This window comes from Pseudomonas hamedanensis, assembly GCF_014268595.2.
GTDB lineage: Bacteria > Pseudomonadota > Gammaproteobacteria > Pseudomonadales > Pseudomonadaceae > Aquipseudomonas > Aquipseudomonas hamedanensis.
This window is the reverse complement of record NZ_CP077091.1, coordinates 1288962-1404304: the sequence shown is the minus strand read 5'-3', so window position 1 is coordinate 1404304 and position 115343 is coordinate 1288962. Positions and strand designations below refer to the sequence as shown.

Here is a 115343-nt window from a genome sequence, read left to right as displayed (position 1 = left end):
TCCGTTGTAGCGCTGAAGCACGCCGTTGCAGCGCACGCACAGGGTTTTCTGATGTTTGGCGAGTGCGACTTTTTCGTACACGCAGTCACAGTGCTCGCAGATGATCAGGTGTTCGGTGTTGACCATGGACAACGCTCGACTGCTGGCCACAAGGGCAGGGGGACTTGATCACTATAGAAGCCTGACGCTATTGGGCAACTCGGAAACGCCGCCGGGTCGAGCATTTTTCTGAGAATTACTCTCGATTCAGCGCTTGTATTGTTATAAGGTAACGCAAATTTTTTGCCGGGCCTTTGTTTGGAAGCCTGGCTTTTCCCTTCGATTGCGAAATGCCCATGACGATTGCGCTCCCCCGTTCTGCCCCGTTGACGACTGGCCGGCTGTTATCCATCGATGCCCTCAGAGGCTTGGTCATCCTGTTCATGCTGCTTGATCACGTCCGCGAAACCTTTTTGCTGCACCGTCAGGTCAGCGATCCGATGGACATCGCCAGCACCGAGCCAGCGTTGTTTTTCAGCCGCACGCTCGCGCATTTGTGTGCGCCGGTGTTTGTACTTCTGACCGGGTTGTCTGCGTGGTTGTATGGAGAAAAATACGCCGGCAGAACCGATGTCAGCGCGTTTCTGTTCAAGCGCGGATTGTTCCTGGTGGTGTTGGAATTCACTCTGGTCAATTTCGCCTGGACGTTTCAGTTGCCACCGAGCGTGATCTACCTGCAAGTGATTTGGGCCATCGGCCTGAGCATGATCGCTTTGGCGCTGCTGGTCTGGTTGCCGCGCGCCGTACTGCTCGCTTTGAGCGTGGCGATCATCGCCGGGCACAACCTGCTCGACGCAGTGCATTTCCCGGTCGAATCAGCCATGCACGTGCCTTGGGCAATTCTGCATGACCGTGGCTGGATCGAGATCAGCGAAACCCTTCGGCTGCGCACCTCCTATCCGCTGTTGCCGTGGATTGGCGTGATCGGTCTGGGCTATGCGCTGGGGCCGTGGTTTGCCCGGGGAATGGACGCGGCTGTGCGCCAGCAACGTTTGCTGGTTGCCGGCGTGGGTGGACTGCTGGGGTTTGTGGGGCTGCGCTTGCTCAATGGCTACGGCGAAAAACCCTGGACCGTCAGCGATTCGCTGGTACAGACCCTGATGAGTTTTTTCAACATCACCAAATACCCGCCGTCGCTGCTGTTTCTAGCGCTGACCGTCAGCCTCGGGCTGTTGCTGCTACTGGCTTTCGAGCGTGTTCAGGATCGCCGCTGGATCCGTTGGCTGACCGTTTTTGGTTCGGCGCCGATGTTCTTTTACCTGTTGCATCTGTATGTGCTGAAAGTCTTGTACCTGATTGCCGTGGCGTTGTTCGGGCTGAATCAGGGCAGCTATTTCGGCTTTTCGACGGTGGCGGCGGTGTGGCTGGCGGCAGTAGTTCTGGCCGTAGTGCTGTTCCCGGCGGTGCGCTGGTTCTCGGCACTGAAATCGCGGCGCCGGGACATCAGCTGGCTGAAATATCTGTAAATTGCGGGGACTTGTGGGAGTGAGCCTGCTCACGAAGGCGTCGGGTCAACTGATTTGTCTGTAGCTGACACACCGCTTTCGCGAGCAGGCTCGCTCCCACAGTGGACAGGTGTTGTGCCCCCGAATCGAATGCGCCGGCATCCCCTGTGGGAGTGAGCTTGCTCACGAAGGCGTCGGGTCAACTGATTTGTCTGTAGCTGACACACCGCTTTCGCGAGCAGGCTCGCTCCCACAATGGACAGGTGTTGTGCCGCCGAATCGCACGCGCCGGCATTCCCTGTGGGAGTGAGCTTGCTCATGAAGGCGTCGGGTCAGTTGATTTGTCTGTAGCTGACACACCGCTTTCGCGAGCAGGCGCGCTTCCACAGGTTTCACACTGCCTGGATTATTTGCGATCCAGCCACACGGTTTGCGCATTGCAGAATTCACGCACGCCGAAGTGCGACAGTTCGCGGCCGAAACCGCTTTTCTTCACACCGCCGAAGGTCACCCGTGGATCGCTGGCGGAGTAGCCGTTGATGAACACGCCGCCGGTTTCCAGTTCGCTGGTGAGTTGCTGGGCCAATGGCACGTTGGCGGTGTAGATCGTGGCGGTCAGGCCGAATTCGCTGTCGTTCGCCAGCGCCACGGCATGCGCGCAATCGCGGGCGGTGATGATCGAGGCGACCGGCCCGAACAGTTCCTGTTTGAACGAGGTCATGCGGTCGGTGACGTTGGCCAGCACGGTCGGCTCGTAGTAGTTACCCGCTCCTTCAACCTTGCCGCCACCTAGCAGCAGCGTCGCGCCTTCTTCAAGGGTGTCGCGCACTTGCTGATCGAGTTCGTCACGCAGATCGAATCGTGCCATCGGCCCGATATAAGTGTCGGCGTTCAGTGGATCGCCCATCTTCAGTTGACGTGTCGCTTCAACGAATTTGCGGGTGAATTCCTCGACCACGCCCTGTTCGATGATCAGACGTTTGGCGGCCGCGCAGACCTGGCCGGAATTCTGATAGCGGCCGATCACTGCCGCTTGCACGGCCTCATCCAGATCGGCGTCGTTGAGCACAATGAACGGATCGGAGCCGCCCAGTTCCAGCACGCACTTCTTCAAGGCTGCACCGGCCTGCGCACCGATAGCCATGCCGGCACGGACACTGCCAGTCAGTGTCACGGCGGCGATGCGCGGGTCGGCGATGGCTGTGGATACGCCTTCGGGGGTGACGTTGATCACTTCAAACACACCATCGGCGAAACCGGCACGGGTGAAGGCATCGCGCAGCAGATAGGCGCTGCCCATGACGTTAGGCGCATGCTTGAGCACGTAGGTGTTGCCGGCGATCAGGGTCGGGACGGCGCCGCGCAGCACTTGCCAGATCGGGAAGTTCCACGGCATCACGGCGAGGATCGGCCCGAGCGGACGGTATTCGATGCGCGCCTTGCCGCCTTCGACCTGAGTGGTTTCGGCATCAAGCATGGCCGGACCGTGTTCGGCGTACCACTCGCAGAGCCGGGCGCATTTTTCGACTTCGCCACGGGCCTGAGCAATCGGCTTGCCCATTTCCTGAGTGATCATCGTTGCCATGGCTTCAGCGCCGTCGCGCAGGGCACCCGCCAGCGCGGTCAACAAGCGGGAGCGATCCTGCAGCGGCTGGCGTTTCCATTTGCCGAAACCGAAGGCCGCGCGAGTCAGCGCCGCGTCGAGGTCGGCGGCGGATTCAAAAGCGTAGTGGCCGATCTGCTCGCCGGTGGCGGGGTTGATCGAAATAGCGTGGGTCTGGCTGGAAATCTGGCTCATGGCGTCGTCCTGCTGTTCGATGGATGGGCCTAGAGTAGGGTGGCGTTTGTTTTATGGAAACTGAATAATACAGAGCGTTTCTTTCACGATTGGAGAATGGCTGTGGATCTCGTGCAACTGGAAATGTTCAAAGCCGTGGCCGAACACGGCAGCATCAGCGCCGCCGCCGCGCAGATTCACCGCGTGCCGTCGAACCTGACCACGCGGATCAAGCAGCTCGAACAGGACCTCGGCGTCGATCTGTTCATTCGCGAGAAAAGCCGTTTGCGTCTGTCGCCGGCGGGGTGGAGTTTTCTTGAGTACGCGCGACGTATTCTCGATCTGGTGCAGGAAGCCCGCGCCACCGTCGCGGGTGAGGAGCCGCAAGGTGCATTTCCCTTGGGGTCGCTGGAAAGTACCGCGGCGGTGCGCATTCCCGAATTGCTGGCTGCGTACAACCAGCAGCATCCCAAGGTCGACCTGGACCTGTCCACCGGGCCTTCGGGGACGATGATCGACGGTGTGCTCTCCGGGCGTCTGGCCGCGGCGTTTGTCGACGGCCCGGTGCTGCATCCGGCGCTGGAAGGCGTGCCGGCGTTCGAAGAGGAAATGGTCATCATCGCACCGCTCAATCACGCGTCGGTCGAGCGTGCGGCGGATGTGAACGGCGAGAATATCTATGCCTTTCGTTCCAACTGTTCCTACCGTCACCATTTCGAAAAATGGTTCAGCACTGACGCCGCCGTCCCGGGCAAGATCTTCGAAATGGAGTCGTACCACGGCATGCTCGCTTGCGTCAGCGCCGGTGCCGGTCTGGCACTGATGCCGCGCAAAATGCTGCAAAGCATGCCCGGCAGCGCGACCGTCAGCGTCTGGCCGCTGGCCGCGGATTTCCGCTATTTGACCACCTGGCTGGTGTGGCGGCGGGGCACGGTGTCGCGCAGTTTGAGCATGTTTGTACGGTTGCTCGAGGAGCGCGGCGTGGTGCGTGCGGAAGCCGAGTCTGCCGCAAACGGATCTACGCGACAGGTTGCCGGTTGAGGCTGTCGATCAACTCCTGTGTGCTGACAATGGCATGCGCAAAGGTCGGTCCGTTGAGTTCATGGGCCGCGTGCATCATTTCCGCCTTGAAGGCGGCCGTCGCATCGCGTACCAGGGTGACGTGGTAGCCCAGTTCCGAGGCGTAGCGGGCGGTGGCTTCGATGCAGGTATTGGCGAGCAGACCGACGATGATCACATGGGTGATGCCTTGCTGCTTCAAACGAAAATCCAGATCAGTGTTGGCGAACCCGCTGGAACCCCAGTGCTCCTGCACCACGATGTCGCCCTCTTGCGGGGCAAAGTCCGGATGCCAGTCGCCGCCCCATTCACCCCGGGCGAAATGGTGCATGTGCATGATCTTGCACTGAGTGGGCGTGGGATGATCCCAGCCTTCGTAGTCGCCTTTTTCCCAACGGTGATGGGGTACGATCACTACCGGAATTTTCAGGCTGCGCACGGCGCGATCGAGTTTGCGCAGGTTGTCGAGCAAGCCGTTCTGCTCAGCCATCGGTTGGATCATCGGGAAAACCTTGCCGCCCTCGGAAAGGAAATCGTTGTACGGGTCGACGAGCAGATAGGCGGTTCTGTCCAGCGGATAAAGGGGCTTCGACATCACGTTAACTCCGGTCAGGAAATGGAATCGTTGTGCAGGGCTTGTCCTGCAAACTTGTTAATATGATAATCATAGCAACTACAGAAGAGGCAAGTGTTGATGGCTGTAAACGATAGTTCTGCGAAGACCTTATGTCCGATTTCCCGGGCCGAGGAGGTCGTTGGCGATCGCTGGACAGTGCTGGTGCTACGCGAGTTGTTTATGGGTAGCCATCGTTATGACGAGATTCAGGCGCAGACCGGCGGTACGCCGCAAATGATCGCGACCCGTCTCAAAACCCTGGAGGCCGATGGACTGGTCGAGCGTCGTTTGTACAACGAGCGACCGAAGCGCTACGAATACCACCTCACGGCAAAGGGCCAGGCGTTCTATCCGGTGATCATGGCTTTGCGGGCATGGGGCGAAACCTGGTGCAAGGCGCCTGAGGAAGGTCTGGCGGTGGTCCTCACGCACAAACGCTGTAACCATGCGGCCGGCCTCGGGCCGCTGTGCGAGCACTGCGGCGAACCGTTGCGCCGCGAGGACTTGAGCAGCCACCCACAAGAGGCTTACGCAGCCGAACGACGTGCGCGGCACGAAGCCTTCCGGAGCAAGTGAGTCATGGCGTGCCGTTGCGCCCGTACAGACGATAACCGTCGCGCTGATCCAAGCGATCATAGTAGGCGCGCACCGCAGCAAAATTCGCATGATCGAGCGGCGTTTCGAACCAGCGATTCACCGACAGCCCGATGGGGATGTCCGCCAGCGAAAACTGCTCACCACTGACGTAAGCACCGGTCTTGTCCAACTGCCGGTCGAGAATTTCCATGTTCCGCGCCCAGTCGCGGCAACCCTGCGCGAGGGCGTCGCGGTCCTGGTAATCCGGCGATTTGCGCACCAGCGCCATCAACGGATACGACCACGATCGGTTCAGCTCCGAAGCCTGCCAGTCGATCCACTGATCGACCCGCGCCCGGGCGATCGGCTCAGGTGGGTACAGATGGACGCCCGCGTAACGCGTCGCCAGATAACGGATGATCGTGTTGGATTCCCAGAGAGTGAAATCGCCGTCCTGAATCACCGGCACCATGGCGCAGGGATTGAGCGCGAGAAATTCCGGGGTGTTGGGTGATTTGAAGCCGGAACCCCAGTCTTCGCGCGTAAATGGAATGTCCAGCTCAGCACAGGTCCACAGCACTTTGCGCACGTTGATCGACGAGGCTTTTCCGAGTATTCGCAGCATGGGGTCTCCCTGTCTTGGTGGTCTCGAACGCAGAGAAATACCATAGCGCAAAACACAAGGCCCGCATTGCGCGGGCCTTGGTGCATCGGCATTTAAAGACGGCTGGTGCGCAATTTATCGATTAAGAAACGCCAAGAGATCTTCGTTCAGCGCCTGCGCGTGGGTCACGGCAAACCCGTGCGGCGCGCCCGCGTAAACCTTCAACTCGGCGCCCTTGATTTGCGCGGCCGCCTGCTTGCCAGTGGTTTCGAACGGCACGATCTGGTCGCCGTCGCCGTGAATCACCAGCGTCGGTACATCAATCACGGCCATGTCGGGACGGAAGTCGGTTTCCGAGAACGCAGTGACGCAATCGACGGTGCCCTTGAGCGAGGCCAGCAGCGCAATGTTGAGGGTTTGCGTGAGTACGCCGTCAGAGACTTTCTGGCCCTGATTGATACCGAAGAACGGCGTATTGAAGTCAGCGATAAACTGCGCGCGATCTTTCAGCAGACCGGCCTTGATCCCGTCGAACACCGACTTGTCGACGCCTTCGGCAAAATCGGCTTGCTTGCCGAATACCGGCGTCACCGCGCCCAGCAATACCAGACCGGCAACACGCTCGCTACCATGGCGGGCGATGTAGCGGCTGACGTCACCGCCACCCATGGAAAAGCCGACCAGGGTCACGTCGCGCAGGTCCAGGTGGTTGATCAGCCCGGCGATGTCGTCGGCAAAGGTGTCGTAATCGTAACCGGTCCATGGCTGATCCGAGCGGCCGAAACCACGGCGGTCGAACGCGATGGTGCGGTAGCCGCGGCTGCTCAGATATTCCATCTGGTATTCCCACATGTCGGCATCCAGCGGCCAGCCATGGCTGAACAGCACGGGTTTGCCACTGCCCCAGTCCTTGTAATAGATCTCGGTGCCGTCTTGGGTTTTGAAGGTGCTCATGAAAACTCCTTGTGATCGCTGGTGGGATGCATGAATGCCGAATGGGCAACGGCCACTATCCGCGCAAACCGCGCAGGGCACTTGTACGCAAGTGCTGGCTCAACGGAAGAAAATTGTCGCTCGATTCGCCTGTTGTCGTACCGGCCGCTATCGGCACAACGAAAAAAGGGCGATTTCCCAACGGAAATCACCCTTTTTCAGCGGTCAAGGATCGTCGGATTATTATCGAAACGCCGGCACCACCTGCTGGATAAACAGCTCCAGCGACTTCTTCTTCTCCTCATGCGGCAAGCTGTTATCACACCAGAAACTGAACTCATCCACGCCCAGTTCCTGGTAGTACTTGATCCGCGGAATGATCTCTTCCGGCGTACCAATCATCGCGGTCTTGTGCAGGCTCTCCAGCTCAAACTCAGGACGCCCGGCAAATTTCTCTTCAGGACTCGGCGCAAGAAAGCCATTGACCGGCGTTTGCTTGTTACCAAACCACGCGTCGAACGTGCGATAGAAACGCGAAATGGCTTTGGCGCCGACCTTCCAGCCATCCGGATCGTCGGCGGTGTGCACATGCGTATGACGCAGCACCATCAATTGCGGGCGCGGTACATCCGGGTTGTTATCCAGCGCGGTCTGGAATTTGTTCTTCAGGTCGACGACTTCTTCGTCGCCTTTCATCAATGGCGTGACCATCACGTTGCAGCCGTTGGCCACGGCGAAGTTGTGCGAGTCGGGGTCGCGGGCGGCGATCCACATCGGTGGGTTGGGCTTCTGGATCGGTTTTGGCACGCTGGTGGAGGTGGGGAATTTCCAGATGTCGCCGTCGTGGGCGTAGTCGCCTTGCCACAGGGCGCGGACCACCGGGACCATTTCGCGCAGGGCCTGGCCGCCGCTGGAGGCGGGCATGCCGCCGGCCATGCGGTCGAATTCCACTTGGTAGGCGCCACGGGCGAGGCCGACTTCCATGCGGCCGTTGCTGATCACGTCGAGCAGGGCGCATTCACCGGCGACGCGCAGCGGGTGCCAGAACGGCGCGATGATGGTGCCGGCGCCGAGGTGAATGGTGGTGGTTTTCGCCGCGAGATAGGCCAGCAGTGGCATCGGGCTTGGGGAAATGGTGTATTCCATGGCGTGGTGTTCGCCGATCCACACGGTGCTGAAACCGCCAGCCTCGGCCATCAGGGTCAGTTCGGTGAGGTCTTCGAACAGTTGGCGGTGGCTGACGCTTTCGTCCCAGCGTTCCATGTGAATGAACAGGGAAAATTTCATGACGCTTCCTCGGATCTTTTGTTGTTGTGGCTACAAAACTTGTAGGAGCGAGCCTGCTCGCGATGGCGGTGTGTCAGAAAACACATCGACATCGGATAAATCGCTATCGCGAGCAGGCTCACTCCTACAGTTGATTTGTGCGGATCTGACGATCAGGCCGGAACGGGCAGGGCGCCCATCTTGCCGTGGCAGTACACCAGCGGTCCGGCGACTTGCTCGGGGACGATCAGGTTCTTTACGGCGCCGACCATGATGGCGTGGTCGCCGCCTTCGTATTCGCGCCACAGTTCACATTCGATGATAGCCGTCGCGTTGGCGAGGATCGGGTTGCCCCGTTCGCTCAAGGTCCATTCGATGCCCTGCGCCTTGTCCTTGCCTTTTCGGGCGAAGGCATAGGCTTCGCTTTGCTGGCCGCTGGACAACAGATGAATCGCAAAGCGTTTGTTCTTGATCAGAACGGGGTAGGAATCAGAGCTGTAGTTGGGGCAGAACAGCACCAAGGCCGGATCCATCGACAGCGAACTGAACGCGCTGGCGGTCAGGCCGACGATCTGGCCGTCGTCATCCAGGGTGGTAATGACGGTAACGCCAGACGGGAACGAGCCCATGACTTGTTTGTAGAGGGTGGCATCGATCATTGGACGGTCCTCGGGTGTTGTGACGCTGTTTTTATGTGATTGTTGGTCTGATGGTATACCAGTATTCAATCTTTGCAAGGGCTTTTAAGCTGAACCGATAAACGTGCTGCGTTCGTCGGAAACTCAGCATTTACGGGGCTTACGGCTGGTCCAGCAGCCGCACTATCAGCGAGGATGGCGTATCAGATAGCGCTGCAAACAACGGATCAGCCTTGTGAAAAGTTTGGAATACCATAATATGGTCTGCATCTGAGGGGCGACCAGAGAGTCCCCCCGGTTTGGCTTCATACAACGATAAAAACAGACCAACTCGAGTTCATGCATATGTCCCAGATGTCCCGGCAAGATCCGTTGATCGAGAATCATACGGTCGACTACGTCCCACTCGCGGAACGCCACGGGAAGGCCCGCGACCTGTTTACCCTTTGGTTCAGCACTAACATCGCGCCACTGCCCATTGTCACCGGCGCCATGGTGGTTCAGGTGTTCCATCTCGATCTGTTTTGGGGGCTGCTGGCGATTGCGCTGGGGCACATGATCGGCGGCGTGGTGATCGCGCTGGCCTCGGCCCAGGGGCCGCGCATGGGCATTCCGCAAATGGTCCAGAGTCGCGGACAATTCGGCCGCTACGGCGCGCTGCTGATCGTGTTCTTCGCCGCGATCATCTACATCGGTTTCTTCATTTCCAACATCGTGCTGGCGGGTAAATCCATCGTCGGCATTGCGCCGTCGGTGCCGGCGCCGCTGAGCATTCTGATCGGCGCCCTGGCGGCCACGGCGATTGGCGTGATCGGCTACAACTTCATCCACACGCTCAACCGCATTGGCACCTGGGTGATGGGCGGCGCGCTGCTTGCCGGCTTCCTATACATCTTCGCCCATGACTTGCCGGCGGACTTCTTCACTCGCGGCAGTTTCAATCTGTCCGGATGGCTGGCGACGGTGTCGCTGGGGATCATCTGGCAGATCAGCTTTTCGCCGTACGTGTCCGATTATTCGCGCTACCTGCCGGCCGATATTGGCATTGCCAAGCCGTTCTGGGCGACTTACCTGGGCGCGACGCTGGGGACAATTCTGTCGTTCACCTTCGGCGCCGTTGCGGTGCTGGCAACTCCGGAAGGCACCGAAGCGATGGCGGCGGTCAAGCAATCCACTGGCTGGCTGGGGCCGATTCTGATGGTGCTGTTTCTGCTCAATATCATCAGCCACAACGCGCTGAATCTGTATGGCGCGGTGCTGTCGATCATCACCTCGATCCAGACCTTCGCCAGCCAATGGACGCCGAGCATCAAAGTGCGCGTGGTGTTGTCGAGCGTGATCCTGGCGGGTTGCTGCGTGGTGGCGCTCGGCGCGTCGGAGGACTTCATTGCCGAGTTCATCGGCCTGATTCTTGCGTTGTTGTTGGTGCTGGTGCCGTGGGCCTCGATCAACTTGATCGACTTTTACCTGATCAAGCGCGGCCACTACGACATCACCTCGATCTTCCGCGCCGATGGCGGTATCTACGGGCGCTTCAACCTGCACGCGATCGTTGCCTACTTTATTGGCATCATCGTGCAGTTGCCGTTTGCCAACACCTCGCTGTACGTCGGGCCTTACGCCAATCTGGTGGAGGGAGCCGATTTGTCATGGCTGGTGGGCCTGGTGGTAACGGTTCCGCTGTATTACTGCCTGGCGACCCGCGGGCAGGTGCAGCAGAGCAGGGCGGCAAAACTGAGCTATCGCTCATAACCGATTACTGTGGCGAGGGAGCTTGCTCCCGCTGGACTGCGCAGCGGGCCCCCGCTTTTTCAAGCGAAGAGAGGGGGCCGCTGCGCGCCTCAGCGGGAGCAAGCTCCCTCGCCACACTTGATTTTGTGATTCTGCGTATCTCAGCGGTCACTCAAATTGGCCATATCGATCCCCTTTTGGCCGATCCGCCACTGTGATCCCGCTACGCTGTCAGCAAGAATCGGAGCCATAACAACACGCTCGACCTTTTTTGCCCTTGGCTATCGTTACAGCCACTGCCGTGTACAGAACATAAAAACCATCGATCTCACGTCGCATTCGGGGAAACAACCATGGTCACGATCAAACGCATTCTGGGCGCCACCGTGTGTGGGCTGACGCTGCTGGCCAGCGCCGTCCAGGCCGAGCAGCGCGAACTGCGGGTGTATAACTGGGCGGATTACATCCTGCCTGCGGTGCCCAAGGACTTCGCTGAGCAAAGCAAGATCAAAGTGACCTGGGACACCTTCGACACCAACGAGTCGCTGGAAGCCAAACTGCTCACCGGCAACTCCGGTTACGACCTGGTGGTGCCATCCAACCAGTTCCTCGAAACCCAGATCAAGGCGGGTGTGTTCCAGAAACTCGACAAATCGAAACTGCCGAACTGGCAGCATCAGGATCCGGCCTTGCTCAAGCTGCTTGATGCCAACGACCCCGGCAATCAGTACGGCATGCCTTACATGTACGGCACGGTGCTGATCGGCTTCAACCCGGCCAAGGTCAAGGCAGCACTGGGTGACAACGCGCCGGTGGACAGTTGGGATCTGGTGTTCAAGCCCGAGAACATGGAAAAGCTCAAGGCCTGTGGCGTGGCGATGCTCGATTCGCCTTCGGAGATTCTGCCGCTGGCCCTGCATTACCTGGGCCTCGATCCGAACAGCCAGAACCCGGCGGACTATGAAAAGGCCAAGGCCTTGATGATGAAGATCCGCCCTTACGTGACCTACTTCAACTCGGCCAAGTACATGACCGACATCGCCAACGGCGACATCTGCGTGGCCATCGGTTACTCCGGCAGCTTCTACCAATTCGGCAATCGCGCCAAAGAGGCGGGCAACGGCGTGGTGGTCGACTGGCGCTTGCCGAAGGAGGGCGCGCCGATCTGGTTCGATACGTTCGCCATCCCAAAGAGCGCGAAGAACGTCGCCGAAGCCCACGAATTTCTCAACCATCTGCTTGAGCCGAAAGTGATTGCGCCGATCAGCGATTTTCTCGGTTACCCGAATGCCAACAAGGACTCGATGCCGCTGGTCAACAAGGAGATTACTGATAACCCCAATCTGACGCCGACCAGCGAGGCGCTGAAAACCCTTTACGTCGTCCAGCCATTACCGCAGAAAATGGAGCGGGTGCGCACGCGGGTGTGGACCAGTATCAAATCCGACAAATAAGAACACCGCATATCCAATGTGGGAGCGAGCCTGCTCCCACAGTTGGGTTGTGTGGTGTCATTCAGGGCTGCGTTCAGCCTCGCGCGTCGTCACCAGACTCAACAACACCGACCCCAGAATCACTGACCCGACTATCACCAGTGACCACTCCACCGGCATGTGGAACCACGGCATCGCGACCATCTTGCCGCCGATAAACACCAGCACAATCGCCAAACCGTACTTGAGCAGGTGGAAGCGGTCGGCCATGTCCGCCAGCAGGAAGTACAGCGCCCGCAGGCCCATGATCGCGAAGATGTTCGAGGTGAACACAATAAACGGGTCGGTGGTCACGGCGAAGATCGCCGGGATGCTGTCGACCGCGAACATCAAGTCGCTGGCCTCGATCAGCACCAGCACCAGGAACATCGGCGTCGCCCAGCGCACGCCGTTCTGCAGGATGAAAAACTTCTCGCCATGAAAACCGCTGGTAATCCGCAGATGCCCGCGCACCCAACGCAGCAACGGGTTGTTGTCGAGATCAGGTTGCTGATCGGCGAACACCAGCATTTTGATCCCGGTGAAGATCAGGAACACCCCGAACGCATACAGTAGCCACTCGAACTGCGACACCAGCCACACGCCGGCGAAGATCATCACCGCGCGCATCACGATCGCCCCGAGTACACCGTACAACAGCACCCGGCGCTGCAATTCTGGCGGCACGGCGAAGTAGCTGAAGATCATGACGAAGACGAACATGTTGTCGATCGACAGCGACTGCTCGATCAGATAACCGGTGAGGAATTCCAGGGATTTCTGCCGGGCGATCTCGCCGCCGAATTCGCCGTGCAGATACCACCAGAGCAAACCGGCGAAGCTCAGGGCCAACAGACACCAGGCAATCACCCAGGCCAGGGCCTCACGCACTGATACCCGATGCGCCTTGCGGCCGCCGAAGACAAACAAGTCCAGAGCCAGCATGGCCAGAACAAAGACGATGAAGGCGCCCCACATCCAGGGTTCGCCGATATTGAGGTTCGTGGCAGGCATGGCACGCTCCCTGTCTTGGTGGCTGCGTTATCGCTGATCCAACGGCAAGCACATTCCCCTGTGGGAGCGGGCTTGCTCGCGAATGCGGTGGAACAGTGACGTTGAGGCTGCCTGACACACCGCGTTCGCGAGCAAGCTCGCTCCCACAGGGATCACCGTTGCCTCTGGATCAAGTCAGACAGGGCCATGCTAACGACGGATTTACAGGTAAGAAAAATCGTTTATTTCTGACTGTTAGTTCGACAAAACCGAAGTTTCAGCGGAAAAATTCCCCCGGTGTTTCGCCAAATTGCTGGCGAAACGCGGCGATAAACGCCGAAGTCGAGTCGTAACCGCAGGCGAGCGCGACGTCGGTCACGCGCTCGCCATTCTCCAACGGCGTCAGCGCGCCGAGCAGGCGCAAACGCTGGCGCCAGGCGCGAAAGGTCAGGCCGGTTTCGCGCAGAAACAGGCGGGTGAGGGTCTTTTCGGTGACGCCGAATCGGTCGCTCCAGTGGCTCAGCGTGGTTTGTTGTTCCGGATGCTGTTCGAGACTCTGATAGATCTGCCGCAGGCGCGGGTCCTGCGGCAGCGGCAGCATCAGGTTGATGTGCGGGGCCTCGGCCAATTGATCGAGGATTACTTGCGCGAGGCGGCCATGGGCGCCGTTCTCGTCGTATTCCACCGGGACCTGACTGAACGCGCGGATCAGTTCTTTGAGCAGATCGCTGACCCCGAGCACATGGCAGCGCTCAAGCGCCCAGCCGGTCACGCTGCAATCGATATACAGGCTGCGCATCTCGGTGTGCGGCGCGCTGAACACGCGGTGCGGCACACCCGCCGGAATCCACACGGCACGCTCTGGCGGGGCGACGAAACGACCGATGCCGGTCTGGATTTCCAACACGCCCTGAATGGCGTAGGACAACTGCACCCACGGATGACTGTGACGACGGGTCAGGGCGCGATTGGGCAGCGATTCGGTGCGCCCATAGAGCGGGCGCGGCAGGCTGGGCAGCCCGGGAATGCTGCGGCGGATGCTTTTCTCATGTCCTTTAGGCGGCATTCTGTGGCCCTTCGGCGTTAGTCGGTCATCGGCAGTCACGGTAGAGTCCTAGGCACGCACTGGCAACCCCCGGATGAACCGACCATGACCCGCCCACGTTTTTTGCCTGACAACTTCACCCTGACGCTGATTGGCGTTGTTCTGCTCGCCAGCTTCCTGCCGGCCAGCGGGCAGGTCGCGGTCGGTTTCGGCTGGCTGACCAACCTGGCCATCGCGCTGCTGTTTTTCCTGCACGGCGCCAAGCTGTCCCGCGAATCGATCATTGCCGGCGCCGGACACTGGCGCCTGCATTTGCTGGTGTTCGGCCTGACCTTCGTGCTGTTTCCGCTCCTCGGTCTGGCACTCAAACCGCTGCTTTCGCCGTTGATCGGCGATCAGTTGTACATGGGCATGCTTTACCTCTGTGCACTGCCAGCCACGGTGCAGTCGGCGATTGCCTTCACTTCGCTGGCACGGGGCAATATTCCTGCGGCGATTTGCAGTGCGGCGGCGTCGAGCCTGTTCGGGATTTTCCTTACGCCGCTGCTGGTGACGCTGCTGCTCAACGTTCACGGCGATGGCGGCTCGACGATTGATGCGATCGTGAAAATCAGTGTGCAATTGCTGCTGCCGTTTATTGCCGGACAGATCGCCCGCCGCTGGATCGGTGCGTGGGTCGGGCGCAACAAGAACTGGCTTAAGTTCGTCGATCAGGGTTCGATTCTGCTGGTGGTTTATGGCGCCTTCAGCGAAGCGGTCAACGAGGGCATCTGGCAGCAGATTCCGTTGTGGGAGTTGCTGGGTCTGGTGCTGGTCTGCTGCATCCTGCTGGCGCTGGTGCTGCTGGCCTCGACGCTACTGGGTAAGGTTTTCGGTTTCAATCAGGAGGACCGCATCACCATTCTGTTCTGCGGTTCGAAAAAGAGCCTGGCCACGGGCGTGCCGATGGCGCAGGTGCTGTTTGCCGGCAGCACGATTGGCGTGCTGATTTTGCCGCTGATGCTGTTCCACCAGATTCAACTGATGGTGTGTGCGGTGCTGGCGCAGCGGTACGCGAAGCGGCCGGAGTCGCTGCCGGAGTTGATGGCGCAGGTCGATCCGTGACCTGCGGGCATCAGACGATATCGTCGATCAGGATATGGTGCAGTCCGCGGCTGCACTGCTCGATCCGCGCTTCCACCTTATAGACCTTGCGCAGCATCTGCTCGGTGATCACCTCATGGCTCGGGCCGCTGCCCTGGCTGGTGCCGTCGGCGATCACCAGTACCTGATCGGCAAAGCGCAATGCCTGGTTCAGGTCATGGATGGCGATGAACACAATCACTTCGCGCTGGCGCGCCAGGCTGCGCATGAAGTTCAGCACCTGCACTTGCCGATGCATGTCGAGGGCGCTGGTCGGCTCGTCCATCAGCAGGATTTCCGGCTCGCGCACCAGCGTCTGGGCGATGGACACCAACTGTTGCTGGCCGCCGCTGAGTTCACCGAGGTTGCGGAACGACAGGGCGGTGATGCCCAGCGCGGCGAGAATCTCGTCGACCAGTTTCAGCTCGTCATCGTGTACCGCCCAGCCCGGCGTCAGTTGCTTGCGCGCCAGCAACACGGACTCGTAAACCGTCAACCGCGCACTGGCGTTCAGGCCTTGGGGCATGTAGCTGATGCCCGTCGGGCCTTTTTTCGAATCCTGCAAAATCACTTGGCCGGGGCCGTCGAGCAAACCGGCCATGCGCTTGAACAGGGTCGACTTGCCGGCCGCGTTCGGCCCGACTACCGCGACCACTTGCCCGCCGCAAAACATTGCCGTCGAGACCCCGCGAATAATCTCGCGCTGGCCGTAGCGCGCGCCGAGATTGTCCAGTTGCAGCTTCACCATGAGTTTTTCTTCCCGCCCAGAATCAGTGAAATGAAGAACGGCACGCCGATCAGCGACGTGACGACGCCGATCGGGAAAATCGCGCCGGGGATCAGGGTCTTGCTGACCACCGAACTGGCGGACAGGATCAACGAACCGGTGAGCAGCGAGGCCGGCAGGAAGAAACGCTGGTCTTCGCCAATCAACATGCGCGCGATGTGCGGCCCGACCAGGCCGATGAAGCCGATGGTGCCGACAAATGCCACCGGAAACGAGGCGAGCAGGCTGACCATGATCAGCGTCTGAAAACGCAGGCTGCGCACGTTGATGCCGAAACTGGCGGCCTTGTCGTCGCCCAGACGCAGGGCGGTCAAGGCCCAGGCGCGTTTGGCGAAGATCGGCAGGGTAATCAGAATCACCAGGCAGATGATGCCCAGCTTCGGCCACGTCGCTTTGGTCAGGCTGCCCATGGTCCAGAACACCACGGCGGCGACGGCTTGTTCGGTGGCGAAGAACTGCACCAGCGCCAACAGCGCGTTGAAGGTGAACACCAGCGCAATGCCGAGCAGCACGATGGTTTCTGCGGTGACGCCACGGCGCATGCTCAGGAAATGAATCAGCAGCGCCGAGAGCATGGCCATGATGAACGCATTGAGCGGCACCATGAATTGCGCGGCCAGCGGAAACAGCGCGACGCCGAACGCCAGACCCAGGGCCGCGCCGAAACTGGCGGCAGCGGAGATGCCCAGGGTAAACGGGCTGGCCAGCGGGTTGTTGAGGATTGTCTGCATTTGTGCGCCGGCCAGCGACAGCGCTGCGCCGACGGCCACCGCCATCAACGCCACGGGCAGGCGAATGTCCCACATCACCACGCGCACTTGGGGTGAAGCACTGTCGGGTGAGAACAGCGCGCCGAGCACTTCGCCGAGGCTGTAGCTCGCCGGGCCCAGCGCCAGATCGAGCAGCACGCTGCACAGCAACAGAATCACCAGCCCGGCGAGGATCAGGCGTTTACGCAGCACCAGGCGGCGATAGGTTTCGCCTTGGAGTACCACCGTTTCGGTCATCGCGTTCATGGTTTGGCCTCAGGGTTGCGCAGGCTGACAAAGTAGCCTGACTCATACGGCACGGGCAGGAAGCGTTCGTGCAGCTCGCGGAACGAGGCGTCCGGGTCGAGATCGGCAAACAAGTCCGGGTGAAACCATTTCGCCAATTGTTGAATGGCGACGAACTGGTACGGACTGTTGTAGAACTGATGCCAGATCGCGTGGAAGGCCTGATCTTCCTGGGCCTTGATGCCGGCGTAGGCCGGACGCTGGGTGTACCAGGCAAGCTTTTTGCGCGCTTGTGCCATGTCCGCACCGGGGCCGACGCCGACCCAATGACCGCCGGGGGCAAACGCTTCCCAGTTGGCGGTGGTGACCACCACATGGGCCGGATTGGCGACGATGACTTGCTCGGGATTCAACTGGCCGAAAGTGGTCGGGATGATGCCGCGGGCGATGTTGTTACCGCCGGCCATGTCGACAAACCGGCCAAAGTTCTCGTTGCCGAAACTCAGGCAACAGTCATCGGTGTAGCCGCCGATGCGTTCGATGAACACGTTCGGACGCGGCGGGTGCTGTTTTTCGATGACGTCGGTGACGCGGTGGATCTGCTGGTTACGGAAATCAATGAACGCTTGGGCACGTTGTTCCTTGCCGAACAATTGGCCGAACAGGCGCATGGTCGGCTCGGTGTTCTGCATCGGGTTATTGCGGAAATCGACATACACCACCGGGATGCCGAGGGCGTCGAGCTTTTCGATGTAGCGCGCATCTTCGGTGGCGTGCTGAGCCTCGATGTTGAGGATGATTACGTCCGGGCGTTGCGAGATTGCCTGCTCGATATCGAAGGTGCCGTCTTCGAAGCCGCCGAAGGTGGGGATTTTCGCGATGTCGGGGAATTTGCGCAGGTAAGCGTTATAGGTGTCCGGGTCCGACTGGATCAGGTCCTTGCGCCAGCCGACGATCCGTTCGATCGGGTTGTGCGTGTCGAGGGCGGCGACCAGGTACAACTGCCGGCCTTCGCCGAGAATCACTCGCCTGACCGGCAAATGCACCTTGACCTTGCGCCCCAGCAGATCGGTGACCTCGGTGCGCGCAGCCTGCGCATCGTCAGCGTGAGCGCTGCGCGGCACCAGGGAAAACAGGCTCAGCAGTCCTGCCAGTAACAGCGCAGCGACAGCGAGGCTGCGTCGATCGAAAATCACCATGGTCAAAGCCTTTACAAAAGTCAGTGCGCCCGACAGCTCACGCCGCCCTGCGCCTGAACGTTTCAGAAATCGACAGTCGCCGACAGTAATAAAGTGCGCGGTGAGCCCTGGGAGAACGCGCCGTAGGAGGCGACGCCCGACCAGTACTCGTGGTCGAACACGTTCTGCACGGTGGCGCGAAACGTGGTCGGCCGATCAGCGATGCGGGTGCTGTAGCGGGCGCCGACATCGAAGCGGGTCCAGTCATCGAGTTTTTGTGTGTTGGCCTGGTTCACATATTGGCTGCCGGTGTGAATGGCGCCGCCGGTCAGGGTCAAGCCGTCAAGCCACGAACTGTCCCACTCGGCCCAGAGGTTGGCCTGCACCGATGGCACGCCGACCGGTTTATTGCCGCGGTTGGCCGCCACTGCGGTTTTGCTCAGTTCAGCATCGAGCAGGGTCACGCCGCCGAGCAAGCGTATGCCGGGGACGACTTCGCCAAACACATTCAGCTCCAGCCCGCGATTGCGTTGTTCGCCCTGCACCGAGAACACGCCGGTGGCCAGCTCGCCGCTGGGCTTGGTGATCTGGAACAGGCTGAGGGTGGAGGTGAAGGTGCCGTAGTCGGCCTTGACCCCGACCTCATGCTGACGGGAAACATACGGGGCGAAAATTTCGCCGGCGTTGACCGCGCTGGACGGCGCAATGTCGCCCTTGCTCAGGCCTTCGATGTAGTTGTAGTAAAGCGAGACGTGTTCCCAGGGTTTGAGCACCACGCCGAACAACGGCGTGGTCCGGCCGTCGTCGTAGGAGGCGGTGACTCTGCCTGCCGCGTTGTAGTTATCGGACTGGATGTTCTGCTTGCGCAGGCCGAGGGTCATCTGCGCGCGGTCATCGAGAATCGACAGGGTGTCGGCCAGCGCCACGCCGGTCAGTTCGCTTTCGGATACTTTCGGTGTATCCGGTTTTGGAATGTAGGGTTCCGGACGGTCCACCGGATGATAGATATTCGACAAAATTGGCGCGGCGGAAATGATCCCGCGTGACAGCACGTCGCGATAGCGACTGACCTGCACGGTGGTGCGGTGACTGATCGGCCCGGTGTCAAAGCGCAGCCGCGCGCCGGCGTCAACGGTGTAGCGCTCGACTTCGAACTTGTAATAACCAGGCGTTGAAGACGTGTCGCCGGCGGCATTGATGATGGTCGGCGTCTGGTCGGACATGCGCGCGACATCCGACTTGCCGCCACCGGCATGGGTGAACACCGTCAAGGCGTCGCTGAGGTCGTACTCGCCGCTGAACAACGCGGACTGGTCACGGGTTTTCGACCAGCCCCAGTCCTGACTGACGCTGGTACGGCCATTGGCCGCGGAAGGGATGTCAACGCCCGGCGCGATCAGGAATGGCCGTGAGGCGGCATCGAAGCGTTCTTTTTGCTGCAGCCAGTCGAAGCTGGTGCGCAGGCGTTCACCTTGATAATCGAGGGAGATCGCACCGATATCGACGTGGCGTGACTGAGCGTCAATCGCGGTATCGCCGAGCTGCGTACTGCCGTTGATGCGCACGCCGAAGCGGCGCTCTTCACCGAAACGCCGGCTGACGTCGAGGTGCCCGCCGAGCTGGGAATTCATCGCGTAACTGGCGGTGAAACGGGTCAGGTCTTCGTCGAGTGAGCGCTTCGGCACTACGTTGATCACGCCGCCGACCGCGTTATTGGGGGACATGCCGTAGAGCAGTGCGCCGGGGCCTTTGACCAGTTCAATGCGCTCGGCGTATTCGGTGAACACGCGGTAATTGGGCGCCACACCGTACACGCCGTCGAAGGCCAGCTCACCGAGATTGCCTTCGCCCACCGGAAAGCCACGAATGAAGAACGAGTCGACAATCCCTCCGGTCTGGCCGGTGGAGCGCACCGAAGAATCGCGCTCCAGCACATCGCCCACGGTGACGGCTTGTTGATCCTTGATCAGCGCCGAGGTGTAAGTGCTCACGCTGAACGGCGCGTCCATCACCTCGGTGTTGCCGAGAATGCCCAGACGCCCACCGCTGGCGACCTGGCCGCCGGCATACTCCGGTGGCAGGGAGCTGGCGCGTTGGTCGGTGCCAATGATCGGCGTTTCATCCAGCGTCACCCGGCGCGGCACCAGCGTATAACTGCCGTCGCTGCGCAGCACCATGTCCAGGCCACTGCCGTCGAGCAACCGATTGACCGCCTCTTGCGTCGAGTAGCTGCCGACCAGTGCAGGATTGCGCAGGCCTTCGGTCAGCGCAGGCTGGAACGACAGGGCGATGCCCGCGTCCACGGCAAAACTCGACAGCGTCGCCCCCAGCGGTCCGGCAGCAATGTTGAACGCCCGCACCGTGCCCGCGTCCAGTTGCACCGGCGCGGCGGCCAGGGCAAACGGGCAGACGCCACCGATCAGGGCAAGGCTGAGCAACGCACTGCGAACAACTGGTATGAACTGACGATCCGGGCGCAGGAGGCGTGCGGCGAGCATGGATGGATGAGCCTATGAACAGGACGGAAAAGTGCTTCTCCCCAATTGCCAGTCGAGATCGAAAAAAGTATCACCCGGACGGCGATTTTTTTTCCCTCAGGCGGGGGAGAGCATGACCCAGTAGCCATTGAGGTGGCCGCTGACAACAATCGGGTAGGTCTGCGCCAGCATGTTCAAGGTGCGTTGGCTGTCGCTGATCGGGTAAGCGCCTGAAATGCGCAGATCGGCGAGGGCCGGATCGAGGCGCACGAAACCGCGGCGATAGCGGGTGAGTTCGTCGACAAAATCGGCCAGGCGCATCTTGTCGGCCATCAACATGCCTTGGCTCCAGGCCCCGACATTGCGGTCGGTGGCACTGACCGCGCCAAAGGTGGATGAGGAAAAATCGGTGCGCTGACCGGCGTTGACGATCAGTGGCGTGCCTTGGCGATTGTTCGCGAGTTCGACTTTCACCGCGCCTTCGAGCACCGCCAGATGGGTCTGCGGTTGTCGTTCGCGGACGGTGAAACGCGTACCCAGCGCCTGCATGCGGCCCTGGCAGGTGCTGACCACGAAAGGCCGGGCGAGCGGGGAAATATCCGCGGCGGTCTGCACCAGGATCTCGCCTTCGCGCAAGTAAATGAGGCGTTGGCTGGCGTCGAACAGCACATCGATGGCGGTGTCGGTGTTCAAGGTGATTTTCGAGCCATCGGCCAGGCTCAGCTCGCGTTGCTGGCCGACGGCCGTGCGGTAGTCGGCTGACCATTGCTGCGATTCGGCCAGCTTCCAGCTGCCCCAACCGGCCGGCACAAGGGCCAGAATCACCGCCAGTTTGCCCATGGCCGCGCGCCGTTGCGGACTGCTTGGGCGATCAAGGGCGGACATCGCCAGTGACGGCGGCAGGCCGCCCAGTTTGGTTTGCAAGAGTTGCGCACGTGCCCACGCGCGAGCGCGCTCGGGCGTGCTGACCTTCCAGCATTCCCACTCGCCGCGCTCGCGGTCGCTGAGTTCGCCTTCACTCATGCGGATCAGCCAGTCGGCGGCTTCTTCCAGGGCCTGTTGATCGGGCCGCGCGTCATGGCGCCGGGCGAGCATTCACTCCACCAGCAGCAGGCATTGCACGAAGGCTTGCTTCATGTAGCGCTTGACGGTAATCAGCGACACCCCCAACTGCTCGGCGATGTCGTCGTATTTCAGACCGCTGATCTGGGACAGCAGGAACGCGCGTTTGACCAGCGGCGGCAGGGCATCGAGCATCGCGTCGATTTCGTGCAGCGTCTCCAGCACCATGAAGCGCAATTCCGGCGACGGCACTTCGGGTGCGGGCAGATGGGCCAGAGCGTCCAGATAAGCGCGTTCCAGCGCCTTGCGCTGATACCAGTTGACCAGAATGCCCTTGGCGACGCAGCTCAGGTAGGCCCGTGGCTGCTCGATCACCGTGACCTGAGACGCAAGGATGCGGGTGAACGTATCCTGCGCCAGATCCGCCGCATCCATGGCGTTACCCAGTTTTTTTCTCAGCGTCGCGTACAGCCAGCCGTGATGGCCGCTGTACAGGGCTTCGATCGCGCGCAGGTGTTTGTCGTTATTCGCGGGAAGGGTTTCGCTCATGGCTGCAGATTTTCATGCAATTGAGAAGTATTCCCAATGCTAGTTTACAAACCCTCTGTGACGCAAGCGCCGATTGGCGCCTGCTTTCATATGGTCGGCAAACGGCGCAGCGCGGCAATCAGCGTATCGATTTCCGCCTCGGTGTTGTACGCGTGCAGCGACGCGCGGCTGACTTCCAGCAAGTCGCGCTGCTGCATGTCGAGCAGGGTCGAGCGGAACGTCGAGATACTGACGTTGATGCGCGTTTCCTGGCCGGCCAGCCATTGCTGAACCTGCGCCGCGCTGCGTTGATCATGGGTGAAGGTGACGATGCCGGACTTCTGCGCCCCCAGGTCCCGTGGCGTGACGCCGCGGATCTCGGCCAGCCGCAGGCGCAGGTATTCGCCCAGGTGCTGAATTCGCTGCCACATCGGCTCGATGCCTTGCGCCAGCGCGTAGTGTACCGCCGCACCAAGGCCCAGTTTGGCCGCGACGTTACACTCCCAGTTCTCGAAACGGCGCGCATCGGTACGAATCGTGAACTGCTCAGCACTCTGCAACGACGCTGCGTGCAAGTCCAGAAACGCCGGCTCAAGGCTCTGGCACAGCGCGCGCTCGACATACAAAAAGCCCATTCCCCGAGGCCCGCGCAAGTATTTGCGACTGGTGGCGGTGAGCATGTGGCAACCGATTTTCTGCACATCGATCGGCATTTGCCCGACAGCCTGGCAGGCGTCGAGCAGAAACAGCACGCCGGCGGCGCGGGCGAGGGCGCCAACCTGCTCGACTGGCTGCACCGGTCCGCCATTGGTGGCGATGACCGGCAAAGAGATCAACGCCACGCGCTGATCGTCGAGCAGCGCTTTAAGAGCGGTCAGCGAGACCTGGCCATGCTCATCGTTGGGAATCACCCGGATTTCGATGCCGCGTTGCTGTTTCAATTGCAGATAAGGGATGTAATTTCCGGCGTATTCGGTGCTCGACGTTAGCACCACGTCGCCCGGGCGCAATGGCAATGAATAGAAGGCCATGTCCCAGGCGCGGGTGGCGTTCTCGATCACCGCGATTTCATCAGTCCGGGCGTTGATCAACCGGGCGATGGCGGTGTAGACGTTTTCGACTTCCTGCGATTGCTGCCCGGCGGCTTCGTAGCCGCCCAGGCGTGCTTCGAGCTGGATATGGCGCGTCACGGCGTCGATCACCGGCGTCGGCATCAGCGCTGCGCCGGCATTGTTGAAGTGGATCAGTTGCGCGACGGCGGGCGTGTCGGCGCGTAGTTGGTCTATGTCCATAAGCGTCACTCCTTGATCAATCCCCGGGCGGGGCGGGGCTCGCTTGCAGCGCCGTCGGCCAGTAGCGCAGCGCAACAATCGGGACCAGCGCCAGCACGTAGGCCAGACACACGAACAGATAGGTGTATTGCAGACCGTAAACCTGACTGAGCAAGCCGCCGGCCGAGATGCCGGCAATCGATGCGAATTGTGCGGTGCCCTGGGCAATCCCCAGCACATGGCCCTGCTGCGAGCTGTCAGCGGTTTTCGAAATCAGCGCCATCAGCACCGGTGTGGTGGCCCCGAGCAGTACGCCCCAGATGAAATAGGCAATGACGAACACCAGCGGATTGCGCGTGACGCCCGCCACTGCGGTAAGCACGATGCAGCCGATCACCACGTAGGTCATGCGCTGCAAGGTGTCTTGCTGACCGCGATGTTCGAAGTAACGCGACCACGCCGTGGCCGACAGAATGAAGCCCAGCGCCAGCAGGCCATAGCACAGGCCGACCACCGAATTGCTGACCTCGAAGACCGAGCTGACATACAGCGAGAACGAGGTCTGCGGCAGCATCCGTGCGAGCAACAGAATGCCCATCACACCGAGCAGCGACAGCAGCGGCGAACCTTGCCAGAGGCTGCCGGCGCGGCGCACGGGTGCAGTCTGGTCCGCGACCGCCGGTTTTTTCACCGGCGGCACGTCCGGCAAGGTCACAGCGGCAATCACCGTGCACACCGCGCACAATGCCGACGCGATGATGTTGATCCAGAAGAAGGTCGCGTAATCGAGGATCAGACCGCCAACCACAGCACCGAGCAGCGAGCCGACATTGGTCGAAATCTGCAGAATCGCGAACAGCCTGGCGCGGCGCGACGGTGCTTCGATACTCACGCCATAGGCCTGGGCCGGGGCGATATAACCGGCAAACGCCCCTTGCAGAAAACGCAGGATCAAAATGACCCAGATGTCCGTGAACAGGGCCAGCCCAAGCTGGGTCAATGACAACCCGGCGAGCGCACGGATCATCATCAACTTGTGGCCGTAGCGGTCGCCGATACGGCCCCAGAATGCGCTGGTCAGAATAATGCCCAGCATCGGCCCGACGTACACGGCGATGCTGGCGAAGCTGAAAACCGACTCGGAGCTGGTCAGCCCACGCAGATGGACAGGCCAGAACGGCCCGCTCATTTCCATCGCGCCCATCGACACCAACTGGATCGCGAACAGAAGATAAATCAGGATTCGTACTCTCGAACCCTGGATGGCACCTGCATGGGACATGAGTCAGCCTCGGTTAAACGCTAGCGAGCGGGTTGGTCAGGGTGTGTTGCAAACGATAGTTGCTGTACTGCATCAAGTGCATGCGCAGCAACGAACGCGTCGGCCACGGTTCTTCGACGAACGCTTTATGCTCGGTTTCCCACACATCGGCCGAGACACGCTCGCGCACCGCTGCAAACGCCAGATCGGTTTCCTCGCGCAGGATTTGCCACAGTCGCGTGTCGTGCAAACCGTACTCTTTGGTCAGCCACAGGGCGATCTCATGCAGGTGCGTCAGGAACGCCGCGTCGAGCACGAACATGCGCACCGGCTCGATGTCGCCGGCAAACACCGTCGGCAGGATACCCGGCTGCACGTGCGGTTGCAGGCTGTAGCCACGTCCTTCCAGCCATGGCGCGTAAGTCCGGCCATCGCCGAAATCGCGGATCAGCAGACTACGTGCTTTACCGTCGGGGGAGAACAGCACCATGGTGTTTTGCTGGTGCGCTTCAAGGCCGATTCCGTACAGCAAATAGATCGCCACCACCGGGTGAGTGACCACTTTGGCGTACTCGCGAAACCAGTTTTCCACCTGCGTCGCATTGGCCCGCACGCCGTCACGTTCGATCAGGTCGGTGAACAACGGCCGACCGCTGCCGGGCAAACGGGTGAACAGCGATGCCACGGTGATCGGCAGGCAATCGTCGTTGCGTTCGAAAGCCGGCGCACTGGCGCGATAGACCACCGACAGATGCCGGCCCGGATGATCGTCCTGAGTGACCGCGTTTTTGTAGCGCACGCCGATTTCTTCCGGAAAAATTTCCAGGCGTTGGTCGAAGCCGTTTTCGGCTTTCAAGATAGCGCTGATCACCGTGCTGATGCGCGGCCCCATATGAATCGACTTGGCTTGCAGACTGCGCAGTTCGCTGGTCATCCAGACGGCAATCGGCAGCTTGATCAGCGGCGCGCAGTCCTCCAGCAGCGGCATCATGGTGCGATACGACATGGTCGGCAGCGTTGGCAGGTCCGGGCCGTCGGTGACCAGAATGCCTTCTTCGATCTCCGCCGCAAAAGTCTTCAGCACGTAGGCCTGCAAATGCCAGGCGTGAATCGGCAACGGCAGCCACTCGGTTTCGTCCAGGCCCTTGCTGTTGAGCGAGGCTTTCCATTGTTCCCACTGCACGGGAAAGTGGCTGGCGAACCAGGCGTGGTAGCTGGTGACGTGCGGCATGCTTTCGCTTTTTGCGTTGTCGGCCCGCAACGCGGCGATGCGCAGTGGCACCTGGGCATTGAATTCCGGCGACAGTTGCGCCACCTCGTCATCGCTCAGGCCGGGGCGCGCCTTCCACGTCGGGTAATAAGGATGGCCTTCCAGCGAGCCCCACTGGTCGAGCAGGATTGCGGCGTCCTTGGTTTTGGCATGTTGGCGCAAATAGTCAGTAAAGCTGTTGAGGCCCTGATCCGCGATGGCCTGTTGCAGCCGCGCGTTCCACTGCTGGCGATGCTGGCGGGCATGCGCGTCGTTGGTCAGGCTGTTTTCCATGTCCGCCTTGAGTCCGGCGACGCCCTCGTCGGTCGGTGCGAAATCAAAGCTGTCGCGCAACACATCGAGCATGTCCTGGTGGCTGGTGATGGTCTGGCGCACACCTTCATCGGTGACCAGCACCACGTCGCCGTCGTTGACCACGGTGTCGGCCGGGCCTTTGGCAATGTCGGAAAAGGCCAGGTGAGCGCGGCCGCCCTTGAGCGGGTAAGTGGCCTGGTTGCCCTCGGCGCTGAAGCGCAGCGCAGAACGCTCGAGAATGTTTTCCGCAAACAGGCAGCGCACCAGACGGCGCATGGCGTTTTTGCGGGAGAAGGCGATCAGTGTCTTGAAGTCATCCATATCAGCGGTCTGCTCGTCGAGAAATTGAATAAGCGATCAAGCGGCGGCGCTTGTCGTGTGGGGCCATTGGCGGGGGAAGTAATCGAGTGCCGAATCACGCAGGCCGTGCATATAGGCCACGCTCCACTGCAGGACTTCCTCGATGTAGGGCACCTTGAGGTCGAAGCGTCGGGCCATTTCCACTAACAGCACCAAGCCATAGGCGACGTCTTCATTGAAGGCGCGGCTCTCACGCTCGATGACGTAGCCGGCGCGGTTGTCGGCAGCCGGCACCATCGGCGCGAGGATGTCGTTGTAGGCCTGATTGGTACGCAGGATCGACAGCATGCTGCTGGTATCGCGGATCTGCTCGCCGTAGGCCTCGACGATTTCCTGTTTCAAGGATTTCACCGAAGACAGGTCGATGCCCAGCCGCTGGCTGATCACCGCGCATAAAGCTTGGCTTTCCTCATCCATGCGCTCGAGAAAATACGCGCCCAGTTCCGGGCATTCGGTCCACCAGCACATGCGCTGCGGGAAGATCTTGCGATGCCATTGGCCGTAAGGGCCGATCAAGCCGTAGATCACCGAGCTGTGCATGATCGGGTTGCCCGGCGTCAGGGTGATTTCCAGATAGTGATCGAGCATCGTCACGCAGGGGCCGTACAGTCTGGTCAGTATTTTCTCGAGTTGGCGGCGCGCTGTTTGCGGCTCCCTGGCATGGGTCGCCACATACAGTTGGCTTTTGCCACCGCCCATTTTCACCGAGCGTCCCGGTGTCAGCTCGAAAGCCGTGTGCGGCACGTCCTTCATGCCCCAGATGACCACATTCGGCCGGTCGGGCAGGGTGGCTTCGGCCAGCCAGTCGAAACCGCAGAAGCCCGGAATCGCACCGATGAACACCGGTTTGCTCGCACTCAAGTGCGGGGCGATGGCTTGCAGGGTTTGCTGACGGACATGAGCAGGCACGGTGACGATGACGATATCGGCATCCTCCACCGCCGCTTTGGCGTCACGGGTGACGCGGTCCAGTCGGGCGCTGAGGGTCGAGCCGTCAGGCAATAACGCTTGCATGGGCGTCTGCCGCGCGTGATGTTCAATGACGTCCTGATTATGGGTGAGCAGCGAAACCTGAACGTCAGGCAGTTGCTTGAACAGGATGGCGTTGAGATGGCCAGTCCTGCCGCCACCACAGATGGCGACTTTCAACACATTCATCGAGAGGCGTTCCTGTGTGAAGGGTGGGTCATGCGACGCTCAGTTGCAGCGGCGCGGAAACGGATTCCAGCCATTGGGTCTTGCCCAGCCAGGCGTCCAGTTGCGGGGCGATGCCCGGATCGATCAGGTCGCGCTCCTGCAGCCACTGTTCGTTGAACACGGTGTGCAGGTATTTCTCGCCGCCGTCAGCCACCGGCACCACGACGTTGCCGGTCAGCACGCCTTTGTGGATCAGCTCCAGTGCCTTGTAAATCGCTCCGCCCGTCGAGCCACCGACCAGCAGGGCGAGGTTGCGAGCGATGTAACGCGCGGTTTCGAACGCCTGGGCATCGGTGACCTGCACGCCCAGGTCGATGCAGCTGTAATCGAGCACCAGACCGACGGTGTCACCCGCCGGCGTACCGGTTCCCGATTGGTAGTAGGGATAGCCGGGGTGGCCGAACACAATCGAGCCGGCCGGTTCGACGCCAACGGTCACAGTGTCAGGGTTGTGCACTTTCAGGCCGCGGGCGATGCCGGTCATCGAACCGCCGGTACCGACGCAGCCGACGTAAGCGCCGATCACCCCGTTGGCCTGAGCGATGGTTTCGCGAACGAAATCACTGTAGCCGCCGGCATTGGCCGCATTGTCGGACTGATTCATGAACACCGCGCCGGGGATCTCCGACGCCAGTTCGGCGGCAAGGCGCTGGCGCTCGACCACGGCGACTTCGTCTTCGCGATAGCTGCCTTTGACGAAACGGATGTCAGCGCCGAGGGCCTTCATCACGGCGATCTTGTCTTGCGCGGCGTGGTGATCGACCACGGCGATAAAATGCAGGCCAAATTCGACAGCGGCCATGGCCAGGCCAATTCCGGTGTTGCCCGAGGACGACTCGACCACCACGCCGCCGGGTTTCAGGCGCCCGGACTTGAGGGCCGCCAGGACCATATTGCGTGCCATGCGATCTTTGATGCTGCCGCCGGGATTATTCTTTTCAATCTTTAACAGCAAACGGGCATTGCTGTCCGGAACATCGATAGCCAGCATCGGTGTGTTACCGATCAAGTCTGAAACTTTATTTAATATCATCGCTATTGTTCCCTTCAGTAGTCAGGTGTAAACGCATATTTACCTTCCGTACAACAGGTCGCCATCAACCGACGGGGCAGGGGATGGCGGTGAAACTCGTTTTCCAGCAAGTCCATCTGATAGCCGGCGGTGTTGATGTAAATCAACAAGTCGCCACGCCGTGGCTCACAGGCGAAGTTAATCAGGCGATAAGTAATGACATCGTCGTCCAGACAGCTGTGCCCGGCGATATACGCCTGGCAGGGTGTGGACGTCTGTTGTTCTGTACTGATCAGTATCGGGTCAACCAGATATTCAGAAGCAAACCAGGTTTCGCAAGCACTGAAACTACTGCCTTCGACAAAAATGACAGTCTTGCTGTCGGCGAGTTTCTTGGTGCGGGTGATGCGAAAGATTGAAATGGCCGCCTGATCGACCAGACTCCGACCCGGTTCCAGGGCCAGAGTAATATTTTGCTGATTTAAATAACCGGCGATGGACAGCCCCGCGGAATGTTCGGCTTCGAGAAATAACGTTAACCATTGCGCCGCCGTCAAGTCACCGCCGTAAGGGTAATAATCAGCCGGGACTTTCTGGTGGTAATAGTGGCTCGGGATATTGTCATTTTGCAGAAATCGGGTGTAGTCCTGTGGGTCGACATACCGAATCGGCAGGCCACCGCCGATATCGATCATCTGCGGATTCAAACCCATTTCCCTCGCCGCCTCGACGAATCCGCTGACCTCGCGAAACGCCTGTACGCGGGATTCGAAGCCATAGCCGCCGAGATGAAAGTGAAACCCCTCGAAGACCAGGCTCGCGGTGTCTGTCGCGAGGCGTTGCAGGCTGTCGAGCAGGTCTTGCGCGTCCATGCCGAATCGGCTCTTTGCGCAGCTTTTCGCCCGATAACGCAGCAGAACCCGGGCTTTTATCGGCAGGGGCTGAGCTTCGAGCAGCTCTTTCAGATGGTCGAATTCCTCCAGCGAGTCCACGCAAATCAGAGCGCCGGCGCTGATCAGCGCCTGGTGGAATGCCGCCGTTTTTGCCGGTCCCGTGGCGCATATTTTTGCCGCTGGTGTACCTGCCCGCAGGGCTGCCTGCAGTTCGTAGAGGCTCGAAACATCGACGCCAATTGCCGAAGTCGCCGCCGCACTCAGCAGGCATTGCGACTTGTTTGCCTTGGCACCGTAGAAAATGGCGTGGGCAACTGAGTGCTGTTTCAACACCGCCAGCAGCGCTTGCGTATTGAGTTCAAAGGCATGGGGCCAGACGACATTCAGCGGAGAGCCGTGTTGTTCGACCAGCGCTGTAAGAGTATCGGGGAACTTGTTGATAAACGCGGAAATAACCGGGTCGATCAGCGGTGTTAACGCATGAGGATGATGGACTTTAGTGTCTGTTTGCATAGAGGCTTTATTTACTTCAGGCATAGTTAACCCCGGCGCTGGAAAATAACCTCGCCATAGATAACTCGATAACAGGTCTGTTATCGATTTACGTGCTGTTTCGACCCGTCAGATACGAGGCGGTAAACGGTTTGGTGGCGGACGCCGAATAAAAGTCGTTATTGGATCCGAACTGACAATCGTAATAAATATTTCACGAAACAATGACATGAGCACCCCAATCCCTAAGGTTTGCACGGACGTATCAATTGGCCGTTAGTTGCGGACCAAACCCTGTTAAATACCCGTGGCTGATGTTTAAGTGACATCACTGACAGGTAATTCCCGAGACGCTGCTGACTGACGTTGAACCGAGGATAGTTCCTCTTGGCGGCGTGAACAATATTGCGAACAGGAACGATTATCAAGTAAGGTTTTCAAATATTTTTGAATAAACACCTGCGCAAGGGGAATCCATGAACGTGTATTTACACGCTCAAGGACTCGCTCGCCCCGAGATAAAAAACACCGTTAATTGCTTGAACAATAAGGTGTTAACGGTTGTTGCAGCAAACCCCCGAAACACTGGGGATTTGTGCCCGTTCAGGGGCTCGAAAATTGTTCGAAACCACGACTGGTTCACACCCAAGGAGCAACGCCATGCAATCTGATCGACTCAGCGGCAAAACCCGCCTCGCCATCAGCTACCTGTTCGTCCCGGGCAACCGCCCCGAGCGTTTTTCCAAAGCCTGCGAAGCGGGGCCGGACGCGATCATCCTTGATCTCGAGGACGCCGTTCATCCGGACAGCAAAGCCGCCGCGCGCGCCGCGATCCGGGCCTGGCAGGAGACGGCGCCGAGCGTTGCCTGCGAGCGTTACATCCGCCTGAACAGCGTCAGCAGCGCGCTGTTTCGCCAGGACCTGACGTGGCTGCGCGACGCTTGTTATCCCGAGCGTTGCGACGGCATTTTCCTGCCCAAGGCCGAATGCCCCGAGGCCTTGGCGCCGGTGGTGGAGCAACTGCTGGCGTGGCAGCCGCAGTTGCAGATCGTCGCGATCATCGAGACCGCCAAGGGCCTGCAACAGGTCGAGGCGATTGCGGCGATTCCCGGCGTGGCGCGGCTGGCGTTCGGCTCGCTGGATTTCGCCCTCGATATCAACTGCAGCCAGGTTCCCGAGGCGTTTCTGTTCGCCCGCAACCGCATCGTGCTGGCCTCGCGCACGGCGGATTTGCCCGCGCCGATCGATGGCGTGACGCCGGCGATCAGCGACCTGGCGGTGGTTGCCAAGGACGCGCAGTACGCCCGTTCGCTGGGGTTTGGCGCCAAGCTGTGTATTCACCCTGGCCAACTGACCACGGTGCAGCGCGCCTTCCTGCCGGACTCGCGCCAACTGGCGTGGGCCGACCGGGTGATGCGCGCGGTGGCAACCGGTAGCCATGCGGTGCAAGTGGACGGCGAGATGGTCGATTTGCCGTTGATCGAACACGCCCAGCGCCTGCTCGACGTCGCCAGCCAGCATGCGCCGGTTGCCCGTGCTGACGCCTGCTGAGTCGCGGAATCAGGAGATCACCATGGATCACGGTTATCAGATTGCGTTGCGGCCGCTGTGCGAAGTGTTGCAGTCCGAGCAGGTCGACCCGGCCAACGTGACGAGACTGCGCGAGTCGATTGTTCGCGCCGGGCATTGGCTGGAGCCGATCATCGTAGAGCGTTCGCGTGGCATCGTCATGGACGGCAATCACCGTTTCACCGCGGCGTTGCAGCTGGGCCTCAAGCGGGTGCCCTGCATCCAGCTCGACTACGGCGATCCGCGGGTGTGCGTGCGGCACTGGCGGACCGGGCAGGCGTTCGAAGTGGCGCAGATTTTCAGCACCATCGCCCGTGGCGAGATTTTTCCGTACAAGACCACGCGTCACGCGTTCGACCCGGCACTGCCGGTGGTCGCGATACCGTTGCAACGGCTCTATCTCGGCGCCTGATCGCGCTACGGTAAAAAATCTTTACTGCGGGTGATACTTTTTCGCAGATCGACTGGCAATAGGAGTGATTACCATTTTCCCTCGATGAAAAGGATCCCACCGTCATGCCTGTTGTCAGTCGTCCTTGCGGTGAGCGGGTGTTAACACTCGCCGTGCGCACCGCCATGCTGAATTTCGTTCTGGTCGCAGGAAGCGCCAATGCCTGGGCCGCCGGCGCTGGGCAATCCGCTGCCGCCGCCGATCAGGCCGCGAACGCTGCGCCAGTGGCGCCGGTCGACGCCAGCAAGGACGCGCTGACCCTCGACACGACCAACATCAACGCCCGTTACAACAGCGCAACCGCCTTGCCAGAGACACTCGCCGGCGGCCAGGTGGCGCGCGGGGCGCGGTTGGGGATGCTGGGCAACAAAGACGTGATGGACACGCCGTTCAGCCTCACCAGCTACACCGCCAAGACCCTCGCCGACCTGCAGACCGTGACCGTCGCCGATGCGCTGGAGCGTGACCCTTCGGTGCGCTCCACCGGGCAGACCGGCGGGATCGTCGACTCGTTTTTCATCCGCGGCTTCCCGATTGGCGAAGGCAACATTGGCGAACTGGCCTTCGACGGTGTGTATGGCGTGGCACCAAACTACCGCGTGTTCACTGACTACGCCGAGCGGGTCGAAGTGCTCAAGGGGCCGGGTGCGCTGATGTACGGGCTGTCGCCCAACAGTGGCGTTGGCGGCGTGATCAACATCGTGCCCAAGCGTCCGCTGGACCAAGACCTGACCCGGTTTACCGGCTCATACGCGTCCGACTCCCAGGTCGGCGGGCACCTCGATGTCAGTCGCCGATTCGGCTCGGAAAATCAGTTCGGCGTGCGCTTCAACGGCAACCTGCAGGGCGGCGACACAGCGATCGACGATCAGCACCGTGACCTCGGCGTCGGCGCGATTGCCCTGGATTATCGTGGCGAACGCCTGCGCCTGAACCTGGACTACATCAGCCAGAAGGAAAGCTGGGAAGCGGCGTCGCGACCGTTCACCATCGCCCCAGGCGTAGACGTGCCCTCGGCGCCCAACGGTCGCACCAACCTGCCACAGGATTGGGGCTGGTCGGACACCCAGGAACAATCGGCGTTGCTCGGCGGCGAATATGACCTCAATGACGCGGTGACTGTATTTGCGCATGCCGGCGGTGGCCGCTCGGACGTCAAGCGCCTGTCCGACCAGGTTCCGCGCATCCTCAACGACGCGGGCGACACCAGCAACGTGCCTGGCTACTACAAATTTAACGTCGATCGCTCGACCGCCGATGTCGGTATCCGTGGTGTGTTCGCCACCGGCCCGATCACCCACACCACCACCGTTATGGCCACGCGTTATCAGGATGAGCTGTCGCGTGGCATCAACAATGGCACCGCGATTGTTTCGAACATTTACCACCCGGTTGATGCGCCGCGGCAGTATCTCAACGCGCCGAAAGTCCTGCGGGTGTCCGAGTCGGAACTGTCGGGCGTGGCGTTGACCGATACGATGTCGATGCTCGATGACCGCTTCCAGCTGACCCTGGGCGTGCGCCGCCAGGAGATCGAGTCGCGTAACTACAACGCCAGCGGTGCAGTCAGCTCCAGGTACAGCGACAACGCCACTACGCCGCTGGTCGGTGTGGTGGTCAAGCCTTGGGAAGACGTCTCGCTTTACTACAATTATGTTGAAGGCTTGAGCAAAGGCGACATCGCCCCGGGCACGGCGGTCAACGCCGGGGAAACCTTCGCGCCGTACGAGTCCAAGCAGCATGAAGTCGGGGTCAAATACGAACACGGCACGTTCATGACGTCCCTGGCGTTGTTCCAGATCGAGAAGCCGAGTGGCGAGGTCGGTGTCGGCAATGTGTTCTCGGTGCAGGCCGAACAACGCAACCGTGGTGTCGAGTTGAGCATGTACGGTGAAGTCGCCAAGGGCACTCGCTTGATGGGGGGCGTGACCGTACTCGACGGCGAGCTGACCGACTCGGCGACCGCCGCCAATCGGGGCAACAAACCAGTCGGTGTGCCAGACGTGCAAGCCAACCTGTGGGCCGAGTGGGATACACCATGGATCGAGGGCTTCACCCTCACCAGCGGCGCGATTTACACCGATCGCCAGTACGTCAACCAGGCCAATACCCAGGAGCTTGATGCCTGGACCCGTTTCGACGCCGGCGCCCGGTATGCGACCAGGATCGAAGGCCGGCCGACGACGTTCCGGGCCACGGTGCAGAACGTGTTCGATCGCGAGTACTGGTCGGGTGTGGCGTCCTACGGTGCGTTCTCACCGGGTTCTCCGCGAACCTTGCAGTTGTCGGCCACCGTCGATTTCTGACGCCGGTCGGCAATGGCGCAGTCGCCGGATCATTCGGCGACTGCGTACTCTTCTCTCTATATATAGCTGCGTGAACATTTCAGAAAAGGAGTCTTCGTTATGTTGAACAATCCGGGCGCTGCGGCGCTTATCGTTCGGCCCGCGGCCCCTCGACTGCCCAGCGAGTTCGATCGCAGTGCCAATCAACACATTCGTGAACTGCTGCGCCACTTCGGACTGCGCAGCAGCCTGATCCGTTTCAAAGTGCTTAATGCGCTGGTACTTGCCAGCCGCGACGGCCATTCGACGGGAGTCAACGGGGTCCATACGTGGGTGGCGTCGTCGTCACCGCAGTTGTCGTTCATCAGCGTGCGCGAAGTGCTCAAGCGCCTGTGCCTCGAAGGCTTGATCGTGCTGGAAAACGACAAGACCTACCGGTTCACCCGACAAGCCAGGGCCATCCTGCAGCAACACAATCATCCACTGTAGTGACTGACACTCCGTTTTCGCGAGCAGGCTCACTCCTACAATGGGTTTTGTGGGTTGCCGTGGATCTGAGTGCCACCGGAAATGATGTAGGAGTGAGCCTGCTCGCGAAGGCGGCGCGTCAGGTCATCCATCTGCGGCTGACACTCCGCTTTCGCGAGCAAGCCCGCTCCCACAGTCGGTTTTGTGGGTTGCCGTGGATCTGAGTACCACCGGAAATCCTGTAGGAGTGAGCCTGCTCGCGAAGGCGGCGGGTCGGGTAGTTCATTTGTATCTGACAGACCGCTTTCGCGAGCAAGCTCACTCCTACATTGGGTTTTGTGGGTTGCCTTGAATCTTGGTTACAGCGGGGAAACACTGTGGGAGTGAGCTTGCTCACGAAGGCGGCGGGTCAGGTAGTTCATTTGTATCTGACACTCCGCTTTCGCGAGCAAGCCCGCTCCCACACTGGGTTTCGTGGGTTGCCGTGGATCTGAGTACCACCGGAAACCCTGTGGGAGTGAGCTTGCTCACGAGGGCGTTCCGCAGATGTGGGTCCAGCCTGCGGCGACTCCTACACCAAGCCAACGTACTTCACCGCGGCGGCAGCCCGTGAGGGCACATCCAGCGTACGTAATAAAGAAGACACGTGAATGCGCACCGTGAAGGGAGAAATGTCCAGCGCCCGGGCGATTTCCTTGTTGGTCTTGCCCTGCGCAATCAGCCGCAACACTTCCTGCTGCCGAGGGGTGAGGGCGCTGGCAGCCTCGAGCGGCAGCAAGCCCGAGGGCGCGAACTTAACCAACACTTCACCCTCGCGGATCGCCAGAATCGCCTGGCCGATGTCGTCGGGGGCGATGTTCTTGCCAATAAAACCGTCGATGCCGGCGGCCATGACTTCGTTGATCAGCGATTGATCATCGACCATCGACACCACGATCAGCGTGGTGCGCGGCCAATGCTGACGCAGTTCGGCTAACTGACCGACGCAGGTCAGCCCGGGAAATCGCAGATCGAGAATCAGTGTGTCCGGCTCGGCGCCCACCGGCAGCAAAGCCAGCACGGCCGCGAGATCGCCAGCCTCTTCGATATCGGCCTCGGGCAGTAGACGCTGGACGGTGCGCTGCAGCGCTTCGCGAAACAGTGGGTGATCGTCGGCTATGATGATGCGGCATGTCATGGCGTGACCCTCCCTGGGTCAGGCGTTATTCAAGGCTGCACCATAGCACCGGGCGCCAAGGTTGCCTGTAGGCTGCTTCTGAAATTGACGATCGCTGTAAAAAAGGACGTTTACCATGAAGTTCGAGAAAAATACCGAACTCGACCAGGCCAATCTGCGCATCATCATCGCCGCTATCGCGGTGGTCTACATGGTCATATTGGTGTTTCTGCCGGGCCATCGCCTCGATACCTACCTGCCGGTCATTACCTACATCGGCCTGTTCCTGCTGGCCTCGATCGTGTTCCGCCAGGCCATTGCGCGCTGGCCGGGGCACTACCCGGCGCGGCGGATTTTCGCCATGGTCCATGATTACACTGGCACCTGTTTTGGTCTGGTGATCGGCGGCGAGGCGGCGCTGCCGCTGTACGCGGTAATGGTCTGGGTCAACCTCGGCAATGGCATGCGCTACGGCTCGCGTTATCTTGCGATTGCCACGGGACTGGCTTTGCTGGCGCTGCTGGTGGTTTATCGCCTGACGCCATACTGGCAGGCGCAACCGTTCATGGTGTTGATGCTGTTGATCACCAGCACGGTGATTCCGTTTTATGCGCACTTGTTGCTCGAACGCACGCGCAAGGCGTCGGAAGAAGCGGTGGCGGCCAATCTGGAGAAGTCGCGCTTCCTCGCCCAGGCCAGCCATGACCTGCGCCAGCCGATCCACTCCATCGGCTTGTTTACCGCGTGTCTGCGCGAATCACGGCTGGGCGATGAGGAACGGCGGCTGGTCGATAATATCGACCGTTCACTGCTAAATGTCTCGCAGCTGTTTCGTTCGATCCTCGATCTGTACACCCTCGACAACGGACGGATCCTGCCGAAATTGCAGAGCGTCAACCTCGGCGAATGGCTGGCGGAACTGATCCGGCAAAACGCCGAAGCGGCGCGTTGGGCCGGCGTGGAACTGCGCTTGCGCCCTTGCCAGTATTGGGTGCGAACCGATCCGGCACTGCTGGCGACCATGGTGCAGAACGTACTGTCCAACTGCTTCAAATACGGCGCGCAGCGTCCGGTGCTGATTGGTGTGCGCCGGCGTGGCGCAGGCCTCGCCATCGTGGTTTATGACCGTGGCAACGGCATCGCCGAAGAGCATTTGGGGCAAGTGTTCGAGGAGTTTTATCGGGTGCGCCAAGTGCGCGACAAAGACGTCGAAGGTGTGGGGCTGGGTCTGTCGATCGTCAAGCGCCTCGGAGCGTTGATCGGGGTGCAAGTTGCCTTGCGCTCGCGGCTTGGCAGAGGTACGGCGGTCACTCTGTATGGCTTGCCGATCGCGCTGGCGGCGGCGTCCACGGTCAACCGTGAGGAAGCGCGTCAGGTCGGTTTGCTGACCGGGCTGAAGGTGTGTCTGGTGGAGGACGATCACAACGTACTGCTGGCGACTTCGGCCTTGCTGGAGCGCTGGGGCTGCGTGGTTCAGGCTGAATGGTCGGCGCAGGACCTGGTGACGGATTGCGACATCATCGTCGCCGACTATGATCTTGGCACCCACGCCACCGGTATTGAATGCATCGATGACGTGCGCAGGCAGCGGGGTTGGGCGGTGCCGGCGATGATCATCACCGGTCACGACATTGAAAAAATCCAGGCGGCCTTGCACGACCGCCAGATTTCGATCCTGTCAAAACCGGTGCGACCGGCCGAGTTACGCGCCACGTTGCGCGCCCTGCGTGATCGACAAGGCCGGGCGGTCGAAGAGACGCTGTAGAGGCGGATGTAAACGGGCGGGTCAGGAGCTCGCCCGTTATTTCGCGGCGATTATTGTGCGCTGTTGAACTGGTCGGATAGCTGCCGGTCATCAGCGCCATCGGCAGCCACCGCCCCAGGCACCAACATGATCAGCCCCATCCGAAGCCAACGCCTGCGGTTGCGCGGCCAAGACATTCGGCACCACAACACTGGCCGCTACCGCAAGAAGCACGCCTGACAACAACTTGTATTTCATGGTTTTCTCCACGACCCAGCAGCATGCGACCATTGCAACGATGGCCTCAGCGACTTGAAGCACGAAGCTTGACATCTGTTTCCGGTCCCGCTGGCCGCTGAGATTAAACGCCTTCAATCGGGTAAGTGATCTTCCATTTTTCGGCAAAGGCTTTGCCTTGCTCGATTTGTTCGGGTGACATTTTTTTAGAGTAGTTTTCTAATCTTTCCCGATCATACTCTTTATCAGATTCATCATTTATTCAGGCCTGCTAAAAACAACGTAAGGCCATAAGCCTTCACCATATCAAATGGAAAGCCATAGTAATTTGGATTACTTGCATACTCTCGAGCAAGCAAACCGATGCCATTGCTGTCACCCACCTTCGCAGATTTCTCTAGCCAATACCGGGAAATTGATAGATCTCCGTTATCTTCATAAATAGAGGCTGCATAGGCAATCATTGCTCTTGGGTAGCCATTTTCAGCCGCTCGCTTATACCACTTGTTGATTTCCTTGCGGCGCTGCCCAAACCACCAAAAAAAACCATCACCAGCTGAATAACTCTCGGCAAGCTGATATTGTGCGAATGGGTAGCCTCCCTCTGCTGATGTAATCAACATATTAAAGTCGGAATTGCCTACGTATAATAAATATGCAGCTTCCATGTCACCGGAAGCAATTTTTTCTCGTGCAATCTTCTCAAACTCTAATTTCCATTCGCGCTGAGTTTTATCTCCCTTTGGGCAATCCTCAACGATGGCGCATAATTTATCTCCGTCATCTAGAGCCAGACGAAGCAGGGAGTTAAAACTTCCTTGATTAGCAGAATTAACCAGCCATTCACGCGTATCTTCTATCCTGTGGTTTTTTGCATAACGAAGCTCATCCTGTAGATGAAACCACTCTCCTACAACATCCGACTCGGCCACCCAATCATTTAGTTCACCCAGTTGTTGCAGATCATTTGAGGCGAATTTCTCCATTAGCGTCTTTTTAAACTCTTGATGCCATTCATCCCAACTTTTTTCCCCTTTCGGACAAACTGAAGCAACAACACACAGCTTGACGTTGTGAGACAACTGATAGAGGGAGAGTAAATTGCCTTGATTAGCAGAGGCCACGAACCACTTTACAGATTCTTTCGAGTCTAGCGCTTTATTAAGCTCCAGTTGGCGAAGTTGTTGCGCTAAATAAAATTGTGCTTCTGCATCGCCGGCCTCAGCGGCAATGCGCAATTCACGCTCTGCATTTTTTTCTTGTTTATAGAGTGAAATGCCGCGTTCCTTGGCTGCCTGCTGCTCCGGTGAAAGCACTGCCCATGCAGTGACCGAATTAAGAAAAAAAAAGCAAACCTATAATCGATTTGATTAGGTTTTTATAATGATCCATTTTCATTCCATGTGTAATTAGCAAGCGCGCGTGATATTTCATATAGTGTTTGACACCAAGGGGCGAAGCGAGGCGGGCGAATATTTCGAAACTTGTGTTGTCGAGTTTGCGCAACAGCACGGAACTCCTCAATCGGCAGACTTGATGCCATTTTAAAAAAGCCTTGTATGCCAATAAAAACCAGAGATCGAAAGGCCACGGGGGGGGCTGTGGCGAGGGGATTTATCCCCGTTGGGCTGCGATGCAGCCCCCTTCAAAGAATCACATCTTAGCCAAAGCCTGCGCCAAATCTTCCCGCAGATCCTCAACATGCTCAACCCCGACCGACAACCGCACCAGCCCATCGCCAATCCCCAGCTTCGCGCGGGTTTCGGCGGGAATCGTCGCGTGAGTCATGATCGCCGGATGCTCGATCAGGCTTTCCACACCGCCCAGACTTTCTGCCAGCGCGAAGATCTGTACGTTCTCCAGAAAGCGCCGCGCGCCGGCCAGATCGCTGTTTAGATCAACAGAAATCATCCCGCCGAAACCGCGCATTTGGCGCTTGGCCAGTTCGTGCTGCGGATGCGAAGTCAGGCCCGGATAGTAGACGCGTTTGACCTGCGGTTGCTGCTCCAGCCACTGCGCCAGGTCCAGCGCATTGCTGCAATGACGCTCCATGCGCAGCGCCAGGGTTTTCACCCCGCGCAGGGTCAGAAACGCATCGAACGGACCGGAAATTGCGCCGACGGCGTTTTGCAGAAAACCAAGTTTTTCCGCCAGCTCGGCGTTCTGCCCGACCACAGCAATACCGCCGATCACGTCGGAGTGGCCGTTGAGGTATTTGGTGGTCGAGTGCAGGACGATGTCGAAACCCAGTTCCAGCGGTCGCTGGATATAGGGGCTGGCGAAGGTGTTGTCGGCGACGCAGATGATCCCGCGAGCGCGGCAGATGCGCGCAATCGCGGCCAGATCCGACAGGCTCAACAGCGGGTTGGTTGGCGTCTCGACCATGACCATGCGCGTGTCATCCTGCAGCGAGGCTTCGAACGCCGACAGATCCGTCAGGTCGACGAAGCTGAAACGATGCCCGGCGCTGCGCTGGCGAACCTTGTCGAACAGGCGGAACGTGCCGCCGTACAAGTCATTGCCAGAAACAATGTGTGAGCCGGCATCAAGCAATTCCAGCACCGTGGAAATCGCCGCCAGACCTGATGCAAACGCGAACGCACGGGTGCCACCTTCGAGATCCGCAACGCAGCGCTCCAGGGCGAAGCGCGTCGGGTTGTGCGAGCGGCCGTAATCGAAGCCCTTGTGCACGCCGGGGCTGTCTTGCAGGTAGGTGGAGTTGGCGTAGATGGGCGGCATCAGCGCGCCGGTGGTCGGGTCAGGTACTTGCCCGGCGTGGATCACCCGGGTCGCGAAGCCTTGGGATTTATCGTCGTGCTGACTCATGCAAGGGATCTCCGTAATTGATTGAGCATGTCGGTGCGGGTGATCAGGCCATGGAAGCCTGCGGCGTCGGCGATGATGGCGACGAGGCCACGGCTGAGCACCGCTTCCAGCTCGGCCAGCGTGGCGCCGGGGGCGAGGGTTTGCAGTTTGTCGGTCATCACGCTGGACACCGACTGACTGAAGCGGGCGGCGTCCTCGTGCACGCCCAGCAGAATGTCCGACTCATCGATCACGCCGACCAGTTGCTTGCCTTCCACCAACACCGGTAACTGCGAGACGTCCGCCAGACGCATGCGCTGGAACGCCGTCAGCAGGGTGTCGTCGGGACCGACGCTGATCACGCGGCCGTCCTCGAAACGCCGGGCGATCAGGTCCCGCAGGTCGCCGTAACCCTTGCGCTGCAACAGCCCCTGATCGGTCATCCACTGGTCGTTGTAGACCTTGGACAGATAACGCGTGCCGGTGTCACAGACAAAACTGACCACGCGTTTCGGCTCAGTCTGCTCACGGCAATAACGCAGCGCAGCGGCGAACAGGGTGCCGGTCGATGAACCGCCGAGAATGCCCTCGGCCTTGAGCAACTGGCGGGCGTGGTCGAAGCTTTCTGCATCGCTGATCGAGTAGGCGTGGCGCACGCTGGAAAGGTCGGTGATCGACGGAATGAAGTCTTCGCCAATGCCTTCGACGGCCCATGAACCGGGGGTGGGCAGCGTGCCGTCGCGGCTGTATTGCGCCATTACCGAACCGACCGGATCGGCCAGCACCATTTCCAGATTCGGTTGCACGCGCTTGAAGAAACGGCTCAGCCCGGTCAGCGTACCGGCCGAACCGACACCGACGACGATGGCGTCCAGGTCGTGTTCGGTCTGCGCCCAGATTTCCGGCGCGGTGCTGCATTCATGCGCCAGCGGGTTGGCCGGGTTGTTGAACTGGTCGGCAAAAAACGCGCCGGGAATGTCTTTCGCCAGCCGGGCGGCGACGTCCTGGTAATACTCGGGATGGCCCTTGCCGACGTCGGAGCGGGTGATGTGCACCTCGGCGCCCATGGCTTTCAAGTGCAGGACTTTCTCGGTCGACATCTTGTCCGGTACCACCAGCACCACGCGGTAGCCTTTGGCGCGTCCGACCAACGCCAGACCCAGGCCGGTGTTACCGGCCGTGGCTTCGACAATGGTGCCACCGGGTTGCAGGCGACCGTCACGTTCCGCAGCGTCGATCATCGCCAGACCGATACGGTCCTTGATCGAGCCGCCCGGGTTTTGCGATTCGAGTTTGAGAAACAGTGTGCACGGTCCGGTATCGAAACGGGTCACGCGCACCAGCGGTGTATTGCCGATCAGCCCAAGCACGGCAGGGCGGGAATCTTTTGACATTTCGGTTTCCTTCGGTGAGTCATAGCGCTTCATGCGCAGGCAAACATCTCGCAAGCAACATAGGCCGGGAAGCCATCGCTCGCAACTCAAAAAATCCATAGACGCTGCCAAGACCCGAGCCGCGATCAGACAAAACTTACGTCAACACATCATCCGATTTCCGGTGCGTAGCCAAATCTCAGGAAACCCACAAAACCCAGTGTGGGAGCGGGCTTGCTCGCGAAAGCGGAGTGTCAGCCGCAGACGAATTAACTGGCCCGCCGCCTTCGCGAGCAGGCTCACTCCTACAGGATTTGCGGTGGCACTCAGATTCGCGACAACCCACAAAACCCAGTGTGGGAGCGGGCTTGCTCGCGAAAGCGGAGTGCCAGCCACAGATGAATTAACTGGCCCGCCGCCTTCGCGAGCAGGCTCACTCCTACAGGATTTGCGGTGGCACTCAGATTCGCGACAACCCAAAAAACCCAATGTAGGAGTGAGCCTGCTCGTGAAAGCGGAGTGCCAGCCACAGATGAATTACCTGACCCGCCGCCTTCGTGAGCAAGCCCACTCCCACAGGGGCTCGGGGCGTACTCGGGCTTCAGGACAGCCGCAAAACCTGATGGTGGGAGCAGGTCTTTGAGACCCGGCAATCGGTCACGAATGAAAGCGTAGAATCTGCGCGCCGTCGAACGGGTCCGTCAGATAGTGCGCCCTGACCCCGAAAGTCGTCTGTAAACGCTCTGGCGTCAGCACTTGCAGCGGCTCGCCAAGCGCGACCAGACGCCCGCGCTCCAGCACTGCCAGGCGATCGCATTTGAGCGCCTGATTGAGGTCGTGCAGAGCGATCAACGTAGTCACCGGCAGTGCGCGCACCACTTGCAGAATGCTCAACTGATGCTGAATGTCGAGGTGGTTGGCCGGCTCGTCGAGCAGCAGAATCTGTGGTCGCTGCGCCAGCGCCCGAGCGATGTGCACGCGTTGCCGTTCACCGCCGGAGAGGCTGCGCCAGAGGCGGTTGCGCAGGTGCACGGCGTCGACGTCGACCAAGGCTTGTTGGACGATGCTCTCGTCGGCGTCCGACCAGGGTTGCAGCGCCGACAACCAGGGTGTGCGCCCCAGCGCGACGGCGTCGAACACGCGAATGCCATCGTCGGTGTCGGCCTGTTGTTCAACCACGGCGAGTGTTTGCGCAATGCTGCGCCGTGACATTCTGCCGAGTACCTGACCGGCAAGCTGCACCTGGCCCGCGCTCGGTTCGCGCAGGCCGGCGAGCAATTTGAGCAACGTCGATTTACCCGAGCCGTTCGGCCCGACAATGCCCAGCGTCTCGCCGCGCTGGACGTCCAGACTGATGCCGTCAAGCAATTGCGCACCGCGCACGTTGAATGCCAGCCCGGCACAGCTCAGAACGTTGTTCATCGTGCGGCTCTCCGGCCCACCAGAATCAGGGCGAATACCGGTGCGCCGACCAGTGCAGTGATGACGCCCACCGGAATCACCTGACCCTTGATCAGGGTGCGCGACAGCACATCAGCGGCGATCAGAAACACCGCGCCACCCAAAGCGCTGGCCGGCAGCAGCCGAGCATGCCCGGTGCCGAGCAGCAGCCGTGCGGCGTGGGGAATCACCAAGCCGACAAAGCCGATCGAGCCGACAATCGACACCATCACCGCCGTCACCAGCGCGGCGCAGCCGATCAGCAAAATCTGCACGCGGCGCACCGGGATGCCGAGGGACGCCGCCGAGTCCGCGCCGAAGGTAAACGCGTCGAGCGCGCGCCGATGCCACAGGCAGACCACCAGCCCGAGCAGGGCCACCGGCACCGCCAGCCACACCGAAGGCCAACGCACGCCGCCGAGATTGCCGAGCAGCCAGAACATGATCCCGCGCGCCTGTTCGGAACTGGCCGAGCGGGTGATCAGAAAGGCCGTGAGGGCGTTGAACAATTGCGAGCCGGCAATGCCCGCGAGAATGATTGGCCCGGTGCCGCTGGCCGAACCGCTGATCCGGGCCAGTACAATCACCAGCACGAACGCAGTGACCGCCCCGGCAAATGCCCCGGCCGACAGCGAAATCACACCGGCGCCGACGCCGAGCAGGGCGACCATCACTGCGCCAGTCGAAGCCCCGGCCGAGATGCCCAGCAAATACGGGTCGGCCAGCGGATTGCGCAACAGCGATTGCAGGATCACTCCGCATGTCGCCAGGCCGGCACCACAGGCCGCCGCCACCAATACGCGGGTCAGGCGGTAATTCCAGACGATGCCTTCGTCGATCGGATCAAGCACATACCCGGCGGCCCACAGCTTGTTTGCCAGCACCTGTAGCACCACGCTCGGCTCGATTGCGGTTTCGCCAATCGCCACGCCGCCGACCAAGGCCAGCGAAAGCACCAGCAGGACCAGCAATAAACGGATCAGGCGTCTGCTCATTGCGAAAGATCGAAGCCGCTGATGGCCGTGGCCAGTTGTTCGAGACCCGCGAAGGTGCGCAGGCTGGCCTGCATCGCCATGGCGTCGAGGATGATGATGCGGTTGTGTTTGACCGCGTCCATGTTGCGCGTCACGGGATCGCTGCGCAGGAAGGCGAGTTTTTTCTGATAGTCGTCAGCCGGGAAGCGCCGACGATCCATGCGCGCGATGACCAGGAACGTCGGGTTGGCCTTGGCGAGGGTTTCCCAGCCGACGGTCGGCCATTCTTCATCCGACTCGACGACATTGCGCACGCCTAAAGTGCTGAGCATGAAATCGGGAACGCCTTTGTGCCCGGCCACGAACGGCTCAATGTCCATCTCAGCGCTGGAGAACCACACCAGTGCGCTGAGGTCTTTGCGCTGCGTGCGTTTGGCGGTGGCAATCGACTGGGCGAGGCTGGCCTTGAGCTGATCATTGAGCTGTGCGCCGCGTGCCTGCACGTCGAAGATCGCCGCCAGTTGGCTCACGCCTTTATAAATGCTGTCGATGCGAAACGGCGCCAGCCGCGTGCCGTCGGAACCGACGAGGTTGTCCTTGGCCTCGCAGTCGGAGGGCAACAAATAGGTCGGAATCTTCAATTCGTGAAACTGCTCGCGGGTGCCCACCGCGCCTTGCGGACCGACCATCCATTCCAGCTCCACGGCGACCAGTTGCGGGCGCTTGCCGATCACCGCTTCGAAACTCGGTTCGTTATCGGCCAGGCGCTCGATTTTGTCGTTCTGCGGTTTGTATTCCGCAAGCACATCGTTGAACCACAGCGACGTGCCGACGACTTTGTCGCCCAGACCCAAGGCATAGAGCATTTCCGTGCCGGCCTGACCGATGGTCACCGTGCGGGTGGGCGCCTGCTGGAAAGTGAGGGGGCTGCCGCAGTTTTCTATCGTCAGTGGATAGTCGGTTGGCGCCGCTTGAGCCAGGGCGCTCAGGCCCAGGCCGGTAATCAGGGTGACAACGCGGGGCAGCAGCATGAAGCAGTCTCCAATTAAACCGTACGGAAGCGGGCGGGTACGGTTTGGAAACACATCAGCGAACGCGGTCATGGCGACAGCGTAAGGCCGGGCTCAAGCAAAAATGCGCGCGGCACGATGTCCTTCCCGGACACCCCGCCGGTTGGTCAGTCACTGTGCCGGCAGGTCTCCTGACTGATGCGTCATCGCCATGCTCCGGCCTTCCCGGGGGCAACCCAGTGGCAGTCGTGGAGCAGGCTCGGCACCTACAGTTGCGGGGGCAGTTCCGATTGATGCGCGAAGCACCTCGGATTCCCTATTAATCCCGTTTGGGAACCAGCGGCGGCATGGTAGTCGATTTGCGCGGTGGAGGGGGAGGCGAATCTGCCACGGCATCGAGCTAGCTGTTGGCATTGCAATCTGTCGTGTGCGCTGATTAATATACGATCCATATACAAATCGTATCGGATATACATATGGGCATCGTAAAGATTTCAGAGGATATGCACGAGAATCTGCGCGTCTCCAGCAATGCACTCAGCCGCTCGATCAACGCGCAGGCCGAGCACTGGATGCGCATCGGCATGCTCGCCGAATTGCACCCCAACCTCGACCACAGCGCCATTTGCCGCCTGCTGATCCGCGCCGAACAGAACGGCGGACTGGATCTGCATCAACTGACCCAGGAAGCCGTCAGCGCATGAGAAACCAGATCAAGCTCAACACCCCGGCCGAGATCGCAGAATCCCGCGCGGCCGGCAAACTCGCCGCGCAAGTGCTGGCCATGCTGGTGCCGCATGTCAAAGCCGGTGTGACCACCGATGAGCTGGACCGGCTGTGCAACGATTACATCGTCAACGTGCAAAAAGCCGTGCCGGCCAATGTCGGTTATCACGGTTTTCCGAAAACCGTCTGTGCGTCGGTCAACGATGTGGTGTGTCACGGGATACCGTCGGGTACGCCGCTGAAGGACGGCGACATCGTCAACCTCGACATCGCGGTGATCAAGGACGGCTGGTTCGGCGACACCAGTCGCATGTACGTCGTCGGCGAAGCGACGCCCGAGGCGCAGCACCTGATCAAGACCACCTACGAGGCCATGTGCGCGGGCATTCGCGCCGTGCGTCCGGGGGCGACGCTGGGCGATATCGGCCATGCGATCCAGAGCCTGGCGGAGAAGGAGGGCTTCAGCGTGGTGCGCGAGTATTGCGGCCATGGCATTGGCAAGGTCTATCACGATGAGCCGCAGATTCTGCATTACGGCTTTCCCAATCAGGGCTTGAAGCTCAAGGCCGGAATGATTTTTACCGTCGAACCGATGCTCAATGCCGGCAAGCGTCATGTGAAGAACATGCCCGATGGCTGGACCGTGCTGACCAAGGATGGCTCGCTGTCGGCGCAGTGGGAGCATATGGTCGCGGTCACCGAGACCGGGTTTGAAGTGCTGACGGCGTGGCCGGATGAGATTGAAGGTTTTACGCCCATCGTCTGAAAAAGGGCCACCGCAGCCCGACGCTGGGGTGACCCGAGGGTGAAATGCGGTCCAATTGTAGGAGTGAGCCTGCTCGCGATAGCGGTCTATAAGTCAACATCGTTGGTGTCTGACATACCGCTATCGCGAGCAGGCTCACTCCTACAGGGGGGCGTGGGGTGTCAGGGAAAACTCAATGAGCACCGGCAGCCTTGTTGAGGTCTCCCTCGGTCCACTCGGTATAAACGCACGCATCCGCCGTGGCCCAGCGCACCCGCACCGGGTCCCCGGCCTTGAGCGGCATGCCCGCGGCTGACAACGCTTTCACCGTCATCGAAGTCCCTCCCGACGTCACCACGCTGCACGTCTGGCTCTCACCGAGAAACAGCACCTCCACGACCTTGGCCGAAACCTCATTCCAACCCGCCGCCAACGGCTCATCAATCGCTTGCTGCACGCTCAACGCCAGCGCTTTTTCCGGGCGTACCATCAGCAACACATCCTGATCGGTGTGCAACCCCGCTGTCAGCCGAATCGACAGCGCCTGCCCCTCGAAACTCGCCGCCGCGTTGCCCTGCGCCTTGAGCTTGAGAAAGTTGGAGTTGCCCAGAAACGAGGCGACAAACGCGTTCGGCGGATTCTGATAGAGATCATAGCCGCTGCCCAGTCCGACAATTTTGCCGTGGCTGAAGATTGCGATGCGCTGTGACAAACGCATGGCTTCTTCCTGATCGTGGGTCACGTAAACGATGGTGATGCCCAGGCGACGGTGCAACTGGCGCAGCTCGTCCTGCAAATCCTCGCGCAGCTTTTTATCCAGCGCACCGAGAGGCTCGTCCATCAGCAAGATGCGCGGTTCGTAAACCAGCGCCCGCGCAATGGCGACACGCTGTTGCTGACCGCCGGAGAGTTGCGAAGGGCGGCGATGGGCAAACTGTTCGAGCTGCACCAGTTTCAGCATCGCGTCGACACGTTTTTCACGCTCGGCCGTGGCCAGTTTGCGGATCGCCAGCGGGAACGCGATGTTGTCGCGCACCGACAGATGCGGGAACAGCGAGTAACGTTGAAAGACCATGCCGATGTCACGCTTGTGCGGCGGCACGTTGACCAGCGACTGGCCGTTGACGAGGATCTCGCCGCTGCTTGGCGTCTCAAACCCGGCGAGCATCGACAGCGTCGTACTCTTGCCCGAGCCACTAGAGCCGAGAAAGGTCAGGAACTCACCGTCCTTGATGTCCAGCGAGATGTTGTCGACGGCGGCAAAGTCGCCGTAGTGCTTGTTCAGGTTGCGCAGGCTGACCAGCGGTTTGTCGTTTTGCGCGGATGCGTCTTTGATCACGGCACTCATGTCGTACTCCAGGGCGCTCAGGCGCTGATTTCGTTGCGCCGGCGCAGGGCGGCGGCGATCACCATGACTAACACCGACAGGCCGATCAGCAGCGTCGAAGCGACGGCGATCACCGGGGTCAGGTCCTGGCGCAGGGTGGTCCACATTTTCACGGGCAGGGTTTGCAGTGTGGGACTTGCCATCATCACGCTGAGCACCACTTCGTCCCACGAAACCAGGAAGGCGAAGAGGGCGCCGGCGACCATGCCCGGACGAATCGCCGGGAACGTCACCTTGAACACCGCTTGCAGGCGCGAGGCGCCGCAGATCACCGCGGCGTCTTCAATCGACTGATCGAACAGCTTCAGCGAGTTGATGATCGAGATGATGGTAAACGGCAAGGCGACGATCACGTGGCTGACCACGAAAGCGAACATCGTCCCGGTGTAACCGAGCTTGAGAAACAGCGCGTACACCGCCACGGCGATGATCACCAACGGCACGATCATCGGCAGGGTGAACAGGCCGTAGAGCATTTCCCGTCCGGGAAAACGGCCGCGCACCAAGGCAAACGCGGTTGGCAAACCGAGCGCCACCGCGCAGATCGTGGTCAGCACGGCAACCTTGAGGCTGGCGGCGGCGGCGTTCATCCAGTCGGGGTTGGAAAAGAACTGGCCGTACCATTTCAGCGTCCAGCCCGGCGGCGGAAACACCAGCCACTGCGATGAGCCGAACGACAGCAGCACGATGAACACGATCGGCAACAGCAGGAACAGACCGATCAGCCCGGTGGTTGCATACAAGCCGAAGCGCATCCGCCGGCTCATGGCATTGGGAGTCAGGAGCATGTCGGCTTACCTCGCGTTACTGGCGCCAACCGGGGATTCCGGCTGTAGCTTCAGGTAGAAGTAGAACAGCACCAAAGTGATCGCGATCAACAACGCCGCACCGGCACTCGCCAGGCCCCAGTTGAGGAACGACTGCACCTGCTGAATGATGAACTCCGGCAGCATCATGTTCTGCGCGCCGCCGAGCAACGCCGGGGTGACGTAGTAACCGAGCGACATCACGAACACCATCAAACCCCCGGACGCCAGACCCGGCCGACACAGCGGCAGGAACACCCGGAAGAAGTTGGTCCATGGGCTGGCGCCGCAGATGGAACCGGCCTGCAGGATCATCGGGTCGATGGCCTGCATGGTCGCCTGCAACGGCAGCACGATGAACGGGATCATGATGTAGCTCATGCCGATCACCACACCGGTGAGGTTGTGCACCATCTCCAGCGGCTGATCGATGATGCCCAGCGCCATCAGCGCCTTGTTGATCACGCCGGATGCTTGCAACAGCACCAGCCAGGAGTAAGTGCGGGCGAGCAGGCTGGTCCACATCGACAGCAGCACGATATTGAGGATCCAGCGCCCCCAGCCGCGCGGCACCAGCGTAATCGCCCAGGCCAGCGGAAAGCCCAGCAACAGGCTGAACAGCGTCACCAGCCCGGCCACTGAAAAGGTGTTGAGCAGCACCCGCGCATACGCCGAGTTGGCGAACAGTTGTTCGTAGTTGCCCAGGCCCGGCACAGGTTCGAGCACGCCACGCAACAACAAGCCAATCAACGGCGCGAGAAAGAACAGGCCGAGGAACAGCAGCGCCGGAACGAGGTTGCCGGCGCCGCGCCAGCGTTGTTTGAAGACCGAACCGGCAGCGCCGGCGGCGCTCCCGGTGGCCGTGGAGGGACGGGGCGCGGTGGCCGCGATTTTCATTTGACCAGCCATTCGTTCCACCGTGTCGCGATGGCCGGACCGTTCTTGGCCCAGTACGCGAAATCAAGGGTGATCTGATCCTTGGCGTAGGCCGTCGGCAGGTTGGGGGCCAGCGTCGAATCCAGACGCTCCACACTGTCGAGGTTGACCGGGGCGTAAGCGGTCAGGTTGGAGAAGTCGGCCTGGCCTTTGGCACTGCTGGCGTTGGCCAGGAACTTCATCGCCGCGTCCTTGTTTTTCGCGCCCTTGGGTATGACCAGAATGTCGGCCATGACCAGGTTCTGTTTCCAGCTCACGCCCACCGGCGCGCCGTCTTCTTGCAGGGCGTGCACGCGCCCGTTCCAGAACTGGCCCATGCTCGCTTCGCCGGACGCCAGCAGTTGCTGCGACTGCGCGCCGCCGCCCCACCAGACGATGTCTTTCTTGATGGTGTCGAGTTTCTTGAAGGCGCGATCCAGATCCAGCGGATAGAGCTTGTCGGCCGCAACGCCATCGGCCAGCAGCGCCAGTTCGAGCACGCCGGGGCTTGGCCATTTATACAGGGCGCGTTTGCCGGGGAAGGTCTTGGTGTCGAACAGTGCGCTCCAGTCCTGCGGTTTGTTGGCGCCGAGCTTGCCTTCGTTGTAGCCCAGGACAAAGGAGAAGAAAAACGAACCGACGCCATGGTCGCTGACGAAGCGCGGGTCGATCCTGTCGCGCTGGATCACTTTGAAATCGAGGGGTTCGAGCAGGCCTTCGGCTGCGGCGCGCAGAGCGAAATCGGCTTCGACATCGACCACGTCCCACTGCACGTTGCCGCTTTCGACCATGGCCTTGAGTTTGCCGTAGTCGGTGGGGCCGTCCTGCACGACGGTGATGCCGCTGGCCTTGCTGAACGGATCGGCCCAGGCCTGTTTCTGCGCATCCTGGGTGCTACCGCCCCAGCTGACAAAATTGACGCTCTCGGCAGCCATTGCAGCCTGGCCGGTAACGCTGAGCAGTCCCGCGAACAAGATCGCGGTTGCAGCTTTGTTCAACACCATTTTTACGCCCTCATTGTTGTGTTTTTGAGCGGGCCTTGCGTTGTTGCCCGCCTGTCGGGAGCAGTAGCTGGACGTTTTGCTGGAGCGTCCGGTCTATGGAATATCATATTATGGTATTCCAAACTTTGTGCAAGCACTTTGCCTTACCGGTTATCTGGCAAAGCTGGTTTTTGGGAGCTCAGATGAATCAATTTGAAATGCAAAACCCTGTAGGAGTGAGCCTGCTCGCGATTGCGGTGTATCAGTCAACATCATTGCTGAATGTCACACCGCAATCGCGAGCAGGCTCACTCCTACAGTTTGGATTTGTGTTTGACGTGAGTTACTCGGTGAAAGGAATGCTTTCAACCACCTCAAGGTCATACCCGGTCAAACCCGCATACTTCAGCGGCGGCCCGAGGTGGCGCAGCTTGCCCACCCCCAGGTTCTGCAGAATCTGCGCCCCAGTCCCCACTTCCGAATAAATCCGCGACTGCGAGCGACTGAACTGCCGTGGCGGCTGGGTCAACTGCGGCACACGTTCAAGCAATGCCTGCGACGATTCATGATTGGCCAGCACCACCACAACCCCGTGACCTTCCGCTGCGACCCGTTGCAGCGCCGCCCATAACGTCCAGTTCGTCGGCCCGCTGTACTCGGCGCCGACCAGATCGCGCAGCGGATCGATCACATGCACGCGCACCAGCGTGGGTTCTTCACGGCGCAGGTCGCCCATGACCATCGCCATGTGCACGCCGCCCTCGATGCGGTCTTCAAAGGTGATCAAGCGGAAGGCGCCGTGCACCGTCGGCAGTTCACGTTCACCGATGCGCTCGATGGTGTGTTCGGTGCTGAGGCGATAGTGGATCAGGTCGGCGATGGTGCCGATCTTGATCCCGTGCTTGCGCGCGAACTGTTCCAGATCCGGGCGGCGGGCCATGGTGCCGTCGTCGTTCATCACTTCGACAATCACCGAAGCCGGCGTGAATCCGGCGAGGCGCGCCAGATCGCAACCGGCCTCGGTGTGGCCGGCGCGGGTCAGCACGCCACCTTCCTTGGCACGCAGCGGGAAGATATGGCCGGGCTGCACCAGGTCTTCGGCGCGGGCATTCGGCGCGACAGCGGCGGCAACGGTGCAAGCGCGGTCCGCTGCGGAAATGCCGGTGGTCACGCCAACCGCCGCCTCAATCGACACGGTGAACGCGGTGCTGAACACGCTGCCGTTGCTCGGCACCATCTGTTCCAGGCCCAGACGCTGGCAGTGTTCGTCTGTCAGCGTCAGGCAGATCAACCCGCGCGCTTCGCGAGCCATGAAACTGATAGCCTCCGGTGTGCAGCGGTCGGCGGCCAGCAGCAGGTCGCCTTCGTTCTCGCGGTCTTCGTCATCGACCAGCAGAACCATTTTGCCGAGGCGATAATCTTCGATGATTTCTTCGATGCTGTTGAAGGCCATGCTGGACTCTCAGGGTTCGTTGGAAATATATTGGTATACCATAATACAAAATCAACAAAGAGGTCACTATGAAGGCGTACTGGATTGCTCATGTGGATATAGCCGATGCCGATCGCTACAGCCAATACACCCAACGCACGCCGCAGGCGATTGCCGCGTTCGGCGGAAAGTTTTTGGCCAGAGGCGGGCGCAGCGAGGCGATGGAAGGGCGGCCAACGCCGCAGCGCACCGTGATCATTGAGTTCGGGAGCTACGAAACAGCCGTGGCGTGCTATCGCTCGGCGGCGTATCAAGACGCGAAAAGTTACCGCGAGGAATGGGCGAGGGCGGAGATCATCATCGTCGAAGCCTTTGCTGCGCCTTAATACTCAATGGTGATCGTTCCCACGCTCCGCGTGGGAATGCCTCATCGGACGCTCCGCGTTCGGCTCCGGATGGGACGCGGAGCGTCCCGGGCTGCAGAGCGGGCTGCGCTGTCAGCGCATGAAATGGATTTTTCCGCTGTCGTCATTGCCCATGTAAATCCCGTAGACCCCCGCCTGGCGCTCTTCGATGTAGCGCTCGAGAATCTGCCGGATCGCCGGGTAGTAAATCTGCTCCCACGGAATGTCTTCAGGCGCGAAGAACTTGTAGTCCAGCGTTTCCGGACCGAACTGCCCGGTGATCTCCAGTGCGATCGCGCGGAAGATGATGTACACCTCGCTGATCTTCGGCACGCTGAAGATCGAATACGGCGAGACGATGTCCGCGCGCACGCCGCTTTCTTCCCAGACTTCGCGCAATGCCGCCTGCTCGGTGGTCTCGCCGCTTTCCATGAAGCCGGCGGGCAGGGTCCAGGTGCCCGGGCGCGGTGGGATCGCCCGTTGGCACAACAGATATTTGCCGTCCTGCTCGATGATGCAGCCGGCAATGATCTTCGGATTGACGTAGTGGATATAGCCGCAGCCGCGGCACATCAGGCGCTCGTGCGTATCGCCCGGCGGCGTCTGCTGACCGAGGTCAGGGCCACCGCATTTCGGGCAAAAGCTCGGGCTGAACATGTCAGTGACCGATGCGCGGTTCTTTCAGCGCAATCGGCAGGGTGATCGCCGGGGTGCCTTTTACGGCGACGCCGGTTTCTTCCTGCTTGCGCTTGAGGTAATCGAGGGCCACGGCAGCGGCGGCGCGGACGTGATCGACACACGCCTGATGCGCCGCCAGCGGATCGCCGCTCTTGATCGCCTCGACCATTTTTTCCATCTCGTGATTGCTCGCGCCGCGGCGGTTTTCCTGCGACACCGAGGTCGCGCGCAGATAGCTGATGCGCGCCTGCAACTGCCGCAACTGCGTGGCCGCGACATGGTTGCCCGAGCCTTCGAGCAGCACGTCGTAGAAGCCCTGCACCGAGTCGATCACTTGCTGCAGTTCGCCATCCTTGAGCGCCTTGCGGTTGTCGTCGAGGGCTTTTTCCAGGGCCTTGATGTCCTTGGCCTTGGCGCGCAGGGTGAACAGCTGCACGATCAGGCCTTCGAGCACGCAGCGCAACTCGTAGATATCGACGGCATCGGCCAGGGTGATGATCGCCACACGCGGGCCTTTGGCGTCGGCGAACTCCACCAGGCCTTCGGATTCAAGGTGACGCAAGGCTTCGCGCACCGAAGTGCGGCTGACACCGAGCCGATCGCACAGGTCGCGTTCAACCAGACGATCGCCTGGCATGAGCTGGAAATTCATGATCGCGCTACGCAGTTTGTCCAACACGATTTCGCGCAGGGTAACGGGGTTGCGATTGACCTTGAAGCTGTCGTCGAGTGGCTGGCGTTTCATAGGGTCCGCTCTTTAAGTTGGCTGTCCATGCCAGACGGGCATCTAAACAGCCGAGGGGTTGACTGAGGCCTCGGCGTCGGCTTCGGCAAAGGCTTCACGGGCCAGCCGGAAACTGTCCACGGCTGCCGGAACGCCGCAATAAATGCCGACCTGAAGGAGAATTTCGCGTATTTGCTCACGACTCAGGCCGTTACGCAAGGCGCCACGCACATGCAGCTTGAGTTCGTGCGGGCGGTTGAGCGCCGAGATCATCGCCAGGTTGATCATGCTGCGCTCCTTGAGCGACAAACCCTCGCGGCCCCAGACATGGCCCCAGCAGTATTCGGTGACCATTTCCTGCAGCGGGCGGGTGAAGTCGTCGGCGTTCTCTATAGAGCGTTGCACATAGGCTTCGCCCAATACTTGCGTGCGAATCTTCAGGCCTTTTTCGTATTTTTCGTTACTCATAAATCCTCCAGTCAACACACATTCACTTGTTAGAAATTAACCCTGTGGTGAGGGGATTTATCCCCGACGGGGTGCGAAGCACCCCCAATACCTGTAACCGCGATTTGCCAGACATTCCGCGTGCAATGGTTTTACGACTGCTTCGCAGCCGGACGGGGATAAATCCCCTCACCACAATGGGTAGTTCCACAGTGGGAGTTGGGTGGGGCAATCAGGTCAGGGTCGGCAACGCACCGAGCTTGCCCTTGTGATAAATCATCGGCGTCACCGGTTGCGCCGGCAGGATCAGGTTCTTCACCGCGCCAACAATGATCGCGTGGTCGCCGCCGTCGTATTCGCGCCACAATTCGCACTCGATGATCGCCGTGGCCTTGGCCAGGATCGGGTTGCCCAGTTCGCTCAAATGCCACTCGATGTTTTTAGCCTTGTCCTTGCCTTTACCGGCGAACGCGTAGGCTTCGGCGGTCTGTTCGGCAGAGAGCAAATGAATGGCGAATTTCTTGCTGTCACGCAGCACCGGGTAGGTGTCGGAGGCGTAATTGGGGCAGAACAGCACCAGCGCCGGATCAATCGACAGCGCGCTGAAGGCGCTGGCGGTGATGCCGGCGATGCCGCCGTCCGGGTCGAGGGTGGTGACCACCGTGACGCCGGACGGGAACGAACTCATGACGTCTTTGTAAATGCCGGGTTCAATCATTTCGCAGGACTCCTAGCGCATCACAAACGGATCAGGCATCGGCGCCTGAGAGAGGTTGATCCACACCGTTTTCAGTTCGGTGTAGGCCAGCACCGAATCGATGCCGCTTTCGCGTCCATAGCCACTGTTCTTGAAGCCGCCGATCGGCGCCATCGCCGAGACCGCGCGGTAAGTGTTGACCCAGATGATGCCCGAGCGCACATCGCGCGCCAGACGATGGGCACGACCGAGATCGCGGGTCCAGATGCCGGCGGCGAGGCCGAACTGCGAGTCGTTGGCGATGGCCAGCGCTTCGGCTTCGTCTTTGAAGCGAATGACCGAGGCTACCGGGCCGAAGACTTCCTCCTGCATGATCTTCATCGAGTTGCGGTCACACTCGAACAGCGTCGGCTCGTAGAACCAGCCTTCGCCAAGCCCGGCCGGACGCTTGCCGCCGGTGCGCAGACGCGCGCCTTCGGCAATGGCATCGGCGACCAGACCTTCGACCACCGCCAGTTGCTGCGCGGTAGCCATCGGGCCCATTTCGCTGTGGTCTTCCTGCGGGTTGCCGATGCGGATGCGCTGAGCGCGTTCGACCAGACGATTGACGAACTCGTCGTAGATTTCGTCCTGCACCAGCAAACGCGATCCGGACACGCAGCTCTGCCCTGAAGCGGCGTAGATCCCGGCAATCGCGCCGTTGATCGCGCTGTCGAGATCGGCGTCGGCGAAAATGATGTTCGGCGATTTGCCGCCCAGTTCCAGCGACAGCTTGGCGAAGTTTTCGGCGCTGCTGCGCACCACATGCCGGGCCGTTGCCGCGCCGCCGGTGAAGGCGATCTTGCGGATCAGCGGATGACGGGTGAGGGCGGCGCCGGTGCTTGGGCCGTAACCGGTGACGACGTTGACGACCCCCGGCGGAATCCCGGCCTCAAGGGCCAGACGTGCCAGCTCCAGAATGGTGGCCGACGCATGCTCGGACGGCTTGATCACAATCGTGTTGCCGGCGGCGAGGGCCGGGGCCAGTTTGATTGCAGTGAGGTACAGCGGGCTGTTCCACGGAATGATCGCGGCGACCACACCCATCGCTTCGTGCACGGTGTAGGCAAACAGGTCGGGCTTGTCCAGCGGCAGCGTGCCGCCTTCGAGCTTGTCGGCGAGGCCAGCGGTGTAATGAAAGAACTCTGGCAGATAGCTGACTTGACCACGGGTTTCGCGGATCAGCTTGCCGTTGTCGCGGCTCTCCAGCTGCGCCAGGTGTTCCTTGTTTTCGGCGATCAGGTCGCCGAGGCGGCGCAGCAGTTTGCCGCGAGCGGTGGCGGTCAGGCCGCGCCACGCCAGGCTGTCGAAGGCAGTTTGCGCCGCTTGCACGGCGCGTTCGACGTCCGCTTCATCGGCGTCGGGCAGTTCGGCCCAGGCTTGGGCGGAGGCCGGGTTGATGCTTTCGAAAGTCTTGCCGGAGAGGGCGTCGACCCATTCTCCGCCGATGCACATCTGGAAGCGTGCGAGCGTCATGCAACGATCCCCTTTATATGGTTTTGTCGGGCGTTTGCGAATTGGAGAAATTCGAGCAGCATCTGGTTGACCAGACGCGGCGACTCTACCGGCATCATATGCCGTTGCTCGGGCAGCACGGCAACCTTCGCACCGGGGATGCGCCGGGCCAGTTGCTCGGCCATTTCCGGGGTCGATCCCGGGTCGAGTTCGCCAGTGGCGATCAGCGTCGGCGCCTGAATGCTGCTCAGGTCGTCGGCGCGGTACATGTCTTGGGTGGCGAACAGTTCGTAAGTGGTCAGATAACCCTGCGGATCGTTGTTCGCCAGGGTCTGGCGTAGCGCCGCGATCTGCGCCGGGTTGGCCGCCTGATATTCACGGCTGAACCAGCGCGACAGCGCCGCTTCTGCATTGGCGTCGGGGCCATGCTCGGCGGCCTGCGCGGTACGGGCAATGACGCCGGCGCGCTGTTCTTCGCTGCGATTGAACACGCTGTTCAGGACCACCAGGCTTTGCAGGCGCTGCGGGTAGTGCAGGGCGAAGGCCCGCGCGACCAGGCCGCCCATGGAGAAACCGATCACCGCCGCCTGCGGCAGGTTCAGATGGTCGAGCAGCTCAAGCAACTGATCGGCATAACCGAGCAGGTCGGTGCCACTGGCCGGTCGCGGGCTGGCGCCGTGGCCAAGCATGTCGTAGGCGATCACCTGATACTGGCTGGCGAGGCCGACAATCTGCCCGCCCCACATTTCTTTGTTCAGGCCCACGCCGTGGATCAAGACCACGGGCTGGCCTTGGCCAGTCGCCAGGTAACTGGTGCCAGCCGGGGTGAGTTCAGCGGTGAGCCGAATCATGGAGCGCTCCTGCAATGCCTTTCTTGTTGTGATTACTGGGCTTTTTCGGCGGCCAGTTCTTCCAGATCGATGTAGCGGTTGCCGATGCGCGGGTGCAGACGACCACCGTCGGCGCAACCGAGCACAACGACGATTTCGTCGGCACGCGGCGCGTCTTCAATCTGCATTTCCAGGGTGATGTAGTGCGAACGCAGGCCTTCGTCGTCCTTGTGCATCATCGGGATCTGAATCGAAGTGCCCGGACCGCCGCGCTTGTTGGTGAAGCTCAGGTAGCTCTTGGCTTTCACCGCTTCGCGGTAGTGATTGCCGAAGCGCAGGGTGTGGATCACCGCCGAAGCGTGCTCGATCTCGCCGTCAGCGCCGACCACCGCCGCTTTGCCGTAAGCCTCGATCTTTTCCGCGCCACCGATAATGCCGACGAGACGCTCGACCATCATTGCGCCGAGGTCAGAGCAGTTGGCGCGAATCTGCGGCTTGAGGTCTTCGACAAAACCGTTGCCCACCCACGGGTTCTTCATCACCACGGCGAGGCCGACCATGGTTACCGGCTTGTCAGTGGCTTTGCCGCCTTCGATGAAGGTTTCTTCGACATAGCTGACGATCTTGCGAATTTCGAAACTCATGAGCTGCTCCGTTGGGGATTGAGAGTGTCTGTGCGTCTGATGGTATACCATAATACCGATCCTGCAAGTCCCACCGCAAAAATTGCGTCATCCATCCTCCGAATGGCTGCGCATTCACGTCCACCACAAAATCCTGAGATCACCTCCGACCCTTGTGGGAGCGAGCTTGCTCGCGAAAGCGGTGGGTCAGGCAATGAAGATGTTGACTGAAACGACGCCTTCGCGAGCAAGCTCGCTCCCACAGGGGAATGCGTTGGCGACAGCGGCCGCTTGCGGTTAACAAAAGATAACGTGGCGCCGATTGTCAGACATTTACAAAGCCCGATAGGATGAGCCAGCTTCCGAAGTGGCTCTGGATTGCGGGTTTCAGGACTATGCTTCTGACCAGCCATCACAGCAGCACACTTGCGGCGCCCTTGAAGGCCCGATGGCCCAACAATAATAAATAGGGGAAGGTCTATGAGTCGTTGCCGCCCGCCGGCGTTACGCAACACCGCGTTGCTGGCCACAGCACTCTCGCTGCTGGGCTTTGCCACGTTGTCGGCACCTGTGTTTGCCGCCGAGGCCCCGGCTGATGTGGTCTATTCCACCGAATCGGCCAAGGCCGCGAAAAGCCTGATACTCGATGTCGTCCACGCCGGCGCGCGCCTGGTCGCGGTCGGGGATCGCGGACACATTCTCTATTCCGATGACCAGGGCAAGACCTGGACCCAGGCCAAGGTGCCGACCCGGCAACTGCTCACCGCGGTGTATTTCGTCGATGACAAAAACGGTTGGGCGGTCGGCCATGACGCGCAGATTCTCGCCAGCGCCGACGGCGGTCTGACCTGGACCAAACAATTCGAAGACCTTGCACGCGAATCGCCGCTGCTCGACGTCTGGTTCAAGGACGCCAGCAGCGGCTTTGCCGTGGGCGCCTACGGCACGCTGCTGGAAACCACTGACGGCGGCAAGCACTGGGAAGACGTCAGCGATCGTCTCGACAACGAAGACCAGTTCCACCTCAATGCCGTCGCCGCCGTGAAAGACGCCGGGCTGTTCATCGTCGGCGAGTCCGGCAGCATGTTCCGCTCTGCCGACGACGGCCAGACCTGGGAAAAACTCGAAGGCCCGTACGAAGGTTCGCTGTTCGGCGTGATCGGCACGGCGCAGGCGCAGACCCTGTTGGCCTATGGCTTGCGCGGCAACCTCTACCGCTCCACTGATTTTGGCAGCACCTGGGAACAGGTCGAACTGAAAGCCGCACGGGGTGCGCTGGAATTCGGCCTCTCCGGCGGCACGGTGCTTGAAGATGGCTCGATCATCATCGTCGGTAACGGCGGCTCAGTGATCAGCAGCAGCGACAACGGCGAGACCTTCAGCGTGTTCAACCGCCCGGACCGCATTTCGCTGTCGTCGGTCACTGCCGCCGGCGACGGCAATCTGATCCTGAGCGGGCAGGGCGGTGTACACCTCACCCAGCCAAACGGTGCCGAGACTAATAACAAGAAGGCGGGGCTATGACTTCCTTGATCACTCCTCAGCAGGAAAAGGCGACGGTGCTCGAGCGCCTGATCTTCAACAACCGCCCGGCCGTGATTCTGATCTGTCTGGTGGTGAGCATTTTTCTGTTCTGGCAGGCCACGCTGATCCGGCCGTCCACCAGTTTCGAAAAAATGATCCCGCTGCAGCATCCGTTCATCGAAAAGATGATGGAACACCGTAACGATCTGGCGAACTTGGGTAACACCGTGCGTATTTCGGTGGAAGCCACTGACGGCGACATCTTCTCCAAGGAATACATGGAGACCCTGCGCCAGATCAACGACGAAGTGTTCTACATTTCCGGCGTCGACCGTTCCGGCCTGAAATCGTTGTGGAGCCCGAGCGTACGCTGGACCGAAGTGACCGAAGAGGGTTTCGCCGGCGGTGAAGTGATTCCGCAGAGCTACAACGGCTCCCAGGACAGCCTCGACCTGCTGCGCAACAACGTGCTCAAGTCCGGTCAGGTCGGACGTCTGGTCGCCAACGATTTCAAGTCGAGCATTGTCGACATTCCGCTGCTTGAGGCGTACCCGGACCCGCAGGATCAGGGCAAGTTGCTGGCGCTGGACTACCGCAAGTTCTCCCATGAACTGGAAGACAAGATCCGCAACAAGTTCGAAGCGCAGAACCCCAACATCAAGATTCACATCGTCGGTTTCGCCAAGAAGGTCGGTGACCTGATCGACGGTCTGGTGATGGTGGTGCTGTTCTTCGGCATCGCTTTCGTCATCACTCTGATCCTGCTGCTGTGGTTCACCAACTGCTTGCGCAGCACTATCGCGGTGCTGAGCACGACGCTGGTGGCGGTGGTCTGGCAGCTCGGCTTGATGCACTTTTTTGGCTTCGGGCTTGATCCGTACTCGATGCTGGTGCCGTTCCTGATTTTCGCCATCGGTATTTCCCACGGTGTGCAGAAGATCAACGGTATCGCTCTGCAGTCCAGCGAAGCGGACAACGCCCTGACCGCCGCGCGCCGCACCTTCCGTCAGTTGTTCCTGCCGGGGATGATCGCAATTCTGGCGGACGCGGTGGGCTTCATCACCCTGCTGATCATCGACATCGGTGTGATCCGTGAACTGGCGATCGGCGCGTCCATCGGCGTGGCGGTGATCGTGTTCACCAATCTGATCCTGCTACCGGTTGCCATTTCCTACGTCGGCATCAGCAAGCGCGCAATTGCCAAGAGCAAGAAGGACGCGAATCGCGAGCATCCGTTCTGGCGTCTGCTGTCGAACTTCGCCAGCCCGAAGGTCGCGCCGATTTCGGTAGCGCTGGCGCTGATCGCCTTCGGTGGCGGCCTCTGGTACAGCCAGAACCTGAAGATCGGCGACCTCGACCAGGGCGCGCCGGAACTGCGCCCGGACTCGCGCTACAACAAAGACAACAACTTCATCATCAGCAACTACTCGACCAGCTCCGACGTGCTGGTGGTGATGGTCAAGACCAAGGCTGAAGGCTGCTCGCGCTACGAAGCCATGGCGCCGATCGATCAGTTGATGTGGAAGATGCAGAACACCGAGGGCGTGCAGTCGGCAATCTCGCTGGTGACCGTGTCCAAGCAGATGATCAAGGGCATGAACGAGGGCAACCTGAAATGGGAAACCCTGTCGCGCAACCCGGACGTGCTGAACAACTCGATCGCCCGCGCCGATGGCCTGTACAACAACAGTTGCTCGCTGGCGCCGGTTCTCGTGTTCCTCAACGACCACAAGGCCGAAACCCTCGACCGTGCCGTGCACGCCGTGCAGGAATTCGCCAAGGAGAACAACAAGGACGGCCTGGAATTTATCCTCGCCGCCGGTAACGCCGGGATCGAAGCGGCCACCAACGAAGTCATCAAACAGGCTGAGCTGACCATCCTGATTCTGGTGTACATCTGCGTGGCGGTGATGTGCATGATCACCTTCCGCTCATGGGCGGCGACCCTGTGCATCGTCCTGCCGCTGGTGCTGACTTCGGTACTCGGCAACGCGCTGATGGCGTTCATGGGTATCGGCGTGAAAGTCGCAACCCTGCCGGTGGTGGCGCTGGGGGTGGGGATTGGCGTCGACTACGGCATCTACATCTACAGCCGCCTGGAAAGTTTCCTGCGTGCCGGGTTGCCGTTGCAGGAAGCCTATTACCAGACGCTGAAATCCACCGGTAAAGCCGTGCTGTTCACCGGCCTGTGCCTGGCGATTGGCGTGTGCACCTGGATCTTCTCGGCCATCAAGTTCCAGGCCGACATGGGCCTGATGCTGACGTTCATGCTGCTGTGGAACATGTTCGGTGCGCTGTGGCTGCTGCCGGCCCTGGCGAAGTTCCTGATCAAGCCTGAGAAACTGGCAGGACAGAAGGGCAACTCGTTGTTTGCCCATTGACCTGAAGGCCTGAAACGACAAAGCCGCAACCTAATGGGTTGCGGCTTTTTTATATCTCGGAATCACACAGATCAAATGTAGGAGTGAGCCTGCTCGCGATAGCGGTGTGTCAGTCGGATAATTGAATACCTGACATACCGCTATCGCGAGCAGGCTCACTCCTACAGTGGGGACGCGGAGTGTCAGGAGAGTTCGGTGCCAAGCACTACGCTGAGGGCACTACGCGCATCGTCCAGCTGCACCAATGTCGCATGCCGGGCGCCGAGCGCATCACGGTTCTCGATCGCCGTGAGAATCGCCTTGTGCCTTGGCAACGCCAGCTCATGCAGATTCGGCCGCTGGTTGGAATGCTTCAACGCCTCGGCAATCGCCACCGACAGCATATTGCACAGATTCGCCAGCAAGTCGTTATGCGTGGCGTCGGCAATCCGGCTGTGGAAGTCCAGGTCCGGCTGCAACAAGGCCTCCGGTGTCGGCGCGGTTTCCATGCGTTGGTAGGCTTCGTTGATCGCGGCGATGTCGGCGTCAGTCGCATGCTGAGCGGCGAGGGCGGCCGCAGCGGGTTCGATGATGCTGCGCACGCTGGTCAGCACATTGAAGAATTCATTCTGCGGGCTACTTTGCATCAGCCAGTGCAGCACGTCCGGGTCGAGCATGTGCCATTCGCGGCGCGCCTTGACCACCGTGCCCACGCGGGGCTTTGAATACACCAGACCCTTGGCCACTAGCACCCGCGTGGCTTCACGCAACACCGGCCGACTGACCGCGTATTCCTCGCAAAGCAGCGCTTCGGCGGGCAGTTTGTCGTCGGGCAAAAAGCGTCCGGAGACGATCTGCATGCCCAGTTCCTGGACGATGCGCGAGTGCATGCTTTTACGGTCGGAAGGTTTGCGGTAATCCATGGGGAGCGACGCGATCCTGAGCGATGGAGATGCCGCGCATCATAGCAGGCGTGCGGCATTCTTGAGGCTGATGCATAGCAAATGTAGGAGTGAGCCTGCTCGCGATGGGGACATGTCAGTCACATATGTCTCAACTGACAGACCGCTATCGCGAGCAGGCTCACTCCTACAGGGGACGGCGGGGTTAGTGAGAGTGACGCGGGACCTCGGCGCCTCGGCAGCCGACGAGGAAGTCAAAGTCACAACCCTGATCCGCCTGCAGCACATGGTCGATGTACAACTGACGATAACCGCCCACCAGCAATTGCTGCGGTGGCTGCAAATCGGCCATGCGCGCCGCCAGTTCGGCGTCCGGGATGTCCAGATGCAGACGACCGCTGGCGCAATCGAGTTCAATCCAGTCGCCTTCCTGCACCGCCGCCAAAGGCCCGCCCGCTGCGGCTTCCGGTGCGACGTGCAAAACCACCGTGCCGTACGCTGTGCCGCTCATACGTGCGTCGGAGATACGCACCATGTCAGTCACGCCCTGTGCCAACAACTTGGCCGGCAAGCCCATGTTGCCGACTTCAGCCATGCCCGGATAACCCTTCGGCCCGCAGTTTTTCATGACCAGGATCGAATCTTTGTCGACATCCAGTTCCGGGTCGTTGATCCGCGCCTTGTACATGTCGAAGTTCTCGAACACCACCGCGCGACCGCGATGCTGCATCAGCTCAGCGGTAGCGGCGGACGGTTTGAGTACCGCACCCAGCGGCGCCAGGTTGCCGCGCAATACGCAAATCCCGCCGTCAGCGCGAATCGGATTGTCGAGGGTGCGGATCACTTCGTCTTCGCCGTAGATCGGCGCGTCTTTGGTGTTCTCGCCGATGGATTTGCCGTTGACGGTCAGCGCATTCGGGTTGGGAATCAGATTGGCCTCACCGAGGCGACGCAGTACCGCTGGCAAGCCACCGGCGTAGTAGAACTCTTCCATCAGGAAACGCCCGGACGGTTGCAGGTCGACGATGGTCGGCATGCCACGACCGATGCGGGTCCAGTCGTCCAGATCCAGTTCAACGCCAATGCGCCCGGCGATGGCCTTCAAGTGAATCACGGCGTTGGTCGAACCACCGATGGCAGCGTTGACGCGAATGGCGTTTTCGAAGGCTTCCTTAGTCAGGATCTTCGACAGTTTCAGGTCTTCTCGAACCATCTCCACCGCACGCATGCCGGACATGTGTGCCAGCACATAACGCCGTGCATCCACCGCCGGAATCGCCGCGTTGTGCGGCAGCGAAGTGCCGAGCGCTTCAGCCATGCAGGCCATGGTCGACGCGGTGCCCATGGTGTTGCAGGTGCCCGCCGAACGCGACATGCCGCCCTCGGCCGCGAGGAAATCGTCGATGGTGATGGTGCCGGCCTTGACCTGTTCGCTGAGCTGCCAGACCACGGTGCCGGAACCAATGTCCTTGCCCTTGTGCTTGCCGTTGAGCATCGGCCCGCCGGTGACGACGATGGCCGGCACGTCGCAACTGGCCGCGCCCATCAGCAGGGCCGGGGTGGTTTTGTCGCAGCCGGTCAGCAGCACCACACCGTCAATCGGGTTGCCGCGAATCGCTTCTTCAACGTCCATGCTCGCCAGGTTGCGGGTGAGCATGGCGGTCGGGCGCAGGTTCGATTCGCCATTGGAGAACACCGGGAATTCCACTGGAAACCCACCGGCCTCGATCACCCCGCGTTTGACGTGCTCCGCGATCTGGCGGAAGTGCGCGTTGCACGGGGTCAATTCCGACCAGGTGTTGCAGATGCCGATGATCGGCTTGCCGTGGAACTGATGGTCGGCGATGCCCTGATTCTTCATCCAGCTGCGGTACATGAAGCCGTTCTTGTCGGCCGTGCCAAACCATTGGGCGGAGCGCAGGGTGGGTTTCTTATCAGACATGATCGTTTCTCTTATTGTATGACTATAGTGTTCCAGCGATGGCTTAACATAAGCTCAAAATCCGCCGTTTGGAAGTGTTGTTGAGTAAATAGTATTACTATATAGTCGTTTTCGACGGAGGGATGGCCCTGACGGTTTTCCGTGAGAGGCGTCCCCCGAGGTTCTATAAAAACAACAATCGGAGACCGATCTCATGAGCCAGGAATTGCGGCTTGTCCGGCGCATCACGCTGAAACTGATTCCCTTCCTGATCCTGCTGTACCTGATCGCCTATGTGGATCGCTCCGCCGTCGGCTTCGCCAAGCTGCACATGGGTGCCGACATCGGTATCGGCGATGCGGCTTACGGCCTGGGCGCCGGGCTGTTCTTTATTGGTTACTTCCTCTTCGAAATCCCCAGCAACCTGATGCTCGAACGCTTCGGCGCGCGGCGCTGGTTCGCACGGATCATGATTACCTGGGGCGCGATCACCATCGGCATGGCCTTCGTGCAAGGGCCGCACAGCTTCTACGTGATGCGCTTTCTGCTCGGCGCGGCGGAGGCGGGCTTCTTCCCTGGCGTGCTGTACTACATCACTCAATGGTTCCCGGTGCGCCATCGCGGCAAGATCCTCGGGCTGTTCATCCTTTCGCAACCGATCGCCATGATGATCACCGGCCCCGTGTCCGGTGGCCTGCTCGGCATGGACGGCATCCTCGGCCTGCACGGCTGGCAGTGGCTGTTCATCGTGATCGGCACCCCGGCGATCCTGCTGACCTGGCCGGTGCTGCGCTGGCTGCCGGACGGCCCGCAGCAAGTGAAGTGGATGGATCAGGCTGAAAAAGACTGGCTGACCGGCGAGCTGAAAAAGGATTTGCAGGAGTACGGCCAGACCCGTCACGGCAACCCGCTGCATGCGCTCAAAGACAAACGCGTGCTGCTGCTGGCGCTGTTCTATCTGCCGGTAACGCTGAGTATTTATGGCCTGGGCCTGTGGCTGCCGACGCTGATCAAACAATTCGGCGGCAGCGACCTGGTGACCGGGTTCGTCTCATCGGTGCCATACATCTTCGGGATCATCGGCCTGCTGATCATTCCGCGCAGCTCCGACCGCTTGAATGATCGCTACGGGCATCTCGCCGTTCTGTATGTACTGGGTGCGATCGGCCTGTTCCTCAGCGCCTGGCTCTCGTTGCCGGTGGCGCAACTGGCGGCGCTGTGTCTGGTGGCGTTTGCCTTGTTCTCGTGCACCGCCGTGTTCTGGACTTTGCCGGGGCGCTTTTTTGCCGGTGCCAGTGCGGCGGCGGGGATTGCGCTGATCAACTCGGTGGGCAACCTTGGCGGTTACATCGGACCTTTCGTGATTGGTGCATTGAAGGAATACACCGGCAACCTGGCTTCGGGGTTGTACTTCCTTTCTGGCGTGATGGTGTTCGGCTTGATTCTGACCGGCATTGTTTACCGTGTGCTGGAACGCAAGCACGTTCTACCCGTCGACCAATTTGCCGCCAGCGCGCGGGGCGCAACCCGCACCTGACTGACTAACACTGGCCCCCTGTAGGAGTGAGCCTGCTCGCGATGGCGGTGTATCAGCGAAAAATTTGCAAACTGACACACCGCTATCGCGAGCAGGCTCACTCCTACAGGGATTGGCGGTGGCTTTGAAAAACAGGAGAAAAACATGCATCTGGTGCAATTCGAATTAACCAACGGCGAACGCCGCGTCGGCGCGGTCGACAACGGGCAGGTCCGCGAAGTGCAAGACGCCCGCAGCGTGCGCGACCTGGCGCTGGCCGCGATCGAAGCAGGCAGCACCCTTGAGCAGCAAGTGCAGACCCTCGGCCTCGGCGCCAGTCACGACTACGCGCAGTTGCTCAACGACCTGCGCATTCTGCCGCCGCTGGACCACCCGGACCCGGCGCACATGCTGGTCAGCGGTACCGGCCTGACTCACCTGGGCAGCGCCTCGGCCCGCGACAAGATGCACCAGCAGGCCGGCGACGAAGCAGCGATGACCGACACCATGCGCATTTTCAAGTGGGGCGTGGAGGGCGGCAAACCGGCGGCGGGGCAGGCCGGTGTGCAACCGGAATGGTTCTACAAGGGCGACGGCAGCATCGTCGTGCGTCCGGGCCAGCCGTTCCCGCTGCCGCCGTTTGCCGAAGACGCCGGCGAAGAGCCAGAGATGGCCGGCTTGTACATCATCGGTAACGACGGCAAACCGTATCGCCTCGGTTTCGCGGTGGGCAACGAGTTCTCCGACCACGTCATGGAGCGCAAGAATTACCTCTACCTGGCGCACTCGAAATTGCGCAGTTGCAGTTATGGTCCGGAACTTCGCACCGGTGAATTGCCTCAACACCTTGCCGGCACCAGTCGAATCCTGCGTGACGGCGAAGTGCTGTGGCAGAACGAGTTCCTCAGCGGCGAGGCCAACATGTGCCACAGCCTGGCGAACCTCGAATACCACCACTTCAAATACAGTCAGTTCCTGCGTCCGGGCGACGTGCACATTCATTTCTTCGGCACCGCGACCCTGTCGTTTGCCGACGGCATCCGCACCCAGCCGGGCGATACCTTCGAGATCAGCCAGGCCGACTTCGGCGCACCGCTGGTCAACGGCATCGCACCGGTCAAAGCGGCTTTTGAACCGGACAGCATCGGCACCCTTTAAGGAGATCCCATGACTCAGATTCTCGGTCACAACTACATCGGCGGGCAGCGCAGCGCCGCCGGCACCGTCAAACTGCAATCGGTTGACGCCAGCACCGGCGAAGCCTTGCCGCACGACTTCATTCAGGCCACGGCGGAGGAAGTCGACGCTGCGGCCAAGGCCGCCGCTGCGGCTTACCCGACGTATCGCAGCCTCAGCGCTGAACGTCGCGCACAGTTCCTTGATGCGGTTGCCGACGAACTGGACGCCCTCGGCGATGATTTCGTTGCCGTGGTCTGCCGCGAAACCGCGTTGCCAGCCGGCCGCATTCAGGGCGAGCGCGGCCGTACCAGCGGGCAGATGCGGCTGTTCGCCAAAGTCCTGCGTCGCGGTGACTTCTACGGCGCGCGCATCGATCTGCCGCTGCCGGATCGCCAGCCGCTACCCCGCCCGGACCTGCGTCAATACCGCATCGGCCTCGGCCCGGTCGCGGTGTTCGGTGCGAGCAACTTTCCGCTGGCATTCTCCACCGCCGGCGGCGATACCGCGGCGGCACTCGCGGCCGGTTGCCCGGTGGTGTTCAAGGCGCACAGCGGCCACATGGCCACCGCTGAGCGGGTTGCTGACGCGGTGATTCGCGCAGCGGAAAAAACCGGCATGCCGGCCGGTGTGTTCAACATGATCTACGGTGGCGGCGTCGGCGAATGGCTGGTCAAGCATCCGGCGATTCAGGCGGTCGGCTTCACCGGTTCGCTCAAGGGCGGTCGCGCTTTGTGCGACATGGCTGCGGCACGTCCGCAACCGATCCCGGTGTTTGCCGAAATGTCGAGCATCAACCCGGTCATCGTCTTGCCGCAGGCGCTCGCCGCGCGGTCGGAAACGGTGGCTCGCGATCTCACCGCTTCGGTGGTCCAGGGCTGTGGTCAGTTCTGTACCAATCCGGGTCTGGTCATCGGTATTCGCTCGCCACAATTCAGCGCGTTCATTCAGCAACTGGCTGGCCTGATCGGCGATCAACCGGCGCAAACCATGCTCAACGCCGGCACCCTCGGCAGCTACGGCAAAGGTCTGGAAAAACTCTTGGCGCACAGCGGCATCGAACACCTTGCCGGCAATCCGCAGCAGGGCAATCAGGCGCAGCCGCAATTGTTCAAGGCTGACGTCAGCCTGTTGATCGACGGTGAAGAAGTGCTACAGGAAGAGGTGTTCGGGCCGACCACGGTGATCGTTGAAGTCGCCGATCAGGCACAGCTCAGCGCGGCGCTGCACGGACTGCATGGTCAACTGACCGCGACGATCATCGGCGAGCCGGCGGACTTCGAGCAATTCGCCGAACTGACGCCGCTGCTGGAACAAAAGGTCGGGCGCATCCTGCTCAACGGCTATCCCACCGGCGTCGAAGTCTGCGATTCGATGGTCCACGGCGGGCCTTACCCGGCGACTTCCGACGCGCGCGGCACTTCCGTGGGCACGCTGGCGATCGACCGCTTCCTGCGTCCGGTGTGCTTCCAGAACTACCCGGACAGCCTGCTGCCGGAGCCGCTGAAAAACGCCAACCCGCTGCGCATTCAGCGTCTGGTCGATGGCAAGCCATCGCGTGAAGCGCTCTAAAGCCAACGACAACCCCTGTAGGAGTGAGCCTGCTCGCGATAGCGGTCTTACATTCAGCATCTCTGCTGGATGACTCACCGCTATCGCGAGCAGGCTCACTCCTACAAGGGAACTGTTTCGACAATAAGTTATCATTGGCACTTTCCCCCCCAAGAAAGACTGTTTGCCATGACTGCCCAAACCCTTCTCAACGCCCTCGAACACTGCGGCATGGTCGAAATCGATGGCCTGCACGCCTTCGAATTCGCCCTCGACGAGGACGATAACCTGCACATCGAATGCATCGATGGCCGTGAAGCGAAGCACTGGGAATTCACCCCGGCGCAGGTCGCGGCGGCGACGTTTGATGAGACGCTGCAGAGCTGGCTGATCGTCGGCTACGCCAGCGACACCAAGACCACGGGCGAGCATCGTCTGGTGTGTCTCGGCGACGTAGTCAGCAGCAGCGACGATGAGGATGACAATAATGAAGATGCGTAATTTCTGGCCGTTGCTGATGGCCGGCAGCGTCGGTGCGATGGGCTTTTCCACGGCGTCCGCCGAAAGCTTCCAGTTGCTGGTGGGGTCGTACACCGCCGGCAGCAGCGAAGGCCTCTATCGGATGCAGTTCGACAGCGCCACCGGCCAGATCAACCCCAAGCCGCTGCAAGTGGTCAAGAGCGAAAACCCGTCGTGGCTGACCCTGTCCAAAGATCAGACACGTCTGTTCGTGGTCAACGAAAACGGCCCTGGGCAGACTGACCCGGTCGGTCGCGTCAGCAGTTATGCCATCGACCCGAAAACCCACGCCTTGAGCCTGATCAGCCAAGTGCAAAGCCTGGGCAACGAGCCGACCCATTCCAGCCTCAGCGCTGATGCCAGCCATTTGTTCGTCAGCAATTATTCGGTGATGGAAGACCCGGGCGGCACCCTGGCGGTATTGCCGGTCGATGCCGACGGCAAGCTCAAACCGGTGGTGCAGATGAGCGCGCACCCGGCGAGTCGGGTCAATCCTGAGCGGCAAGCTTCGAACCACGTGCATGCGACAGTTTCCTCACCGGACGGCCGCTACGTGTTTTCCAACGATCTCGGTGCGGACAAGGTCTTCATTTACCAGTTCGACCCCAAAGCCAACCCGCACTTGCCGCTGACGCCGGCGAAAACAGCCTCGGTGTCGATGCCGGCCGGCAGCGGCCCGCGCCATCTGCTGTTCAGCGCCGACGGCAAGCACGCCTGGCTGACCATGGAAATGAGCGCGCAGGTCGCGGTGTTCGACTACAACGACGGCGTGCTGACCCAGACGCAACTGGTTGACCTCGCAGCAGGCCAGCCGACCTCGGACAAGGCGGGCGCGGCGCTGCATGCCTCGGCCGATGGCAAATTCCTCTATGTGAGTAATCGCGGCACGGCCAATCAACTCGTGGTGTTCAGCATCGATCCTGTGACCGGGCAGCTCAAAGAACTGCAAAAACGCTCGGTCGACGGCGACCATCCGCGTGAGTTTGCTCTTGATCCGAGCGGCAAGTTCGTCTTGATCGCCAACCAGAAGAGCAACCAGATTGTCGTCGTCGAGCGCGATGCCAAGACCGGTCTGCTCGGCAAAACCGTGCAAAAACTGCCGATGGACGCACCCAGCGACCTCAAGTTTATGCTGCGACAATAAGCCACAGGCCCCGTTTCGCGGGGCCTGTGTCGTTGTATTAATTGCACTGATAACGGCTAATGCTACAAAAGATTTCAAGCGCCAACCCTCCGGCGTTACGTTTGTTTCACAGCCCGACCGGGCAAACCAAGCAAACGAACACGAGGGTTACCGCCATGAACTTCAATCTCTTTTCCGTTATCGCCGCCTCCGCTATTTCCGCCACCGTGGTATTGCCCGCCGGTGCCAACGTCGAAATCGCCAGCAAAAAATCCCACACCCAGAGCTACACCCAGAAATACCTGCAACAAAGCGCCAACTTCTATGCCGCGCTGGATCACAAAACCCAAGCCTGAGCGCACCGTTCCCCTGTAGGGGCTGCCGAAGGCTGCGATCCTGATCGTTCCCATGCTCTGCGTGGGAATGCCTCTAGGGACGCTCCGCGTTCCAATGGGACGCAGAGCGTCCCGGGCTGCATTCCCACGCAGAGCGTGGGAACGATCAAGATCGCAGCCTTCGGCAGCTCCTGCGCGCGTGCGCGTTCTGCACTCATAGGTTTTCTCTCGCGGGCAAATAGAGCCGGTAAATAATCAACGAAGCTGATGTTTACTATGGCAAACGCTGAGTGGTTGCTTCGGTTCGTTTGATTGATTCTGTGTGCATCGAAACTTGCCCACGGGAGAACACCATGGCCAGCGCAATCCTCACTTCCGCCAAACGCGGCGCCTACCTGGCCATCGGTCTGTACCTGGCCGTGGTGCTGATCGTCAGCATCGGCTCGCAGATGGAACACCGCTTCGACGCGCCAATCGCCGTCGCCCACCCTGGCATCCAGTTCGAAGTCCGCTCTCAGAGCGTGATGGTCGACCGGGCCGAACTCGCGGGAGTTGGTGGCGCATGAAAGGCTACAGACTCTGGGTCATCGCCAGCCTGGCATTGATGACCAACGGCGCGTCATTGCTGGGTTTCGGTCAAGGTTCGGTGGGCGCACTGGCCCGGGCCATAGAGGCCAACCACAACATCGCCCACAACATCGAGCGGGCGAATACGCTGGGCCTGATGGCGGGCAATCCACCGGCCAGAATCGCAGTCGATTTTCTCGGGCCGTTTGAAGTGGATTGCATGGCGCTGGGCATGTGCAACGCTCTCGCCTGATGATTGCTCAGCGCTGGGCGATGATCGTTCCTACGCTCTGCGTGGGAATGCCTCAAGGGACGCTCCGCGTTCCAACTCTGGAGTGGACGCAGAGCGTCCGGGGCTGCATTCCCACGCGGAGCGTGGGAACGATCAAGCAAGGGCGAGAGGGCTATTTTTTCATGATCGAGGTGAACAGCTCGGATTCGAGCAGGCGCTGCAACCAGGCCTGTAAGCGAACATAAGGCGTCTGCGCAAACCATTCGCGATCAACGTGAGCGAACTGCCGCACGAAGGGCAGCAGGGCGATGTCGGCGAGACTGAGCCGGTCGCCCAGCAGGTAGTCGTGCTCCGCGAGCGTCAGATCCAAATAGTGGGCGATCATCTCGCACTGCATCCGATAGACCTCCATCGGTTGCTCTGGATAACGCTCAGCGTATTTGTAGTGGTTCAGCGATGTCTTGAATCGTTGGTCGTTCGTCTCGATCAGCATGTTCATGATGACCTCAGCCCCCGGATCATCCTTGAACAACCAGTCATCCGGGTCATTCTGCGCCAACGCCCAGCGCATGATTTGCAGACTCTCATCAATCACCACGCCATCAGCATCCAGCACCGGCACGGTGCCCTTCGGCGAGATCGCCAGCATTTCTGCCGGCTTGTCCTTGAGGCTGACCTCGACGATGTCCACCGGCACGCCGGCATAACGCAACGCCATCCGCGCGCGCATCGCGTAGGGGCAGCGGCGGAACGAATACAGCGTGTTCATTTCACCTCCAGCGTACTCAAACCATTACCCTGGCGCCGCACCTGAATCTGCACCGGGATCCGTTCGTGCATTTCCTGCACGTGAGAAATCACCGCAACCTTGCGCCCCTGCGCCTGCAAACCGTCCAGGGCGTCCATGGCCAATTGCAGAGATTCAGGATCAAGGCTGCCAAAACCTTCGTCGATAAACAGCGATTCGATTTTCAGCGTGCTCGAGGCCATCGAGGCCAGACCCAGCGCCAGGGCCAGCGACACGAGGAACGTCTCGCCGCCCGACAACGAATGCACCGAGCGCAGTTCATCGCCCATTTCCGTATCCATCACCAGCAGGCCGAGCATGCTGCCGCCGCGTTTCAGGCGATAGCGTTTGACCAGTTGGCGCAGTTGCACGTTGGCGTGATGCACCAGCAGATCGAGGTTGTAGGCCTGGGCGATTTTGCGGAAGGTGTCGCCGGTGGCTGAGCCGATCAAGGCACTCAGGCGCGCCCAGCGCTGATACTCGGCATAGGCCTCGGCGATCTGCTGGGCCAGCGCCTGGTTGGCGTTCTGCCGGCGCTGGTCCTCCGCCTGTTCGGCACGCAGTTCGGCGCATTGCTGTTCGCTGGCGGCGAACTGGTTCTGCACGTCGACGAGGGCGATGGCGAGCTGTTCGGCATCGAGGTTGCCGTTGTGCTGCGCCTGATGATCGAGCAGACGCTGATCGCGTTCCTGCACCAAGACCTGGGCCTGTTCGATGGCTTTTTCGTTGAGCTGGAGGGTTTGGCGCAATTCGGCGACTTGCGCGTCGTCGAAGCGCAGCAGGTCTTCGAGGCCGCCGTCATCCAGTTCAGGATGGCTGGCGCGCCAACTGGCGATCTTGTCAGTGAGCGCTTTGTCTTCACTTTCGAGCGCCTGCAACCGTTCCTGCTGTGCTTTGAGTTCCGCCGCGATTTGCACGCGTTGCGTGCGCACGCTTTGCAGTGCCTCGGTCGTGCTGGTTTCGGCCGTGCGGGCCTGCTCGACGGCCTGTTCGAGCAACTGCTGCCAGTGCTCGGCGCTGCTGTGTTCGCCGAGCAGTTGCGCAAGTTTTTCCTGACAGTTCTGCTGTTGCTCGGTCAGCGTGTTGAATTGCTGCTCGGCACTTTGCAATTGCTGGCTGCGAATCTGTTGGCGATCCAGTTCTTTTTCCAGCGTCTGCTGGCGTTGCTGCTGTTCGCCCAGCTCTTCCTTTTGCTGTTCAAGCTGCGTCAGACGCTCGGCGATCTGCCGGTCCAGCTGCATGAACGTCGCGGCTGGCTCAAGGCGCAGGGCCTGCAGAGTGTCAGCGGGCAACAGCGGGCCAAACGCGGTGAGCTCTTCTTCCAGACGCTGACGGTCGCTGTTGAGTTCATGCTGTTGATTGCTCAGGTGTTGCGCCGCTTGCTGGTGGGCGACTTCAGCCTGACGCAACTGCTGCGACAGACGCGCCGCGTCCTGCTGCAATGTAAGCAAGGCGCTTTGGCGCTGTTCGTCCTGGGTGATGCTCTGGTTCAACTGCTCGCTCTGGCGACTGAGCCAGGCGTCGCGTTTGTCGGGGTCCTGGTTCAGCAATTGTGCCGACAGCGGATGCGCATCAAGGCTTGGGGCCAAGGCTTGTTGCTGGGCAGCGAGTTGTTCCTGCTGTTGCAGCAACTCTTTTTGTTGCGCGATCACGCCGCCGACTTCGCCGCGCAGGTCGATCAGTTTTTCCTTGAGCTGGTCGACCACTTGCTGCGCGTTGGCCTGTTCGCTTTCATCATGGCGACCAAGGCTTTGCAGCAGCGCTTCGGGCTGATGATACGGATGCTCGTTGCTGCCACAAACCGGGCAGGGCTGGTCGTCCTGTAGCTGCGCGCGCAGCTCTTCGACGCTGGCACTGCGCGCCAGACGCTGCCGCTCGAGCAGTTCGCGGGTGACGCTGAGGGTTTGCTCGGCGACGGTCAGTTCGGCCTTGGTTTTAACGCCGTCCTGGGTCAGGCGTTCGCGCTGCTGTTGCGCGAGGAGCTGGCGTTGTTGCAGCTCCTCGCTGCGCTTGTCGAGATCCTGCCGAGTGGCCCACAGGCGCGACAAGTCTTCGACGGCGCGCAGTTGCTTGCGGTTGTCCTGCAACAGAGTGCCGAGGATGCCGATCTGCTCGGCGACCGCGTCCGGTTCTGCGCCGGCCTCTTTGAACAGCACTTCCAGTTGCTGCTTGTGCGACGCCAACTCTTCAGCACTGCGCGCGGCGTTTTGTTCAAGGGACTGCAGTTCAGCCTGGCCCTTGTTCAAACGGTTACCGATCAGCATCAATTGCTGCAGACGGTCGCGATAGGCGCTCCAGGCATCGCTCAGCGGGGCCAGATGCGCGCTCTGTTCAAGCTCGGCGGCGATGCGCTGCAAGCGCTCAGCGACCTGAGTCTGTTTTTCCTGCAACGCCTGAATGGCGCTCTGGCCATCCTTGAACGTTTGCTCGGCTGTTTGCCGGGTTTCGGCGCTGCTGGCAGTGTCCTTGATCAGGCGGGCGAGGGCACTTTGTTCTTCGAACGCCTGACGCAACAGCGGCGCATTCTCGCTTTGCCGCTGCTGCGCTTCACTGAGGGCGACTTTCGCTGCGTCGAGGCGTTGTTCCAGTTGCGCCTGACGTTCGCCCAGCGCCGCGTGTTGTTGGGTGTGTGCGGCAATCTGCGCCGCCAACGGCGTCAGCAGTGCATCGAGTTCGGCCTTGCGCGCGAACTGATGCCGCTGCGGGCCGAGCTGCTCCAGGCGCGTCAGTTTTACCCGCTCGCCGGCCAGCGCCTGCCAATGCTGCTGCGCACTGTGCAATTGTTCGCTGGCCGCCTGTTGCGCGTCCTGCAACTGACGCAAATCCTTGAGCCAGCTGTGTTGCTGCTCAAGCTGTTTGAGCTGCGCTTGTTGCACCTTCAGTTGTTGCTGCGCGGCGTTGAAACGCTCATCGAGTTCGGCACGGGCTTCGGGTGCCAGTGGCGTTACGCCGCTGGCCTGATCCTGCAACATCTTGTGCGCTTCGCGGGCTTCTTTGGTCTTGTCGAAAGCGCGGCGGCCGAGGAGGGTGTAGAGCGCGGTGTCGGTGAGTTTTTCCAGCAGTTCGCTGCGGTCGTTGTCGTCAGCCTTGAGGAACGCGCTGAACTCGCTCTGCGCCAGCAGGACGGCGCGGGTGAACTGTTCGAAGTTCAGGCCCAGCGCGGCTTCCAGTTGGGTTTTGTATTCGCCTTTCTGACTCGCGAGCAATTGATCCTGATCGATATCGCGCAGGCTCTGCCGGCTCGCTTGCAACTTGCCCCCAGCCTTCTCACGGGCGCGGTTGGCTTCCCAGCGCGCCCTATAGCGACGGCCATCGACGCCGACAAAATCCACCTCGGCATAGCCTTCGCCGGTACCACGGCGCAGCAAGGTACGCGGGTCGCCAGTGGCGATTTCGCCGTCGGCGTCCGGGACTTTCGCGTCGCGGCCGGTGTTGTTCAGGCGTGGAACGGCGCCGAACAGTGCCAGGCACAAGGCGTCGAGCAGGGTGCTTTTGCCGGCACCGGTCGGGCCGGTGATTGCAAACAGACCGGCGCTGGCCAGCGGCTCGGCGGTGAAATCAATCTCGAAAGGCCCGGCCAGCGAGGCAAGGTTCTTCAAGCGAATGGCGAGAATTTTCATGGCTGCTCGCCCTCCAGTTGCACGTCCTGTAGCAATTCGGCGAAGTCTTTCAGCGTCTGTTCATCGACCTCGCTGCCGTAGTTGTCGAGCCAGGCACGGCTGAACAATTCCTGTGGGGTGAGCTGGTCGAGTTCGATCAGCGTGTTGCCGTCATCGCTGCCATCGGCGCCACGATTGCCAGCGTACTCAGCGGCGATGCGCACCAGACGCACGGCTTTACCTTGCAGCGCGGATTCCACTTGATGACGCAGATCCGGCTGCGGCTCGTCGAGACGTACGCGGACCTCCAGCCACGGCTGACGCTGGGTTTCAGCGAGCAGATCGATGTTTGGCAAGTCGGCCAGTTGCAGCAGAATTTCGGCCAGCGGCGCCGGGCCGATACGCTGCAGATTGACCGAGCGCGGGATCAGCTTCGGCTCGACACTGACCAGGGTTTCGCCGTCGAGTGTCACGTCGAGAATCTGGTGCTGATAACCGATTTCCGAGAACGACAATGGAATCGGCGAGCCGCTGTAACGGATGCGTTCCTCACCGTTGACCTTCTGCGGCTTGTGCAAATGGCCGAGGGCGACATAGCTGATGCTCGACCCAAACAGGCTGGCGGGCAGGGCTTCGGCGTTGCCGATGATCAGGCTGCGTTCGGAGTCCTCCGACACCGAACCGCCAGCCATGTGCGCGTGGCTGATGGCGATCAGCGCCTGACCGGGCTGGCGTTTGGCATTGGCCGCCTCGATCAGCCATTCATGCACCTGGCCGATGCCGCGCAAATAATTGTCGCCCAAGTGCGCACCGGTGACTTCCGCCGGGCGCAGGAACGGCAGCGCCAGACACCATGCGGCAATCTCGCCGCTGGCATCGGGCAGTGGCAGCAGCAAGCGTTCGGCATCAAGTTGACCATCGTCCAGCCACAGCACCCGGCCCAACGCATGGGTGCGCAAACGCCGCATCAACGGCGCCGGCAGTTCGATTCGCGAGCCGGAATCATGGTTGCCGGCGATCATCACGATGGTCAGCAGCGGCTGCTGTTCGTGAGCACTGACGATGAAGTCGTAAAGGCGTTCCTGAGCTTTGACCGGCGGATTGACCGTGTCGAAGATGTCCCCGGCAATCAGCAGCACATCCGGTTGTGCCAGTTTCAGTTGACCCAGCAGCCATTCGAGAAAACACGCGTGCTCGAAATCGCGCTCCTGGCCGTGCAGGTTTTGCCCAAGGTGCCAGTCGGAGGTGTGAAACAGACGCAAGGTGGACTCCGCAATAGCTAAAGGGGCGATGGCCGCAAAGAGACGAAGAGGCGGCTAAAGGGGGAGAGTTTACTGGCAAAACCCTGGTCTGTGGACGCTAAGCCCCCTGTGGCGAGGGGATTTATCCCCGTTCGGCTGCGAAGCAGTCGTCAAATCAGCCAACGCGGTCCCTCAGAAAGATCACGGGTACCGGTTTGGGGCCGCTACGCAGCCCAACGGGGCGGTGCGACGTTTCGCTGAATCCCCTCGCCACAGGGTCCCTGTGCAGCGCTACTTGGGATAAAGCGGCGGCAGCCCACTTTCACCGACCGGGTCCTGCACCCGTTCCGCCGCCGGAATTGTCCGGATCGCCCGCCACAAATCTTCACCCTGCCAGTGCTGCCCGGTCTCGCTGTACAGCGCGCCATTCAACCCGTCCAACGCATCCGACAGAGGCACAAACCTCGCCGCCATGTCCGCCAGTGTCTCCGGCTGTTGCCGTGCCCACGCATCCAGCGCCTGGCGGGTGGCGTGGGGATCGTTGGCCTGGCTCGCACGCTTGATGTCGTCGAGCAATGTGCGTGGACTCGGGCCGGTCTGGGCGGCGCGGTGGATTGCCGGTTGCCAGCGTGCACGCCACCACAGGCCGAAGCCGAGCAGGGTGGTGCAGGCGAGGATCAGCGTGCTGAGTTTCCACCACCACAGCGTGTCATTGTCGAGCATGGCGGGTTGCAGTGTGCCGGCCGGTGTATCGATTTGCAGGCTGGGGTTGTTCGCCACTTGCAGGGTGCGCGCCGGCAGGCTGCTGTGTTCCAGGTGATCTTCGAAGGTGTTCCACCAGACCACGTCGACGGTTGGCAGGTCGATCGCGCCGCTGCGGCTCGGCACCAGCGCTTCGCGTTCTTCACGGCTGCCGATGATGCCGCGGTCGCTGCTCTGGTTGCTCAGCACCGGTTGATCGGGGTAGCGGCGCAGGCCGTTGACGTCGGTGGCGGGCAGCGCTGGCAGTTGCGAGCTGGCGAGGCCTTCGACTTTCAGGGTCAGGCTGCGGGTCAGGGAATCGCCGACCTGGGTGTGTTCCGGTTCCGGGCTCCAGCTTTCGCTGAGGCTGAGGCTGCGCGCCGGTAGCCACGGGGCATCGACCGGATAGGTCAGCGGTTTCGGTTTGACCGTCAGCGGGATGGATGAGGAACTCACGCGCATCAGTTTGCCGGGTTTCGGCCCCGAGGAATCCGGTGATGGCGCCGTATCGACCAGCGTGGCGCTGAACGTTTGCGGGGCGATGGTCAGCAAGCCGCTGTGTTGCGGGTAGATCGCGTAGCGCATCTCGATCACGCCGTGGCGTACGCCGTTGAGGTCTTTTTCGTAGGTGCGCGTGTCGCCCAGTTGTTCGATCCGCGCGTCGGCGATTTGCAGCGGGCTCAGGCTGCTGTCGTCGTACAGCGACACCGAATGGTAGATGCGCAAGGTCAGGATGGCCTGGGCCTGCACGTACACGCTGGACTGATCGAGGCTGGCCTCGATGAACACCGGATCGAGGCTGCTCTTGTCCTCGACGGTGTCGCTGGCAACCACTTGTACGGTGATCGGCTGGCTCTGCACTTCGCCCAGTTGCAATGGCGGGATCACCACGCTGCCGTTTTCTTTCGGCAGCAGGGTGACGATCCAGCGCGTGGTGGCGCGGTTGTCGCCATTGAGGGTGTTGAGCTGGTTGACCTGCCGTGTGCCGCGTACTTCGAACAACGGCTCCAGCGGCGACAGGTCAGGCTTGCCGAATTGCGTGACGTCGTCAGTTTCGAGGGTGAGTTCGACCGTCTCGCCGGAGTTCAGGCGACTGCGATCCACGCTGGCAGTCAGCTCGGCCGCTTGAGCGGTGGCCGTGCAGATCAGCAGGGGCAGCAAGAGAGCGGTGAAACGGGTCATCGAGTGTTTTCCTGATCCTGATGTTGTTGCTGTTCGTACCAGAATTTGCGTCGCAACAGTTCGCCCGGGTCGTCCGGGATCTTCCCCAGCCATTGCTCCAGTGCCTGCCGCTGTTCGCCTTCGAGGTTGTTTTCGCTCGGGCGCAGGGTCGGCACCGTGTCGGTCTGTTCTTCTTCCACGCTGCCCGCGATTTCGTTGGGGCCTGGCTGCGGCGGGGTGGTCGGTGGCGGTTCACTGGCCGACTCTGCCGGTTGCGCCTGGCTTTGGGTTTCGCTGGTCACCGCCGGGGGAGGCGCGGTGGCGGGCGGTGGCTCATCGCCGGGCAGGCTTTGTTGGTTTGGCTGATTGTCCGGTTCGGCCGGTGGTGGAGCGTTTTTCTGCTTCAGCAGATTTTCGACCAGCGCTTTGTTGGTCTGCGCCGGACGCAAATCCGGTTGCAGCTCCAGGGCCTGTTCATAGGCGTCGATGGCCGCTTCCAGCTCACCGCTTTTCGCCAGTGCGTTGCCACGATTGTAGTGCGCACGGGCATCACTGCCTTCGGCGAAGCGCTGGGCGGCGCCACTGTAGTCGCCGGCCTCGTACAACGCCACCCCTTGCCACTGGTGATCGGCAAAATGTTGCGCGGCTTCGGCCGGACGCTTCTGCTTGAGCAGGTGCAGGCCTCGCTGGTCGGGGCGCAGCCACAGGTCTTCGAAGTCGAACGCGTAGCTGGGCTGCGGCAGGCAGAACAGCAGCGGCAGACAGAACAGCCAGCCACGCCGACCCGCACACGCGGCGAGCAATAACAGTGGCAGCAGCAGCCAGTAACCTTGATCGGCCCAGGTATCCAGACGCACGGTGCGACCATCGTCACGCAGGCTGCGTGGGCCGCTGAGCAGGCCGAGCGCGGCGAGATCGCCTTCGTCCAGTTGCGCCGCTCGGTATTCGCCACCGACGCTGTTGAGGAATGCCGCCAGTCCCGGACTGTCGAGTTGCGGCACGCGGATCGCCCCTTGCTCGTCCTTGAGGAAGCTGCCGTCTTCCTGGGCAATCGGCGCACCTTCGGCGGTGCCGATGCCGAGCATCAGCAACTGCGCCGATTCGCCGTTGAGCGCGCGGCGTATGCCTTGGCGTTCTTCTTCGGTCAGGGCTGAACCCACCAGCAAAATCCGCCCCTGGCCGAGGGCACCCTGTTGCAGCAGCGCCAGCGCTTTACTGACGGCCAGGTCGGCGCGATGCCCACTTTGCGGCATCAATGACGGCTTGAGGGCGTTGAGCAGATTGCGGCTGGTCGCCAGGTCATCGGACAGCGGCACCAGCGTGTGCGCGCTGCCGGCGTAAACCACGATAGCCGTCTGCGCATCGCTGCGTGCCTGCAACAGATCGAACAACTTGCGCCGGGCTTGTTCGAGGCGCGTCGGCGGCGAGTCGGTGGCGAGCATTTCCGCGGTCAACTCCAGCACCACCACCAGCGGATCGGCGGGTTTCTGGCTGGTCTGTTCAACCCGTTCCCAACTCGGCCCGAGCAACGCCAGCAGGGTTAGCAGCCACGCCACGCCGAGGGCGATCCACGGCAGTTTGCTCTCGCGACCATTGCCCCCACTGAGCAACGCTGAATGGAAGGCTGGCGGAAGAATCATCTGCCAGCGTCCGGCGCGTTTCTGCCGGTGCCAGAGTTGCCAGAGCAGCCAGCCGAGCAGCGGCAACAGCAACAGCCACCAGGGACGGAACCAGTGCGGCCAGAGCGCGATCATCGGCGCCTCCGCAAACGCAAGCGTTTAAGGCGTTCGCGCCAGTCAGGCAACGGACTCTGCAGATTCAGCTCCTTGTTGAGCAGGCGTTGCAGCGGGTTGTCCGGCCACAGTTCGCGGGCGACCAGCAACAGGCTCAACCACAGCGCCAGCGCCAGAGGCCAGTGATACAAGGCCTGGGCCGGGCGCGCCTGGGTCGGTTGCTGGGTCACCGGTTCGAGTTGGTCGAGGGTGTCCTTGATCGCTTGCAGTTCCTTGCCGTCATGGGCACGGAAATACTGGCCGCCGGTGACTTCGGCAATGGCCTTCAGCGACGGCTCGTCGAGGTCCAGGCTCGGGTTGACGCCGAGCAGACCGGTCGAGCCGCTGTCTTCAGGGTTGGCGCCGATGCCGATCGGATAGATTTTCACGCCTTCGCTGGCGGCCAGTTTTGCAGCGGTCAGCGGATCGATCTCGCCGCCATTGTTGGCACCGTCGGTGACCAAAATCAGCACGCGGCTTTGTGCTGGCCGAAGGCGCAGGCGTTTGAGGCCCAGGCCAATCGCGTCGCCGATGGCGGTGTTCTTGCCGGCGATGCCAATCCGCGCCTCGTCGAGCCAGACGCGCACGGTATGGCGGTCGAACGTCAGCGGTGCCTGCAGATAGGCCTGGCTGCCGAACAGGATCAAACCGACCCGATCGCCGTCGCGGCTTTCCAGAAAATCGCCGAGCAGATGCTGGACGAGTGACAGGCGGCTGACTTCTTCGTCCTGCCACTGCATGTCGGGGAAGTCCATCGAACCGGATACGTCCACCGCGACCAGCAAATCGCGCCCGCTGGCGGCAATCGGCAGCGGCTCGCCGAGCCATTGCGGACGGGCGGCGGCCATCAGCAGAACCAGCCACAACAGCACGAACGGCGCCTGCTGACGCCAGCCCGGCAGATGGGCGCGGGCGCGGCGGCGGGCGAGGCCTTCCAGATCGGCGAGGAAACTGACTTTCAGCGCCGGCTCGCCACTGTCGGCCACAGGCAGCACCAGGCGCATCAGCCACGGCAGTGGCAACAAGGCAAATATCCACGGCCAGGCGAACTCAAACATGTTTGCGAATCCACGTATCGACCGCTTGGGTCAGGCCGGCGATGGCTTTGTCGTCGAGTTTGCATTCCGGTTTGTAGGCGCCTTCGACCAGTACCATCCACCGCGTCAGACCGGCGGCCGGGCAGCGGTTATCGAGAAACGCCAGCCATTTACGCCCGTTGAGTGTGTGGCTCTGGCTGTAGGGATAGTGGTTGCGGCACAGCCGCTTCAGCAGGCCGTTGAGTTGCTGCAGCCAGGCGCCGGCCGGCGCGCCATCATAGGGCTTGGGCATTTGCGCCAGTTCGGCAAGCGCCGCGATTCGCACCGGGTCGAGCGGCTGTTCAGCGCGCGCGACCGGGCGTTTTTTCACCGGAAGAAAACCGCGCAAACGCCACACCGCGAAACCGAGCAGCGGCAGCAACAGAAGCAGCAGCCACCAGCCCGGCGCCGGTGGCCAGAAGGCTATCGGTGGCGGCGAGATCAGCGGTTGCAGTTGATCGAGGCCGCTCATCGACCTTTCCCCGGACGCTGCGGATTAAGAAACTCGCGCATCTGCTCGACCATTTCGCTCTGCGTGCTCAGCGGCATCAACAACACCCGCAGCTTCTGCGCGAGCAATTCCCAACGAGCGATGCGTGCTTCGGCCTGGGCGCGATAGCTCTGGCGCAGATCGAAGTTCAGCGTGTCGAGTTCCAATTGCGCGCCGCGTTCGGCGAATCGCAGCAGGCCGGCGGCAGGCAGGGCATGGTCGAGCGGATCAGAGAGCGGCAGCATCAGCAGGTCACAATGGCGCGACAGCAGGCCCAATTGCTGTTCAACGCCATCGGACAGGGCGCGCTCATCGCAGATCACCACCACCAGACTGCCCGGGCGCAACACCTCCCGGGCACGGCGCAGGGCCACGCCCAAGGCGTCGCGGTCCGGCTCACGTTCGCTGTGCAGTGATTGATTGACCTTGACCAGGCGATTGAGCAACTGCAAAAGGCTTTGCTTGCTGCGTCGTGGTTTGATTTCGTAATGCTCGTTATCGCCGAACACCAATCCGCCGACGCGGTCGTTGTGGCCCAGCGCGGCCCAGCCAATCAGGGCGGCGACTTGTGCCGCCAGCACCGATTTGAACATCAGCCCCGAGCCGAAAAACAGCCGCGTGCTTTGCTCGACCATGATGAAAATCGGCCGCTCGCGCTCTTCATGGAACAGTTTGGTGTGCGGTTCCTGGGTACGGGCGGTGACGCGCCAGTCGATGGTGCGCACGTCGTCGCCGGCCTGATACACCCGCACTTGGTCGAAATCGACGCCCCGACCGCGGAATTTCGAGTGATGCAGGCCGATCAACGGGCTGCGCTGGCTCGGCGTGGAGAACAACTGCACCTCGCGGACACGGTGGCGCATCTCGATCAGCTCGGCGAGGCTGATGCGGATACCGGGTTCGGTGGGCAGGGCGGCGTTCATGGGGGTCAAGCGACGGCGACGACGTCGAGAATCCGCTGCACCACGCGATCCTGATCGATGCCGGCGGCTTCCGCTTCGAACGACAAGATGATGCGATGGCGCAATACATCGAACAGCACCGCTTGAATGTCTTCCGGGCTGACAAAGTCACGCCCGGCCAGCCAGGCGTGGGCACGGGCGCAGCGATCAAGGGCAATCGAACCCCGCGGGCTGGCGCCGTAGGCGATCCACTCGGCCATTTCCGGGTCGAACTTGGCCGGGTTGCGCGTGGCCATGACCAGTTGCACCAGGTATTCCTCCACGGCGTCGGCCATGTACAAACCAAGAATCTCCTTGCGTGCGGCGAAAATCGCCTGCTGGCTGACCCGGCGTTCGGGCTTGGTCTCGCCATTCAGTGCTTCGCCACGGGCCTGCTGGAGGATGCGGCGTTCGACGGCGGCGTCGGGGAAACCGATCTTCACGTGCATCAGGAAACGGTCGAGCTGCGCTTCCGGCAGCGGATAGGTGCCTTCCTGCTCGATCGGGTTTTGCGTGGCCATCACCAGAAACAGCGGCGACAGCTCATACGTGCTGCGGCCGACACTGACCTGACGCTCGGCCATCGCTTCGAGCAGCGCCGATTGCACCTTGGCCGGCGCACGGTTGATTTCGTCCGCCAGCACAAGATTGTGGAAAATCGGCCCTTGCTGGAACACGAAACTGCCGGTTTCCGGGCGATAGATCTCGGTGCCGGTAATATCGGCGGGCAGCAGATCCGGGGTGAACTGAATGCGATGGAATTGGGCTTCGATGCCCTCGGCGAGTTCTTTGATCGCTTTGGTCTTGGCCAGACCGGGAGCGCCTTCGACCAGCATGTGGCCGTCGGCGAGCAGGGCAATGAGCAAACGCTCGATAAGTTTTTCCTGGCCGAGAATCTGCGTTGAAAGAAAGGTTCGCAGCGCCAGCAGCGCTTCACGATGTTCCATCGGTGACTGTTCCTGGAAAGGGGTGGCCCGAGGCGTTCGGATAACGCCGGGGCTGGGGGCGTTACTTTAATCCATCGCGGGGGGTGGCGACTAACGGCATTTTGCGCAAAGTGCAAAAGATCGCGGCTTCGGGCAGCTTCTGGATTGGAGGGCTATCCCCTGTGGGAGCTGCCGAAGGCTCGGGCCGCGATCGGACAATCTTTTGATCTTCTGGCAGCAGAAAATTTCGCGGGCGGCAGTTCTGGCCCTATCGCGAGCAGGCCCGCCCAGCCACCCTCAAAGTTCGCTGATAAAGGTCCCGGTGCCATCCAGAATATTCTTCAAAGTCTCGACAACCTCATCCATGTCAACCATATCCGGGTTAAAGCTGATCTCCAGCACATCATCGCCATTCAGCGCATCGGCATCCGCCGCCGCAATCTCGATCTTCAGCAGATTCGAACTCAGGGTGACTTTAACGCCATCAAGCGTCGACGGCTCGCCATCCAGAGTGATCTCCAGCTCATCTTCATCCGGATAGCGGCTCATCAAGAACATCTCGCCCTGGTTGCTGTGGCAGCAGAGCATGGCCATGTTGTCTTCTTCGTCGTCGCACGGGTTGACGATCAGTAGGGCGGTGGTCATTTGCATGGGAAATTCCTGTCTCGACGGACGTGTGGGGCGCAATTGGCCGCGATTCTGCCAGTCCGCGGGAATTTCTGCATGTGAGAGTGTCAGAGGATGTGTCGTGAGCTCGACGCGCATCAAGGGTCGTACCTGGCACGGATGTCCCGTAAAAACGGGCATTCACGCCGTCGTTTTCCGCCATGCCTGCTAGTGTTTATCGGTGCCCGGGCTTCGGTTTACGTGCCAATGACCGAATATGTCGCAGCACCGCAAGCAGACACATTGTCGCACCCTTTAAGCTGCGCAACGGATGAGCACCCGTAAAGGCATTGTTGCAGGTCCGCACAGTCGCTTTTGCAGATGCTCATTCAATGGAAGGTGAATGTGACCTGAGTGTCCCGTCCAGCTTCACCCACCTGTCACCCTGTTTCCTCTGCCCGAGAATCAGGAACAGGGCGACACAAGCCCCGCAAGGGGTGTTGCACGCGACGCTTTCCATCAATAACAAGCTTAAGCGGAGTACCACAGATGGCGTTCTTCACCGCAGCCAGCAAAGCCGACTTCCAGCACCAACTGCAAGCGGCACTGGCGCAGCACATCAGTGAACAGGCACTGCCACAAGTGGCGCTGTTCGCTGAACAATTCTTCGGCATCATTTCCCTGGACGAGCTGACCCAACGTCGCCTCTCCGACCTCGCTGGCTGTACTCTCTCTGCGTGGCGCCTGCTTGAGCGCTTCGATCACGCGCAACCGCAAGTGCGCGTCTACAACCCTGATTACGAACGCCACGGCTGGCAGTCGACCCACACCGCGGTCGAAGTCCTGCACCACGACCTGCCATTTCTGGTCGACTCGGTCCGCACCGAGCTGAACCGTCGCGGCTACAGCATTCACACCCTGCAGACCACCGTGCTAAGCGTACGCCGTGGCAGCAAGGGCGAGCTGCTGGAAATCCTGCCAAAAGGCAGCACCGGCGAAGGCGTGCTGCACGAATCGCTGATGTATCTGGAAATCGACCGCTGCGCCAACGCGGCCGAACTGAATGTGTTGAGCAAGGAACTGGAACAGGTTCTCGGTGAAGTCCGCGTCGCGGTCGCCGATTTCGAGCCGATGAAAGCCAAGGTCCAGGACATCCTCACCCGGCTCGACAACAGCGCCTTTGCCGTCGATGCCGACGAGAAGAACGAAGTCAAAAGTTTCCTGGAATGGCTGGTGGGCAACCACTTCACCTTCCTCGGCTACGAAGAGTTCGTGGTCACCGATCAGGCCGACGGCGGCCACATCGAGTACGACCAGAGCTCCTTCCTCGGCCTGACCAAATTGCTGCGCACCGGCCTGACCTACGAAGACCTGCGCATCGAAGATTACGCCGTGGCCTACCTGCGCGAGCCGACCCTGTTGTCGTTCGCCAAGGCCGCGCACCCGAGCCGTGTGCACCGTCCGGCTTATCCGGACTACGTGTCGATCCGTGAAATCGACGCCGACGGCAAAGTCATCAAGGAACACCGTTTCATGGGCCTGTACACCTCTTCGGTGTATGGCGAGAGCGTGCGGGTCATCCCGTTCATCCGCCGCAAGGTCGAAGAGATCGAGCGCCGCTCCGGCTTCCAGTCCAAGGCTCACCTGGGCAAGGAACTGGCACAGGTCCTCGAAGTGCTGCCGCGTGACGACCTGTTCCAGACCCCGGTCGACGAGCTGTTCACTACCGTGATGTCGATCGTGCAGATCCAGGAACGCAACAAGATTCGCGTGTTCCTGCGCAAAGACCCGTACGGGCGTTTCTGCTACTGCCTGGCCTACGTGCCGCGCGACATCTATTCCACCGAAGTTCGCCAGAAAATCCAGCAAGTGCTGATGGAGCGCCTGAAGGCCTCCGATTGCGAATTCTGGACGTTCTTCTCCGAGTCGGTACTGGCCCGCGTGCAGTTGATCCTGCGTGTCGATCCGAAAAACCGTCTCGACATCGATCCGCTGCTGCTGGAAAAGGAAGTGGTCCAGGCCTGCCGCAGCTGGCAGGACGACTACGCCGCACTGACCATCGAAAGCTTCGGCGAAGCCCACGGCACCAACGTGCTGGCCGACTTCCCGAAAGGCTTCCCGGCCGGTTACCGCGAGCGTTTCGCGGCGCATTCGGCCGTGGTCGACATGCAGCACCTGCTGAGCCTCAACGAAAAAAATCCGTTGGTGATGAGCTTCTATCAGCCGCTGGGTCAGGTTTCCGGCCAGCGCGAGCTGCATTGCAAGCTGTATCACGCCGACACGCCGCTGGCGCTGTCCGACGTCCTACCGATTCTGGAAAACCTCGGCCTGCGCGTGCTGGGTGAATTCCCGTACCGCCTGCGTCACACCAATGGCCGCGAGTTCTGGATCCACGATTTCGCCTTCACTGCCGCTGAAGGCCTGGACCTCGACATCCAGCAACTCAACGACACCCTGCAGGACGCCTTCGTCCACATCGTCCGTGGCGATGCCGAGAACGATGCGTTCAACCGTCTGGTGCTGACCGCCGGCCTGCCATGGCGCGACGTTGCGCTGCTGCGTGCCTACGCCCGTTACCTGAAGCAGATTCGTCTGGGCTTCGACTTGGGTTATATCGCCAGCACCCTGAACAACCACACCGACATCGCTCGCGAACTGACCCGGTTGTTCAAGACCCGTTTCTATCTGGCGCGCAAGCTCGGCAGCGATGATCTGGAAGACAAGCAACTGCGTCTGGAACAAGCGATTCTGACCGCACTGGACGATGTCCAGGTGCTCAACGAAGACCGCATCCTGCGTCGTTACCTCGACCTGATCAAAGCCACCCTGCGCACCAACTTCTATCAGACTGACGCTAACGGCCAGAACAAGTCGTACTTCAGCTTCAAGTTCAACCCGCATGCAATCCCTGAGCTGCCGAAGCCAGTGCCGAAGTTTGAAATCTTCGTCTATTCGCCACGCGTCGAAGGCGTGCACCTGCGCTTTGGCAACGTTGCCCGTGGTGGCCTGCGCTGGTCCGACCGTGAAGAAGACTTCCGTACCGAAGTCCTCGGTCTGGTAAAAGCCCAGCAAGTGAAGAACTCGGTCATCGTGCCGGTAGGCGCGAAGGGCGGCTTCCTGCCGCGTCGCCTGCCACTGGGCGGCAGCCGTGACGAGATCGCGGCCGAGGGCATCGCCTGCTACCGCATCTTCATCTCGGGTCTGTTGGACATCACCGACAACCTGAAGGACGGCGCGCTGGTGCCGCCAGTCAATGTCGTGCGTCACGACGATGATGACCCGTACTTGGTGGTCGCGGCGGACAAGGGCACTGCAACCTTCTCCGACATCGCCAACGGCATCGCCATCGACTACGGCTTCTGGCTGGGTGACGCGTTTGCGTCTGGTGGTTCGGCCGGTTACGACCACAAGAAAATGGGCATCACCGCCAAGGGCGCGTGGGTCGGCGTACAGCGCCACTTCCGCGAGCGCGGCATCAATGTTCAGGAAGACAGCATCACCGTGGTGGGCGTCGGCGACATGGCCGGTGACGTGTTCGGTAACGGCCTGTTGATGTCCGACAAGCTGCAACTGGTGGCTGCGTTCAACCACATGCACATCTTCATCGATCCGAACCCGAACCCGGCGACCAGCTTCGTCGAGCGTCAGCGTCTGTTCGACCTGCCGCGTTCGGCCTGGACCGATTACGACACCAGCATCATGTCCGAAGGTGGCGGTATCTTCTCGCGCAGCGCGAAGAGCATCGCGATCTCGCCGCAGATGAAAGAACGCTTCGACATCCAGGCCGACAAGCTGACCCCGACCGAACTGCTCAATGCCTTGCTCAAGGCACCGGTGGATCTGTTGTGGAACGGCGGCATCGGCACCTACGTCAAGGCCAGCACCGAAAGCCATGCCGACGTGGGCGACAAGGCCAACGATGCACTGCGCGTCAACGGCAACGAACTGCGCTGCAAAGTCGTGGGCGAGGGCGGTAACCTCGGCATGACCCAACTGGGCCGTGTTGAATTCGGTCTGAATGGCGGCGGTTCCAACACCGACTTCATCGACAACGCCGGTGGCGTGGACTGCTCCGACCACGAAGTGAACATCAAGATCCTGCTGAACGAAGTGGTTCAGGCCGGGGACATGACCGACAAGCAACGCAACCAGTTGCTGGCGAGCATGACCGACGAAGTCGGTGGTCTGGTGCTGGGCAACAACTACAAGCAGACTCAGGCCCTGTCCCTGGCGGCGCGCCGTGCCTACGCACGCATCGCTGAGTACAAGCGTCTGATGAGCGATCTGGAAGGCCGCGGCAAGCTGGACCGTGCCATCGAGTTCTTGCCGACCGAAGAGCAACTGACCGAGCGCGTCGCTGAGGGCCACGGCCTGACCCGTCCTGAGCTGTCGGTGCTGATTTCCTACAGCAAGATCGACCTCAAGGAGCAGCTGTTGGGCTCGCGGGTGCCGGACGACGATTACCTGACCCGCGACATGGAAACGGCGTTCCCGCCGACCCTGGTCAGCAAGTTCTCCGAAGCCATGCGTCGCCACCGTCTGAAGCGCGAGATCGTCAGCACCCAGATTGCCAACGATCTGGTCAACCACATGGGCATCACCTTCGTTCAGCGACTCAAAGAGTCGACCGGCATGAGCCCGGCGAATGTGGCGGGTGCCTATGTAATTGTTCGGGATATCTTCCACCTCCCGCACTGGTTCCGCCAAATAGAAGCGCTGGATTATCAGGTTTCCGCTGATGTGCAGCTGGAGCTGATGGACGAGCTGATGCGTCTGGGTCGCCGTGCCACGCGCTGGTTCTTGCGTGCCCGCCGCAACGAGCAGAACGCTGCCCGTGACGTCGCGCACTTCGGTCCGCACCTGAAAGAACTGGGTCTGAAGCTCGACGAATTGCTCAGCGGCGAAATCCGCGAAAACTGGCAGGCGCGCTATCAGGCTTACGTCGCAGCCGGTGTGCCGGAACTGCTGGCGCGTATGGTCGCGGGTACCTCGCACCTGTACACGCTGCTGCCGATCATCGAAGCCGCAGACGTCACCGGGCAGAACCCGGCCGAAGTGGCCAAGGCCTACTTCGCCGTGGGCAGTGCACTGGACATCACCTGGTACCTGCAACAGATCAGCGCGTTGCCGGTTGAAAACAACTGGCAAGCCTTGGCCCGTGAAGCGTTCCGCGATGACGTCGACTGGCAACAGCGCGCCATCACCATCTCCGTCCTGCAACAGGGCGACGGCACCCAGGACGTGGAAGCACGCCTGGCGCTATGGATGGCCCAGCACGACAGCATGATCTCGCGCTGGCGCGCCATGCTGGTAGAAATCCGTGCGGCGAGCGGCACGGACTACGCCATGTATGCGGTGGCCAACCGTGAGCTGCTGGATCTGGCACTGAGCGGGCAAGCGGTTGTGCCTGCGGTGACTGCGACTGCCGAGCTTGAATTGGCATAAGTAGTGGCTGAATGAAAAAGCCCCGGTATCGCGAGATGCCGGGGCTTTTTTATGCCTGAAGGATTTGTATTGCCTGTTCTGGCCTCATCGCGAGCAGGCTCACTCCTACAGTTGGAATGCGTCGCCCCCCTGTAGGAGTGAGCCTGCTCGCGATGGGGCCCTTTGTTTCAATACATCGTCGCGCTTAGCTATAAGGTTGTGTCGAAGTTGGGTAATCGACATTGCGTTCGAGAATATCCAAAGTGAACGTCACGGATTCCCCTGGTGCATCGCCATAAAGATAAATGTTCGGATCCGTCCGCAGTTTGCGTTTAATGAAGGCGTCGTTTCGTGCTTTCAGTCGAATATCGGCGCGGTTGCCTGTGAATTGGTCGAGCGTGACGTAGCGCCCGCTACTATCAACAAGGTTGTACGAAGTGGTGTCGCCTCCGGCTGGAAAATAGGCGCCGAGAAGGCCGTCACGGCCCTTGCTGATGAAGTAACCAAAATGCTGGGCGCTGCGTATTTGAATGTTGTAATAGTCGCCGTAGCAGCGGAAGTAAGCCACGATACCCTGCGCATCGTCATTGCCGCCATCATAGGGGACCATGCTTTCTGCTATTTCCGAATAGGCGTGAGCGGTTGTGAGAATATGGTCCGAATGCTTCGGAAACTGGATGGGATGCTGATCGACAAAAATAGCCGGGGCATTGCCGGCGCTTATTCGAGCGATAAAGGATTTCTCTGTATTTGTGCTCATGAACTTCTCTTTGTATAAAAATCGAATTCGAATTTAGTTAAACTGAACGAGCGTTGGCTCGCGTTCAAACAGTAATTGGCGATGCTTGTGGTGTCCAAGAGAAGTGCGTGAGTGAATGTGTATGTGTTAAAGATTTTTCGTGTGGTTTTGTCGATGCTTAATGATTTGCCATTTATAACTCTGCTGAAAGTGCTTGCTGATTGGCTTGAATAAAAAAGGCGTAAACGGCAGGTTTACGCCTTTTTATTTATCGCCGGGAGCAACAGCCATCAATGTTCCAACGGGATCAACACTTGCTCCTCTGGCGCCAATACCATGAACACCAGCAACTTGGCAGGCTTGCTCTGGCTGGCATTTTTCGACACTAAATGTTCGGAGCCGGCGGGTTCGTACCAGAACTGACCCTTTTTGTAAGTGATCGCCTGTTCACCCTTGACCTGAGAAATCACCTCACCTTCGAGCACATAGGCCATGGCGGTGCCTTCGTGTTTGTGAGCAATCGAGGATTGGCCGGGTTGGTAGTCGACTTCGATCATCATGGCTTTTTTGCCGGGGGCGTTTTTCAGCAGTTGTTCTTGCAGGACGGTGATTTTTTCGGAGGGGTCGTGGGCCAGGGCGGCGGTCGAAAGGCTAAAGGCGAGGGCGGCGGCGAGCAGGGGCAGGGCTTTCATGGCGGGTTACCTGTGAGGTTGGGTGTTGCTGATCACAGTAGTCCGCGGGGTGGGGCATTCAAACGGCCAATGTTCGCGAAGATGGGGGGGCCAATTGGCGGTGTCAGAGGGATTTGCGGCGCGGCGCAAGACGCCTTCGCGAGCAAGCTCGCTCCCACAGGGTTCGAGGTTGCTCAGCTATCTTGGGAGCAACGAATAACCTTGTGGGAGCGAGCTTGCTCGCGAAGGGGCCGGTTCAGACGATCGGGAAACTGTTGAAGTCCACGCTATTGGCCAGCCGGCTATCAATCAAATCGATAAACCCCTGCGCCTCGGGCCGGTTGAAATGCGCTTGCATCGCCGCTTCGGACTGCCAGCGGGCGCTGACCATCCAGCGGTGGCTATCCTCGGGGCAGCGGTCGACCAGGTAAGAGTCGCAGCCTGGGGTTTCGCGCAGGGTGTCGACGATTTTCTGCAGTTGCTTGCCCAGTTCGTCCGAACGGCCGGCGGCGGCCTGCACCTGGACGGTGTTGATCACTTCGTTGGACATTGCTCACACTCCTGAATCAGGCCGGACGAATCCTGCTCATTGAGGGATAACGCCTGTGCAGAATAGGCCCGCGCGGGTGAATCACCAATAACCAATCGGCAGTTAAAGCCTTATACCAACGGCTCATGACAGCTGTTCGAGGATGTCACGCAGGCGGTCCAGGGCGATGTCGATATCCAGCGTCTCGATGGCGCCAAAGCCGAAGTACAACGCGCTTTGCACCGGTTGCTGGTAATAGAAACTGTCGATGGCGTACAGCCCGACCTCGACCTTTTTTGCCAGCTCGATCACCAGCGCCAAGTCGATCGGCTTCTTGCACAGCGCCGCCATGTGGAATCCGGCGCTGGGCGGCACCGCTTCGAGCCAAGGCGAGAGGTCGCTGGCCATACGCGCGAGAATCCGCTCGCGACGTTGGGCGTAAATCGTGTGGCAGCGGCGGATATGCTTGAGCAGGCAGCCCTCGGCGATGAATTTGGCCAGCGCCCATTGCGGCAGAGTGGACGCATGCAGGTCGGTGAGCTGTTTGGCGCGGACCACCGCTTCGAGGATCGCCGGCGGCAGGATCGCATAACCCAAACGCAGCTCGGGCAGCAGGGTTTTCGAAAAGGTGCCGACGTAGGCAACGATGCCGCGCGGGTCCAGGCTGTACAGCGAATCCGTCGGGCGACCTTCGTAGCGAAATTCGCTGTCGTAATCGTCCTCAATGACGATCGCGCCCAGCTCAAAGGCGCGGGCCAGTAAGGCCTCGCGCCGCGCCGGACTCATCGGCATGCCCAGTGGGAACTGATGCGACGGCGTGACGTAGATCAGCCGCGTGTCATCGGGAATCATCTCGACCTGAATGCCTTCGGCGTCCACCGGGATGCCGACCACTTCGGCACCGTGGCTGGCGAACAACAAACGTGCCGGCGGGTAGCCGGGGTCTTCGATCGCCACCCGGCTGCCGGGGCTGATCAGTACGCGGGCGAGCGAGTCCAGCGCCTGTTGCGCGCCGTTGCACACCACGATGTCTTCGTCCTGGCAGTTCACCCCACGGGAATAGGCGATGTGCCGGGCAATCGCGTTGCGCAGTGCCGGCAAACCTTCGGGCACGCTGTAGAAGCCTTTGGACGTCGCCATCTGGCGCATCGCATGGGCAACACAGCGCCGCCAGTCATCGTGGGGGAATTGGCCCTTGCTGGTGGCGCCGCCAATGAAGTCGTAGCGCAGCGAACCTTCAAGGGTTGGATGACGGAGAAATACCGGCAGGTTGCGCCAGCGTTCGACCAGTTCGGCGCTGGCCAGCTCGCTGTGGCTTTGTTTGCGCTGAACCTGCGCCGGGCGGGCGTTGACGTAAGTGCCTTTGCCGACCACGCCGGTGAGGAAGTTCTCGTAAGTCAGTTGCGCGTAGGTGTCGGAAATGGTCTTGCGTGAAATGCCTAGCTGCTCGGCGAGCAAACGGCTGGGCGGCAGTTGCGTCCCCGCCGCCAGACGCCCGGATTCGATGGCGCCGCGCAGCTGTTGGTACAACTGACCGGCGAGGTCCTTGCGGCCGTTGATCACGACGTGAAGTTCCATACCGGCGCGGCTCCTGGGTCGATTGAAGTGTCGGGCAGATTAGCGCTGTTGTGCATTGAGCAGAAGTTGCGTGGAGTAAAAACCGCAAATTGGCGCAAAACCCCTGTAGGAGTGAGCCTGCTCGCGATAGCGGTGGATCAGCCACATCAATGTTGAATGACACACCGCTATCGCGAGCAGGCTCACTCCTACATGGAAATTCGGTGAATCCGTTTTCGGCGGTGTGTCCATAATTCGCGAAATTGGGGCTGTAACACGGTCACGACGGCGCTTACCGTGGACTCATCATTCTTGCCCCCGAGACCCGCCCATGTCCCCGCGTCTGGATTATTACAGCGCTTCGCCCAAGGCAATGAAAGCGATGCTTGCCATGGAGGCGCTGACCGCCAGCCTGAGTATCGAACAACCGCTGCTGCAACTGATCCGCATCCGTGCGTCACAGCTCAACGGCTGTGCGTTCTGCGCTGACATGCACTCGGTGGATGCACGCCGGGCCGGGGAGAGTGAACGGCGTTTGTATGCGCTAGCGGTGTGGCACGACAGCAACTTTTTCAACCCTCGCGAGCGTGCCGCGCTGGCCTGGGCCGAGGCGGTGACACTGTTATCGCAGAGCCGCGTGCCCGATGACGTCTATCAGCAGGCGCGCGAGCAATTCAACGAAGGCGAGTTGGTCGACCTGACCGTTGCGGTCAGCGCCATCAACAGCTGGAACCGCCTGGCGGTGAGTTTTCGCCAGACCCCGAGTGACTGATCAGTGCGAAAGCCTGTGGCGAGGGAGCTTGCTCCCGCTGGGGTGCGCAGCGCCCCTACATCTGCCGTGCCGGTTTGAATTGACATACCGCATGCTGAGGTTTTGCGACTGCTGCGCAGCCGAGCGGGAGCAAGCTCCCTCGCCACAAGGTGTGTCCTTCAGTTCGGTGGGCGTTGCGGTTTGACCGATGTGCCAAACGTGTTGCCCATCCGCGTACTCGTCGCCGCCGGAGTCGCCAGGCCGACCTGATTGGGCGGGCGCTTGTACACCGGCATACTCAGCGCTTCCTGGTTCTTCTGCGCCGCCGCCGCGCCGTCGGGGTTGTTGCCCATCTGCTGGCTCAGGCAATCGTAATTCGGCGCCTTGTAGCCGCCGACTGTCACCTCGACACAACCCAATGGCTGCTCGGCCCAGGCACTCGACAGCGCCGCCAGCAACAGCCCGCCCAGGGTGATTTTCCACAGTGTTTTCATGCTCGCCTCCTGGCCGGCCCGAAAGGGCCGCGCTATGGCTTGAGTCTAGTGCAATCCCTTGGCAAATCCCGTGATGGTTTTTTTGCACCAGCCGTCACACCAGATTCATAAACAGCCCTCAGGATGACGCTTTTCAGGGGTACGTCAGCCGTGCAGCGAGGCAGTTCGAGGGACAATCTTCAGCGTTCAGCGACGCACGTTTGTCTGGGGCTGCTGCTTGGCTTGCTCGCCGGCGAAGCGGGCGCTGAGCCGTCGCCGGCAGACCTGCGCATGACCTTGCACATCCCGGCGCAGGACCTGGCGCCGGCACTGGACCAATACAGCCGCGCCACCGGCGTTGCGGTGCTGGTCGACAGCCAGTTGAGTCGCGGGCGGCGTTCGTTGTCGGTGGATGGCGAGTACACCGCCGCCGAGGCCTTGCGCCGTTTGCTCGGCGGCAGTGGGCTGATGGCGCGCTATGCCCGCGCCGACGCGTTCACCTTGCAAGTGGCCGAGGTCGAAGACGTGCCGGTGTCCGCCGACAAGCCATCGCCGGCCAGTGCTGCGTTAAACCGTAGCTACGCCACGGCGGTGCAAGCGGCGATCGAGCGCAACCTGTGTCGCTCGCCGCTGACCCGCCCGGGCAGCTATCGCGCGGTGTTGCAGGTGTGGGTCGGGCGCGACGGTGTGGTGCAGCACAATCGGCTGGTCACTTCGACCGGTGATGTACGGCGCGACAACGCGCTGGTGGAAAGTTTTCGCACGCTCACAATCGACCGGCCGACGCCCAGCGCCTTGCGCCAGCCGGTCACGTTGCTGTTGTTACCGGAATCGGCAGGGAAACGCATGGAATGCACCAGATGGGAAGGAGTTTCCGGGGGATGAAAGATGCCGGACAAAGTTCGATGGGCCAGCTGTTCCTCAGCTCCTACGAGGATTTTCGCGTGCGCCTGCGCCGCCGTCTCGGTTCCGAGGACCTGGCCAACGACGTGCTGCACGAAACCTGGCTACGGGTCGATCGCATGGAGACCCCGCCGAACCTGCTCAAGCCCAACGCCTACCTGTATCGCATGGCCCTGAACATCGCCGCCGACCGCCGTCAGGCCGACGCGCGCCTGCTCACCGGCACTGAAGTCGAGGAACTGCTGCAACTGGGCGACGAAGCCCTCGACCCCGCGCGGGTGGTCGGCGGGCAAAAAGAGATGCAAGCCTTGCTCAGCGCCTTGTACGAACTGCCTGCACGGCGTCGGCGGATCTTTATTGCCGCGCGGCTCGAGGAGGCGCCGCACCTGGAAATCTCCCAGCGATTCGGCATCTCAACGCGCATGGTCGAGAAGGAAATCAAAGCCGCGCTGGGCTTCTGCGCCGCCAGACTGGAAAGAAAAGTGTTTCAGCGGTTCGGTCGCGGGGCCGGAAAACCGTCTAGCGAATAGTGACCCGATTAATCCGTTGAGAATTAGCGCGTTTGAACATCTTCCAACTGAAACCTGCCGAGCCATCGGTCAGCGAGCATCTACAAAGCGAAGCCCGCGACTGGCTGATCCTCCTGACCTCAGGACGCGCCACCGTGGCCGATGCCCGCGCTTTGCGCCAGTGGTGCGAGCAGAGCGGCGAACATGCCCGGGCGTTCGAGCAGGCGAAGGTTTTGTGGCACCATCTGCAACCGGCGGCGCAACGCTTGCAGGCCCCGCGCGGGTTTGGTCGCCGTGCCTTTCTGGGCGGGGCAGTTGCCGCCTCGGCGGCATTCCTGCTGGTGCGCGCCACCATCCCCGGTGGCTTCGAAGGGCTGGGCGCCGACTACATCACCGAAGTCGGTCAACAACGCCGCTTCGAACCGGCGCCGGGCGTGCAACTGGCGCTGAACACCCAGACCCGCATCAATCAGCGCGCGGTCGATAACGGCGTGCAGGGCTTTGAATTGATCAGTGGCGAAGTCGAAGTGCAGACCGCACGGTCGCCCTTGGCGATGCAGGCGGGAGGAGGGTGGTTGCGCGCCAGTCAGGCACGTTTCAACCTGCGCAACACCGATCAACAAGTCTGCGTGACCTGCCTCGACGGCGCGGTTGAAGTCGACGTTGAAGGCCGCAGCCTGCGCCTGGAACCGGGCCAGCAAGTCACCTACGACGCCCGGCAGGTGGGCAGCGTGCAAACCGTCGACACCGCCGCCGTGATGAACTGGCGCCAACGAGTGCTGGTGTTCAACGGCGCGACCCTCAGCCAGATGATCGACGAAATCAACCGCTACCGCCCCGGCATGTTGCTGCTGCTCAACCGCGACCTCGGCCAACGTCGCGTCCAGGCCCGCTTCAGCCTCGATCAACTGGCCGGCGTTGCATTGCTAATCCGCGATGCCTACGGCGTCAAATGCACCGAACTGCCCGGCGGCGTGGTCGTTCTCAGCTAGCACTATTTTGGGGGATGGACCGAGTACATATCCATTGCTGCGGTAACGGCTGCTTAGGGTTTCGCCCTTACGGCGACTCACTTTTTTTACAAACGCCTAAAAAAAGTAAGCAAAAAAACGCTTGCTCCTACGTCCGGCCCACTCGCTAAAGCTCGGGGTTCCTTCGCTCCGGGATCGATCCGGGCGCAGCGGCTCCGGTTTGCTTCGCTGCACCTCCTTCCGCTGTATTTGGCTGCGCCAAACAGTCGCTGCGCTCCCACGCCCGGATCAATCCCGGAACGAAGCCTCCCGACGTCGCCCGTGAACCAAGATCAAGAGCTTTCGGCGAGCTGACACTCGGCCATTGAGTGGGGCGGCTTCGCCGCATGCTGTGCTCGCGAATCGAAATTGTAGGAGCTGGCCGGCCAACAATAGCAGCCTGCCAGCCAACCGTTCCCCAACTGACTGCCCTCAATCCAATTGTAGGAGTGAGCCTGCTCGCGATTACGGTCTGTCAGCAGACCAATATCTACTGGCTGAACTCAGTCTTTGTGGGAGCTGGCTTGCCAGCGATGGCGGCCTACCAGCCAATCACCCTCCGACTGACCAAACCCAATCCAACCTGTGGGAGCGGGCTTGCTCGCGAATGGGGTCTATCTCTGCCAACTTCCTAAACTGACCCACCGCAATCGCGAGCAGGCTCACTCCTACAAAAAGCTGCGCTGACCCCAGCTATTGCAACGGCCCCATCACCTGCCGATACCGCTCAACCCCCTGCGCCGTCTGCCGACTCAACCGAATCTCCAACCCCAACGGATCCTCCCGCCGATTCCCACTTAACTGCCGCCACCCCTTATCCACCTCCCAAACCCGAACCTGCACATCACTTACCTCATTCAACACAGCAACCCCATTCCCAGGCGCCGGCAACGTATACCGACCCCGCGCCTCAGCCACCGCCCGATACAACGTGTCACCCTTGACCCACCAGCGAACCCGCTGCAACGCCCCCGGCTGATCCGCCGCACTGCGAATAATATCCAGCCGAAACCCCTTGCTATCACTACTGCGCACAGTAATCGCAGCCGGCGCCGTCACCGGCTCATCATCCACCCCAACCTTCTTCGGCTCACTCAACTCCACCCCCGCACGCATATCCACATCCCGCTGCAACTGATTCAATACCCGCAACAAACTGTCACTCTGCTCACTGCTCGCCTGCAAATGACTGTCCGCCCGCGTCACACTGTCCAGCCCGCGCCAGGCAATCAAACTCACCACCGCCATCAGCAGAATCGCGACCATCACCTCGATCAGGGTAAAACCGTCCTGGCCCCTCATTGCAGACTGATCCGACCGCTGCCATCACGCAGCACACTCAACCGATTCAACCCATCCGACAACGTCAATTGCAGCGGCGGATTAATCCACTCAGCGTTCAGCACCACTTTCTGCTTCGGCTCCACTCGCACCTCCACCTTCGGACTCTGCCAGGCACGCGGCCGCAACTGCGCATCCCCAGCAAAATGATCAAACCCCTTGCCACTGTCACTACGCCGACTAAACCGAAACCCCTTGGCATCACTCACCCACACAATCGGCCGGCCATCCGCGTGGGCCTCCGCTTGCGCAACTTGCAGCAACTGCGCCACCCGCTCGGCATCCTTGCGCAGCAACTGCAACGGATCAGGCTTGATACTCAAACTGATCGCCGCACTGGCAATCCCAATGATCACCAGCACCACCATCAACTCGATCAACGTAAAACCCAATTGCCTGTTCATCGCTCGCATGCTCCTTTGCATCACACGCCATCGTGCACGGCCAACATGTAAGGCATGTGAAATAAAACGGAGAGAATTACCGCGTTGGCTGGCAGCAGGGACAACAAGGAGTGACAACCCATGAAGCTCACCGCACGGATTACCCCAGCGCAAACGGCCCAGGCACTGGCACTGCTCGCCGCCCTGGTCGTTGCTGCTGCTAGTAGTGGAGGGTAATGCGATGGTGAGGGAGTAGGGAGACGCTCCGGTTGGTGATGGATCCGTTGCCGGAAGAGCCAGGGTTGCCGTGCCGACACGATCCTGACGGGCCCGGAGTGGTGAGGACCGTTCGTCGCTAAAGCACGGGTACCTGTCAGGTTTGACAGGTGTGCATTTGCGTCATTCAGGGTTGAATCACTCCGCCACACTTATTTCACTATCGGAGTTTTCACCATGTCGACGTCCCAATCCAATGCAATCGCACCCTCTATCGTTACCGTCGAAACAGCCAGCGGTATACAAATTCCAAATGGTGCTGAAATCAACGAGACGAGGGTTACTATTACCGGTATAGCGGAAAAAGAGCAGGAAGTTGAAGTGTTTGATGGTTCGGTAGCCAAGGGTCGAGTCTTGGTCGATTCAAGGGGTACCTGGACCTTTACCTTGACAGGTTTGAACCTGGGTCCGCACTCCATTTCGGCCAAGGCGTTATACGGTTCGGGAGTCGTGTCGCCGGCATGGCTGTTCACTGTGGTTCCAAAAGCATAAAAATTGGCTCCCGGCTTGATCCTCTAAATATGAGGGTCAGGCTCAGGAGCTTTAAGGGCGGCTCAGCAAGGTATCGAGTGTGCCCAACGGTAGCGCCTCCTGGCTACGGTCAAACACTTGCGCGTCAACCTTGAGCCACCGCCTATTCTCCGCCAAGGCAACAACCTGTCCACAGCGCTACAACCGCATAACTCGCCATATGGATTCCGCAAACAGGGCGATCGAACGCTCATCGCTGCGCTCAACCCGGCCCCGGCGATGATCACCCGCAGCACCATCAACTCGATCAACAAAAGACCCTGCTGCCTGCTCATCACCCGCGCACTCCTTGGCGTCCCACCCCATCGTGCAAGGCGAACATGTAAGGCATGTGAAATAAAACGGAGAGAATTACCGCGTAGGCTGGCAACAGGGACAACAAGGAGCGACAACCCATGAAATTCACCGCACGGATTACCCCGGCGCAAACGGTCCAGGCACTGGCACTGCTCGCCGCACTGGTTGGCGTCGCGACGTGGTCGTCGCTGCTGCTGACTTCGGCGCAATCCCACACGCCAGCGGCCGCCCCGCAAATGCTCGCGGCGCGGAGTGATAGTCCGGCGTTGCAGTGGTTTTCCAATGAGACCGCGCCGGTGGATATCAAGGTGAGTGGGGTGATGGCGGGGGGGAGTGGGGCGGTGGCGATATTGAGCTTGAACGATGGGCCGCCGAGGAGTTTTTTGGTGGGGGAGAAGGTTGGAGTTGGGGTGAGGTTGGTGGGGGTTGAGCGGGATGGGGTGGTGATTGAGCGGGGTGGGGAGAGGGTGAGGTTGGGGGTGGAGAGGTTGGCGGAGGGGGTGGTGTTGCCTAGGTTGGTGAGGCCTTGAATTGAAAGATCGAGTCAGCCATTTTGCTGCTGCCCCTTTTGGCCTGCCCGTTCAAGCGGCTCGGCGAGAGAGTAAGGTGAATAAACAAAGCATTTGATTGCTTTCGGCAAGAGCAATCATGTCACGACATACCGCTATCCTACAGAAAAGCAATCTAATTATTGAGGGGACCTTGAAGGCAGTCCTACATGCATTTTAGCAGCCATTTTCTTAGTAGAACATCCTTGAAGGGTTGGAGGAGCGCGTAGTGCAAAACTTTAATGTGCGCCAAAAAGCAGGCTACATTTGTAATGAGATAGACGTATTTTCATTTTTCTGTTCGTAGATTACAGGGTTAAGGGGAGAGGGAATGTCGATAAAGACCGGCGAAGCAATAAGTGGGGTTTACAGTGAGGCAAATAACTTTCTGATAATTGGCCTGACGGGGCGTACTGGTTCAGGATGCTCTACGGCCGCTAGCAAGCTGGGCGGCACAAGTTTCGAATTTCCTGCGGACGGCTATGAAGGGCTCACGGAGAATGAGTTAAAAAAACATAAAATAATTCATAAGTACTTAAAGGGTAATGAATGGACCTCTTTTTATAAGATTGAGGTGCGATCCTTAATTACATATCACCTATTGCTTTTAGAAAGAGAACCGTTTGTATCGTACTTAATAGGGGTCTCGGGTGCAGGCATTAAGCAAGAGTCCGCAGCAGCGATTTATGATGACTCAAATAAGGTGCGAGAGGAAATTCTACGGCTTCATTCGTTTAATGGGAAGGTTGATCCTAGCGAGTTAGAGTCATGGATAGAGCTTTATTTTTCAACCTTGCCGCGTGTTGCTGAGAGTTTAAGGGAAAGCTTAGGTGGGGCTGCTTTTACCAAGCTTTACCAAAACTCTGGTGACAATATTAGATCCTCAGGTCTTGCAAATAGTAACATCTTTGACGCCGGCAAGATATTTAATTTTCCAAAGCATTTAAATTTTTTGATTAAGCTTGTTCGAAAATCCACAATAGCAAAAGGAATTCCGTGCAGGGTTGTTATAGATGCGATTAGAAATCCGTATGAGGCATTCTTTTTAAAAAGGAGGTATGCAAACTTCTATCTGATATCCGTGAATACGCCTAATTCGAAAAGATTGAGTAGTTTGCATGAATATAGAAAGCTTTCAATAAGGGAGATTTCGGATCTCGATAACAAGGAGTATCCTGGAAAACTTTCCGGGGCGAATAAATTTATCGCGCAAAATATTCAGGCTTGTATCGAGATTGCTGATATTCATATTCACAACTCCAAAACTAGCGAGTTCAATCAAAATGACTTGGTGAGTCAGCTAGCATGGTACCTAGCGCTTATGATGCATCCTGGGTTAGTGATGCCGACGTCAGTTGAAAACTGTATGCAAATAGCTTATACGGTCAAGCAAAGCTCTGGCTGTATTTCGCGACAGGTTGGCGCTGTGGTAACAGATACTGGCTACAGTGTAAAAAGTGTCGGCTGGAACAGCACTCCCCAAGGACAAACTCCATGCCTGTTAAGAAGTGCCGAGGACTTACTGAGCGGAATTAATGGTGCCGATTATAGTGAGTATGAAAAAAACGATAATGTGTTCCGCAAGGCTTTAAGTGATAAGTATTTTGATTTGATAAAAACTGGCGCCACTCAAAAACGAAATATCCCGTTTTGCTTCAAAGCGCTACAAAATGAAATTGAGGGTGAAAAGAATCAAGTTCACACGAGATCACTTCATGCAGAAGAAAACGCTTTTTTGCAAATTGCAAAATTTGGTGGGCAAAAACTTATTGGGGGTATTTTGTTTACTACCGCTAGCCCCTGTGAACTTTGTGCAAAAAAAGCGTATCAACTGGGTGTCACTAAAATAATATACATCGATCCCTATCCAGGTATTGCTATTGATCATATTCTTTCTGTCGGTGCAAAGAAGCCAATACTTGAACTATTTCGAGGGGCAGTAGGGCGTGCTTTTTATCAACTTTATCAGCCTTTGATGCCTTATAAGGATGAGTTGGAGTTGTTGTATGATATTCCTTCTTATCATAACCCTGAGAGTCCATCGAAAAGCTTCCTAATGAAAGAGAATGAAAGGTTGCACGCTCAGGTCGATGCTTTAAAAAATGAATTACGCAAATCAAAAGAAAATTAGAAGGTTGGAGCGGATTTGCTCTCTGGAAGCAAATCCAAGACCTTTTGCGTTGGCGTCAATTTATTTGCCCATTTTCTATTGTGTTGTCCGTTTTAGATGCAAAATATTTTTTGAAATCCATTCTTCATCCTTTCCAAGTTTGGAGAAAGGGCCATGAATTGAGGCCGCGCAACCTCTTAGCGGAACGTTGCGATCTTTAATGTCTGAAATAATCCAGTCAACATAGATTCGCCATTCGGAGATATCTACGTCTTTAACTTTCCCTATTGCAAGGATTGCCATTTCTGATGATCCTTTCCCTAGTAAGCGTTTGACTGCAATACGATCATCTGTCTTTACGTGCGTAAATCGTTCTTGTTGATTTTTTATGGAGTTTCCTACTCCGGCCTCCTTATTCTCGAATTTATTTGCATCCCAGCAATACCAGTATCCCCGTTGTAAAAATTTAGGTAGGACGTCTTTTGATCCTCCCCATGTAGCACCTACAAGCCAGTAATTTGTCGTCATTTTGTACTCGGATCTTGAGTTTGGGGAGGAAATGTGACGTGTTTGGAGATTTTTATACTGAGACTTTTCTATCGGGAATGGAGGCTGAATTGTTTTCTGGTAATATATCAGTCCCCTTGAAGTGCTCTTCTTGCTTGCATAATCTTTAATGTGATGGGCGCGCTTCAGTTCGCGCAAGTTAGCGCGTGAACGTTTTTTCATATACAACTCACGACGAATTGTTTTTACGTTACCGCAGAAGCAATCCGCGAAAGCTAAAAGCTAGCAAATAAATCAGAATGGAATATCTGTGTCGAAATTAACTGTACCTACTTTTTTATTTGCCTTGTGGAGCAGCTCCTCATTTTCAAGAAGATAATCTATCCCGTCTGCAGTTATTGAGAGTGCATAATATTCAGAGCCATTATACTCTTCGTCGATAGCGATGCTCTTATCTAGAAAGCCTACTCTTTCTAGCTTAATCGCCGCTAAACTCAGTATCCCTTGCTCAACACCTTTCAGGTCGTTGAATGTACTCCATACAGATACGCCATTCGGTGAGCTGGCGTAACTTTCAAGAACTTTTGCCAAAAGGCGATGTTCCACGTCACCAAGTTTATAATTGTATCCAGCCTTTCTGCGCGGATTTTTCTGAATATTTAGATCTTGTGAAAGCAAGCTTAAATTTGCAACTTCCTTCTTGATTAGTACGCACGGGTGATTTACAGCGGCCTCCAAATTTCCATCAGACCTTTCGCCATTGTAATCCGCGGGTGTAAGCCCCAAAAGATCAGTCGGGAAATGCAACTCGGTGTCTCTAGGTTTAACTATGAAGCATCTCTCTTTACCTAGCGTACCGACAAATAGGCCAAGTTCAAAAAGCACATTATCTCGTACGATGTGCTTTTTTTGATCTCTGATTTCTGCGATATCATCTGGTGTAAAAATGAAAATTGCGAAATCCACGGATTCCGCCATTTTTACCAGAGAGTCAATAGTGTTCTGAGAAAGGTTAAAACCATGCTTCCAAACCGTTACCTCTGCCTGATGATCTAGGTTTACGTTGAACGCATCAGCCACATCCAAGCTCTCTACTGCTGAAGCTATAAATATTCTTGGCTTTCTCATATGACTTCCTTAAAAACTCGACCCAGGCTGACCGCAAATTTTGAGCTAACCAGCAGAAAAAAGCGCAGCTTTTGGGCGTCCAGTGAGCGATTTTTATCCGCATTGTCACACGTTGACCTTGCCAAGAATAAACGCAAGCGCTCCATGAAGTATACATACCGCTAGGTGGGGTCCTGGTTTACGCATGGCCTCCACCCTTGGCGCTTCGAGCGACCTGGCTAACCAGATTTTTGTCAGGCCTTTGAAGTCGAATCCGGTCGATACAGGCTACGCACCTCGCCTAGTAATTCGCCGGCCTAAGTGCAGCGCCGCTTAGCCTAGCCCAGCTCTGAGTTGAACGAGAGGCCTTACGTCTTGCTGGACTTTAGGAATTAAGCGGCGCTTCTACGATTGCAAGGGTGGTGGTGGCGGTGGTGGCGGAGGGGCCGGCACAAATCCCATCAGATCAACAATTTGACTTGCGAGATCAGGCTCAACAGCTGTTAGAAACTCGTTCGCTAGCTTCACATAAAAGTCATAAACATCGTCATCGGAAATTATCCACCCCACTTGAGCGTTTTCTAAGGCCGCATTGAAAATGCTTAGTTGCGTCGGACGCATCAAAATATCCAAAATATTGGGAAAAGTTTAGAGATGACGATATGAGTTGTAGAGAAGCTGCCACTTTCTTTTAGGTATTCAATCGCTTCATTTTTCTGATTAATAACAGCTAAATGCTCTGGGCTTTGTAATTGGTCCAGCGCTCTCTGTAGTTCACCAGCCGCTGCCACTCCATGCACCGGAGGCGGAGGCGGAGGCGGAGGCGGAGGCGGAGGTGGAACAGGGATTGGGATTGCTGGCGGCGGTGCGTCAAGTTCCACTGGCGGCGGCTCTGGGAGCTCAGGCTGTTGTACTAGTTTTTTATAATGGGAAAAAGGGGACGGATTTATTTTTAATGGGAAAAAGGGGACGGATTTATTTTTGGGAAAAAGGGGACGGATTTATTTTTGAAAATAGATCCGGACCCTTTTGAATGTTCAGCGGGCGAATAAAATCATCCACCTACCGCCGCACAGGTGGTCGCGCATCTAACGGAGCAAGCTCTGACTGGGCACCGTATCTAGACCTGCCTAGTCGCCCAAATCAACGGCATTACCGTTAGCCCGAACATAATAATTATCGAATTCACCGCTTTCGACGAACACAAAGCCATGGCGAATGTAAAAACGATTTGAGGGGCTTCCCTTAAGAGCACCAACCCTGATCGGACGCCCGATCTCATCAGCCTCTCTGAAGAGCCGAGTAAGAACTTCAGAGCCGATTCCTGCTCCTTGAGCACTGGGTATCACATACAGGTGGTCAAGCAGAAGCTCGCTCTGGTGGTCTTTGATTACGACAAAACCGACCAGATCACCTGATACTTCTATGCGGCGTGTGCTGTTAGCGTCGAACCCAGCAAGAAATCGTTCGCGCGCACGATCCGGGTTAAATCGTCCAAGCCGTTCAAGGCTCTCGCGCATGGCCTCAATCCTGATGGCCACCAGATCTTCCAAGTCGTTATTGGAAGCTGCGCATAAAACGACAGCGGAGTTTTGATCAGCGGAGGCTGGCATTTCAAGCACCCTAAACATGGCCGGTCAGTCATTATAGAAAACAGAATCCGCATCACCACTACTGTCTCGGTTCAATGGAGGCGATGGCTCCGTATCAGCTTCAGAGGGATGTGTTCGCCGGACGCTTACGTCTGTTGGGGCAAGGGGATGGATCTGCCGTGGGATCCGAGACGCACTGAGGATTGCGATAAACAGCAATGTTTAAAAAGACATCTCCTGTCACGCTCCCAGGCTACATATCCTTGCGCCTTTGCCTACAGCTACGCCAGAATCCGCCGGCTTGTGAGCTTTGTACCGGGTCTATATCGTCTATGGATCGCTGGCAACCCGGCGATCGGGTTTAGCGACCTGACCAGGTATGAGTTCAACGACGCTCCAGTTTGTCGCAGACGTTTGCGATGACGCTATGGTGGCTGTGCGTGGGAGACCTTCGGGTCTGCCGGGTCTTATACCTCTCGGTTCGCTAACCCGCGCACAGCTGCCACCCTTACTTGTTTAGCGACAGGTTTTGGTGGTTCCACCAGGTATAAAAATGGAGCTTCACCATGATCAAACCAACACCCAACCCGCCCGAGACCGATCCCACGTCTCCCTACGAATCCCTCGATTCAAACAAGCTCCACGAAGCCGCCGACCGTGCGCTCGATCATTACCTGACTCCACCCAATCTCTTGCCTCCGCCGCGTAAGGCGCGTGGGATGTATGCGGTGACTGCGGATACTAAAAACGAAGAACTGCTGGCCGATGCCAGTGAAACGCTTGCTTCGGCGAAGACGATTGCTCAGGACATTTCCAGTCTGTTGCCGGCGCCGCAGCGGCGGGCGTTGTTGGGGGTTGCTCAACTGATCATGTTGGGGGAACTGGCGGTGAATCGGGTGATGGGTAATTTGGAGGTGTCGGGGTGATGTGCAGTGGGGTGCCAGCGGGTTGATTTGGCGGTAGCTCTGGCGCCTTCGCGAGCAGGCTCGCTCCCAGAGTTACTGTGTCGCCTTTGAATAAAAAATGGGGGCTGATTTATTTTCTGAGGATAAAACAGTCCCCTTTGAGTGCCCGACTTGGCCGACATTACTAGCCACATTCTCAGCGAGAACGCGCGCCGTTACAGGCTGTGAGGTGCAATCAACACAGCCAGATCAGAAGGTAACCCCGCCGATGGCCATTCGCTGCCATAGAGCCTTCTTCCCTCACCAGCTATCCTGCGCGCCCAGCGAATGACAGGAATCAGCTGTTTGGGCACAGCAATTTAGGCTTTGTCCTACAGCCAGCACTTGGCCGTTTCGATAGCGTCAGCTATTGAACTCTCAAGTCGAGATTCCCGAAATGGACAAGGATGAGTCATGAGTGAATATGGAAACGTGCCAAGGCCCGCACTGCCTAACCCACCAAGAAAAAAGATCTACCGAGGCGTAGAGCCGGTCGATCTGCATGCCAAGTACTGGGCGGAATACCCTGAGGCTCCGCCGGAAAAACCGGCTGCTGTTAAGGCGATAGCGGAGCCAGGGTTTTATATCGTTCAACAAGTCATGCCGCGCTCCGCGTTAGAGGCGGCGTTGTTCGATAAGCCGGATGGTGCAACGCTTGAGAATTTCACGCGTCTCAACCCTCACGTCACCGGCTACGCCAAGCCCGGTCAGCTCATTGTGCTGAGCGATCCGAACAATCTTCAGTGCACGCGTGAAGAAACATTGCTCATGGAAGCCGCGCAGAAAGTGGACGCGGCGCTCAAACCCATGAGCGACGAAGAAGCCAGCTTCATGGTTCAGTATCGGAGCCAGATAGAGTCCGTCCTTTCGCAAGGCTCAACCTCAATCGGCGTTGGTGAATCGATCTTTGCCAAGAACCTGGAAGACGTGAAAACCTCGCTCACGGAAATCGAAGCTCTGCACCAGAAAAGTTTTCAGCGCGACGGTCACTTGCGTAGCTCAGAGTTTTTCGCTGAGCGTGCACGTCTGTTTGGGAAGCTCGATAGACAGCTCAACGGCTTAACCCGAAAGGGTATCGGCTTCCCTGATCATCCAAGTCTGAAGTCAGCCCTCGGCATCTCAAGTAAAAGCCTGGTTCATCATTGGAGTCTGGCTGGCGCGCCGGGACAGATTCCTGGTTATGCCACGCACGCGGAAGGTGTCGCCAAAGCAGCCAAGGTCGTAAAGTACGGCGGTTGGGTCGGCACGGCCGTGGGCGGCGGGGCGTCTTACATTAAGGTTCAGGAAGTCTGTGCAGCTGGCGACGTAGATGCCTGCGAGAAGATCAAATATACCGAGGGGGGTAGTTTCATCGGAGGAGTAGCCGGCGGCGCTGCTGCCGGTGCGTTTTTGACCGGCTCCACGGCTGGAATTATCTGTGTCGGCTTGGGTGTACCTACAGGCGGCATGGCAACTTTGGCATGCGGCGTCATTGTCGTCGCAGCAGGCTCATATGCTGGTGGCGCCCTCGGAGGGGCTACAAGCGAATGGGCTGGTGAGAAGATCTATGAGGCAGTTAAGTGAGTATGACTTTCGTTGATAAAGTACTTCTGTCCATCGCTGTCGTTGACCTAGCAGGGCTTTTTCTTTGGATAGCCGTCTGTTTGCACTTGGCGTATACAAAGATGGATTTGATGTTGGAGCACCTGAAAAATTGCTCAGCCATTATGACTCGCGCTCCCCTTAGGCATGGTGGGCCTTGGGGTAAACTTCTGCTCGTCGGTGGCATTTCAGGGATTGTGACCTTTCCTGGGTTTTATTTGAAAAGGGGCGAGCTGAGTTCCGAAGATTTAGCCAGTTTTCCAGCTCCACTCAAACGAAAGCTCGCTGTGCTGCAATGGAGCGTGATTGGCCTGCTACTGGTCATGATCTGTTTTGGTATAGCTGTGAAGTCAGGTTTTGTTTAGCCCTGTCGCACCGCCCGGTCCGCACCGGTGTCACGGGAAGCTCACCATAAACACCAGTGTTTAAAAAGACATCTCCAAACACTCTCCCAAGCTACACATCCTTGCGCCATTGCCTACAGCTACGCCAGAATCCGCCGGCTTGTGCGCCTTGGGGCCAGGTTCTATTGTGGTCGAGTCGCTGACGAATCAGCGACCGGGTTTCGCAGCCCGGATCAATCAAGGCGCACAGCGCTCCAAATCTCGTTGCCGTTATGGCAATGACGCTTTATGGCGGCTGTGCGCGGGATACCTTCGGGTATGCCGGGTTCCTTGATTCCCGGTCTGCGAACCTGCGTACAGCTGCCACCTCTCTTCGTTTCGCAGCGAAACGTGGCGGCTCCAATAATCAAGGAGCTTCACCATGATCAAACCCACACCCAACCCGCCCGAAACCGATCCCACGTCTCCTTACGAATCCCTCGATTCAAACAAACTCCACGAAGCCGCCGACCGTGCGCTCGATCATTACCTCTCGCCACCCAATCTCCTGCCCCCGCCACGTAAGGCCCGTGGGATGTATGCGGTGACGGCGGACACCAAGAATGAAGAACTGCTGGCCGATGCCAGTGACACGCTTGCTTCGGCGAAGACGATTGCTCAGGACATTTCCAGTCTGTTGCCGGCGCCGCAGCGGCGGGCGTTGTTGGGGGTTGCGCAACTGATCATGTTGGGGGAGTTGGCGGTGAATCGGGCGCTGGATAATCTGGAGTTTTCGGGTTGATGCGAGGGCTGGGAACACCTGTCGGTTGATCAGGTGTCTGTTCTGACGCTTTCGCGAGCAAGCTCGCTCCCACAGGGTTTTGTGTTGGTCGAGGGTATTGTGTGCCGCGCTGAAACCTTTGGGGGTTGGCTCTGGTTGTGATCTTTTGGGCTTGCCTTCCAAAAGGCGAAATCAAAAGATCGCAGCCTTCGGCAGCTCCTACGGTGGGCGGGTTAGGAGGGTTTCTAGTTTTGCCAACGGCGGCGCGTCCTGGTTGCGGTCGAATACTTGGATGCCGATCTTGAGCAGCCGTCCGTTTTCTGCGGGGGCGATTACCTGTTCGCAACGCAGTGATAGTCGTCCTTGATCGCATTCGACCGCTTTCATGCCTTTCGGCAAATTGCCCTCCAGCCGCAACTCCGCCATGCGGCTTTGCGCCGCGATCAGCGCAATCGAGCGATCCCGCAACACCCCATTACTCTGCGTCATCAACCCCGCCACGCGCACAGCCGCCGACATCGCCACGGCAATAATCGCCAGTGCGACCAACACTTCAATCAGGGTGAATCCTGCTTCTCCATTACGCGGGCGCATCAAAGCCTCAACCCAGAAAACAACCCCTGACGCTAACCCCCGTCCTTGACGGCTTGACGACCAAAACACCCGAGGATTTTCAACATCCCTGACATATCTTCTTGCAACACTGCGCGTCGAAATCGAATCAAGTCAGGGAATGTCGAGATGGATATCGCACCGTGCACACCGCTTCATACACCGTTGCGCAAGCCGCGCGGGCAGCAGGGTTTTACGCTGATCGAGATCATGGTGGTCGTGGTGATTCTGGGCATTTTGGCGGCGATGGTGGTGCCCAAGGTGCTCGACCGGCCGGATCAGGCGCGGGCGACGGCGGCGAAGCAGGATATTGGTGGGTTGATGCAGGCGTTGAAGTTGTATCGCCTCGACCACGGCACTTACCCGAGCATGAATCAGGGCTTGAAAGTGCTGGTTGAACGTCCGGCGGATGCGAAGAACAGCAACTGGCGTTCGTACCTGGAGCGTTTGCCGAATGATCCGTGGGGCCGTCCTTATCAGTACCTCAATCCTGGCGCCAACGGCGAGATCGACATCTTTTCCCTCGGTGCCGACGGTCAGCCTGATGGCGACGGCGTGAATGCCGATATCGGTTCCTGGCAGCTGTAAGGCTGGCGATGAACATGCGTTCGCTCAATGGGGCGAAGCAACGGGGCATGGCGATTATCAGCGCGTTGTTGATTGCGGCCGTGGTGGCGGTGATCGCGGCGGGCATGTTGACGCGCCAGAGTGTGGCGACCCGTGCGTTGGAGGCGGATCAGCAGCGGATTCAGGGGCGTTGGGTGGTTCAGGGTGGGCTGGAGATCAGCCGCCAATTGCTCTGGGACGCACGTCTGCGCGATCCGCTGACCCGGCTCGATCAGCCTTGGGCGCAACGTTTGAGCGCGCAGGGTTTCGAGGGGCGGCTGGAGGATGAGCAGGGCAAGTTCAACTTGCGCAATCTGGTGGCCAACGAGCGGGTTGACGAGGCGCAGGTCGCGGCGTTTCAGCGTTTGTGCGAGTTGATCGGGGTCAGCGCCGGGCTAAGCCAGCGCATCAGCCAGCGGGTGATTGCTTCCTACCCTCGATTGCTGAATCCGCAGATTGCCGAGACATCAAAAGCTGGTTTTGACAGTGGCCGAATCACCTCGCCGGACGCTGCACGCAAACCGCAAAAACCGACGCTGCCGATGCTGCGCAGCATTGACGATTTGCGCAGTGTCGACGGGGTCAATGAAGCGGTGATGGCCAAACTGGCGCCATACCTGACGGTGATTCCTACGACGACGTGGCTTAACGGCAACACCGCCACCGCGCCAGTCTTGGCCGCTTATGTGCCGGGGCTGTCGCTGGAGCGTGCGCAGGCGTTGATCAATGAGCGCGATGCCGGGCGCTGGTTTATCAACCGTGGCGATTTCGTCAACCGCTTGCGCATGCCACAACTGGAGTTGACCAGCGTAAAAGTCGGCATCACCAGTGACTGGTTTCGTCTGCGTGGCGAGGCGCGGCGGGATCAGCGTCGGGTCAGGCTTGAGGCGTTGTTGCATCGTAGTCAGGACCGGTTGCCGCAAGTGATTTGGTCGCGGGTGGGCGTATGACCCAGTTGAAGGTTGCATTACCGCCGCTGGCGGAACTCGATTTGAACAGCGAGTTGGACTGCGCCTGGCTGGATCGTCAGGGCCAGGTCAGCCGCGAAGAACGGCTCAGCCTGGGTGAGTTGGGGCAACGGTCGAAATCGCCGCCCCTGCTGTGTTTTCTCCACCCGGCCGACAGCCTGCTCGCGAGTCTCGACGTGCCGCCGTTGCCAGCCAACAAAATGGTCGCGGCGGTGCAGTGTGCGGCGCAGGCCTTGATGCTCGGTGACAGTCGCGAGATGCACATCGCACATAGCCCTCGGGACGAGGCCGGGCAGGTGCAAATTGCCTGGGCACCTCGGCAGCAGTTGCTGCGGTTTGCTCAGTTACTCAAACAGGCCGGGCTGACGCTGCGCGGTCTCTACCCGGCGCCGTACAGTTTGCCGGTGCTGCCCGGCAGCGTGGCGTGCGTGCAGGACGGGCATTTGCTGCTGCGCGACAGCGTGCAAGTGGCGCGGGTGCAGCCGTTGTTCGATGACGGCCTCGACGGTGTCGTGTGGGAACCGGGCATCACGCTGCACTGGATCGGTGATCATCCGCCAGCGGGCTCCGAACTGCCGATGAGCGATGCGCAGCGCTGGGCGGGGCCGCTTCCCGGCTGGGGTCTGCATGGCGCCGTTCAACAGCAGCAGACCGAACATCGCGGCTGGGGCCGGGCGATCGGCTTGTCAGCGTTGGCTGTGGCGGTGTGGGTGATCGGTTTGAACCTGTACGCCGCCCGCGAAGCCAGTCAGGGTCAGCAATTGAAAGCCCAGATGAGCCTGCGGGTCAAACAGGCGTTCCCCGAGTTGCCGGTGATTCTCAACCCGTTGCAGCAGGCCCGCCAGCAACTGGCCGTGCGGCAGAAGGGCGCGGCGGATGATCCGGCGCAGACCTTCAACCGTCTGGTGTTGCAGGCCGGCAGCGGCATACCGTCAATGGCCGGCAGTGTCGAGCGGTTGACGTTTGTCGACGGTACGTTGCAACTCGGTTTGCTCAGCGATGCGCGCCGTGGCGGCAACGATCAGGCGTGGCAAAGCACCCTGGCGCAGGCCGGCATCAGCGTCACCGCCGACGAAGCAGGCTGGACATTGCGCCCGGCCAATGAAGCCACCCCGAGCGACAACGACGACAGCAGCGGAGCAGAAGATGAATAGGGCGACGCTGGCGCTGTACCGCGCCAAGTGGCAACGGCTCAACGCTCAGTTGCAGGCCCGCTGGCAGCCACTGGCGCCACGGGAAAAACGCATGGTCGGGGGCATGGCCGTAGCGCTGGTGGGCCTGTTGCTGTGGGTCGCGCTGATCCAGCCGCCGTTGAAGAAAATTGCTTATTGGCAAGCCGAAACCCCCAAGTTGCGCGCTCAGGCCGAAGCGCTGGAAGTGTTGCTGCGAGAAGTCAGCGTGCGCCCGGACGGGCAAAGCGTGGCGCAATCGCTAGAGCAGACGCTGCAGACCAGCGGCCTCGCCGGGCACTATCAATTACAGGCCGGGGAGGCCGGCGCGTGGCAGCTGACCTTCGATGCCGCACCGGCCGATGCCGTACTCGACTGGCTGTTAAGCACACCGCCGCAACTTTCTCTGCACGTGGTCGAGGCGCGCCTGCAACGCGCCGGCGAAGCCTCGACCGAAGTCACCGCCGGCACATTGTCAGGCACCGTTCGCATGGATCAGGCGCAGGGCGCTAAGGAAGCTTCATGAAGGAGTCACGCTGCAAACCGGCACGTCTGGCGCTGCCGTTGTTGCTGATGGCGTTGAGCGCGTGCAACAGCACCACGGCGCCGCAGAATCAGCCGCCGCTGCTGGTCGACAGTGAACTCGGTCGGCCGTTGGCCAACACCCAGCGCAGCGGTGATGCGGTGGCCGATCGCGAACGGGCGCAGGCCCAGGCGCGACCGGCGCCCAAGCAGTTGCACAACATCAGTCAGCGTGGGCGCGGTGGTGCTGCGGCGCCGAGCAACGCAGTCGCCCGCAATCCGTTGGGCGAGCAACCGGTGACGCTGAATTTTGTCGAGGCGGATATTCAGGCGGTGGTGCGTGCATTGTCGCGGGCCACCGGGCAGCAATTTCTCGTCGATCCACGGGTCAAGGGCACGCTGACGCTGGTGTCGGAAGGTCAGGTGCCAGCGCGGCAGGCCTACGACATGCTGCTCGCGGCGCTGCGCATGCAAGGTTTCAGCGTGGTTGATGTGGGCGGCGTCGCTCAGGTCGTTCCCGAGGCCGATGCCAAACTGCTTGGCGGGCCGATCTACAGCGCCGACAAACCCGCCGGCAACGGCATGCTCACGCGCACGTTTCGCCTGCAATACGAGAACGCGGTGAACCTGATCCCGGTGCTGCGCCCGATCGTTTCGCCGAACAATCCGATCAATGCTTATCCCGGCAACAACACCATCGTCATTACCGATTACGCC

107 protein-coding genes and 1 riboswitch (2 of these 108 cut by a window edge) are annotated in these 115343 nt (G+C 59.9%); of the genes, 42 read left to right on the top strand and 65 right to left on the bottom strand.

The annotated features are described in order from the left end of the window. Positions 1-126: the start of a paraquat-inducible protein A gene (locus tag HU739_RS05980; protein ID WP_186547733.1), read on the bottom strand. 471 nt of this gene lie to the left of the window's left edge; 126 of the gene's 597 nt are visible here — the first part of the coding sequence; the start codon lies at positions 124-126; its stop codon lies off the left edge, out of view. A 209-nt stretch (positions 127-335) separates the two neighbouring features. Between HU739_RS05980 and HU739_RS05975 the strand changes: the two genes are divergently transcribed. Further along, positions 336-1505 (top strand): DUF1624 domain-containing protein, encoded by a 1170-nt coding sequence (locus tag HU739_RS05975; RefSeq protein WP_186547731.1) that lies wholly within the window; start codon positions 336-338, stop codon positions 1503-1505. Between the two features lie 385 nt (positions 1506-1890). On the opposite strand, the gene HU739_RS05970 is transcribed toward HU739_RS05975, so the two are convergent. Beyond that, positions 1891-3282, bottom strand: coding sequence for an aldehyde dehydrogenase family protein (locus tag HU739_RS05970; RefSeq protein WP_186547729.1), 1392 nt, complete (start codon positions 3280-3282; stop codon positions 1891-1893). A gap of 102 nt (positions 3283-3384) precedes the next feature. Between HU739_RS05970 and ptrR the strand changes: the two genes are divergently transcribed. After that, the gene (gene ptrR / locus HU739_RS05965) at positions 3385-4302 is read left to right on the top strand and encodes a putrescine utilization regulator PtrR (RefSeq protein WP_186548076.1); all 918 of its coding nucleotides are present in this window, start codon (positions 3385-3387) and stop codon (positions 4300-4302) included. Here ptrR and HU739_RS05960 read toward each other — a convergent pair. After that, the gene (locus HU739_RS05960) at positions 4280-4915 is read right to left on the bottom strand and encodes an isochorismatase family cysteine hydrolase (RefSeq protein ID WP_186547727.1); all 636 of its coding nucleotides are present in this window, start codon (positions 4913-4915) and stop codon (positions 4280-4282) included. The two genes, ptrR and HU739_RS05960, sit on opposite strands and share 23 nt — an antisense overlap. 99 nt (positions 4916-5014) lie before the next feature. On the opposite strand from HU739_RS05960, the gene HU739_RS05955 reads away from it, so the two are divergent. Beyond that, positions 5015-5512: a winged helix-turn-helix transcriptional regulator gene (locus HU739_RS05955; RefSeq protein WP_186547725.1), complete on the top strand. Its 498-nt coding sequence runs from the start codon at positions 5015-5017 to the stop codon at positions 5510-5512. Position 5513: 1 nt separating this feature from the next. Here HU739_RS05955 and HU739_RS05950 read toward each other — a convergent pair whose 3' ends face one another. The 4 genes from HU739_RS05950 to HU739_RS05935 all read right to left on the bottom strand — a co-directional run bounded on the left by HU739_RS05950 (position 5514) and on the right by HU739_RS05935 (position 8974). Beyond that, on the bottom strand, positions 5514-6137 hold the full coding sequence (locus tag HU739_RS05950) for a glutathione S-transferase family protein (RefSeq protein WP_186547723.1): 624 nt from the start codon (positions 6135-6137) through the stop codon (positions 5514-5516). Positions 6138-6251: 114 nt separating this feature from the next. After that, entirely contained in the window at positions 6252-7070 is an 819-nt protein-coding gene (locus HU739_RS05945; protein WP_186547721.1) for an alpha/beta fold hydrolase, read from the bottom strand. A 222-nt stretch (positions 7071-7292) separates the two neighbouring features. Continuing rightward, a complete protein-coding gene (locus HU739_RS05940) occupies positions 7293-8336 on the bottom strand; it encodes an LLM class flavin-dependent oxidoreductase (RefSeq protein WP_186547719.1) in 1044 nt (347 codons plus the stop codon). 152 nt (positions 8337-8488) lie between these two features. Next, positions 8489-8974, bottom strand: a complete 486-nt coding sequence (locus HU739_RS05935; protein WP_186547717.1) for a flavin reductase family protein — start codon at positions 8972-8974, stop codon at positions 8489-8491. Positions 8975-9298: 324 nt separating this feature from the next. On the opposite strand from HU739_RS05935, the gene HU739_RS05930 reads away from it, so the two are divergent. Both HU739_RS05930 and HU739_RS05925 read left to right on the top strand, forming a co-directional pair. Next, the gene (locus HU739_RS05930; RefSeq protein ID WP_186547715.1) at positions 9299-10705 is read left to right on the top strand and encodes a purine-cytosine permease family protein; all 1407 of its coding nucleotides are present in this window, start codon (positions 9299-9301) and stop codon (positions 10703-10705) included. A 332-nt stretch (positions 10706-11037) separates the two neighbouring features. After that, positions 11038-12138, top strand: coding sequence for a polyamine ABC transporter substrate-binding protein (locus tag HU739_RS05925; RefSeq protein ID WP_186552234.1), 1101 nt, complete (start codon positions 11038-11040; stop codon positions 12136-12138). Between the two features lie 57 nt (positions 12139-12195). Here HU739_RS05925 and HU739_RS05920 read toward each other — a convergent pair whose 3' ends face one another. After that, positions 12196-13170, bottom strand: coding sequence for a TerC family protein (locus tag HU739_RS05920; protein ID WP_186552235.1), 975 nt, complete (start codon positions 13168-13170; stop codon positions 12196-12198). A 256-nt stretch (positions 13171-13426) separates the two neighbouring features. Continuing rightward, positions 13427-14215, bottom strand: a complete 789-nt coding sequence (locus HU739_RS05915) for an AraC family transcriptional regulator (RefSeq protein WP_186552236.1) — start codon at positions 14213-14215, stop codon at positions 13427-13429. 84 nt (positions 14216-14299) lie between these two features. Between HU739_RS05915 and HU739_RS05910 the strand changes: the two genes are divergently transcribed. Continuing rightward, positions 14300-15298: a bile acid:sodium symporter family protein gene (locus tag HU739_RS05910; RefSeq protein ID WP_186552237.1), complete on the top strand. Its 999-nt coding sequence runs from the start codon at positions 14300-14302 to the stop codon at positions 15296-15298. Between the two features lie 10 nt (positions 15299-15308). Here HU739_RS05910 and HU739_RS05905 read toward each other — a convergent pair whose 3' ends face one another. The 12 genes from HU739_RS05905 to HU739_RS05850 form a co-directional block, all read right to left on the bottom strand. Continuing rightward, a complete protein-coding gene (locus HU739_RS05905; RefSeq protein WP_186552238.1) occupies positions 15309-16064 on the bottom strand; it encodes an ABC transporter ATP-binding protein in 756 nt (251 codons plus the stop codon). Next, the gene (locus tag HU739_RS05900) at positions 16058-17119 is read right to left on the bottom strand and encodes a FecCD family ABC transporter permease (protein WP_186552239.1); all 1062 of its coding nucleotides are present in this window, start codon (positions 17117-17119) and stop codon (positions 16058-16060) included. The genes HU739_RS05905 and HU739_RS05900 overlap by 7 nt, the downstream gene beginning before the upstream one ends. After that, positions 17116-18297, bottom strand: a complete 1182-nt coding sequence (locus HU739_RS05895; protein WP_186552240.1) for an ABC transporter substrate-binding protein — start codon at positions 18295-18297, stop codon at positions 17116-17118. The genes HU739_RS05900 and HU739_RS05895 overlap by 4 nt, the downstream gene beginning before the upstream one ends. A gap of 62 nt (positions 18298-18359) precedes the next feature. Then, positions 18360-20774, bottom strand: coding sequence for a TonB-dependent receptor (locus tag HU739_RS05890; RefSeq protein WP_186552241.1), 2415 nt, complete (start codon positions 20772-20774; stop codon positions 18360-18362). Positions 20775-20870: 96 nt separating this feature from the next. Continuing rightward, the gene (locus HU739_RS05885) at positions 20871-21848 is read right to left on the bottom strand and encodes a FecR domain-containing protein (protein WP_186552242.1); all 978 of its coding nucleotides are present in this window, start codon (positions 21846-21848) and stop codon (positions 20871-20873) included. Beyond that, positions 21849-22364 carry a sigma-70 family RNA polymerase sigma factor gene (locus HU739_RS05880; RefSeq protein WP_186552243.1) on the bottom strand — a complete coding sequence of 172 codons (516 nt, stop codon included), beginning with the start codon at positions 22362-22364 and terminating at the stop codon, positions 21849-21851. Positions 22365-22450: 86 nt separating this feature from the next. Beyond that, entirely contained in the window at positions 22451-23635 is a 1185-nt protein-coding gene (locus tag HU739_RS05875; protein ID WP_186552244.1) for an aminotransferase class V-fold PLP-dependent enzyme, read from the bottom strand. A gap of 16 nt (positions 23636-23651) precedes the next feature. Continuing rightward, positions 23652-24896: an MFS transporter gene (locus HU739_RS05870; protein WP_186552245.1), complete on the bottom strand. Its 1245-nt coding sequence runs from the start codon at positions 24894-24896 to the stop codon at positions 23652-23654. 13 nt (positions 24897-24909) lie between these two features. Continuing rightward, positions 24910-26760, bottom strand: coding sequence for an IucA/IucC family protein (locus HU739_RS05865; RefSeq protein WP_186552246.1), 1851 nt, complete (start codon positions 26758-26760; stop codon positions 24910-24912). Positions 26761-26796: 36 nt separating this feature from the next. Continuing rightward, a complete protein-coding gene (locus HU739_RS05860) occupies positions 26797-27957 on the bottom strand; it encodes an NAD/NADP-dependent octopine/nopaline dehydrogenase family protein (protein WP_186552247.1) in 1161 nt (386 codons plus the stop codon). Positions 27958-27985: 28 nt separating this feature from the next. Further along, positions 27986-29029, bottom strand: coding sequence for a PLP-dependent cysteine synthase family protein (locus tag HU739_RS05855; RefSeq protein ID WP_186552248.1), 1044 nt, complete (start codon positions 29027-29029; stop codon positions 27986-27988). A 14-nt stretch (positions 29030-29043) separates the two neighbouring features. After that, positions 29044-30438: a Y4yA family PLP-dependent enzyme gene (locus HU739_RS05850; protein ID WP_186552249.1), complete on the bottom strand. Its 1395-nt coding sequence runs from the start codon at positions 30436-30438 to the stop codon at positions 29044-29046. Positions 30439-31053: 615 nt separating this feature from the next. Here HU739_RS05850 and HU739_RS05845 point away from each other — a divergent pair. The 4 genes from HU739_RS05845 to HU739_RS05830 all read left to right on the top strand — a co-directional run bounded on the left by HU739_RS05845 (position 31054) and on the right by HU739_RS05830 (position 35187). Beyond that, entirely contained in the window at positions 31054-31944 is an 891-nt protein-coding gene (locus tag HU739_RS05845; RefSeq protein ID WP_186552250.1) for an HpcH/HpaI aldolase/citrate lyase family protein, read from the top strand. Between the two features lie 22 nt (positions 31945-31966). Further along, positions 31967-32374 (top strand): ParB N-terminal domain-containing protein, encoded by a 408-nt coding sequence (locus tag HU739_RS05840; RefSeq protein WP_186552251.1) that lies wholly within the window; start codon positions 31967-31969, stop codon positions 32372-32374. A gap of 104 nt (positions 32375-32478) precedes the next feature. Then, a complete protein-coding gene (locus HU739_RS05835; RefSeq protein ID WP_186552252.1) occupies positions 32479-34719 on the top strand; it encodes a TonB-dependent receptor in 2241 nt (746 codons plus the stop codon). 99 nt (positions 34720-34818) lie between these two features. After that, positions 34819-35187 (top strand): fe2+ zn2+ uptake regulation protein, encoded by a 369-nt coding sequence (locus tag HU739_RS05830; RefSeq protein WP_186552253.1) that lies wholly within the window; start codon positions 34819-34821, stop codon positions 35185-35187. A 550-nt stretch (positions 35188-35737) separates the two neighbouring features. On the opposite strand, the gene HU739_RS05825 is transcribed toward HU739_RS05830, so the two are convergent. Continuing rightward, positions 35738-36343, bottom strand: a complete 606-nt coding sequence (locus HU739_RS05825) for a LuxR C-terminal-related transcriptional regulator (RefSeq protein ID WP_186552254.1) — start codon at positions 36341-36343, stop codon at positions 35738-35740. Positions 36344-36458: 115 nt separating this feature from the next. On the opposite strand from HU739_RS05825, the gene HU739_RS05820 reads away from it, so the two are divergent. Further along, positions 36459-38087, top strand: a complete 1629-nt coding sequence (locus HU739_RS05820) for an ATP-binding response regulator (RefSeq protein WP_186552255.1) — start codon at positions 36459-36461, stop codon at positions 38085-38087. A gap of 90 nt (positions 38088-38177) precedes the next feature. Here HU739_RS05820 and HU739_RS05815 read toward each other — a convergent pair whose 3' ends face one another. From HU739_RS05815 to HU739_RS05785, 7 genes are all read right to left on the bottom strand, one after another. Further along, on the bottom strand, positions 38178-38324 hold the full coding sequence (locus HU739_RS05815; protein WP_186552256.1) for a hypothetical protein: 147 nt from the start codon (positions 38322-38324) through the stop codon (positions 38178-38180). A 233-nt stretch (positions 38325-38557) separates the two neighbouring features. After that, positions 38558-39619, bottom strand: a complete 1062-nt coding sequence (locus HU739_RS05810) for a tetratricopeptide repeat protein (RefSeq protein WP_186552257.1) — start codon at positions 39617-39619, stop codon at positions 38558-38560. A 337-nt stretch (positions 39620-39956) separates the two neighbouring features. Continuing rightward, positions 39957-41129 carry a cystathionine gamma-synthase gene (locus tag HU739_RS05805; RefSeq protein ID WP_186552258.1) on the bottom strand — a complete coding sequence of 391 codons (1173 nt, stop codon included), beginning with the start codon at positions 41127-41129 and terminating at the stop codon, positions 39957-39959. Next, complete coding sequence (locus HU739_RS05800; RefSeq protein WP_186552259.1) at positions 41126-42502, bottom strand: pyridoxal-phosphate dependent enzyme; 1377 nt, start codon at positions 42500-42502, stop codon at positions 41126-41128. The genes HU739_RS05805 and HU739_RS05800 overlap by 4 nt, the downstream gene beginning before the upstream one ends. A gap of 636 nt (positions 42503-43138) precedes the next feature. Continuing rightward, the gene (locus HU739_RS05795; protein ID WP_186552512.1) at positions 43139-43903 is read right to left on the bottom strand and encodes an ABC transporter ATP-binding protein; all 765 of its coding nucleotides are present in this window, start codon (positions 43901-43903) and stop codon (positions 43139-43141) included. Further along, positions 43900-44916, bottom strand: coding sequence for a FecCD family ABC transporter permease (locus HU739_RS05790; RefSeq protein WP_225922811.1), 1017 nt, complete (start codon positions 44914-44916; stop codon positions 43900-43902). The genes HU739_RS05795 and HU739_RS05790 overlap by 4 nt, the downstream gene beginning before the upstream one ends. Next, positions 44913-45926 (bottom strand): ABC transporter substrate-binding protein, encoded by a 1014-nt coding sequence (locus HU739_RS05785; protein ID WP_186552513.1) that lies wholly within the window; start codon positions 45924-45926, stop codon positions 44913-44915. Before HU739_RS05785 ends, HU739_RS05790 begins: the two co-directional genes overlap by 4 nt. Before the next feature lie 143 nt (positions 45927-46069). Next, a riboswitch (cobalamin riboswitch) is annotated at positions 46070-46261 on the bottom strand. A gap of 120 nt (positions 46262-46381) precedes the next feature. On the opposite strand from HU739_RS05785, the gene HU739_RS05780 reads away from it, so the two are divergent. Together HU739_RS05780 and map are read left to right on the top strand one after the other, a co-directional pair. Next, a complete protein-coding gene (locus HU739_RS05780; protein WP_186552514.1) occupies positions 46382-46609 on the top strand; it encodes a ParD-like family protein in 228 nt (75 codons plus the stop codon). Then, complete coding sequence (map, locus tag HU739_RS05775) at positions 46606-47397, top strand: type I methionyl aminopeptidase (RefSeq protein ID WP_186552515.1); 792 nt, start codon at positions 46606-46608, stop codon at positions 47395-47397. Before HU739_RS05780 ends, map begins: the two co-directional genes overlap by 4 nt. 172 nt (positions 47398-47569) lie before the next feature. Here the strand turns inward: map and HU739_RS05770 are convergent, their stop codons facing one another. From HU739_RS05770 to ribBA, 5 genes are all read right to left on the bottom strand, one after another. Then, positions 47570-48724: an ABC transporter ATP-binding protein gene (locus HU739_RS05770; RefSeq protein ID WP_186552516.1), complete on the bottom strand. Its 1155-nt coding sequence runs from the start codon at positions 48722-48724 to the stop codon at positions 47570-47572. A gap of 17 nt (positions 48725-48741) precedes the next feature. Beyond that, positions 48742-49551 carry an ABC transporter permease gene (locus HU739_RS05765; RefSeq protein WP_007918021.1) on the bottom strand — a complete coding sequence of 270 codons (810 nt, stop codon included), beginning with the start codon at positions 49549-49551 and terminating at the stop codon, positions 48742-48744. A gap of 6 nt (positions 49552-49557) precedes the next feature. Beyond that, on the bottom strand, positions 49558-50466 hold the full coding sequence (locus HU739_RS05760) for an ABC transporter permease (RefSeq protein WP_186552526.1): 909 nt from the start codon (positions 50464-50466) through the stop codon (positions 49558-49560). Next, positions 50463-51488 (bottom strand): ABC transporter substrate-binding protein, encoded by a 1026-nt coding sequence (locus HU739_RS05755; protein WP_186552517.1) that lies wholly within the window; start codon positions 51486-51488, stop codon positions 50463-50465. The genes HU739_RS05760 and HU739_RS05755 overlap by 4 nt, the downstream gene beginning before the upstream one ends. Positions 51489-51810: 322 nt before the next feature. Beyond that, positions 51811-52920, bottom strand: a complete 1110-nt coding sequence (gene ribBA / locus HU739_RS05750; protein WP_186552518.1) for a bifunctional 3,4-dihydroxy-2-butanone-4-phosphate synthase/GTP cyclohydrolase II — start codon at positions 52918-52920, stop codon at positions 51811-51813. Positions 52921-52988: 68 nt separating this feature from the next. Between ribBA and HU739_RS05745 the strand changes: the two genes are divergently transcribed. Continuing rightward, positions 52989-53285: a DUF1330 domain-containing protein gene (locus HU739_RS05745; RefSeq protein ID WP_186552519.1), complete on the top strand. Its 297-nt coding sequence runs from the start codon at positions 52989-52991 to the stop codon at positions 53283-53285. Between the two features lie 111 nt (positions 53286-53396). Here HU739_RS05745 and HU739_RS05740 read toward each other — a convergent pair whose 3' ends face one another. The 7 genes from HU739_RS05740 to HU739_RS05710 all read right to left on the bottom strand — a co-directional run bounded on the left by HU739_RS05740 (position 53397) and on the right by HU739_RS05710 (position 58817). After that, positions 53397-53960, bottom strand: coding sequence for an NUDIX hydrolase (locus HU739_RS05740; protein WP_186552520.1), 564 nt, complete (start codon positions 53958-53960; stop codon positions 53397-53399). 1 nt (position 53961) lies between these two features. Beyond that, positions 53962-54726 (bottom strand): GntR family transcriptional regulator, encoded by a 765-nt coding sequence (locus tag HU739_RS05735; RefSeq protein WP_186552521.1) that lies wholly within the window; start codon positions 54724-54726, stop codon positions 53962-53964. 42 nt (positions 54727-54768) lie between these two features. Continuing rightward, complete coding sequence (locus HU739_RS05730; protein ID WP_034155594.1) at positions 54769-55173, bottom strand: carboxymuconolactone decarboxylase family protein; 405 nt, start codon at positions 55171-55173, stop codon at positions 54769-54771. 211 nt (positions 55174-55384) lie between these two features. Next, positions 55385-55870, bottom strand: coding sequence for a flavin reductase family protein (locus HU739_RS05725; RefSeq protein ID WP_186552522.1), 486 nt, complete (start codon positions 55868-55870; stop codon positions 55385-55387). A gap of 12 nt (positions 55871-55882) precedes the next feature. After that, a complete protein-coding gene (locus HU739_RS05720) occupies positions 55883-57364 on the bottom strand; it encodes an aldehyde dehydrogenase (RefSeq protein ID WP_186552523.1) in 1482 nt (493 codons plus the stop codon). Continuing rightward, positions 57361-58194, bottom strand: a complete 834-nt coding sequence (locus HU739_RS05715) for an alpha/beta fold hydrolase (protein WP_186552524.1) — start codon at positions 58192-58194, stop codon at positions 57361-57363. The genes HU739_RS05720 and HU739_RS05715 overlap by 4 nt, the downstream gene beginning before the upstream one ends. A gap of 32 nt (positions 58195-58226) precedes the next feature. Next, on the bottom strand, positions 58227-58817 hold the full coding sequence (locus HU739_RS05710; RefSeq protein ID WP_007968626.1) for an amino acid synthesis family protein: 591 nt from the start codon (positions 58815-58817) through the stop codon (positions 58227-58229). A 459-nt stretch (positions 58818-59276) separates the two neighbouring features. Here HU739_RS05710 and HU739_RS05705 point away from each other — a divergent pair, with 459 nt between their 5' ends. Both HU739_RS05705 and HU739_RS05700 read left to right on the top strand, forming a co-directional pair. Further along, positions 59277-60320, top strand: a complete 1044-nt coding sequence (locus HU739_RS05705; RefSeq protein WP_186551662.1) for a WD40/YVTN/BNR-like repeat-containing protein — start codon at positions 59277-59279, stop codon at positions 60318-60320. Continuing rightward, positions 60317-62701 (top strand): efflux RND transporter permease subunit, encoded by a 2385-nt coding sequence (locus HU739_RS05700; protein ID WP_186551663.1) that lies wholly within the window; start codon positions 60317-60319, stop codon positions 62699-62701. The genes HU739_RS05705 and HU739_RS05700 overlap by 4 nt, the downstream gene beginning before the upstream one ends. A 182-nt stretch (positions 62702-62883) precedes the next feature. Here the strand turns inward: HU739_RS05700 and HU739_RS05695 are convergent, their stop codons facing one another. Both HU739_RS05695 and HU739_RS05690 read right to left on the bottom strand, forming a co-directional pair. Beyond that, positions 62884-63603: a FadR/GntR family transcriptional regulator gene (locus HU739_RS05695; RefSeq protein ID WP_186551664.1), complete on the bottom strand. Its 720-nt coding sequence runs from the start codon at positions 63601-63603 to the stop codon at positions 62884-62886. A gap of 184 nt (positions 63604-63787) precedes the next feature. Next, entirely contained in the window at positions 63788-65524 is a 1737-nt protein-coding gene (locus tag HU739_RS05690; RefSeq protein WP_186551665.1) for an IlvD/Edd family dehydratase, read from the bottom strand. Positions 65525-65717: 193 nt separating this feature from the next. On the opposite strand from HU739_RS05690, the gene HU739_RS05685 reads away from it, so the two are divergent. From HU739_RS05685 to HU739_RS05650, 8 genes are all read left to right on the top strand, one after another. Beyond that, positions 65718-67040, top strand: a complete 1323-nt coding sequence (locus HU739_RS05685) for an MFS transporter (protein WP_186551666.1) — start codon at positions 65718-65720, stop codon at positions 67038-67040. 144 nt (positions 67041-67184) lie between these two features. Next, a complete protein-coding gene (araD1, locus tag HU739_RS05680; protein WP_186551667.1) occupies positions 67185-68177 on the top strand; it encodes an AraD1 family protein in 993 nt (330 codons plus the stop codon). A 9-nt stretch (positions 68178-68186) separates the two neighbouring features. Next, positions 68187-69767: an aldehyde dehydrogenase (NADP(+)) gene (locus HU739_RS05675; protein ID WP_186551668.1), complete on the top strand. Its 1581-nt coding sequence runs from the start codon at positions 68187-68189 to the stop codon at positions 69765-69767. A 168-nt stretch (positions 69768-69935) separates the two neighbouring features. Further along, positions 69936-70247, top strand: a complete 312-nt coding sequence (locus tag HU739_RS05670) for a DUF5629 family protein (RefSeq protein ID WP_076562525.1) — start codon at positions 69936-69938, stop codon at positions 70245-70247. Further along, positions 70234-71409 carry a lactonase family protein gene (locus tag HU739_RS05665; RefSeq protein ID WP_186551669.1) on the top strand — a complete coding sequence of 392 codons (1176 nt, stop codon included), beginning with the start codon at positions 70234-70236 and terminating at the stop codon, positions 71407-71409. Before HU739_RS05670 ends, HU739_RS05665 begins: the two co-directional genes overlap by 14 nt. 155 nt (positions 71410-71564) lie before the next feature. Beyond that, positions 71565-71744, top strand: coding sequence for a hypothetical protein (locus HU739_RS05660; protein ID WP_016775003.1), 180 nt, complete (start codon positions 71565-71567; stop codon positions 71742-71744). 332 nt (positions 71745-72076) lie between these two features. Beyond that, on the top strand, positions 72077-72289 hold the full coding sequence (locus HU739_RS05655) for a hypothetical protein (RefSeq protein WP_186551670.1): 213 nt from the start codon (positions 72077-72079) through the stop codon (positions 72287-72289). Then, a complete protein-coding gene (locus HU739_RS05650) occupies positions 72286-72543 on the top strand; it encodes a hypothetical protein (RefSeq protein WP_186551671.1) in 258 nt (85 codons plus the stop codon). Before HU739_RS05655 ends, HU739_RS05650 begins: the two co-directional genes overlap by 4 nt. Before the next feature lie 151 nt (positions 72544-72694). Here the strand turns inward: HU739_RS05650 and HU739_RS05645 are convergent, their stop codons facing one another. The 10 genes from HU739_RS05645 to HU739_RS05600 all read right to left on the bottom strand — a co-directional run bounded on the left by HU739_RS05645 (position 72695) and on the right by HU739_RS05600 (position 85907). Further along, positions 72695-73291 (bottom strand): glutathione S-transferase, encoded by a 597-nt coding sequence (locus HU739_RS05645; protein ID WP_186551672.1) that lies wholly within the window; start codon positions 73289-73291, stop codon positions 72695-72697. Continuing rightward, entirely contained in the window at positions 73288-76929 is a 3642-nt protein-coding gene (locus HU739_RS05640; protein ID WP_186551673.1) for an SbcC/MukB-like Walker B domain-containing protein, read from the bottom strand. Before HU739_RS05640 ends, HU739_RS05645 begins: the two co-directional genes overlap by 4 nt. Further along, positions 76926-78170, bottom strand: a complete 1245-nt coding sequence (locus HU739_RS05635; RefSeq protein WP_186551674.1) for an exonuclease SbcCD subunit D C-terminal domain-containing protein — start codon at positions 78168-78170, stop codon at positions 76926-76928. Before HU739_RS05635 ends, HU739_RS05640 begins: the two co-directional genes overlap by 4 nt. Before the next feature lie 270 nt (positions 78171-78440). Then, a complete protein-coding gene (locus HU739_RS05630; protein ID WP_186551675.1) occupies positions 78441-80072 on the bottom strand; it encodes a BatD family protein in 1632 nt (543 codons plus the stop codon). After that, entirely contained in the window at positions 80069-81805 is a 1737-nt protein-coding gene (locus tag HU739_RS05625) for a tetratricopeptide repeat protein (RefSeq protein ID WP_186551676.1), read from the bottom strand. Before HU739_RS05625 ends, HU739_RS05630 begins: the two co-directional genes overlap by 4 nt. Then, positions 81802-82881, bottom strand: coding sequence for a vWA domain-containing protein (locus HU739_RS05620; protein WP_186551677.1), 1080 nt, complete (start codon positions 82879-82881; stop codon positions 81802-81804). Before HU739_RS05620 ends, HU739_RS05625 begins: the two co-directional genes overlap by 4 nt. Beyond that, a complete protein-coding gene (locus HU739_RS05615) occupies positions 82874-83371 on the bottom strand; it encodes a DUF4381 domain-containing protein (protein ID WP_186551678.1) in 498 nt (165 codons plus the stop codon). The genes HU739_RS05620 and HU739_RS05615 overlap by 8 nt, the downstream gene beginning before the upstream one ends. Then, positions 83368-84312: a DUF58 domain-containing protein gene (locus tag HU739_RS05610; RefSeq protein WP_186551679.1), complete on the bottom strand. Its 945-nt coding sequence runs from the start codon at positions 84310-84312 to the stop codon at positions 83368-83370. Before HU739_RS05610 ends, HU739_RS05615 begins: the two co-directional genes overlap by 4 nt. 5 nt (positions 84313-84317) lie before the next feature. Continuing rightward, positions 84318-85277 (bottom strand): AAA family ATPase, encoded by a 960-nt coding sequence (locus HU739_RS05605; RefSeq protein ID WP_007913915.1) that lies wholly within the window; start codon positions 85275-85277, stop codon positions 84318-84320. Between the two features lie 276 nt (positions 85278-85553). Beyond that, positions 85554-85907, bottom strand: coding sequence for a hypothetical protein (locus tag HU739_RS05600; RefSeq protein ID WP_186551680.1), 354 nt, complete (start codon positions 85905-85907; stop codon positions 85554-85556). A 504-nt stretch (positions 85908-86411) separates the two neighbouring features. Between HU739_RS05600 and HU739_RS05595 the strand changes: the two genes are divergently transcribed. Continuing rightward, entirely contained in the window at positions 86412-91307 is a 4896-nt protein-coding gene (locus HU739_RS05595) for an NAD-glutamate dehydrogenase (protein WP_186551681.1), read from the top strand. Between the two features lie 184 nt (positions 91308-91491). Here the strand turns inward: HU739_RS05595 and HU739_RS05590 are convergent, their stop codons facing one another. From HU739_RS05590 to pdxR, 4 genes are all read right to left on the bottom strand, one after another. Then, a complete protein-coding gene (locus tag HU739_RS05590; RefSeq protein ID WP_186551682.1) occupies positions 91492-92046 on the bottom strand; it encodes a hypothetical protein in 555 nt (184 codons plus the stop codon). A gap of 269 nt (positions 92047-92315) precedes the next feature. Further along, the gene (locus HU739_RS05585) at positions 92316-92717 is read right to left on the bottom strand and encodes a cupin domain-containing protein (protein ID WP_186551683.1); all 402 of its coding nucleotides are present in this window, start codon (positions 92715-92717) and stop codon (positions 92316-92318) included. Positions 92718-92952: 235 nt separating this feature from the next. Continuing rightward, positions 92953-93246: a putative quinol monooxygenase gene (locus HU739_RS05580; RefSeq protein WP_186551684.1), complete on the bottom strand. Its 294-nt coding sequence runs from the start codon at positions 93244-93246 to the stop codon at positions 92953-92955. Positions 93247-93369: 123 nt separating this feature from the next. Then, positions 93370-94803: a MocR-like pyridoxine biosynthesis transcription factor PdxR gene (gene pdxR, locus HU739_RS05575; protein ID WP_186551685.1), complete on the bottom strand. Its 1434-nt coding sequence runs from the start codon at positions 94801-94803 to the stop codon at positions 93370-93372. Positions 94804-95113: 310 nt separating this feature from the next. Between pdxR and HU739_RS05570 the strand changes: the two genes are divergently transcribed. After that, positions 95114-95554 (top strand): carboxymuconolactone decarboxylase family protein, encoded by a 441-nt coding sequence (locus HU739_RS05570; protein WP_186551686.1) that lies wholly within the window; start codon positions 95114-95116, stop codon positions 95552-95554. Positions 95555-95712: 158 nt separating this feature from the next. Here the strand turns inward: HU739_RS05570 and HU739_RS05565 are convergent, their stop codons facing one another. Further along, positions 95713-96027: a hypothetical protein gene (locus HU739_RS05565; RefSeq protein ID WP_186551687.1), complete on the bottom strand. Its 315-nt coding sequence runs from the start codon at positions 96025-96027 to the stop codon at positions 95713-95715. A gap of 123 nt (positions 96028-96150) precedes the next feature. Here HU739_RS05565 and HU739_RS05560 point away from each other — a divergent pair, with 123 nt between their 5' ends. The 3 genes from HU739_RS05560 to HU739_RS05550 are packed head-to-tail and all read left to right on the top strand — an operon-like array spanning position 96151 to position 98410. After that, positions 96151-96891 (top strand): secretin and TonB N-terminal domain-containing protein, encoded by a 741-nt coding sequence (locus HU739_RS05560; RefSeq protein WP_186551688.1) that lies wholly within the window; start codon positions 96151-96153, stop codon positions 96889-96891. Next, positions 96888-97439 carry an RNA polymerase sigma factor gene (locus tag HU739_RS05555; protein ID WP_186551689.1) on the top strand — a complete coding sequence of 184 codons (552 nt, stop codon included), beginning with the start codon at positions 96888-96890 and terminating at the stop codon, positions 97437-97439. The genes HU739_RS05560 and HU739_RS05555 overlap by 4 nt, the downstream gene beginning before the upstream one ends. A gap of 32 nt (positions 97440-97471) precedes the next feature. Further along, entirely contained in the window at positions 97472-98410 is a 939-nt protein-coding gene (locus HU739_RS05550; RefSeq protein WP_186551690.1) for a FecR family protein, read from the top strand. 711 nt (positions 98411-99121) lie between these two features. Here HU739_RS05550 and HU739_RS05545 read toward each other — a convergent pair. Next, positions 99122-99730 (bottom strand): prepilin-type N-terminal cleavage/methylation domain-containing protein, encoded by a 609-nt coding sequence (locus HU739_RS05545; protein WP_186551691.1) that lies wholly within the window; start codon positions 99728-99730, stop codon positions 99122-99124. Then, positions 99727-100173 carry a GspH/FimT family pseudopilin gene (locus HU739_RS05540; protein WP_186551692.1) on the bottom strand — a complete coding sequence of 149 codons (447 nt, stop codon included), beginning with the start codon at positions 100171-100173 and terminating at the stop codon, positions 99727-99729. The genes HU739_RS05545 and HU739_RS05540 overlap by 4 nt, the downstream gene beginning before the upstream one ends. Before the next feature lie 432 nt (positions 100174-100605). On the opposite strand from HU739_RS05540, the gene HU739_RS05535 reads away from it, so the two are divergent. The 3 genes from HU739_RS05535 to HU739_RS05525 all read left to right on the top strand — a co-directional run bounded on the left by HU739_RS05535 (position 100606) and on the right by HU739_RS05525 (position 103935). After that, the gene (locus HU739_RS05535; RefSeq protein WP_186551693.1) at positions 100606-100920 is read left to right on the top strand and encodes a hypothetical protein; all 315 of its coding nucleotides are present in this window, start codon (positions 100606-100608) and stop codon (positions 100918-100920) included. Between the two features lie 434 nt (positions 100921-101354). Beyond that, entirely contained in the window at positions 101355-101786 is a 432-nt protein-coding gene (locus tag HU739_RS05530; RefSeq protein ID WP_186551694.1) for a type II secretion system protein N, read from the top strand. A 349-nt stretch (positions 101787-102135) separates the two neighbouring features. Next, entirely contained in the window at positions 102136-103935 is a 1800-nt protein-coding gene (locus HU739_RS05525; protein WP_186551695.1) for a hypothetical protein, read from the top strand. Positions 103936-104010: 75 nt separating this feature from the next. Here the strand turns inward: HU739_RS05525 and HU739_RS05520 are convergent, their stop codons facing one another. The 3 genes from HU739_RS05520 to HU739_RS05510 all read right to left on the bottom strand — a co-directional run bounded on the left by HU739_RS05520 (position 104011) and on the right by HU739_RS05510 (position 106319). Then, positions 104011-104643 (bottom strand): hypothetical protein, encoded by a 633-nt coding sequence (locus tag HU739_RS05520; RefSeq protein WP_202884247.1) that lies wholly within the window; start codon positions 104641-104643, stop codon positions 104011-104013. 72 nt (positions 104644-104715) lie between these two features. Next, positions 104716-105549: a TIR domain-containing protein gene (locus HU739_RS05515; RefSeq protein ID WP_186551696.1), complete on the bottom strand. Its 834-nt coding sequence runs from the start codon at positions 105547-105549 to the stop codon at positions 104716-104718. A 599-nt stretch (positions 105550-106148) separates the two neighbouring features. Continuing rightward, a complete protein-coding gene (locus tag HU739_RS05510) occupies positions 106149-106319 on the bottom strand; it encodes a hypothetical protein (RefSeq protein ID WP_186551697.1) in 171 nt (56 codons plus the stop codon). Positions 106320-106363: 44 nt separating this feature from the next. Here HU739_RS05510 and HU739_RS05505 point away from each other — a divergent pair, with 44 nt between their 5' ends. Beyond that, a complete protein-coding gene (locus HU739_RS05505) occupies positions 106364-106561 on the top strand; it encodes a hypothetical protein (RefSeq protein WP_186551698.1) in 198 nt (65 codons plus the stop codon). Positions 106562-106658: 97 nt separating this feature from the next. On the opposite strand, the gene HU739_RS05500 is transcribed toward HU739_RS05505, so the two are convergent. Continuing rightward, positions 106659-107141: a GNAT family N-acetyltransferase gene (locus HU739_RS05500; RefSeq protein ID WP_186551699.1), complete on the bottom strand. Its 483-nt coding sequence runs from the start codon at positions 107139-107141 to the stop codon at positions 106659-106661. Positions 107142-107686: 545 nt separating this feature from the next. On the opposite strand from HU739_RS05500, the gene HU739_RS05495 reads away from it, so the two are divergent. The 4 genes from HU739_RS05495 to HU739_RS05480 all read left to right on the top strand — a co-directional run bounded on the left by HU739_RS05495 (position 107687) and on the right by HU739_RS05480 (position 110770). Next, positions 107687-108046, top strand: a complete 360-nt coding sequence (locus tag HU739_RS05495) for a DUF6124 family protein (protein ID WP_186551700.1) — start codon at positions 107687-107689, stop codon at positions 108044-108046. A 432-nt stretch (positions 108047-108478) separates the two neighbouring features. Next, complete coding sequence (locus HU739_RS05490; RefSeq protein ID WP_186551701.1) at positions 108479-109627, top strand: hypothetical protein; 1149 nt, start codon at positions 108479-108481, stop codon at positions 109625-109627. Beyond that, entirely contained in the window at positions 109624-110010 is a 387-nt protein-coding gene (locus tag HU739_RS05485; protein ID WP_186551702.1) for a hypothetical protein, read from the top strand. Before HU739_RS05490 ends, HU739_RS05485 begins: the two co-directional genes overlap by 4 nt. 400 nt (positions 110011-110410) lie before the next feature. Beyond that, positions 110411-110770: a DUF6124 family protein gene (locus HU739_RS05480; protein ID WP_186551703.1), complete on the top strand. Its 360-nt coding sequence runs from the start codon at positions 110411-110413 to the stop codon at positions 110768-110770. 198 nt (positions 110771-110968) lie between these two features. Here HU739_RS05480 and gspI read toward each other — a convergent pair whose 3' ends face one another. Continuing rightward, positions 110969-111343, bottom strand: coding sequence for a type II secretion system minor pseudopilin GspI (gene gspI, locus HU739_RS05475; protein WP_186551704.1), 375 nt, complete (start codon positions 111341-111343; stop codon positions 110969-110971). A 147-nt stretch (positions 111344-111490) separates the two neighbouring features. Here gspI and gspG point away from each other — a divergent pair, with 147 nt between their 5' ends. The 5 genes in view from gspG to gspD are tightly spaced (at most 8 nt apart) and all read left to right on the top strand, a layout consistent with a single transcriptional unit that may run on beyond the window. Continuing rightward, positions 111491-111949 (top strand): type II secretion system major pseudopilin GspG, encoded by a 459-nt coding sequence (gene gspG / locus HU739_RS05470; protein WP_186551705.1) that lies wholly within the window; start codon positions 111491-111493, stop codon positions 111947-111949. Between the two features lie 8 nt (positions 111950-111957). Continuing rightward, complete coding sequence (gene gspK, locus HU739_RS05465) at positions 111958-112917, top strand: type II secretion system minor pseudopilin GspK (protein WP_186551706.1); 960 nt, start codon at positions 111958-111960, stop codon at positions 112915-112917. Further along, complete coding sequence (gspL, locus tag HU739_RS05460; RefSeq protein ID WP_186551707.1) at positions 112914-114089, top strand: type II secretion system protein GspL; 1176 nt, start codon at positions 112914-112916, stop codon at positions 114087-114089. The genes gspK and gspL overlap by 4 nt, the downstream gene beginning before the upstream one ends. Beyond that, complete coding sequence (gspM, locus tag HU739_RS05455; protein WP_186551708.1) at positions 114082-114630, top strand: type II secretion system protein GspM; 549 nt, start codon at positions 114082-114084, stop codon at positions 114628-114630. The genes gspL and gspM overlap by 8 nt, the downstream gene beginning before the upstream one ends. Continuing rightward, on the top strand, positions 114627-115343 hold the 5' end (the start) of the coding sequence (gene gspD, locus HU739_RS05450) for a type II secretion system secretin GspD (protein ID WP_186551709.1). Its footprint extends 1659 nt past the window's final position; 717 of the gene's 2376 nt are visible here — the first part of the coding sequence; its start codon is at positions 114627-114629; its stop codon lies off the right edge, out of view. The genes gspM and gspD overlap by 4 nt, the downstream gene beginning before the upstream one ends.

Coding starts and splice junctions, on each gene's coding strand:
- HU739_RS05975 (WP_186547731.1), top strand. CDS start 336: ATGACGATTGCGCTCCCCCGTTCTGCCCCGTTGACGACTGGCCGGCTG.
- HU739_RS05970 (WP_186547729.1), bottom strand. CDS start 3,282: ATGAGCCAGATTTCCAGCCAGACCCACGCTATTTCGATCAACCCCGCC.
- HU739_RS05960 (WP_186547727.1), bottom strand. CDS start 4,915: ATGTCGAAGCCCCTTTATCCGCTGGACAGAACCGCCTATCTGCTCGTC.
- HU739_RS05955 (WP_186547725.1), top strand. CDS start 5,015: ATGGCTGTAAACGATAGTTCTGCGAAGACCTTATGTCCGATTTCCCGG.
- HU739_RS05950 (WP_186547723.1), bottom strand. CDS start 6,137: ATGCTGCGAATACTCGGAAAAGCCTCGTCGATCAACGTGCGCAAAGTG.
- HU739_RS05945 (WP_186547721.1), bottom strand. CDS start 7,070: ATGAGCACCTTCAAAACCCAAGACGGCACCGAGATCTATTACAAGGAC.
- HU739_RS05940 (WP_186547719.1), bottom strand. CDS start 8,336: ATGAAATTTTCCCTGTTCATTCACATGGAACGCTGGGACGAAAGCGTC.
- HU739_RS05935 (WP_186547717.1), bottom strand. CDS start 8,974: ATGATCGATGCCACCCTCTACAAACAAGTCATGGGCTCGTTCCCGTCT.
- HU739_RS05930 (WP_186547715.1), top strand. CDS start 9,299: ATGTCCCAGATGTCCCGGCAAGATCCGTTGATCGAGAATCATACGGTC.
- HU739_RS05925 (WP_186552234.1), top strand. CDS start 11,038: ATGGTCACGATCAAACGCATTCTGGGCGCCACCGTGTGTGGGCTGACG.
- HU739_RS05920 (WP_186552235.1), bottom strand. CDS start 13,170: ATGCCTGCCACGAACCTCAATATCGGCGAACCCTGGATGTGGGGCGCC.
- HU739_RS05915 (WP_186552236.1), bottom strand. CDS start 14,215: ATGCCGCCTAAAGGACATGAGAAAAGCATCCGCCGCAGCATTCCCGGG.
- HU739_RS05910 (WP_186552237.1), top strand. CDS start 14,300: ATGACCCGCCCACGTTTTTTGCCTGACAACTTCACCCTGACGCTGATT.
- HU739_RS05905 (WP_186552238.1), bottom strand. CDS start 16,064: ATGGTGAAGCTGCAACTGGACAATCTCGGCGCGCGCTACGGCCAGCGC.
- HU739_RS05900 (WP_186552239.1), bottom strand. CDS start 17,119: ATGAACGCGATGACCGAAACGGTGGTACTCCAAGGCGAAACCTATCGC.
- HU739_RS05895 (WP_186552240.1), bottom strand. CDS start 18,297: ATGGTGATTTTCGATCGACGCAGCCTCGCTGTCGCTGCGCTGTTACTG.
- HU739_RS05890 (WP_186552241.1), bottom strand. CDS start 20,774: ATGCTCGCCGCACGCCTCCTGCGCCCGGATCGTCAGTTCATACCAGTT.
- HU739_RS05885 (WP_186552242.1), bottom strand. CDS start 21,848: ATGCTCGCCCGGCGCCATGACGCGCGGCCCGATCAACAGGCCCTGGAA.
- HU739_RS05880 (WP_186552243.1), bottom strand. CDS start 22,364: ATGAGCGAAACCCTTCCCGCGAATAACGACAAACACCTGCGCGCGATC.
- HU739_RS05875 (WP_186552244.1), bottom strand. CDS start 23,635: ATGGACATAGACCAACTACGCGCCGACACGCCCGCCGTCGCGCAACTG.
- HU739_RS05870 (WP_186552245.1), bottom strand. CDS start 24,896: ATGTCCCATGCAGGTGCCATCCAGGGTTCGAGAGTACGAATCCTGATT.
- HU739_RS05865 (WP_186552246.1), bottom strand. CDS start 26,760: ATGGATGACTTCAAGACACTGATCGCCTTCTCCCGCAAAAACGCCATG.
- HU739_RS05860 (WP_186552247.1), bottom strand. CDS start 27,957: ATGAATGTGTTGAAAGTCGCCATCTGTGGTGGCGGCAGGACTGGCCAT.
- HU739_RS05855 (WP_186552248.1), bottom strand. CDS start 29,029: ATGATATTAAATAAAGTTTCAGACTTGATCGGTAACACACCGATGCTG.
- HU739_RS05850 (WP_186552249.1), bottom strand. CDS start 30,438: ATGCCTGAAGTAAATAAAGCCTCTATGCAAACAGACACTAAAGTCCAT.
- HU739_RS05845 (WP_186552250.1), top strand. CDS start 31,054: ATGCAATCTGATCGACTCAGCGGCAAAACCCGCCTCGCCATCAGCTAC.
- HU739_RS05840 (WP_186552251.1), top strand. CDS start 31,967: ATGGATCACGGTTATCAGATTGCGTTGCGGCCGCTGTGCGAAGTGTTG.
- HU739_RS05835 (WP_186552252.1), top strand. CDS start 32,479: ATGCCTGTTGTCAGTCGTCCTTGCGGTGAGCGGGTGTTAACACTCGCC.
- HU739_RS05830 (WP_186552253.1), top strand. CDS start 34,819: ATGTTGAACAATCCGGGCGCTGCGGCGCTTATCGTTCGGCCCGCGGCC.
- HU739_RS05825 (WP_186552254.1), bottom strand. CDS start 36,343: ATGACATGCCGCATCATCATAGCCGACGATCACCCACTGTTTCGCGAA.
- HU739_RS05820 (WP_186552255.1), top strand. CDS start 36,459: ATGAAGTTCGAGAAAAATACCGAACTCGACCAGGCCAATCTGCGCATC.
- HU739_RS05815 (WP_186552256.1), bottom strand. CDS start 38,324: ATGAAATACAAGTTGTTGTCAGGCGTGCTTCTTGCGGTAGCGGCCAGT.
- HU739_RS05805 (WP_186552258.1), bottom strand. CDS start 41,129: ATGAGTCAGCACGACGATAAATCCCAAGGCTTCGCGACCCGGGTGATC.
- HU739_RS05800 (WP_186552259.1), bottom strand. CDS start 42,502: ATGTCAAAAGATTCCCGCCCTGCCGTGCTTGGGCTGATCGGCAATACA.
- HU739_RS05795 (WP_186552512.1), bottom strand. CDS start 43,903: ATGAACAACGTTCTGAGCTGTGCCGGGCTGGCATTCAACGTGCGCGGT.
- HU739_RS05790 (WP_225922811.1), bottom strand. CDS start 44,916: ATGAGCAGACGCCTGATCCGTTTATTGCTGGTCCTGCTGGTGCTTTCG.
- HU739_RS05785 (WP_186552513.1), bottom strand. CDS start 45,926: ATGCTGCTGCCCCGCGTTGTCACCCTGATTACCGGCCTGGGCCTGAGC.
- HU739_RS05780 (WP_186552514.1), top strand. CDS start 46,382: ATGGGCATCGTAAAGATTTCAGAGGATATGCACGAGAATCTGCGCGTC.
- map (WP_186552515.1), top strand. CDS start 46,606: ATGAGAAACCAGATCAAGCTCAACACCCCGGCCGAGATCGCAGAATCC.
- HU739_RS05770 (WP_186552516.1), bottom strand. CDS start 48,724: ATGAGTGCCGTGATCAAAGACGCATCCGCGCAAAACGACAAACCGCTG.
- HU739_RS05765 (WP_007918021.1), bottom strand. CDS start 49,551: ATGCTCCTGACTCCCAATGCCATGAGCCGGCGGATGCGCTTCGGCTTG.
- HU739_RS05760 (WP_186552526.1), bottom strand. CDS start 50,466: ATGAAAATCGCGGCCACCGCGCCCCGTCCCTCCACGGCCACCGGGAGC.
- HU739_RS05755 (WP_186552517.1), bottom strand. CDS start 51,488: ATGGTGTTGAACAAAGCTGCAACCGCGATCTTGTTCGCGGGACTGCTC.
- ribBA (WP_186552518.1), bottom strand. CDS start 52,920: ATGGCCTTCAACAGCATCGAAGAAATCATCGAAGATTATCGCCTCGGC.
- HU739_RS05745 (WP_186552519.1), top strand. CDS start 52,989: ATGAAGGCGTACTGGATTGCTCATGTGGATATAGCCGATGCCGATCGC.
- HU739_RS05740 (WP_186552520.1), bottom strand. CDS start 53,960: ATGTTCAGCCCGAGCTTTTGCCCGAAATGCGGTGGCCCTGACCTCGGT.
- HU739_RS05735 (WP_186552521.1), bottom strand. CDS start 54,726: ATGAAACGCCAGCCACTCGACGACAGCTTCAAGGTCAATCGCAACCCC.
- HU739_RS05730 (WP_034155594.1), bottom strand. CDS start 55,173: ATGAGTAACGAAAAATACGAAAAAGGCCTGAAGATTCGCACGCAAGTA.
- HU739_RS05725 (WP_186552522.1), bottom strand. CDS start 55,870: ATGATTGAACCCGGCATTTACAAAGACGTCATGAGTTCGTTCCCGTCC.
- HU739_RS05720 (WP_186552523.1), bottom strand. CDS start 57,364: ATGACGCTCGCACGCTTCCAGATGTGCATCGGCGGAGAATGGGTCGAC.
- HU739_RS05715 (WP_186552524.1), bottom strand. CDS start 58,194: ATGATTCGGCTCACCGCTGAACTCACCCCGGCTGGCACCAGTTACCTG.
- HU739_RS05710 (WP_007968626.1), bottom strand. CDS start 58,817: ATGAGTTTCGAAATTCGCAAGATCGTCAGCTATGTCGAAGAAACCTTC.
- HU739_RS05705 (WP_186551662.1), top strand. CDS start 59,277: ATGAGTCGTTGCCGCCCGCCGGCGTTACGCAACACCGCGTTGCTGGCC.
- HU739_RS05700 (WP_186551663.1), top strand. CDS start 60,317: ATGACTTCCTTGATCACTCCTCAGCAGGAAAAGGCGACGGTGCTCGAG.
- HU739_RS05695 (WP_186551664.1), bottom strand. CDS start 63,603: ATGGATTACCGCAAACCTTCCGACCGTAAAAGCATGCACTCGCGCATC.
- HU739_RS05690 (WP_186551665.1), bottom strand. CDS start 65,524: ATGTCTGATAAGAAACCCACCCTGCGCTCCGCCCAATGGTTTGGCACG.
- HU739_RS05685 (WP_186551666.1), top strand. CDS start 65,718: ATGAGCCAGGAATTGCGGCTTGTCCGGCGCATCACGCTGAAACTGATT.
- araD1 (WP_186551667.1), top strand. CDS start 67,185: ATGCATCTGGTGCAATTCGAATTAACCAACGGCGAACGCCGCGTCGGC.
- HU739_RS05675 (WP_186551668.1), top strand. CDS start 68,187: ATGACTCAGATTCTCGGTCACAACTACATCGGCGGGCAGCGCAGCGCC.
- HU739_RS05670 (WP_076562525.1), top strand. CDS start 69,936: ATGACTGCCCAAACCCTTCTCAACGCCCTCGAACACTGCGGCATGGTC.
- HU739_RS05665 (WP_186551669.1), top strand. CDS start 70,234: ATGAAGATGCGTAATTTCTGGCCGTTGCTGATGGCCGGCAGCGTCGGT.
- HU739_RS05660 (WP_016775003.1), top strand. CDS start 71,565: ATGAACTTCAATCTCTTTTCCGTTATCGCCGCCTCCGCTATTTCCGCC.
- HU739_RS05655 (WP_186551670.1), top strand. CDS start 72,077: ATGGCCAGCGCAATCCTCACTTCCGCCAAACGCGGCGCCTACCTGGCC.
- HU739_RS05650 (WP_186551671.1), top strand. CDS start 72,286: ATGAAAGGCTACAGACTCTGGGTCATCGCCAGCCTGGCATTGATGACC.
- HU739_RS05645 (WP_186551672.1), bottom strand. CDS start 73,291: ATGAACACGCTGTATTCGTTCCGCCGCTGCCCCTACGCGATGCGCGCG.
- HU739_RS05640 (WP_186551673.1), bottom strand. CDS start 76,929: ATGAAAATTCTCGCCATTCGCTTGAAGAACCTTGCCTCGCTGGCCGGG.
- HU739_RS05630 (WP_186551675.1), bottom strand. CDS start 80,072: ATGACCCGTTTCACCGCTCTCTTGCTGCCCCTGCTGATCTGCACGGCC.
- HU739_RS05625 (WP_186551676.1), bottom strand. CDS start 81,805: ATGATCGCGCTCTGGCCGCACTGGTTCCGTCCCTGGTGGCTGTTGCTG.
- HU739_RS05620 (WP_186551677.1), bottom strand. CDS start 82,881: ATGTTTGAGTTCGCCTGGCCGTGGATATTTGCCTTGTTGCCACTGCCG.
- HU739_RS05615 (WP_186551678.1), bottom strand. CDS start 83,371: ATGAGCGGCCTCGATCAACTGCAACCGCTGATCTCGCCGCCACCGATA.
- HU739_RS05610 (WP_186551679.1), bottom strand. CDS start 84,312: ATGAACGCCGCCCTGCCCACCGAACCCGGTATCCGCATCAGCCTCGCC.
- HU739_RS05605 (WP_007913915.1), bottom strand. CDS start 85,277: ATGGAACATCGTGAAGCGCTGCTGGCGCTGCGAACCTTTCTTTCAACG.
- HU739_RS05600 (WP_186551680.1), bottom strand. CDS start 85,907: ATGCAAATGACCACCGCCCTACTGATCGTCAACCCGTGCGACGACGAA.
- HU739_RS05595 (WP_186551681.1), top strand. CDS start 86,412: ATGGCGTTCTTCACCGCAGCCAGCAAAGCCGACTTCCAGCACCAACTG.
- HU739_RS05590 (WP_186551682.1), bottom strand. CDS start 92,046: ATGAGCACAAATACAGAGAAATCCTTTATCGCTCGAATAAGCGCCGGC.
- HU739_RS05585 (WP_186551683.1), bottom strand. CDS start 92,717: ATGAAAGCCCTGCCCCTGCTCGCCGCCGCCCTCGCCTTTAGCCTTTCG.
- HU739_RS05580 (WP_186551684.1), bottom strand. CDS start 93,246: ATGTCCAACGAAGTGATCAACACCGTCCAGGTGCAGGCCGCCGCCGGC.
- pdxR (WP_186551685.1), bottom strand. CDS start 94,803: ATGGAACTTCACGTCGTGATCAACGGCCGCAAGGACCTCGCCGGTCAG.
- HU739_RS05570 (WP_186551686.1), top strand. CDS start 95,114: ATGTCCCCGCGTCTGGATTATTACAGCGCTTCGCCCAAGGCAATGAAA.
- HU739_RS05565 (WP_186551687.1), bottom strand. CDS start 96,027: ATGAAAACACTGTGGAAAATCACCCTGGGCGGGCTGTTGCTGGCGGCG.
- HU739_RS05560 (WP_186551688.1), top strand. CDS start 96,151: ATGACGCTTTTCAGGGGTACGTCAGCCGTGCAGCGAGGCAGTTCGAGG.
- HU739_RS05555 (WP_186551689.1), top strand. CDS start 96,888: ATGAAAGATGCCGGACAAAGTTCGATGGGCCAGCTGTTCCTCAGCTCC.
- HU739_RS05545 (WP_186551691.1), bottom strand. CDS start 99,730: ATGAGGGGCCAGGACGGTTTTACCCTGATCGAGGTGATGGTCGCGATT.
- HU739_RS05540 (WP_186551692.1), bottom strand. CDS start 100,173: ATGAACAGGCAATTGGGTTTTACGTTGATCGAGTTGATGGTGGTGCTG.
- HU739_RS05535 (WP_186551693.1), top strand. CDS start 100,606: ATGTCGACGTCCCAATCCAATGCAATCGCACCCTCTATCGTTACCGTC.
- HU739_RS05530 (WP_186551694.1), top strand. CDS start 101,355: ATGAAATTCACCGCACGGATTACCCCGGCGCAAACGGTCCAGGCACTG.
- HU739_RS05525 (WP_186551695.1), top strand. CDS start 102,136: ATGTCGATAAAGACCGGCGAAGCAATAAGTGGGGTTTACAGTGAGGCA.
- HU739_RS05520 (WP_202884247.1), bottom strand. CDS start 104,643: ATGAAAAAACGTTCACGCGCTAACTTGCGCGAACTGAAGCGCGCCCAT.
- HU739_RS05515 (WP_186551696.1), bottom strand. CDS start 105,549: ATGAGAAAGCCAAGAATATTTATAGCTTCAGCAGTAGAGAGCTTGGAT.
- HU739_RS05500 (WP_186551699.1), bottom strand. CDS start 107,141: ATGCCAGCCTCCGCTGATCAAAACTCCGCTGTCGTTTTATGCGCAGCT.
- HU739_RS05495 (WP_186551700.1), top strand. CDS start 107,687: ATGATCAAACCAACACCCAACCCGCCCGAGACCGATCCCACGTCTCCC.
- HU739_RS05490 (WP_186551701.1), top strand. CDS start 108,479: ATGAGTGAATATGGAAACGTGCCAAGGCCCGCACTGCCTAACCCACCA.
- HU739_RS05480 (WP_186551703.1), top strand. CDS start 110,411: ATGATCAAACCCACACCCAACCCGCCCGAAACCGATCCCACGTCTCCT.
- gspI (WP_186551704.1), bottom strand. CDS start 111,343: ATGCGCCCGCGTAATGGAGAAGCAGGATTCACCCTGATTGAAGTGTTG.
- gspG (WP_186551705.1), top strand. CDS start 111,491: ATGGATATCGCACCGTGCACACCGCTTCATACACCGTTGCGCAAGCCG.
- gspK (WP_186551706.1), top strand. CDS start 111,958: ATGAACATGCGTTCGCTCAATGGGGCGAAGCAACGGGGCATGGCGATT.
- gspL (WP_186551707.1), top strand. CDS start 112,914: ATGACCCAGTTGAAGGTTGCATTACCGCCGCTGGCGGAACTCGATTTG.
- gspM (WP_186551708.1), top strand. CDS start 114,082: ATGAATAGGGCGACGCTGGCGCTGTACCGCGCCAAGTGGCAACGGCTC.